Genomic DNA, 115343 nt, shown 5'->3' on the forward strand with positions numbered 1-115343 from the left:
GATCACATAGGCCAGCGCCTCGGCCGCCACCACCACCTGCGGGTCGTGTTCCGGCTGCTCGGCCAGCACCGCGTCCAAAGGCAGTACCTGCACCCCGGCCGGTACCGCCAGGCCCAGGTGTGGCTGACTCAGCAGCAATTCGATGCCGCTGTCCTCGAACAGGTAAGCCAGGCGCTCGGCGGGATACTCCGGATCCAGCGGCACGTAGGCACCACCAGCCTTGAGCACCGCCAGCAAGCCGATCACCATCTCCAGGCTGCGCTCGGCGGCCACGCCCACCAGCACGTCCTGGCCCACCCCAGAGGCGATCAGGCGGTGCGCCAGACGGTTGGCCCGTATATTGAGCTCGGTATAACTCAGTTGCTGTTCACCGAATACCAGCGCCGGAGCGTCGGGGGTGGCACGCACGTGCTGCTCGAACAGGCCATGCACGGTCTGCTGCAGGTCGTAGTCGGTAGTGGTGGTGTTGAAGCGCTCGAGCAGCACGGTGCGCTCGGTGGGGGCGAGCATCGGCAGCTCACCGATACAGGCGTCGGGCATGGCGACGATGGCGCACAGCAGGTTCAGCCAGTAATGGCCCAGGTGCTCCACGGTTTCTCTGCGGAACAGGTCAGTGGCATATACCAGGCTGGCGCCCAGACCATCCGGTGTGTCCTGGGTCTCAAGGGTGAGATCCACCTGGGCGGTCTGGCTTTCCAGCGCAAGGCCTTCGATACGTAACTCCCCGAGGGTGGTGTCCAGATCTAGGCCCTTGCTTGTCTGGTGGTTGTGCATGACCTGGAACAACGGGTTGTGCCCCAGGCTGCGTTCGGGCAGCAATGCCTCCACCAGTTGTTCGAACGGCAGTTCGCTGTGAGCCTGGGCATCGTTGACCGTCTGCTCCACCTGGCACAGCCAGTGGCTGAACGGCTGGATGTCATCGACCTGCAAGCGCAGAACCTGGGTGTTGACGAACAGACCTACCAGGCGCTCGGTCTCGGCACGATTGCGGTTGGCGTTAGGCACACCGATGCGCAGGTCGTGCTGGCCAGTACAACGCTGCAGCAGCACGCCGAACGAGGCCAGCAACAGCATGAACAGCGTGACACCCCTGCGCTGGGCCAACCCGCGCAGGGCGTCGCCAAGGGATGGCGCCAACGGCAGCGACAGGCGCGCGCCACGCAGGCTCTGGTGCTGCGGGCGCGGATGGTCAGTCGGCAACGCCAGCACCGGCGGCAGCTCACCAAGGGCAGTGGTCCAGTATTCCAATTGGCGCTGGAGCTCGCCCGAGCCCAACCACTCGCGCTGCCAGCACGCGTAGTCGCCATACTGGATCGGCAGCGGCGCTAGCGCGGCCTCCTGCCCTTGCAGCGCGGCACTGTATAGCGCCATCAGTTCTTCGACCAATACGCCCATCGACCAGCCATCGCTGATGGCGTGGTGCAGGGTCAGCAACAGCACATGGTCGTCGCCGGCAAGACCTACCAGCCGCACGCGCCACAGAGGTTCACGCGCCAGGTCGAACGGGGTACGCAACTCCGCGTCCACCAATGCCTGAATATGCGCATCGCGCAAATTTTCGGCCAGAGGCGAGGCTTCGACCTGCAATGTCAAGGCGGCCTGGACAACGTCCGCTACCTGCATCACCTGATCATTGGTTTCGATGAAACGGGTGCGCAGGCTGGCCTGGCGATCGGCCAGGCGCTCCAGCGCCTGCCGCAGGGCCCCCACGTCGAGGGAGCCACGCAGACGCAGCGCCACCGGGATATTGTAGGCACAACCCTGCGGATCCAGCTGCCAGAGGAACCACTGGCGTTGCTGGGCGAATGACAGCACCTGGGTATCCTCGGCCGAGGCCGGCACGATTGGCAGGCGCTCCACCCGCACGCCAGCCTGGCGCAACTTGGCAAACAGCTGCACGCGCTTGTCGCTGCACAGCCCCCGGATACGCTCGACCATCTCCTGGAGCCGCGCGTGCTGTTGATCAAGCATTGTGTTCCTCCAGCTCATCAAGGGCGTCTAAGACTAGATCGAGCTCCAAGCCCAAATCTGGCTTGGCAAACTGCTCGCTGGCGTGCGTGGCCAACGCGCGCAAGCGACGCAAACCATGGAGATCCTTCAGAAGCAGATCGATGCCCAAATGCTGGCGCAGGCGGGTCTGAACCATCACCAGTTGCAGCGAATGCCCACCCAGTTCGAAAAAATCGTCTTCTAAGCCGATGTGCTCAACTTGCAGTACCTCTTGCCAAATTGCCGCCACCTGCTTTTCCAGATCGCTATGCGGCTTCAGATATTCTTCTTGGCGTCCCCTCTCGGGCTTCGGCAACGCTTTACGATCCAGCTTGCCATTGGGATTCAGCGGCATCTGCGCCAGGCACAGCAGACGCACTGGTACCATGTACTCGGGCAAGACCTGCCGCAAAGCTGTTTTCAGGTGCTCTTGCAGGGCCCGCTCGTCGACTCCGGCGTCACTTGGCACCACATAACCGACCAGTTGCGGGATGCCGGCCAGCTCCACCGCCAACACCGCCACATCACGCACCTCGGGCTGCTCCGTCAGCCGAGCCTCGATCTCGCCCAGTTCGACACGGAACCCACGAATCTTCACCTGATGGTCGATGCGCCCGACGTACTCGATCACGCCATCCTGTCCGTAGCGAGTCAGGTCACCTGTACGGTACATCCGCTCACCCGCAGTGCCGAACGGGTTGGGTACGAAGCGCTCGGCGGTGAGCGCGGGCCGTAGCAGGTAGCCGCGGGTGATGCCAGCACCAGCCAGGTACAGCTCGGCGGCAACACCCATCGGCACGACCTGCAGTTGGCTGTCGAGCAGGTAGGCCTGGGTGCTGTGCAGCGGCCTTCCGATATTGGCCTGTCCACCCGCTTCGCGACGGATCCAGGTCGAATAGGTGGTGTCTTCCGACGGCCCGTACAGGTCGTACACGTTTTGCAGACCTGGCTGCTGGTACAGCGCTTCGACCAGCGACTGCTTGAGCGGCTCCCCGGCCAGGTTGACGATGCGTACGCCCGGAGGAATCTGCCCGGCACGCTGCAGAGCATTGATCGCCGAGGGCACGGTATTGATCAGGCGCACCTGATCGCGCGCCGCCAGCTCCGGCAGCGCCAGGGCATTGCGGGCAATGACTATCCAGCCGCCATTAGCCAGGGTGACGAATATCTCCCACACTGACAGGTCAAAACACACTGAAGTAGAGGCCAGAACGCCTTGGATGTCATCGGTGCTGTACACCTGTTGCGACCAGCGAATCAGAGCCAGCACGTTACGATGAGTGATCGACACACCCTTGGGCTTGCCGGTGGAACCGGAGGTGTAGATCACGTAGGCCAGGTTATCCGGGCACACTGTTGTCTGCGGTGCGATAGTCGGGTAGCTGACTAGGCTATCGCCAAGCAGGTCGACTAGCAGTACATGGGTCTGGCTGGCCGGCAGCTCGCCGAGCAGGCCAGTTTCGCTGAGCAGCACCTGGGCACGGCTGTCCTCGAGCATGTAGGCGACGCGCTCAGCCGGATAGTCCGGATCCAGCGGCACATAGGCGCCACCAGCCTTGAGCACCGCCAGCAAGGCCACGATCAGCGAGTCTGAACGCCGCATGGCCACGCCAACGCGCACCTCAGGTTCTACGCCCAGTTCGACCAGTCGATGGGCCAGGCGGTTAGCGCGAGCATTGAGTTCATCGTAACTGAGCCTTTGTTCTGCGAAGATCAATGCCGTGGCTCCGGGTTTGCTACCGGCCCGATCCTCGATCACATGATGAACGCAGCGCTCGAGCAGATGCTCGATCTGATTGTGGTTGAAGTCATGGAGCAATTGCTGACGTTCGGTGCCACCCAGCATCGCCAGCTCACCTATACGTACCTGCCCATTATCGGTGAGCAATCTCAGCAGGTTGTCGAAATGAGCACCTATCCGCTCGATTGTCTTGGCATCAAAACTGCGCTGGACGTAGACATACTGGAAAGAGAGGGTGTCGTTGAGCATCACGCTCAGGGTCAATGGGAAATTGGTCTGCTCGTGGTTAGCCACCGCCCCGAAGCGCAGGCCCTCGGGTGCGCCCCGCTGCAGCGCTTCCGACATCGGGTAGTTCTCGAACACCAGAATGCTGTCGAACAGTGCCTCGCCCCCCAGCCCCGCCCAGCGCTGGATCTCGTACAGCGGCGTGTGTTCCTGCTCGCGCAGCGCCAGGTTCTGCGCCTGCAACGCCTGCAACCACTCGCCCACCAGCCTGTCCGGCCGCGGCGTGGCGATCACCGGCAGAGTGTTGATGAACAACCCGAGCTGCCGCTCCACACCGCGCAGTTCCGCCGGACGCCCTGCCACCGTGGCGCCGAACGCCACCGTCTCCTGCCCGGTGTAGCGTTGCAGCAGCAACAGCCACGCCGCCTGCACCAGGGTGTTCAGCGTCACCTTCTGCGCCCGCGCGAACTCGCCCAGCCGCCGCGTCTGCTCGCGATCCAGCACCTGCACGTGCTCGCCATGGCCTTCGCCTTCAACCGGCTCGATACGCAGCGCCTGGGCCAGGCGCGTCGGTTCGTCCAACTCGGCCAGCTGCCCCCGCCAGAACGCCTCGCTGGCCGCCTTGTCCTGCCCTTGCAGCCAGGCGATGTAGTCGCGGTAGCGCCCCATCGGCGCCTGCGGCGCCTGCCCCGCGTAGCGTTGCAGCACCTCGCCCAGCAGCTGCGCGTTGCTCCAGCCGTCCATGAGGATGTGATGGTGGGTGTAGATCAGGTGATACCGCTGCGCGTCCGTGCGCACCAGCACCAGGCGCAGCAACGGCGCCTGGGACAATTCGAAGCCCTGGCCGCGCTCGGCCTCGGCCAGGGCCTCCAGCGACTGGGCCTGGGAAGACTGGCCACGCCAGTCATGCAGGGCGAAAGGCACATTTACCTGCTGGCGTACCACCTGGACAGGGGATGAAAGTTCCTGCCAGACGAAGCTGGTGCGCAATATGTCGTGGGCGGCGACCGTCGCTTCCCAGGCGGCCCGGAAGCGCTTGACATCCAGCCCATCCACATCCACCCGCATCTGGTTGATGTAGTCCCCCGCAACCTGCTCGTAGAGGGTATGGAACAGCATCCCCTGCTGCATTGGCGACAGCGGGTAGACATCTTCGATGGCCTGGGCAGAAACAGGCAGAGCATCCAATTGGATCTGGGTCAGCTTCGTCAAGGGGAAATCGGAAGGTGTGAGCGCAAAAACATCCGCACTCGTGCAATGCTCGATCACTGCGTGAAGCTCGATAACCAGCTCCTCAGCCAAGCGCTGGATGGTTTCTCGACGATACATCTCTGAGCTGTACTCCCACCGCAGAGACAACTCGCCGCCATACACCTGTCCCTCCAGACTCAGCCAGTTGGCCAGCGGCGCGTCGGCAGCCTGCGCGTCCCCACCACCCTGGCCTGCCGGAATGAACAACGCCCGTTCATCGAACTGGCCATCGAACTGGCCCAGATAGTTGAAGGTGACACGTGGTTGCGGCAATGCCGCCAGGATCTGCCGGGTCTCGGCCGTGCCGAGGTAACGCAGCAGGCCATAGCCAAGACCCTTATCGGGGACGCCCCGCAGTTGCTCCTTCACGCTCTTCAACGAAGCCGCCAGTTCAGTGGCCGGTGTCAGTTTCACCGGGTAGAGGCTGGTGAACCAGCCAACCGTACGCGTCAGGTCGATGTCGTCGAACAAGTCTTCGCGGCCATGCCCCTCCATCTGCACCAGCACCGACTCGCCGCCGCTCCAGCGGCACAATACGCGCGCCAGAGCAGTGAGTAGCAAATCGTTGATTTGAGTGCGGTAGGCTGCGGGCGCATCCTTGAGCAAGCGCTCGGTACGCCCGGCATCCAGGCGGATATCCAATGTCGCGGCATGCTTGTTCAGCAAACCGCCGTCTGGATTGTCACGCGGCAGCTCCCGCACAGGCCCTTCCAGTTGGGACAGCCAGTCGGCAAGCACGGATTGGCGCTGCTCGTCTTGCCCATATTCTCGCAGGCGTGCAGCCCAGGCCTGATAGGAAGTGGTCTTGGCTGGCAATGCCGGAGCCTGGCCGGCTACCAGGCTTTGATAGGCGGCCTGCAGATCCTCGAGCAGGATCCTCCAGGACACTCCATCCACCACAAGGTGATGAATGGCTAGCAACAGACGCTCACCACCTTCCGGGCGTTGCAAAAGTCCAGCCCGTAGCAGGGGGCCTTGGGCAAGATCCAGACTGCGCTGTACTTCATCATAAAAGGCTTCGCTGTCCGGCCCATGCCAGAGCAGGTTCTGATCGGCATCGGCGTCTGCGTACCACTGGCGCCACTCGCCGCCTTCGGACACAAAACGCAGACGCAGAGCGTCATGGTGACTCACCACCGATTGCAGAGCCTTTTCCAGTATCTCTGGCACGATCGACTGCCGTGCCTCGAGCAGCAACGACTGGTTCCAGTGGTGGCGCCCGGACATGGGCAACTCGAAGAACCAGCGCTGTACCGGCGTCAGCTCCGCCTCACCGGTGACCGGGCCCTGGTCGGCCTGGCAGGTTGTCACACCGACCTCGGCCACCGCAGCCAGGCTGCGCACCGTCTGGTGCTGGAACAGATCCTTGGGGGTGAACTGGATACCGGCCTGCCGGGCGCGGCTGACCACCTGGATGGAGACGATGGAGTCGCCGCCCAGCTCGAAGAAGTTGTCGTGGCGCCCGATCCGTTCGCGCCCGAGTACGTCTTGCCAGATCGCCGCGATGCGCGTTTCGAGCTCGCCCTGCGGCGCGGCATAGTCGGCCTGTGCAGCGCCATCGGGTCGCGGCAGCGCCTTGCGATCGAGCTTCCCGTTGGGGCTCAGCGGCATCTTCTCCAGCGCTATCCATTGCGTCGGCACCATGTATTCCGGCAGGCTCCGCGCCAGATGCGCAGCCAGCGTTTCACGCCAACCATCGGTTTCATTGGCCAGCACCACATAGCCCACCAGTTGCTTGCCGTCGACGGCCAGCACCGCCACCTCGCGCACCCACTCGTGTTCGAGCAGGCGAGCCTCGATTTCACCCAGCTCGATACGCAGGCCACGCAGCTTGACCTGATGATCGATACGCCCGGCGTACTCGATCACGCCATCGGCGCGGTAACGTGCCAGGTCGCCGGTGCGGTACAGGCGTGCGCCGTCGCCGAACGGGCTGGCGACGAAACGCTCTGCGGTCAGCGCCGGGCGCTGGTGATAACCACGGGCCAGGCCCGCACCGGCCAGGTACAGTTCGCCCAGCACGCCGACCGGCACCGGCTGCAGGTCGGCGTCGAGGATATGGCAGGCCTGGTTGGCGATAGGCTGGCCAATCGGCACCGCGTCCTTGCCCTCCTCCCGGCACGTCCAATGAGTGACGTCGATGGCCGCTTCGGTCGGCCCGTAGAGGTTGTACAGGTTCGTCTGCGGCAGCTTGGCGAACACCTGCTGCTGGGCGTCCACCGGTAGCGCCTCGCCGCTGCAGACGATGCGCTTGAGGCTGGCGCATGACGCGACAGCCGGATCCTGCAGGAACGCCTGCAGCATCGAGGGCACGAAGTGCAGGGTGGTGACGCCTTCGCGCTCAATCAGTTCCACCAGCTTCGCCGGATCGCGGTGGTCGCCCGGCGCTGCGACCACCAGGCGTGCGCCGGTCATCAGCGGCCAGAAGAACTCCCACACCGAGACGTCGAAGCTGAATGGCGTCTTCTGCATGACCGTATCGCTGTCGTCCAGGCCATAGGTCTCCTGCATCCAGCACAGCCGGTTGGTCAGGGCCGAATGACGGTTGCCTGCGCCCTTGGGTTTACCGGTGGAGCCAGAGGTATAAATCACGTACACAAGGTTTTCGCCATCGACGGCAACGTCAGGGTTGGCTTCGCTGTAGCCTTCCAGCCCATCGTCGTGCCGATCCAGGTCGATGCGCTGCACGCCCTCGGCCAGCGGCAGGTCGAGGTGCGATTGGCTCAGCAGCAGCTTCACGCCACTGTCTTCGAGCATGTAGGCCAGGCGCTCGGTCGGGTAGTCCGGATCCAACGGCACGTAGGCGCCGCCAGCCTTGAGGATGGCCAGCAGGCCCACGACCATCTCGATGGAACGCTCCACCGCTATGCCCACCAGCCCATCGGGCTGCACGCCCAGCGCGATCAGGCGATGAGCCAGGCGGTTGGCCCGGGCATTGAGTTCGGCATAGCTCAGGGACTGCCCGCCGAAGACCAGGGCCGTGCCTTGCGGCGCCCGTTCGACCTGCGCTTCGATCAACTGATGGACGCGGTGCTCAAGTGGATAGTCGGCCTGGGTGGCGTTCCAGCCGTGGAGAATCTGCTGCCGCTGCGCGTCGTCGAGCATCGCCAGTTCGCCGATCCGCTCGCTCGCCCCCTCGGCCAGGGCCTCCAGCAAGCGGTTGTAGTGAACGCCCATGCGCTCCACGGTTGAGCGTTCGAACAGCTCGGTGGCATAGCCGAAGGCGGCGAACAGCTTGCCGTCCTGTTCGACGGTGTCCAGCGACAGGTCGAACTGCGCGATACGCGTCTCACGCTCCAGCGCCGCCATGCTCAGGCCGGATCGCCCCTTGATCGCGGCGGCATCCGCCACCTGCGACTGATGGTTATAGAGCACCTGGAACAGTGGACTGACACTCAGGCTGCGATCCAGCCCGAGCGCTTCGACCAACCGCTCGAACGGCAACTCCTGATGGCCCTGAGCGCCGAGGGCGGTGTCCTTGACCCGTCGCAGCAACTCACCCACATCGATCAGCGGATCGATCTCGGTATGCAGCACCTGGGTGTTGATGAAACAGCCGATCAGCCCTTCGACTTCCGTGCGGTTGCGGTTGGCCACCGGCACGCCGACGCGGATCGCCTGCTGGCCGCTGTAGCGGTGCAGCAGCACCTTGAAGGCGGCCAGCAGCACCATGAACAGGGTCACGCCCTGCTCGCGGGCCAGGCCACGCAGGCGCTCGGCAAGAGCTGGGTCGACCTGGAACTGGTGGCGCGCACCGCGGTAGCTCGGCGATAGCGGCCGTGGATGGTCGGTGGGCAGCTCCAGCGGCGCATGATCCTCACCGAGCTTGCCGCGCCAGTAGTCCAGCTGTCGTTCCTGCTCGCCGGCTTCCAGCCAGCTGCGCTGCCACAGGGCGTAGTCGCGGTACTGGATCGGCAGCGCTTGCAGCTGTGCCTCGGAGCCATCGCAGGCAGCATCGTAGAGGCGGATGAATTCGTCGATCAGGACGTTGTAGGACCAGCCATCGGCGACGATATGGTGCAGGGTCAACAGCAGCACGTGTTCCTGCTCGGCCAGCTTAAGCAACTGCACGCGCAGCAACGGCCCCTGGGCCAGGTCGAACGGCGCCAGGGCCTCGGCATCGGCCCGCTGGCGCACCTGTTGCTCTCGCGCTGCGGCAGGAACAGCGCTCAGGTCATGCGGGGCGATGGCCACCGCGAACGGCTCGACGATACGCTGCCGCACCTGGCCATCCTGCTCGCCGAACAGGCTGCGCAGGGTCTCGTGGCGAGCCACCAGACCATCGAAGGCGGCCTGCAGGGCAGTGTCGTTCAGTTCGCCGTTCAGGCGCACGGCCATAGGCAGGTTGTAGGCGGCACTCTGCGGATCGAGCTGCCACAGAAACCACATCCGCTGCTGGGCATAGGACAGCCCGTCGCGCTCTTCGCTGGCGGCGCAGGCAGGGATCGGCAGCAGGGAAAAATCGACACCTTCGGCCTGCAAGCCCTCGAGAAACAATCGCCTTTTCTGCGACGGCAGTTCGATGAAGCGACGGGCGAGCTTGAGGGTCTGTTCGGCATTCATTTCGGGTGTCTTCCTGGCAGTCGAGCGATGACTATGAAGCTCAAACGAATGCCTGGACTGGGGATTTAGCTGCTCAGCGGACAAAACCAGAACGCCGGCACAAGGCCATGCCGGACGACCCGGTCGCTGCCGGATGAACAGCATCGGTAAAGAATTCCGGGGCTACATCGTTCAAGGAGAACGGCCATCCAAGCTTGGGCTGCCGGATGCCTTTCTCACGAGGACAGGAATGTGGCTGAACCCCCACTGGTAATCGATCTGGACGGAACCCTGCTGCGTTCCGACATGCTGCACGAGGCCAGCCTGCGCTTCGCCAAACGCAGCCCTTGGCGCATTGGGTCGCTGTTCGGCTGGCTGACGCGCGGCAAGGCCCATCTAAAGGAGCAGTTGGCCCGGCAAACGCCTTTCGAGGTGGAGCATCTGCCCTATGACCCTGAAGTGATCGAGCTGATCGAGCAGCATCGCTCGAGAGGCACATCGGTGGTGCTGGCAACCGCGACACACCGGCTGCACGCGGAAAAGATCGCCGCGCACCTGCAGGTCTTCGACCGGGTGTTCGCCACGGAACACGACTGCAACCTGGGTTCGAAAGCCAAGCGCGACCTGCTGGTACGCGAGTATGGGGAAAAGGGTTTCGACTACGCCGGCAATGCCCATGCGGATCTGTTCGTATGGGCCTCGGCAAACCGTGCCTATGTCGTTCGACCGCACTCGGGAGTGGAGCGCAGGGCCATGGCATTGGGCAACGTCGTGCGGGTCTTCAAAAGCGACGACCACCCGCTGAAAAACTGGCTGAAGGCCTTGCGGCTACACCAGTGGCTGAAGAACCTGCTGCTCTTCGTACCGCTTTTCGCTGCCCATCTGGCCGGCGATCCGCAGCAGCTCCTGCAAGTGGTTCAGGCGTTCCTGCTGTTCGGCTTGTGCGCCTCCAGCGTGTACATCCTCAACGACCTGCTGGACATCGATGACGACCGGCGCCATCCACGCAAATGCACACGTCCCTTCGCCGCGGGAAAACTCTCCATACGCGCGGGGCTGCTGGTCTTCCCCGTCCTGCTGGCGGCGTCCTTCATCGGCGCCTGGCTACTCTTGCCGCCGCTGTTCAGCGTGGCGATGCTGGCCTACTACCTGTTGACCCTGGCCTATTCCCTGGGGCTGAAGCGTGTCATGGCGGTCGACGTCATCACTCTGGGTTTGCTCTATACCCTGAGGATCATCGCCGGCGCCTTCGCTCTCGGCCTGCAGCCTACCTTCTGGATGCTGGCCTTCTCGCTGTTCATCTTCCTCAGCCTGGCCCTGATCAAACGTTACGCCGAGCTGCGCGAGGCACGGGAACTGGGCAAGACGGGACAGGCATCGGGCAGGGGCTACTTCCCCGCGGATCTGGAAATGATATCGTCCATCGGCACGACCTCCGGCTATCTCTCCGTTCTGGTGCTGGCCTTGTACATCCAGGAAATCTCCCATACCGCGCTTTACCGCTATCCGGCGATCATCTGGCTCGCCTGCCCGTTGTTGCTGTTCTGGGTCAGTCGAACCTGGTTCCTGACCCATCGGGGATTGATGCATGACGATCCGGTGGTATTCGCCGCGAAGGATCGTATCAGCCTGATCACCGGGGCCTTGTTCGCACTGGTCTTCTGGCTGGCGGTATGAAGACACTCGGGTCCTGGGGACGTTATCCGGACTTTCCGCAGCGGCCGATCGCCTGTCATTGGCGTCATGAGGTCGTGGAGCAAGGCTTGGCATGGCGGGGTTGCCAGGCCGTCGGATTGCCTTACGGCAATGGCCGCAGCTATGGCGACAGCTGCCTCGCCAGCAGCGATCAGGTGCTGCATATGCGCCCCCTGGCACGCTTCATCGAGGCCGACTGGCACCAGGGGCGGGTCACGGTGGAAGCGGGCATGACCCTTGGGGAGTTGCTCCAGCAGAGCATTGCCAACGGCTGGTTCCTGCCGGTCACCCCAGGCACCCGCCTGGCCACAGTGGGCGGTGCCATCGCCAATGACGTGCATGGCAAGAACCACCATGTACAGGGCACCTTCGGCCGGCATGTGGAATGCCTCGAGCTGGCTCGCAGCGACCTGGGGGTACTGCACTGCAGTCCGACGGAAAACGCCGAGCTGTTCAACGCGACGGTGGGCGGACTGGGGCTGACGGGCATCATCCTGTCGGCGACGCTGCGCCTACGGTCCATAGCGTCCAGCAAGATCCGCCTGCAGCAGATACGCTTCGACAATCTCGGGGAGTACTTCGCCATCAGCCGCGAGCTGGATGCTCGCCACGAATACAATGTCGCCTGGGTCGACTGCCTGGCGCCGCAGTCGCAACTCGGGCGTGGCGTGTTGCTCGCCGGCGACCACCATGACCGGGCGCCGCGCAAGGCCAGGCCGGTGACCACGCTGCGTATTCCCGTCACGCCGCCGGTCCCTCTTTTCAACAAGCTGACGCTGAAGACGCTCAACAGCCTCTACTTCCACAGCAAGGGCACCCGCCCGCAACGTCTGCAGGATTACGATGCGTTCTTCTACCCGCTGGATCGCCTGCTGGAATGGAACCGTATCTATGGCCCCCGAGGCTTTCAACAGTACCAGTGCGTGGTTCCGCACGCCCATGCCGAAGACGCCATGAACGCCCTGCTCACGGCCATCCGCCGCCACAACGAAGGTTCGTTTCTCGCCGTGTTGAAGAACTGCGGGGACATTCCCTCGCCGGGGCTGCTGTCCTTTCCCATGCCGGGCGTGTCCCTGGCCCTGGACTTCCCCCAGCGCGGGGAAATCACCCATGGTCTTTTCGCGATCCTCGATCGGATCGTGCGCGAAGCGGGAGGCCGGCTGTATCCGGCCAAGGATGCCCACATGCGCGGCGAAGACTTCAGAGCGGCCTACCCGGCCTGGGAAAGGCTGGAAAGCCTTCGCGACCCGGCCCTGCTTTCCCGATTCTGGCAACGAGTGACCCGGCAATGAGCACTATCCTGATCATCGGCGGCACCTCCGCCATCGCCACCGCCTGCGCCCGCCTGTGGGCGGAACAACATGGCCGCTTCATGCTGGTGGGACGCAATGAAGAAAAACTGCAGCAGACGGCGGCCGATCTTCTGGCGCGAGGGGCCGCCGAGGTGCAGACCCATGTGCTGGATCTGGACGATCTGGATGGCCACGCGGCGATGCTGGAGAGAACCGGACAGGTTCTCAAGAGGATCGACATCGCCCTGGTCGCCCATGGCAGCCTGCCCGATCAGGACGCCTGCGAGCGGGACCCCGAGCAGGCCGTACGCGCCTTCACCAGCAACGGTCTCAACGTGATTGCCCTGCTGACCCGGCTTGGCAACATCATGGAGACGCAGGGATCCGGCAGCATCGCGGTGATGTCCTCGGTGGCCGGAGAACGAGGCAGGCCCAGCAATTACCTGTACGGGAGCGCCAAGGCCGCGGTCAGCGTCTTCTGCAGCGGATTGCGCGCCCGCCTGTTCAAGTCCGGCGTGCATCTGCTGACAATCAAGCCGGGGTTCGTCGATACGCCCATGACCCAAGGTCTGGCGTTGCCCGGTCTGCTCCTCGCCCAACCGGACAGGGTGGCCCGCGATATCCTCTCGGCGCTGCACAAGCGTCGCTCGACGCTTTATACGCCGTGGTTCTGGGCACCTATCATGGTGGTCATAAAGTCCATACCCGAGTTCGTTTTCAAGCGGCTGTCATTGTGAGCCGGCATTCTCCATCCTTCGAATCGAGCATCCATGGCAAGCAGAGCGGGAAAAGCTGAGAACCGGGGCTGGGCCTACCGCGCCGCGATCTATTCCACCGTCGTGTCGGCGCTGGGCTATCTGGCCTTCTCGCTCTGGGGCGGCTGGCAGGAGGTCGCGGGCGCGCTGGCCAGGGTCGGCCTGGGAGGATTGCTCTTCGCCCTCGGCATGTCGCTGCTCAACTACGTGCTGCGCTTCCTGCGCTGGCAGTCCTACCTGGCTGCGCTGGGTCATGCGCTGGCCTGGCGGCCCAGCTTCGGCATCTACCTGGCGGGCTTCGCGCTTTCGGCGACCCCCGGAAAGATTGGCGAAACCATCCGCAGCGGCCTGCTCAAGCGCCACGGCGTTCCCTATGGCAGAAGCCTGGCCGCCCTGCTCAGCGAACGCCTCTCCGACCTGTTGACCATTACCGGCCTAGCCGCCATCGGCCTTGGCCACTATCCGCAGACCCGCCCCGTCGCCATGGCGGGCCTGGGCATCACCCTCGCCGCGCTGTTGCTGCTGTCTCAGCATCGGTTGATCCGCCAGGTTTTCCATTGGCTCGAAGGGCGACGCGGTCGTCTCGTGGAGTTGTCGCGTCATGCATTGACCCTGCTGCTCGACGCGCGTCGTTGTCACTCTCCCCTGCTGCTGGCCACCAGTTCACTACTGAGCCTCGCCGGCTGGGGAGCGGAAGCGCTCGCCTTCCATTACCTGCTGCAGTGGCTTGGGGCCGATGTGTCGCTCACCTTTTCGGTCTTCGTCTACGCCGCGTCCACCCTGGCCGGCGCGATCAGCTTCATGCCGGGCGGGCTCGGTGGCACCGAAGCGGTGATGGTCGCCCTGCTGCTCGGCAATGGCATTCCACAGGCCGACGCCATAGCCGCCACGCTGGTCATTCGTCTCGCCACCCTGTGGTTCGCCGTGGGCATCGGTGCGCTAGCGCTGAGCCGTACGGATCTGCCGAGAAGAACCTGAGGTTTTCGCGGACGGACAGTGCGGTTCGCCGCTTTATTTGCCGAAACCCCATACGTCTGTTTTATGAACCTCGCCATGAAATAGGCCAAGCCATGTCCATCGCCCAGAATCTACGCGACCTCGCGCAACGCATCGTTCCCGCCAAGCAGCCCAGCTACCGGATCTTCGACGTGCAGCTGCAGCAGCGCATCGACCTCGGCCCGTCCCTGGCGCGCCTGGTGTTCAGCGGGCCAGAGGTGGATCGCATGCGCACTCTGGCGCCGGATCAGCGCATCAAGCTGCTGTTCCCCGGCGCCGATGGCCTGCCGCCGCAACTGCCCCATACCGGCAACTGGCACCAGACGCTGCGCGCGCTCGACCCGCAACGCAAACCGCCCATGCGCACCTACACCATCCGCGACCTGCGCCGCGAGGCCTGGGAAGTGGATGTGGATTTCGTGCTGCACGGCGAGACCGGCCCGGCCTCGCGCTGGGCCACCCACGCCCGCCCGGGCGACCGCCTGCAGATGGTGGCGCCGAGCGGCGATTTCCTGGGCGACCCGGGCGGTTACGAATGGCGGCCGCCGGCGGGTATCCGTCACGTTCTGCTGATCGGCGATGAAACCGCGCTGCCGGCCATCGCCGGCATCCTCGAAGCGCTCGCGGACTGGCCGCAGACCCCGGTCGTGCAGGCGTTCATCGAGGTGCCGCACGAGGCGGATCGCCTGGCGCTGCGCCATGCCGTCGACGCCCAGGTCAACTGGCTGGTGCGCGATGTGCACCAGCTGGGGCACGGCGAAGGCATGCTCAAGGCCGCCCGCGAACTGGCCACCCTGCCGACCTCGGCGGCCCGTTCAAGCTCAGCGCAGACGATCGAGGAGGTGGATATCGAGCGCCAGATACTCTGGGAGCTGGCCAAGCCGGCGGACAACGAATTCTATGCCTGGGTCGCCGGCGAGTCGGCCGCGGTGATGGCGATCCGGCGGCACTGGGTCGGCGAGCTGGGGCTGGATCGCCGGGCCCTGACCTTTATGGGCTACTGGCGCCTGGGGCGGGCGCTGGAGTGAATTGATCCATCGTAGGATGGGTGGCAACCCATCGACCATTGCCCCATCGACCATTGATGGGTTGCACCCACCCTACTCCGTCTGCATCGACCTGGGACGCGCAGACGGCTTCCACACGATCCACCGCGACAGACCAGGCAGACGACCTTTCCCGGCTCAGACGCTGGCCATCCAGGTCAATGCCGACTGCACCTGGGCCGCGCGCCGCTGCCGGCGCATGTCCACTTCCAGGCTGGACTTGAGGATGCGCAGCACCTTCGCCTCGTGCTCGTGGATGAAGAAATGCCCGCCCGGCAGCATATCCAGGGAAAAACTGGCTCCCCCTTCCAACTGCCAGGCGATCAGTTGCTCCTGGGTGGCCTTGTCCTCCTTGCCGCCCAGCACATGGATGGGGCACCCCAGCGGGCCACGCGCGCGGTACTGATAGCGGCCGCACATCAGGAAATCGGCGCGCAGGATCGGCAGGGTCAGTTCCATCAGTTCCCGGTTGTCCAGCACCTCCGGCGGCGTGCCGTTGAGGTCACGCAGTTCGTCCTTGAGCTGATCATCGCTCTTGGGCTCGGCGAAGCCGCGGTCATAGTCCTCGCGCCGGGTGGGCGCGGCGGTGCCGGAGGCGATCAGCGCCACTGGCTCGGGCATGCCCGCCTCGCGCAGGGCATGGACGAGTTCGAAAGCGAGCAAGGCCCCCAGGCTATGCCCGAACAGCCCATAGGGGCCCTCCAGCCGCGGCATGATTTCCCTGGCCAACTGCCGGGCCAGCGCCTGCATGTCGGTCTGCAGCGGCTCGCCAAGGCGCGAGCCGCGCCCCGGCAGTTCCACCGGCTGCACACTCAGCCACTCGGGCAGCTTGCGCCGCCAGCGGCTGTAGACCATGGCGCTGGCTCCGGAATAAGGCAGGCAGAACAGTTGCACGCTCGCCACTCAGTGAACCGCCTCGGCTTCCTGCTTCTTGCGCGCCTGTTCTTCCATGTGCTTGCGCAGGCTCAGCGGGCGCATGTCGGTCCAGACTTCCTCGATGTAGGCCAGGCACTCCTTCTTGAAGCCGCTCTTGCCGACGGTGCGCCAGCCCTTGGGCACTTCCTTGTAATCCGGCCAGATCGAGTATTGCTCTTCATGGTTGACGACTACCTGGAACAGGATATCTTCGCGATCGAATACTGAAGTCATGGTTTTTCTCCGTGATTACCAAACCCATGCGGGCCATCACCCCAGAAGACGAGCGATCAACCGGGAAAATTAATCCCGAGGGGATACAGGGTTGAAGAGCCTGTCCGACCATCCGCACAATCAAACCCCATCATTTCTCTCTGCGGGAGCCACTCCGTGACACCATCCTTCTCGATCGCTGACCTGGAATACCACGCGGGCAGCGAAGACATGCTTCTGCGTGGCCAGGGCTATGTCGACAGCGGTGCCGTCCACGACCTGCAGCTCAATGGCAACCGCGCATCCGCCCGGGTGATCGGCAGTGACGCCTACCACACCACTCTTGAACACCAGGACGGTGAACTGCTGGCATCCTGCGACTGCCCCCATGCGGCCAGGGGCTTCTTCTGCAAACATGCGGTGGCGCTCGGCCTCGCCTGGCTGGAGCGCCTGGATGGACCGGAGCATATCGCGCCCCGCTATGCCGAGGATGAACGGCTCGACAACCTGCGTGCCTGGCTTGACCGGCAACCCCAGGCCGAACTGGCACAATTGCTGTTCGACCAGGCCCTGCGGGATACGGCGTTCATGCGCCAGTTATGGATAAGGGTCGAGCTGGACGCCGGCCAGGATCGAGACGGGTTGTATGACGCGATCGACGACCTGACCAAGGTCGACTACAGCCATGGATGGGATAACGCGCGTACGCTCGCAAGCGGCGTTGAAAGCCTGTTGCAGACCCTGCAAGGCCTGTTGACTCCCACGGCCGCCGCCTCGCTCTCGGAGCTGTGCGAATACGCGATACAGCGCGTGGAGTCGATGCTCGAGCAGGTCGATGATTCCGACGCCGAGTTCAGCTGGAGCCTGCAGCAGCTGCAGGCGCTGCATTTCGAAGCTTGCCAACTGGCGCCGCCCGAACCGCTCGATCTGGCGCAGCGCCTGTTCGAGGCCGAACTCAATGCCAAGTTCGATGCCTTTGACAACAGTGCCCTGGTGTACCAGGAGCTACTCGGCCAGCCGGGTCTGCAACGCTTCCAGGAACTGGCCCTGCAGCATTGGCAGGCCTTGCCGCCGAACGGCCACGGCAGCACCGAGCAATGGCGCATCACTCACATCATGGAGACCCTGGCCAGGCAGTCCGGCGATCTCGAAGCCCTGGTCGCCATCAAGCGCAGGGATCTGTCGCTGCCTTACCACTATCTCGCCATCGCCGAGCTCTATCACGATGCACAGCAAGCCGATAAGGCGCTGCAGTGGGCCGAGCAGGGCCTGGCCACCTTTGGCCCGGATACCGATGCCCGCCTGCTCGATTTCCTGGCCGAGCGCTACCTGGAAAGCGATCGCCATGCGCAAGCCCTGGGCCTGATCTGGAGCCAGTTCGAACACCTCCCCCGCCTGGAAAACTACCAGAAGCTGCAGCGGATGGCGCAGCGCCTGGGCTGTTGGCCCGAGCAACGCGAGCGTGCCCTGGCCCACCTCGAAAGCCCCACCGCGCGCCAGCCCTACCTGGCGAGCGGCGATCAGTCGCTACGCCTCGCCATCGCCCTCTGGGAGCAGGATCTGAGCGCCGCCTGGCAGGCCTTTCACAAAGGCCCCTGCCAGCAGGCATTGCTCGTGCAATTGGCTGAAGCGCTGGAAGCCGATCAGCCACTGGACGCGGCAACGATCTATCAGCAACTGATACCGAAGCGGGTGGAGCAGACCAACAACCGTGCCTACGAGGACGCCATCAAGCTGCTGCGTCATGTCGCTACTCTGATCGACCCGGCGGATTTCGCCACCCTGTGCCAGCGGCTGCGCCAGCGCTACAAGGCCAAACGCAACTTCATCAAGCTGCTCGATGGGATGTCGCGCGCGAAGCCTGCTTGAGTCGATTGTCCAGGCGGCGATGTACAACCTCGGTTATCTCCGCTGACGCGCCTCCCACCAAGAGCGGATACCCGTACGCCGTGGAGCGTAGATATCGTCTTGATCCTTGGCCTGCAAGAACCCGTTCGCAATCAGGGTTCGCCTGTAGGAGCGTTGCCCCCGGCGCGATGCGCTGGCGGCCATGCTGCAAAATCGCGCTATGGCCACGATTCGCCGCGAGGTCGCGGCTCCTACGCAACTGCGCGCTGATTGCCGAATCCGCCGCACGTCTCGACAAGCTACGCGATCACCCTTGCCATGCTGCGAGCTAAACGACTTCGAGTCGAACGCTATCCTTGCGTAGCCCGGGTCGAGCGCAGCGACACCCGGGAAACCGCACTCTGTAGGGGGATCGCCCGTGTGATCCAGGAGCGCCGCCACGACCTGGCCTCGCCGTCGCCATTCAGCATCGCCGGCATGAACTGCAGGCGTGGCTGGATGACCACAGGCGAAGCCATCCCCGTAGCCTGGATTAGCCGAAGGCGTAATCCGGAGAATGCAGGCAACGAAGGCATACCCGGATTACGCCGCTGCGCGGCTAATCCGGGCTACCCTGCATCATTGCCCCACAGCAACCGCCGCCTGCACCGCCTTGGCGAAGATCCGCGCCACCTGGTCGATCTGCTCGGCCGTGATGATCAGCGGCGGCAGGAAACGCACCACGCTGCCATGGCGGCCACCCAGTTCGAGGATCAGGCCGCGCTTGAGGCATTCGCGCTGGATGCGGCTGGCCAGGGAACCATCGGCCGGCGGATGACCGAGGCTGTCCGCCAGGCCGCTGGGGTCGACCACTTCGACCCCGAGCATCAGGCCACGGCCGCGGACATCGCCCAGTTGCGGCAGCCGTACGCGCAGCTCGAGCAGCTGTTCGCGCAGGCGCTGGCCCATCGCCGCGGCGTGCGCCACCAGGTTTTCCGCCTCGATGTGGCGGATCACCGCGGAGCCGGCGGCCATGGCCATCTGGTTGCCACGGAAGGTGCCGGCATGGGCGCCGGGTTGCCAGCTGTCGAGCCAGTCGCGATAGACCATCACCGACAGCGGCAGGCTGCCGCCGATGGCCTTGGACAGCACCACCACGTCCGGGACGATGCTGGCGTGCTCGAAGGCGAACAGCTTGCCGGTGCGGCCGAAACCGGTCTGGATCTCGTCGATGATCAGCGGCACCCCGGCCCTGGCGGTGATCTCGCGCACGCCGCGCAGCCAGGTATCCGCCGCGGGAATCACCCCGCCCTCGCCCTGCACCACTTCGAGGATCACCCCGGCCGGCAGTTGCACGCCGCTTTCCGGGTCGCTGAGCAGGTTGTCCAGGTAACGCAGGTTGACCTCCACGGCGCGTTCGCCGCCGAGGCCGAACGGGCAGCGGTAATCGTAGGGGAACGGCAGGAACTGCACGCCATGGCTGAGCAGCGAACCGAGGGGGGTCTTGGCCTTGAGGTTGCCCATCAGGCTCAAGGCGCCCTGGCTCATGCCGTGATAGCCACCCTGGAACGCCAGTACCGTGCTGCGCCCGGTGGCGATGCGCACCAGCTTCAGCGCCGCCTCCACGGCGTCGGTGCCGGTCGGCCCGGTGAACTGGATCTTCGCCTGGCTGGCGAAGGCCGGCGGCAGCACGGCGAACAGATCCTGGACGAAGCGATCCTTGACCGGCGTAGTCAGGTCCAGGGTGTGCAGCGGCAGCTCGTCATCGAGCACCTGACGGATCGCCGCGATCACCACCGGATGGTTATGCCCCAGGGCCAGGGTGCCGGCGCCGGCCAGGCAGTCGATGAACACCCGCCCCTCGACGTCCTCGACATGGATGCCCCGGGCCCGCTTGAGCGCCAGTGGGATGCGCCGCGGGTAGCTGCGCGCATTGGACTCCTGCTGTTTCTGTCGGGCCAGGAGGGGGTTGTCCTCGAACAGGTAATCCTTGTCGTCGCCCTGGGCGACGGCCGGGCTTTCGGCTAACGCTGTGCTCATGCTTGCGCTCCTGAATGAATTGAACAGCCATGGATGCCATGCTTTGGAAGTAAAACGGAACCTGTGGGAACGGCTTTAGCCGCGAAGAACGGCCAGCCGCAATAACATGACGACCGGCTGGTCCTTTCGCGGCTAAAGCCACTCTCATCAGATATCAGGTAACCCATTGATTTATATGATCCTGTAGGATGGGTGACAACCCATCGGCAATGGATGGGTTGCCACCCATCCTACGATCTGTTTGCTGCGCGACAGCGATGCGGCGAAGACGCGGAGGGGCCTCCTGGGCGGTCATCTACAGCGCCTCCAGCCGCGCCATCAGGTCGTCGATGCGGCCGACCTTCTGTTCGGTGAGGGCACCGCCGTCCAGCCCTTCGATATGGCGCGCCAGTTCCTCCACCGTGCTGCACTCGAACATCGCCCGCAGCGGCACGCTGCGCTGCAGCGCCTGCTGCACCCGCGAGGCGATCTGGGTGGCGAGCAGGGAGTGGCCGCCGAGCTCGAAGAAGTTGTCGCCGACCCCGACCCGTTCCACGCCGAGCACCTCGCTCCAGATCCGCGCCAGGGTGCTTTCCAGCTCGTTGCGCGGCGCCTTGTACTGCTGCGCCGCGGCGAACTCCAGGGCCGGCAGGGCCTTGCGATCGAGCTTGCCGTTGGCATTGAGGGGCAGCCGTTCGAGCCGTTGCCAGTGGCGCGGCACCATGTACTCGGGCAGCCCCTGGCCGAGGTGGCGCTTGAGCGCCTCCCAGTCCGGCGCGGCGGCGTCGCTCACCACATAGCCCACCAGGTACTGGCCGCCCGCTGTCTGCTGGGCCGCCACGGCGGCGTCGCGCACCTGGGGCCATTGGCGCAGACGCGCTTCGATCTCGCCCAATTCGATGCGGTAGCCGCGGATCTTCACTTGGTGATCGACCCGGCCGACGTACGCCAGCACCCCGTCGTCGCGGCGCGCGGCGAGGTCGCCGCTGCGGTACAGCCGCTCGCCGTCGGCGCCGAACGGGTCGGGCAGGAAGCTGGCCGCGGTGCGCGCGGGGTCGCCGAGGTAGCCACGGCCGACCCCGGTGCCGGCGATGAAGAGTTCGCCGTGGGCGCGCACGGCCACGGGCTGCAAGTCGTCGTCGAGCAGGTACAGGCGGTTGTTGTCGGTCGCGCTGCCGATGGGCAGGTAGCTGGCGTCGGTCCCGGCCAGGTCGACGCGGAACAGCGCCACGTCGTCGGCGCACTCCGCCGGGCCATAGGCGTTCACCAGCCCGACGCCGGGGTAACGCTGCAGCCACTGGCGCGCCAGTGCCGGGGGCAGCGCTTCGCCGGTGGGCAGCAACCAGCGCAGGCGACCCAACTCGTCCGGGGCTTCGCCGAGCAGGCCCTGGATCAGCGAGGGCACGCTTTCCAGCACGGTGATGCCAGTATCGCGCACATGCCGCAACAGCGCCGCCGGATCGTGGGCGATCGCATCCGGCACGATCTCCACCCGCGCCCCGCACAAGGCCGCGGTGAGGAATTGCCAGACCGAGATATCGAAGCTCTGCGAGGCGGTCTGGGCGATCACGTCGTGCTCGTCCAGCGCCAGGTAGGGCAGCTTGCTCAGCTGGTTGTTGAGCATCCCCGCCTGATGCACCGCCACACCCTTGGGCACCCCGGTGGAACCGGAGGTGTAGATCACATAGGCCAGGTGCTGGCCGCTGACGGCGATGCCCGGCGCCGGCTCGTCGGCCGCGCCTTGCTGGATCGCCTCCCACACCAGCAGCCGTGGCCGGCCACCGGCGCAGCCCAGTTCCTCGAGCAAGCGCTCGGCCTGTGGCTGGCAGGCCGCGCTGCACACCAGTACGGGCGCGCCACTGGCGCCGACGATGGCCGCCAGGCGCTGCTGCGGATGCGCCGGGTCGAGGGGCAGATAGCCAGCGCCGGCCTTGAAGCTGCCGACGATCATGCCGAGCAGGGCCAGGCCGCGCTCGGCCAGCAAGGCCACCGGCTGATCCGCCCGCACGCCGGCCACCAGCAGCTGCCGGGCGAGGCGGTTGGCATAGCGATCCAACTCGGCATAGCGCCACTGCTGGCCCTGGCAGGCGGCGGCGATGCGCTCGGGATGGGCCGCCACCCGGGCCTCGAACAACGCCGCGTAACCCTGCTGCAACGGGTAGTCGCGGGCGCTGCGGTTACCGTCCTCGAGCAGCACCGCGCGCTCCTCGGCGGCCAGCAGCGGCAGCGCGGCGACCTCCCCCTCGAAACCGTCGACCAGCGCCAGCAGCAGGCGCTGGAAGTCGCCGAGCAGGCGTTCGATGGTCGCCGCCTCGAAGAAGCGCCGGTCGTAGGACAGGTGCAGGCCAAGGTCGTCGCCCGGGTAGCAGACCACGGTCAGCGGGTAGTTGGTGTGGGTGCGCCCGGATTCGGAGCGAGCGTTGAGGCCCTGGGCGCCGGCCAGCACCGTGGCGTCCACCGGCGCGTTCTCGAACACGAACAGGCTGTCGAACAGCGGCTGGCCCTTGGGCAGTTCGCTGCACGCCTGGATGCTCACCAGCGGCAGGTGCTCGTGTTCGCGCAGTTCCAGGTTGCGCTCGAACAGTTGCTGCAGCCACTGCCGTACGCTCTGCCGCGCGCCGGCGGCCGGCAGCGACACGCGCAGCGGGATGCTGTTGATGAACAGGCCGACGCACTGCTGCATCTGCGGCAACCCGGCCGGGCGGCCAGCCACTGTTACGCCGAACAGCACGTCGCGCTCGCCGCTGTAGCGGCGCAGCACCAGGGCCCAGGCCGCCTGGGCGAAGGTATTGACGGTGAGCTGGTGACGCTGGGCCAGTTCGCGCAGACGCGCGCCCTGCTCCGGCAGCAGGCGGCTGTGCAGATCGCCGACCTGCATGCCGCCGTTGTCGTGCCGGATCGGCCGGTCGCTGGGGATCGCGGTCGGCCGCTCGAAGCCGGCCAGGGCCTGGCGCCAGTAATGTTGCGACTGTTCGAGGCCCTGGCGCTGCAGCCAGGCGATGAACTCGCGGTAGCGCGGCGGCGTGGCCAGCTCGGCCTCGCGCCCCTGCTCGAAGGCCTGGTAGATGGCGAGGAAATCGCCCATCAGGATCGAGCGGCACCAGGCATCGATGAGGATGTGGTGGTTGCTCATGATGAACCAGTGCCGATCGCTGGCCAGGCGGATCAGGCGCAGGCGCAGCGGCGGCCTTTCCAGCAGGGCGAAACCGGCCAGGCGCTCGCCTTCCAGCAGTCGCTGCAGGCGTGCCTCATGCTGATCGGCCGGCACCGCGCTCCAGTCGAGGAACTCGACGCCGTCGCCATCGCCGCGGTGGATGATCTGCAGCATCTGCTCGCCGTTGTTCCAGCAGAACGACGCGCGCAGCGCCTCGTGCCGCGCCACCACCGCGCGCCAGGCACGCTCGAAACGCTCGACGTCGAGGGCACTGTCGATGCGATAGCGATCCTGCATGAAGTAGATGCCGGTACCGGGCTCCAGCAGGGTGTGCAACAGCAGGCCCTCCTGCATCGGCGTCAGCGGATAGACGTCGTCGATGGCCTGGAACGGCAGTGGCAACGCATCGAGCTGGGCCTGGTCGAGACGGGCCAGGGGGAAGTCCGACGGCGTCACGCCACCGGCCTCGGGGGCCAGGCAATGGGCGATCAGCGCCTGCAGTTCGGCCTGGTAGGCGGCGGCCAGGCGTTCGATGGTCTCGACGCGGAACAGCTTGTCGCTGAAGGTCCAGCGCAGGGTCAGCTCGCCGCCATACACCTGGCCATCGACGCTGAGCCAGTTGGGCAGCGGCGCCTGCGCGGCATGCTGGGCGCCACCCGGCTCGTCCAGCGGACGCAGCAGCGCGTCTTCGGCGAAGCCCTGGTCGAACTGCCCCAGGTAGTTGAAGGTGATGCGCGCTTCGGACAAGTTCGCCACGGCGCTGCGGCAGGCGTCATCGGCCAGGTAGCGCAGCACGCCGTAACCGAGGCCCTTGTGCGGCACGTCGCGCAGCTGTTCCTTGATCGCCTTGAGGCTGGCGCCGGCGTCCGCCTGCGGGGTCAGGCGCAGCGGGTAGGCGCTGGTGAACCAGCCGACACTGCGACTCAGGTCGAGGTCGTCGAACAGTTCTTCGCGGCCATGGCCCTCCAGCTGCACCAGCGCCGCCGACTGTCCGCTCCAGGCGCACAGGGTGCGCGCCAGGGCAGTGAGCAGCAGATCCTCGACCCGCGCGCGGTAGGCCTGGGGCGCCTGTTGCAGCAACTGGCGGGTGGTTGCGGCGTCCAGCCTCAGGCTGACCTGGGCGGCGTCGCGCTGCAGGTTGGCCGCGTTAGTGAAGTCCCGTGGCAGGTCGCCGTCGGCCCCGTGCAACTGGGCCTGCCACCAGCCCAGCTCTTCGCGCAACGACTCGCTGCCGGCATAGGCCTGCAGGCGGCCGGCCCAGTCGCGCAGTGCGCTGGTCTTGGCCGGCAGGCGCGGCGCCTGCGCCTGTGCCTGTTCGAGCTGACGATAGAGGCTGTGCAGGTCTTCCAGCAGCACGCGCCAGGATACGCCATCGACCACCAGGTGATGGATCGCCAGCAACAGGCGATCCGGCGTACCGGGCACCAGCAGCGCGCGCAACAGCGGGCCCTGCTGCAGATCCAGGCTGCGCTGCGCCTGTTCGAACAGCGCCAGGCGCTGCTCGGCGTTCTCGGCCTGGCGCACCCAGAGCAGTTCCTGGCGCGCCTCATCGGCTCGGTATTCGGCCTGCCATCGACCCTTCGCCGTCTCGCTGAAACGCAGGCGCAGGGCGTCATGCTGGCTCACCAGGGCCTGCAGCGCCTGCTCCAGCAACGCCGGCTGCAACGGCTGCGCGGCCTGCAGCAGCAGCGACTGGTTCCAGTGCTCGGCGCTGGGCAGCGCCTGGGCGAAGAACCAGTGCTGGATCGGCGTCAGCGCACTGGCGCCGGTCACCGCGCCCTGGTCGACGCTGAGCCGCTCGCTGAGCCGGGCGGCCGCGGCCAGGCTGCGCACGCTCTGGTGCTGGAACAGATCCTTGGCGCTGAAGTGGATGCCGGCCTGGCGGGCGCGGCTGACCAGCTGGATCGACAGGATCGAATCGCCGCCGAGGGCGAAGAAGTTGTCGTCGATGCCGATGCGCGGCACACCCAGCACCGCCTGCCAGACCTCGGCCAGGCGCCGTTCGGTGGCGTTGCGCGGCGCCTGGTAGGCGCTTTGCGCCGCGCCCAGGTCGGGGGCCGGCAGCGCCCGGCGATCGAGCTTGCCGTTGGCGGTCAGCGGGAAGTGTTCCAGCAGCACCAGGTGCGCCGGCACCATGTGTTCCGGCAGGCTGGCCTGCAGATGGGCCTTGAGCCGTTCGCTCAGCCCAGCGTCGCGGCTGTCGGCCAGCAGGTAGCCAACCAGTTGCTTGCCGGATGGCCCGTCCAGCGCCAGCACCACCGCTTCGCGCACCGACTCGTGGGTCAGCAGGCACGCCTCGATCTCGCCCAGTTCGATGCGGAAACCGCGCACCTTGACCTGCTGGTCGATGCGCCCCAGGTACTCCAGCTGGCCGTCGGCGCCCTGGCGCACCAGGTCGCCGGTACGGTACAGGCGCCCACCGCCCGCCTCGTCGAACGGGTCGGCGACGAAGCGCTCGGCGCTGAGCCCGGCACGCCCGTGATAACCCCGGGCCAGGCCCAGGCCACCGACATAGAGCTCGCCGCTGGCGCCTGCCGGCAGCAACGCCAGGTCGGCATCCAGCACATACAACTGGCGGGCGCCGACCACCCGGCCGATGGGCACGCTGCCGGCGCCGTCCGGCAGCGCGGCGGGCGCTGCACAGGCCAACGGCATGACCACGGTTTCGGTGGGGCCATAGGCGTTGAACAGGGTCTGCGGGGCGAAGCTCTCGCGCAGGGCCTGCAGGTGTTCCGCGGTCAGCGCCTCGCCGCCGGTAATGCACAGGCGCACCGGCAGCCGCTCGGCGCGACCGCGCAGCCACTGCGCCAGTTGCCCGCCATAGCTGGGGGTGAAGCCGAGCACATTGATGCCGTGGCGGCGGATCAGCTCGCAGATCGACTCGGCATCCCACTGCCCCTGCTCGCGCAGCACCACCTCGGCGCCGAACAGCAGCGGCACCAGCAGGCGCTCGCTGGCCGCGTCGAAGTTGATCGAATAGAAGTGCAGTTCGCGATCCGCCGGGCCGGTGCCGAACAGCCGCCCCACCGCCTGGCAGTGCATGGCCAGCGGCCCCTGCTCCACCGCCACGCCCTTGGGCAGGCCGGTGGAACCGGAGGTGTAGATCAGGTAGGCCAGGTGCTGCGCCTGGCTGCGCGCGGCCGGGTCGCTGTCGGAACAGGCGGCCAACCCGGCATGTTCCCGCTCCAGGCTCCAGGCGTGCACCCCGTCGGCCAGCGGCGCGAGCTGTTCGAACAGCGCGTCGTGGCCGAGCAGCACCCGGATGCCGCTGTCCTCGATCATGTAGCGCAGCCGCTGCTGCGGGTATTCCGGGTCCAGCGGCACATAGGCGCCGCCGGCCTTGAGGATGGCCAGCAGGCCGACCACCATGTCCAGCGAGCGGCGCAGGGCCAGGCCGACCCGCACCTCGGGGCCGACGCCCAGCTCGATCAGGCGATGGGCCAGGCGATTGGCCCGGGCATTGAGCTCGGCGTAGCTCAGCGATTGCCCGGCGCAGGTCAGCGCGCGGGCCTGGGGCGTGGCCTGCACCTGCTGCTGGAACAAGGTCTGCACGCTGGTCGTGGCCGCCGGCGGCTCACCGCGACCGCCGTCCAGCAGCGCCTGACGCTCGGCCGGGGTCAGCAACGGCAGTTCGCTGAGGCGGCTGTCCGGGGCATCGAGCATGGCCCGCAGCAGTTGCTGCCAGTGCTCGGCCATGGCGGCGATGCGCGCGGCGTCGAACAGGTCGCTGCTGTAGGTCAGGCAGCAGCGCAGTTGCGCGTCGAAATCGGTGACCTCCAGGTTGAGGTCGAACTTGGTCGCCCGGGCGTCGTTGACCAGGTAATCGACCTGCACGCCACCGGCCAGCTCGCGCTGTTGCTGGAATTCCCAGCGCTGCACGTTGCACATCACCTGGAACAGCGGGTTCCAGGCGGCGCTGCGTGGCGGCTGCAAGGCTTCGACCAGGTGGTCGAAAGGCACGTCCTGGTGCGACTGGCCATCGATCGCCACCTGGCGCACCTGCTCCAGCAGTTCGCTGACGCGCAGTTGCCCGTGGGGGCGGATGCGCAGCACCTGGGTGTTGAGGAAGGCGCCGATCAGCCCCTCGCTTTCCGGGCGGATACGATTGGCCAGAGGCACGCCGATGCGCAGGTCGTCCTGGCCGCCGTAGCGGTACAGCAACACGGCCAGGGCGGCGGTCATGGTCATGAACAGGGTCAGGCCGCGCTCGCCGTTGAAGCGGTTGACCCGCCTGGCCAGGCCCTGGTCCAGGACGAAGCGGTGCAGTTCGCCGCGATGGCTCTGTACCGCCGGCCGTGGCCGGTCGCTGGGCAGGTTCAGCAGCGGCTGCTCGCCGCCGAGCTGGGCGCGCCAGTAATCGAGCTGGCGCTGCATCTCGCCGCCCTCCAGCCACTGCCGGTGCCAGGCGCTGTAATCGAGGTACTGCACCGGCAGCGCCGGCAGCGGCGATTCGCGCTCGTCGACGAAGGCCGCGTAGAGCGCCGCCAGCTCCCGGGCGAAGATGTCCATGGCCCAGCCTTCGGTGACGATATGGTGCAGGGTCAGCAGCAGGTGATGTTCGCGCTCGCCGCTCTTGACCAGGCAGGCCCGCAGCAGCGGGCCGCGCTCCAGATCGAAGGGCGCGTGGGCCTGCTGCTCGGCCAGGCGCTGGATGCCGGCCTCACGCTCGGCTTCGCTCTCGGCCGACAGATCCAGCCATTCCAGGCGCACGTCGGACTGTTCACTGACCCGCTGCCAGGGTTTGCCGTCGTCGTTGGGAAAGGTGGTGCGCAGGCTTTCATGGCGCTGGATCAGCGCCTGCAGGGCACGCTCGAAGGCCTCCACGTCCAGCGGCCCGCGCAGACGCGCCATGCCGCCGACGTTGTAGGCCGGGCTCTGCGGATCGAGCTGCCAGAGGAACCACATACGCTGCTGGGAATAGGACAAGGCCACGCGCCGGCTGCGGTCGATCAACGGGATCGGCCCCTGGCTGTCGGCCAGCCCCTCGGCCTGGGCCCGGGCCACCCAGGCGGCGAAGTCGCCCAGCCGGCGCGACTCGAACAGGCTGCGCAGCGGCAGCTCCACGGCGAACGCCTGGCGGGCCCGCGAGACGATGCGGGTGGCCAGCAGCGAATGGCCGCCCAGTTCGAAGAAATCGTCATCCAGGCCGACCCGCTCCAGGCCGAGGATCTCGGCCCAGATCGCCGCCAGGCCACGCTCGAGCTCGTCGCGGGGCGGCCGGTAGTCGCGCGCCGTCGCTTCAGGGCGTGGCAGTGCATGCCGGTCCAGTTTGCCAGCGGGGCTCAGCGGCAGCGCCGGCAGGCGCAGGATATGCGCCGGCAGCATCGGCTCGGGCAGTACCCGCCGCAATGCCACGCGGATACGCTCGGCGAGCAGCGCCGGGGCTTCCTCGCCCTCCACCACCAGGTAGGCGAGCAACTGTCCGCCGGTGGCGCTTTCGTCCAGTACCACCGCGGCCTGGCGCACGCCGGGCTGCTCCAGCAAGCAGCCACGGATCTCCTCCAGCTCGATGCGTACCCCGCGCAGCTTGACCTGCTCGTCCAGGCGTCCCAGGTACTCCAGCACGCCATCGCCGCGCCAGCGCGTCAGGTCGCCGCTGCGATACAGGCGTCCACCGCCTTCGGCGGGCAGGAAACGGCTGGCGGTCAGCGCCGGTTGGCCGAGGTAGCCGCGGGCCAGCCCGCCACCGCCCAGCAGCAGTTCGCCACGGGCGCCGGGCAGGGCCAGTTGCCAGTCGTGCTCGCGTATCTCGAGCCGCACATCGCTCAGCGGCCGGCCGATCGCCACCCGCGCCCCGGGCTCGCCGACGCAGGGCCAGTGGGTCACGTTGATCGCGCTTTCGGTTGGCCCGTAGCGGTTGTGCAAGGCCACCGCCGGCAGGCGCTGCTGCACGCGCCGGCAAAGCTCGGCCGGCAGCGCCTCGCCGCCGGCGAACAGTTGGCGCAGGCTGTGGCAATGCTCGACCTGCGGCTCTTCGATGAACAACTGCAGCAGCGCCGGCACGAAATGCAGCACGCTGACCCCGTGCTCGCGCACCAGTTGCACCAGCCGCCGCGGATCGCGCTGCTCGCCATCGCCCGCCAGCACCAGGCGACTGCCGGCGACCAGTGGCAGGAAGCATTCCCACAGGGACACGTCGAAGCTCAGCGGCGCCTTCTGCAGCAGCACATCCTGGCTGCCGATGGCGTACTCGCGCTGCATCCAGGCCAGACGCTCGGCCAGGGCGCCATGGCTGATCCCCACCGCCTTGGGCCGGCCGCTGGAACCGGAGGTGTAGATCACATAGGCCAGATTGGCCGGGTGCAACGCCAGCTCGGGCGGCGCCTCCATTCCCTCGCCCCGGGCGACCTCATCGAGGGCCAGGGTCGCCGTGCCCGCTGCGCCGAACGCCTGCAGCACCTGCGTCTGCCCCAGCAACAGGGCGACGGCGCTGTCTTCGAGCATGTATTCCAGGCGCTCACGCGGGTAGTCGGGATCCAGCGGCACGTAGACCCCGCCGGCCTTGACGATGGCCAGCAGGCCGACCATCAGCTCCAGCGAGCGTTCGGCCAGCACCCCGACGCGCACCTCCGGGCCGACACCCAGCCCGCACAGGCGGTGAGCCAGGCGGTTGGACAGGCGTTCGAGGGCGCCATGGCTCAATGTCTGCCCGCCACAGCTCAGGGCAACGCCTTCGGGGGTGGCGCGGGCTTGTTCGGCGAGACGCTCCGGCAACAGCCAGCTCGGCGCGATCCGAGGGTTATCGCCCCAGGCCAGCAACTGCCGACGCTGCTGGTCGCCCAGCAGATCCAGTTCGCCGAGGGCCTGCTGCGGCCGTTCGCAGACCTGCTCCAGCAGGGCGACGAAATGCCCGGCCAGGCGTTCGATGGTGGCGGCGTCGAACAGCGCCAGGGCGTAGTCGAACGACAGACGGATGCGCCCGCGTTCATCCTCTTCGCTGTGCAGTTGCAGGTCGCACTTGGCCTCGCGGCTGTGCCAGGGCAGCTCCTCGGCGAGCAGCCCCGGCAGGCGGCGCAAGGCGCCGGTATCGCGCTGCAGGTGGTTGAACATCACCTCGAAAGCGGCGGCATCGCCCAGCGCCGCGCTCACCTCCTGGTAGTCGATGGCCTGGTTGGCCTGGGCCGCCAGCACCGTCTGGCGCACCGTCTCGAGCAGGCTGTCGAAGCCCTGCTGCGCGTCGATGCGCGCGCGCAGCACCTGGGTATTGATGAAGAAACCGATCAGCCCTTGGGTTTCCCGCCGTGGGCGGTTGGCATTGGGCACGCCGATGCGGATATCCGCCTGGCCGCTGTAGCGCTGCAACAAGGCCTGGAATGCCGCCAGCAACAGCATGAAGGTACTCGCCTGGCGGCTTCTGGCCAGGTTCTGCAGACGTTCGCACAAGGTCTTGTCCAGCATCAGGGCGAGGCGCTCGGCGGCGCCAGGCGTCGCAGTGCGCGGGCGGTCCAACGGCAAGGCCAGCGGCTCGCGCTCGCCGGCCAGGGCGCCGCGCCAGTAGTCCAGCTGGCGCTGGCGCTCGGTAGCGTCGAGGGCGTCGTGCTGCCAGGCGGCGTAATCGGCGTACTGGATCGGCAATGCCGGCAGGGCCAGTCTCAGGCCCTGGCAGTAGGCGCCGTACAGACGGGCGAACTCGTCGAGCAGGATGCCCAGCGACCAGCCATCGGCGACGATATGCTGCAAGGTCACCAGCAACAGGTGATCCTGCTCGTCCAGGCTGACCAGCCTGACCCGCAACAGCGGCCCGCGCTGCAGATCGAAACGGCTGCGCGCCTCCTGTTCCTGGATCGCTCGCGCCCGTGCCTCGCGCTCGGCCAGCGGATAGCCGCTCAGCTCCTCGCGCAACAATGTCCAGTCGCCCTCGGCGAGCACCTGCTGCAAGCCCACGCCGTCCCGTTGCAGGAAACGGGTGCGCAGCGACTCATGGCGCTCCACCAGGGTGTCGAAGGCCCGCTGCACGGCAGCCACGTCCAGCTCGCCACGCAAACGCAGGCCACCCGGAATGTTGTAGGCGACGCTGTCCGGCTGCAACTGCCAGAGGAACCACAGGCGGCTTTGCGCCGGCGATTGCAGCAGCGCCTCGGCGCGCCCCAGGCGCGGGATCGCGAGCGGTTGCACGCCGCTCGCCAGGCGCTCCACTACAGCGCTGAACGCCGCCAGGCTCGAGGCTTCGTAGAGGGTGCGCAATTCGAGGTCGAGGCCCAGTTCATCGCGCAGTTCGGCGATCATCTGGATCGCCTGGATCGAGTTGCCGCCCAGGCCGAAGAAGCTGGCATCCGCCGCCAGCGTGTCGACCTTGAGGGTCTCGCACCAGGCGCGCTCGATGCGCTGCGCCAGGCTCAGGTCACTTCGCCCTGGCCCTGGGCTGGCCTCGGCGCCGGGGCGCCATATGGCCACCGCCTGCAGACGGCCATCCTGCAACTGGGCGGCGCAGGCCGAGCGCTGCAGCTTGCCGCTGGAAGTCTTCGGCAGGCTCCCGGGATCGAGCAACGCCACCAGCGCCGGCGCCTCATGATGCACCTCGGCGACCAGCGTGCGGATCTGCTCGAGCAACTGCTCCAGGGGTTGCTGTTTCTGCGCGCGCCGGCCGATCTCGGCGGCGACGCCGAAGGCCTCGCCCCCCTCGTCGTTCAGGGCGAACACCGCGACCCGGCCCTTGCGCACGACGTCGACATGGCGCTCGACGGTGCGCTCGATGTCCTGGGGATAGAGGTTCTGCCCGCGGATGATCAGCATGTCCTTGAGCCGTCCGCTGACGAACAACTGGCCCTGGTGCATGAACCCCAGATCGCCGGTACGCAGCCAGGTGCGGCCGTCGCGTTCGACGAAGGCACGGGCGCTGGCCTCGGGGTTGCGCCAGTAGCCCTGGGCGATGCTCGGCCCGCTGCTGCAGATCTCGCCGACCCGATCGTCGCCCAGCACCTCGCCGCTGACGGTGTCGAGGATCATCAGCGGGTGCTCCGGCTGCGCCCAGCCGCAGCTCATCAGCGTCACCCCCTGCCCCGGCAGCGCCCGATGACTGGCCAATGCGGCGGCATCCAGCTGCAGCGCGTCGATGCCCTGCCCCGGGCGGCTGCCGGTGACGAACAGGGTGGCTTCGGCCAGGCCGTAGCTGGCCAGGTAGGCGCTGGCGTCGAAGCCACAGGCCGAGAAGCGGCTGGCGAAATCGGCCAGGCTGTCCTGGCGGATGGGTTCGGAGCCGGAGAAGGCGACGCGCCAGCGGCTCAGGTCGAGACCGGCCAGCTTGCTCTCGGCGATGCGTTCATGGCACAGGCGGAAGGCGAAATCCGGGCCGCCGCTGATGGTGCCGCCGAAGCGGCTGATCGCCTGCAGCCAGCGCAGCGGCCGTTCGAGGAAGTGCTGCGGCGACATCAGCACCACCATCACGCCGCTGTAGATGCCCTGCAGCAGGCCGCCGATCAGGCCCATGTCGTGGTACAGCGGCAGCCAACTGACGATCACGTCGCCCTCGTCGATGGCATAGCCCTGGCGGATCAGCCAGGCATTGGCCTCCAGGTTGGCATGGCTGACCTGTACGCCCTTGGGGGTCGACGTCGAGCCGGAGGTGTACTGCAGAAAAGCGATGTCCTGGCTGCCCGGCCCACCCCCCGTCCAGGCGCCCGCCGACTCGCCGCCGATCTCGTCGACAGCCAGCAGTTCCGGTACGTGCGCATGCCCTTGGAGTGCGGTTTCGCGCAAGGCGGGAAGCAGTTGCGCGGTACTGAGGATCAGGCTCGGCTCGGCATCGTCGATGATCGCCAGCAGCCGCTGCAGATGCTGCGGCCGGGTCGACTCCGGCGGATAGGCCGGCACCGCGATGACCCCGGCGTACAGGCAGCCGAAGAACGCCGCGACGTAGTCGGCCCCGCTGGGCAGCAACAGCAACGCCCGCTCCCCGGCCCGCGTATGCCGCTGCAACGCCGAGGCGATGGCCCGCGCCCGCGCATCGAGCTGGCCATAGCTCAGCACGAGGCCGTCTTCATGCCGGCCATCGAGAAAGCGCAACGCGGGTTGCTGCCCACGCGAGGCGGCGTGACGCATCAAGGCGTGAGCCAGAGAAACCGGGCGCTCGAAGATATTGGCCATCGCTGTATCCGTCCTCAATTCCATGTGTGGTGCACGGCGCTCCGCTCGGAGATGGGCCGTGGCTGCATAGAATCGAAGACGGCTGCGCGGGGCAGAAAATTAGCCCCGAAAGCAGGATTACCCGCCCTCAGGCAAAGGGCAAATAGACACTATACTAAGCACCATAAAGAATAATGATTATCATTTGACAGGTGTTCGACCCGCTACTACCTTACTCCGCGCCGCAGGGAAAACCCCTCTCGAACCTTTCGCCGCATAGGTAGAACCATGCAGGAATATGGATCCGTAAAGCCCACTGCCGAGATGTCTTCGTCTTCACTTTTGGAAGCCTTACTGGATAACCGCAGCACCCTGATCAAAACGGCGGCCCGCATCACGGGCTGCCACAGCCGAGCCGAAGATGTCGTGCAAGACGCCTTTCTGAGGCTGGTGAACACCCCGATGATGTCGCTGCCGCTCAGAGCGCAGATCAGTTACGTGTTCCGTATCGTGCGCAACCTGGCCATCGACCATTACCGCAAACAGGCCATGGAGCAGCGGTATTCAGGTAGCGAGGAAGAAGGGTTGAACGTAGCGGTTCAAGGCTCCACCCCGGAGAGTCAGAGCCTCGACCACGAGGCCTTGATGATCGTCGATACGGCGCTCAACGAATTGCCCAAGCGCACTCGCTATGCCTTCGAATGCTACCGTTTGCATGGCATTCCCCAGAAGGACATTGCCAAGGAACTCGGTGTTTCGCCGACCCTGGTCAACTTCATGATCCGCGATGCCATGGTGCATTGCCGCAAAGCGCTCAGTAGCGAGTACGAGCGAACGCCTTCGACGTAAAATCGGCACAACGGCCGCTATCCCATCGCCCCGAGGGCGGGGCTCCTACCCGGACGATGCTTGTCGCGAACCTGTAGGAGTTGCACCCCCGCGGTGATTACTGGCCGCACCATCGGTTTTGCCGAATGGCCGCCATCGTTATCCCCAGGGGCTAGCAAGGAGCCTTTTCTCGGCGGCCATGGATCGCCCGGCGCCACCTGGGCTCCGATATACCCGCTCGCCCTGCGCGGCGAGCGGGCGTGATCCGAGGGGCTGCCCGCAAACCTGCTCGACGGCTCGGCAACCCGTTTCGATCAGAGGGCCGGGTTCTTGGTAGACTAGCGCCCAATGCACCCAGCCCAGTCCGCCCTGCAGTTGGCCTGCACGCCCTTGAGCGATCGCGGTATCGGCCCACTGCCCTGTTCGATTCAAGCGCTGCCCCCCCCCCGAAACAGGCCAATTGGCCCATGACAGAACACACCCCATGCCAGAAAACTCCAGCGCACAGCCAGCAGCCCCCCGTCCCGAACCTTGCCGCCGCTTTTCCGTGGCGCCGATGATGGACTGGACCGATCGGCACTGCCGCTACTTCCTGCGCCTGCTGTCGCAGCGCGCCCTGCTGTACACGGAAATGGTCACGACCGGGGCCCTGCTGCACGGCGATCGCGAACGTTTCCTGGGTCACCACCAAAGCGAGCATCCACTGGCCCTGCAACTGGGCGGCAGCACGCCTGCGGATCTGGCCGCGTGCGCCCGGCTCGCCGAAGCCGCGGGTTACGATGAGGTCAACCTGAACGTCGGCTGCCCCAGCGACCGGGTGCAGAACAACATGATCGGCGCCTGTCTGATGGCGCACCCGGCCCTGGTCGCCGATTGCGTCAAGGCGATGCGCGATGCCGTGAGCATTGCGGTGACGGTCAAGCATCGTATCGGCATCGACGGTCGCGACAGCTACGAACAGCTGGGCGATTTCGTCGCCCAGGTGCGCGATGCCGGCTGTCGCAGCTTCACCGTGCACGCCCGCATCGCCATTCTTTCCGGCCTGTCGCCCAAGGAAAACCGCGAGGTCCCGCCGCTGCGCTACGATATCGCCGCGCAGCTCAAGCGGGATTTTCCCGAACTGGAACTGGTGCTCAATGGCGGCATCAAGACCCTGGAGGATTGCCGCCAGCACCTGCAGACCTTCGATGGCGTCATGCTGGGCCGCGAGGCCTATCACAACCCTTATCTGCTGGCCGAGGTGGATCGGCAACTGTTCGCCAGCGAGCGCCCCGTCCTCAACCGCGCCGAGGCCATGGAGGGCATGCGCCCCTACATCGAGCGCCACCTTGCCGAAGGTGGCCTCATGCACCATGTCACCCGCCACATGCTCGGCCTCGCCCAGGGCTTCCCCGGGGCCCGGCGCTTCCGCCAATTGCTGTCCGTGGACATCCACAAGGCCGCCCAGCCCCTGGCGGTGTTCGACCAGGCGGCGCAATTACTGCAAGGGCGCTAGGGGCTGTTGACGTTTCAGCGCGAGCCGCGTTGCCGCGAGACGGCGTTTCTCGCCGGCTCAGTAATCTCTCATTGGGGACCTCCATCTCTTGGTCGAGACAGAAGGCTCCCGATGACCGCATCACACGGTCAAACCTCAAGGAGTCCCCCGGCAAAGCCGGGGGCTTTAGCTATGTGAGCCGCTCAAAGCGGCTGGCGGGGGCGCTACGCGCTTCCCTTGTTTGGGCCACCTAAAGGTGGCCCCTACCTCAATAATTGCAGTTGATCCAGACGCTTATCCTCAGCCTCTTGGTTTTGGATGTACGCCCGAATCACTGCCTCGTCTCGACCTACTGTCGACACAAAATACCCTCGCGCCCAGAAACTCTGCCCGACAAAATTCCTCTTACGCTCTCCATACACACGGGCCAAATGGATCGCGCTCTTGCCTTTGATGTACCCCACTACCTGAGATACCGCATATTTCGGCGGAATCTTCAGCAACATGTGTACATGATCAGGCATCAAATGCCCTTCCTCTATCCGGCACTCCTTCTGTTCGGCCAAACGCCGAAACACCTCGCCCAAGTACTTCCTCAGCTCTACATACAGCGTCCGACGGCGGTATTTCGGGATGAATACCACGTGATACAGACACTCCCATTTCGTGTGATTTAAGCTTTCATAGTCGTCCATCTCGGTTTCTCCGGTTCGTGTGCTTGGCGGCTCACAAACCGGAGTTTCCGGGATGGACTTCCGGATCTGTCAAACTTCTACTGCCTCCCCGGCAGAGCCGGGGGGACTCCCTTATTGCTCTAGGACCTGTTCTTGAGCAGCGCCCGCGAGCTGCCGCATTCCAGACGCAAGACATTGATTTAATCGAACGCTGCCTTCTCATTTTCGAATTAGGCGGGAGCTCGAACTTGCCTTAGTCTCAGTTGACAACAGGCCGCCGTGCTAGACGCGGTCGCGTGGATCACCTGCCGAAGCGTACATGGCCATGACGACAATTAGCTATGACACCCACTTACTGATCGACGGCGAATTACAGCTTGGCGAAGGTGCAGTGGGGCCAGTCCTCAATCCCACGACAGGCGAAACACTCGTCGATGTTTCGGATGCCAGTGTCGAGCAGGTCGAGACCGCCGTCATGGCAGCCAGCCACGCATCCGATCAGTGGCCACGCACAACGCCTGCTCACCACTCTTCGCTTCTATTGGCGATCGCAGATCAGATCGATGCTCGTGCCGACGAACTGGCAACCCTGGAATCGCTGAACTGTGGAAAGCCATTTCACCTCGCCAAACAGAGCGGGAGGTTTTTGGCCCGGTCGTTACCGTCACCCGCTTCGACGACCTGCCACAGGCCGTTGAATGGGCCAACGACTCCGAGTACGGCTTGGCATCCGCTGTCTGGACCAAAGACCTGGACAAGGCGGTGCAAGTATCGGCCCGCCTTCAATAGGGATGCACCTGGATCAACAGCCACTTCATGCTGGTTAGCGAAATGCCCCACGGTGGCCTGAAACGCTCTGGCTATGAAAAAGACTTATCAACCGATTCACCTCAGGACTACAGCCTAGTACGTCACATCATGGCCAAACACGGCTGTGACATATAAGAACAGCTATCGATCAGCATACGCCACCAACCGCAGTGCGGTCGGCTCTTACACTGCCCCACGATAATTAAAGTAGAGGGATAAGTATGTACATTCATAAATCGGCTTTTGCCGGTTTCAGCTTCGCATTCCTGTTTGTCAGTGTTTCCGCTCACGCAGCAGAGACGCTGAAGGCCATCGGTGAAAGCGAAGGACGACTCGATATCGTCGCCTGGCCGGGCTACATCGAGCGGGGCGAAAGCGACAAAGCCTATGACTGGGTCACCGGTTTCGAAAAGGAAACAGGGTGCAAGGTTAGCGTTAAAACAGCCGCCACATCTGATGAGATGGTCAGCCTGATGGCTAAGGGTGGATACGATCTGGTTACTGCATCTGGCGACGCGTCGCTGCGTTTGATTGCAGGCAAACGCGTCCAACCCATCAATATCGACCTCATCGACAACTGGGCCAATGTCGATCCGCGCCTCAAACAGGGTGACTGGTTTAACGTCGACGGCAAAGTGTACGGTACACCCTACCAGTGGGGGCCGAACCAGCTGATGTACAACACCGAGGTTTTCAAAACTGCCCCGACCTCCTGGCGCGTAGTGTTCGAAGCTCAGACTCTTCCAGATGGCAAGCCCAACAAAGGACGGGTCCAGGCCTACGACGGCCCCATCTATCTGGCCGACGCAGCGCTCTACCTCAAAGCGACCCGGCCTGACCTGAAGATCCAGGATCCCTATGAGCTGAATGAAGAGCAATATGCTGCCGTCCTGGATCTTCTGCGCAGGCAACGCGACCTGATACACCGTTACTGGCACGACGCCACCGTGCAAATGAGCGACATGAAGAACGAAGGCGTCGTTGCCACGAGTTCATGGAGCTACATGGTCAATGGCCTGAAAGCGGAGAAGCAGCCTGTTGCGTCTGTCGTCCCGAAAGAGGGTGCGACCGGCTGGGCGGATACCACCATGCTCCACGCTGAAGCCAAGCACACCAACTGCGCCTACAAATGGATGAACTGGTCTCTTGAGAAGAAAGTCCAGGGCGACGTGGCCGCGTGGTTTGGCTCAATCCCTGCCGTTCCGGCTGCGTGCCAAGGTAGCGAACTACTGGGGGAGCAGGGCTGCCAACTGAACGGATCGGAGAGCTTTGAAAAGATCGCGTTCTGGAAGACGCCTCAGTCTAAAGGCGGTCAGTTCGTGCCCTATAGTCGCTGGACGCAAGACTATATCGCGATCATGGGCGGTCGCTAACCGTCAATCCTAGTCAGCCAGTCTCACTGTCTCTGTCTCCCCGATTGGGCAGTGAGATGGCGCCCCCCCCTAAGACCATGTTTTCAGGCTGAGTTGGCTTGAAGCTTAACTTTGCTCGACTGGAGTTCAATCATGACCCTGGCAGTGCAGTTTTCTAACGTTTCCCGGCAGTTCGGAGAGGTGCATGCCGTTGACCGAGTTTCAATCGACATCAGGGACGGTGAGTTCTTTTCGATGCTCGGCCCTTCCGGATCAGGAAAAACTACCTGTTTGCGACTGATCGCAGGTTTCGAACAGCCCACCGCGGGCTCGATTCGCATCCACGGAACCGAAGCGGCGGGACTGCCGCCTTACCTTCGCGACGTAAACACCGTATTTCAGGACTACGCGCTCTTCCCCCATATGACCGTTCGCGAAAACGTCGCGTATGGCCTCAAGGTGAAAGGAGTCGCATCCGCCGAGCGTAAAAAGCGCGCGGAGGAAGCTTTGCAACTGGTGGCGCTGGGCGGCTATGGCGATCGCAAGCCCGTTCAGCTTTCGGGTGGTCAACGTCAACGCGTCGCCCTTGCCCGGGCGTTGGTCAATCGTCCTCGCGTCCTGCTCCTCGACGAGCCGCTGGGTGCGCTCGATCTTAAGCTGCGCGAGCAAATGCAGGGCGAACTTAAGCGGCTGCAGCGACAGCTGAACATTACATTCATCTTCGTCACCCATGATCAGACGGAAGCACTCTCGATGTCTGACCGCGTTGCCGTGTTCAACAACGGGCGCATAGAGCAAGTCGACAGCCCACGCGATCTCTACATGAAGCCCAAGACAGCCTTCGTTGCCGAGTTCGTGGGCACATCGAATGTGTTGCGTGGCGATATCGGCAAACGCCTCTCCGGCACCACTGCCCCATTCTCGATTCGCCCGGAGCACATTCAGTTTTCGCGAGGGCGGGTGGGCGATGAAGAAGTGCAAGTGACGGGCATTCTGCATGACGTCCAGTATCAAGGCAGCAGCACCCGTTACGAGCTCAAGCTCGATGACACCAGCATCATCAGTGTCAGCCGCCCCAACACCGATATTCACGAGCAGTGCCTCGACGTCAGGCTGGGCGAATCACTTGCCGTCAAATGGTCGCGCCACGCCATGACGGCCCTGCAGGCCGAGGGATGAAGGGATGAAGGGATGAATGCAATGAACCAGACGATAACTGAATCGATGCCACATGGCAGTCAATCGCCATTGCGTTGTTTGTCAAACGCCCTCTATGGCCGTCCTGTCCTGTATCTCTCGATGCTCCTGATTCCCCCGCTGCTTTGGTTTGGTGGAATCTACCTGGGGTCGCTGCTGACCCTGATCTGGCAAGGCTTCTACACCTTCGACGACTTCAGCATGACGGTCACCAACGACCTGACGCTGATGAACTTCCAAGCGCTGCTGCAACCGTCCAACTTCGACATCATCCTGCGCACAGTCGGCATGGCTGTGGTGGTATCCATCGCCAGCGCGATCATTGCCTTCCCGATCGCCTACTACATGGCCCGCTACACCGACGGCAAGACGAAAGCATTCTTCTATATCGCGGTGATGATGCCCATGTGGGCCAGCTACATCGTCAAGGTCTATGCCTGGACATTGCTGCTGGCCAAGGGCGGTGTCGCCCAGTGGTTCATCGAAAGCCTGGGGCTCAGCCCGCTGCTCCAGTTCATCCTGAGCGTGCCCGGTGTCGGTGGCAGCACCCTGTCCACGTCGCACCTCGGCCGCTTCTTCGTGTTCGTCTACATCTGGCTGCCGTTCATGATCCTGCCAATCCAGGCCTCCCTGGAGCGCTTGCCACCGTCTCTTCTGCAGGCATCTTCGGATCTGGGGGCATCGCCGCGGCAGACGTTCACGCAGGTCATCCTTCCGCTGTCAGTTCCTGGTATCGCGGCCGGATCGATCTTCACGTTCTCCCTGACGCTGGGTGATTTCATCGTTCCCCAACTCGCAGGCCCACCCGGCTACTTCATCGGCGGCATGGTGTACGCCCAGCAGGGGGCGATCGGCAACATGCCTATGGCGGCCGCTTTTACCCTGGTGCCAATCATCCTGATTGCAATCTACCTGTCCATCGTCAAACGCCTGGGGGCCTTCGATGCACTCTGAACAAGCACCATGGTGCCTGAAGGCCGCTGCGTGGGGTGGTCTGGTGTTCTTGCACTTCCCCATTCTGATCATCTTCCTGTATGCGTTTAACAACGAAGATGCCGCATTCAGCTTCCCGCCCAAAGGGTTCACCCTGAAGTGGTTCGCCATCGCCTTTGAACGCGACGATGTGCTGGAGGCGATCAAACTGTCATTGCAGATCGCCTGCATCGCAACGGTCATTGCGATGGTGCTGGGTACTCTGGCCTCTTTGGCTCTGTATCGGCGGGACTTCTTTGGCAAGAACAGCATTTCCTTGATGCTCATCCTGCCCATTGCCCTGCCCGGCATCATCACCGGTATTGCCTTGCTGTCGGCATTCAAGACACTGGGTATAGAACCCGGCATGCTGACCATCGTCATCGGTCATGCCACGTTCTGCGTAGTGATCGTCTACAACAACGTGATTGCCCGTTTGCGCCGGACATCGAGCAGCCTGATCGAGGCATCGATGGATCTGGGGGCCGACGGCTGGCAAACCTTCCGCTACATCATTCTCCCGAACCTCGGCTCGGCTCTGCTTGCAGGCGGCATGCTCGCCTTCGCGCTGTCATTCGACGAGATCATCGTCACCACATTCACCGCTGGCCATGAGCGCACGCTACCGATCTGGCTGCTCAACCAACTCACCCGGCCGCGCGATGTCCCCGTCACCAACGTGGTGGCCATGCTGGTGATGATCGTGACCATGCTCCCAATCCTCGGTGCCTACTACCTGACCAAAAGCGGCGACAGCGTCGCAGGTAGTGGTGGCAAGTGAGTACACATGACCCAAAGGAAGCTCTCATCATGCGAACCAAGCTGCTGATCAATGGCGAACTGCGCGTTGGGCAAGGTCAGACCCTGCCCGTCTTCAACCCATCCATAGGGGAAGTGATCGCCGAAATCGCCGAGGCTACCCCGGAGCAGGTCAGCCAGGCGGTAGAAGCCGCCGATAGCGCCTTCGGTGGGTGGTCCGTCATACCGCCCAAAGACCGGTCCTTGATGCTGCTGAAGCTGGCCGATGAAATCGAGGCCAATGCTCTGGATCTGGCCAAGCTTGAATCCACCAACTGTGGCAAGCCTTTCACCGCCGCACTCAATGACGAGATACCTGCGATCGCCGACGTATTCCGCTTTTTCGCCGGTGCTTGCCGCTGTCTGAATGGATCGTCCGCAGGCGAGTACCTGCCAGGCCACACCTCGATGATTCGTCGCGATCCAATCGGCGTCATAGGCGCCATCGCACCTTGGAACTATCCATTGATGATGGTGGCCTGGAAGATCGCTCCAGCCCTTGCTGCAGGTAACACCGTGGTACTCAAGCCCTCGGAGCAAACGCCGCTGACTGCCCTGCGTCTCGCAGAAATCGCGAGTCGTGTTCTGCCTAAAGGCGTTCTCAACATCCTCTTCGGACGCGGTCAGACCGTAGGCCAGCCTCTGGTAACCCATCCCAAGGTGCGCATGGTTTCGTTAACCGGATCCATCGCCACAGGTTCGCGAATCATCGAAGCCACGGCCGCCTCCGTGAAGAAGATGCACATGGAGCTTGGCGGCAAGGCACCAGTATTGGTGTTCGACGATGCGGACATCGACGCAGTCGTCGAGGGGATCCGTACATTCGGCTTCTACAACGCCGGACAGGACTGCACAGCAGCCTGCCGCATCTATGTCCAGGAAGGCGTCTATGAGGCATTCGTCGCGAAGCTCGGCGAGGCGGTTTCCTCGATTCGCATGGGGCTGCAAGACGATCCCGATACTGAGCTTGGCCCACTGATCAGCGCCGACCACCTGCAACGCGTGGCAGGCTTCGTGGAAAGGGCTGCAGCCCTTCCCCACACACGCGTAATCGCAGGCGGGGCAGCGGCTGAAGGGGCTGGTTATTTCTTCAAGCCCACAGTCATCGCCGATGCCAATCAGGATGACGAGATCGTCACGAGCGAGGTCTTTGGGCCTGTTGTCTCGGTGACCAAATTTACCGATGAGGCACAGGCGCTGGCCTGGGCTAACGACTCCAACTACGGCCTTGCATCCTCCGTGTGGACGTCGGATCTGGGCCGTGCCCACCGCCTCTCAGCTCGATTGCAGTATGGCTGCACCTGGGTCAACACCCATTTCATGCTGGTGAGCGAAATGCCCCACGGTGGGCAGAAACACTCGGGTTACGGCAAGGACATGTCCACCTATGGCTTGGAAGATTACACGGCGATTCGCCACGTGATGATCAAGCACTGATGGGGCGCTGCCACCTTCGGCTTTTAGGGTGAGGTGATGAATATGAGTACGGTAAGCCGGCCTGGATACTGCACGCTGTGCACGTCAACCTGCGGGGCCATCTACGGCATCGAAAATGACCGGATCGTCTCGATTCGTAATGATGCCGATCACCCCACCGGGGGTGCGATGTGCCTGAAAGGCAAGTCTGCATCCGAGCTGATCGACAACCCGGAACGCCTGACACACCCGATGCGGCGCACCAATCCGAAGGGCAGCAAGGATCCAGGATGGACAGCAATATCCTGGGACGCGGCACTCGATGAAATCGCCCAGCGCCTGCTTGCGATCAAGGCAGAATCGGGCGCCCATGCGGTGGCGTTCGGCATTACCACCCCCAATGGAACGCCTATAGCCGACAGCAGCGAATGGATTGAGCGATTCATCTACACCTTCGGCAGTCCTAACATCTGTTATGCCGCCGAAATCTGCAACTGGCACAAAGAAATCGCCCACAGCTTCACATATGGCTGTGGGATGCCGGCACCTGACTACATCAACTCCGATCTGATCGTGCTCTGGGGTCACAACCCCACCAACACCTGGCTCGCCCAGGCCCACTCGATCGGTGAGGCGCGTCAAACTGGGGCGAAACTGATCGTGGTCGACCCGAGGGATACCGCCTTGGCCCGTGAAGCAGATGTGTGGCTCAGGATACGCCCGGGAACCGACGCCGCATTGGCCATGGGGCTGGCAAACGCTCTTCTCGAAAGCGGCGAGTACGATCAGTCTTTCGTCCGTCACTGGACAAACAGCGCCCTGCTGGTACGAGCGGATACCGGCCACATGCTTCGTGGCGCGGAAGTGGGACTGACACCCGAGAAGGCGTACATCTACTTCGATCAAACGACCCAAGGGCTTCAGCCACACCTGGCAGCACTTCCCGGAGGCTGCATGCCAAGCTCCGCTCAGCTCGATGTCGAACTGCACATCACCCTGGTATCGGGAGAGCAGATCACATGCGCCTCTGCGTTCACGCTCTATCGCCGTGCATGTCTTCCATTCGATAGTGCGAAAACAGCAGAGGCGACCTGGATCGACGCTGAGAAAATCGAGCAGGCCGCGACGCTGATCGCCTCATCGAAGCGGATCAGCCTGCACAGCTGGACAGGCGTGGAACAGCACAACAACGCGACCCAGAGCCAACGTGCGATCTCCTGCCTCTACGCGCTGACAGGATGTTTCGACGCAGAAGGTGGGAACAGGATTTTCGGCTCTCTGAAGTCCGTAACGGTCAACGACCTCTCGCTCCTCGCTGCGGAGCAACTGGAAAAATCCCTTGGTCACCGCGATCGTCCCATGGGCCCGTCGGCCAATGGCTGGGTCACCTCCCGAGAGCTCTACGAGGCGATATTGAACGCCGATCCATACAAGGTTCGTGCCCTCGTCTCATTTGGCGGAAACCTGTTGCTGGCCCAGTCCGACCGGCAAATGGCAGAGCGATCACTCGAATCACTCGAGCTTCATGTTCACTGTGACCTGTTCATGAACCCAACTGCAGAGTACGCCGACATCGTATTGCCGGTGAACACGCCCTGGGAGCACGAGGCATTGCGCATTGGTTTTGGCATCACGACCAAGGCTCAGGAGTGGGTACAACTTCGCCAGCGGATGGTGACACCTCGGCACGCTACACGATCAGATACCGATATCGTGTTTGAGCTGGCCGCAAGAATGGGCATGCGCGAAGACTTCTTCGGTGGCGACAAGGAAACAGCCTGGAATGTGATGCTCGCCCCCCTTGGTCTCAACACAGAGCAGTTACGCAGACAACCTGCCGGGATAAGAATCCCCATCAAGCATGCAACCGAAAAGTATCGCCTGACCGGGTTCGACACACCCTCGGGATTGGTCGAGATCTACTCCGAAGCCCTTCACACAAAGGGCTACGCCGCGCTACCAGGCTTTGAGGCGGGCGATATCATCCAGCCGAGCGAGGAGTATCCCTATGTACTCTCTTCGGCCAAGAGTGGTTATTTCTGCCATAGCCAACATCGCCAAGTCTCTGGATTACGGAAAAAATCTCGCAATCCCTCCCTGGAGCTGTCACACCAGTTGGCGGCCGAACTGCACATTGCCGATCTTGACTGGGTGGTTGTCACCACTCGCACAGGACAGGCCAGGTTCCAGGCCAAGCTGAATCCGAACCTGCATCCCAGGGTGGTGTTCGGCCAACATGGATGGTGGCAGCCATGCACACCGCTCGGCGCCTCGGGCATGCCCGTATCAGGCCCCCAAAACAGCAACTACAACGGTCTGATTGACGCCGACGAGAAAGACCCCGTCAGCGGCTCGGTTCCGCTTAGAGCGTTCACCTGTTCACTGCGTCGGGAAGATCAAAGGCTCCGGGTGCCAAGCCGCTGGCCTGATTTCAAGGACTTCTACGTCAGTGAAATGGTCGCCGAAGCGGACGGCGTTCATCGGGTGCACATGCGCCCGCTCGATAACTCGCTGCTACCTGGCTTTGAAGCCGGGCAGCACATCACCATTCGGGTGACGCTTCGCAGCGGAATGATCATGACCCGCGCTTACTCACTGGTGGGGATCGCAAGCGCTCAGCCCGTCGAGCAATACGTGATCTGTGTTCGCAACTCACAAGACGACGTTGACGTTCCATCGATGCCGAGCGTGTCCCACCACATCAACCGGCATTTGGCGCCAGGCGATCTGGTAGCGCTCCAGGCACCCGGCGGAAACTTCACGATCCCGTATCAGGCCGAGAGGCCGCTTGTCTTTCATGCCGGCGGCATCGGCATCACGCCATTCATGACGGTGCTGGAGACGGCCGCCCGCGTCCGCTCCAAAACCAGGATGCTACTGATCTACGGCAACAGAAACTCTGCCGCCCACGTCTTTCGTTCACGGTTGAAACAACTCAACGCTCAGTTGCCGGGATTGGAGATCATCAACGTGTATAGCCGCCCCCTCCCCTGGGATCGGATTGGCGTCGATTTTGACTACCAAGGATACGTTGACTGCAACATGATTCCCGAAGCGTTCACCACTGGCCGGCCACTGCATTACCTGTGCGGTGCGGAATCTATGATGGAAACGATGACCCAGCAACTCATGGCCAGTGGCGTTCCCAAGGCTGACCTGTTCAAAGAGGCCTTCAAATCCTCGGTCGATATAAGTGCCCTTGGCGAAGGAGAGTTCGACGTTAGTTTCGCCAAGTCGAATAAAACGATTCGCTGGACAAGCAAATGCGGGTCCTTACTGGACTTTGCAACATCGCATGGAATCCCCTTGGCCAGCGGGTGCCGTGTGGGTCAGTGCGAGAGCTGTGCAGTGACAGTCAGACACGGACACGTGCTGCACCTGCAAGGTCATCCAGATGAAGACGATGTTTGCCTGACGTGCCAGGCGATCCCCATTTCCGACATTACGCTAGACGCCTGACCCCGTAAACAAAGACCGATAACGGAATGAGTTGTCAGGGACTCGCTCACCCACAAGAAACAATAAACGCAACATTGATCCCAACTCTGCCACGACCGAGGCCCTGCATGCGCAGCACGTCTCAATAACTAAAACCCGCAGTGGAGATTATGATGGCCGCCTTATCTCAAGCGAAGGATGAAAACACGGGCTCAGCAAATACAAGCGTATCCCAAGAATCCAGGATGGGTAGATTTTCTCTAACGATGGCCTGGTGGGCAGTGTGCAGTGCCGTATTCTATATCGTCGTGGGCGCATCACTCGCGATCAGCTACGGAACGATTAACGCCATCATTGGAATGATGCTTTCAGTCGTCAGCTACGGCATCATCAATGCCATCCTCAGCCGTCACGCTATTCGATCCGGAGAGTCGGTCGCCCTGTTTTCACGAAGACTGTTCGGATCCAGTGGTGCGGGGCTGGCCACGCTGATCTTCTTCACGACCGCGATATACTACGCCGTGTTTGAAGGATCGGTGATTGCGCTCGCAGTACACGAGCTGTTTCCCTCGATCACCTACACCATGGCGTCACTCATTGTCGTGCTGTACAGCGTTCCGCTTGTCCTTGGAAGCGTTCAGCGCTGGTTGGACAAATTCAACTGTGTCCTCCTGCCCATCTACCTGGGCGGTCTGTTCATCTGTATCGCGCTGTCGCTGTATGAATATGGTTATCAGCCTTCCTGGCTTACACTCGGCCCCGACGCCCCAGTGGCCAACGGGTGGTGGCACTGCTTTACCTATTACATGGGCGTATGGGTGCTCATGCTGTACACGTATGACTACGCCCGTTTCGGAAAGCCCGAAGATGCGCAGTACCACGGCCGATGGAATTTCGGCATGCCATTCTACCTGGTCACCTTTTCACTTAATGGAGTTGCCGGCATCTACTTGGTGGCAAGTATTCCGCACCAGGGTGAGCTGAGTGAGATTTCCGTTGTAATGGCAATTCTGAAACTCATGGGGCTTGCTGGCTTGCTTTTCGTCTGGGCGACTCAAACACGCATCAATACAGCGAACTACTACCTCGCGACTATTAACATGCAAAGCTTCTTCACCAAGTTCGGCGTGAAAATCGACTATGTCGGCTGGGCAATAATTGTCGGCGTGATCGTTTTCGGCTTGATGCTTGCCGACGTCTTCTCATACCTTCTCAAAGCACTCGCCTACCAAGGGATATTCGTAGTGGCCTGGGTTGGAGTAGCCCTGGCTTACATAGCCGCAGACCGCCATTCTCAAGCGCTGGTCGCGTTTGATAGTAAAGGACTGACTGCTTGGTTTGGTGCGACCCTGGCGGGGCTTGTTCTCATGAGTAGCGATTGGTCATCGCTTTCGGCCCCGGCTACGGCGGTTGCCTCCTTCACCCTGCATTACCTGCTGTGCAAGCATGCTGAAGGCTCTGTTCTGGCATCGCAGCGATAGACAAAAGCAGCCGTCATCATCCGATGACGGCTGCCTCCTGCAGGCTCTCTCGCTTACACGCCGCCGGCCATTGCCGCGCAACTCTCCCCTCGTAGTGGCCTGCCAGACCCGGATATCCATTTGGTGATTTCGGCACGGATACGCGCATCGGACGATCCTCTGCGTGTATTCACTCGGCGAAGCAGTTCGGCTCGTGCCTCTTCATCCAGGACAATCGGCTCGGCCCGCCCCCCCCCCCCGGACTGGCTGGAATGAACAAGCGTAGAGCAGAATGGAGAGCCTTACTTCTGAAACACCGTACTCGCTTGCGCGTTGCTTCACCGAAGCAGAGCGCCAGCAGTTGAGCGCCACCAGTTGCTCGGGTAAGGTCATGGCACCCGCAACGACAAGGCCGCGCCATGACTTCCAAGCTGGATCAACTCAAGCAGTTCACCACCGTCGTCGCCGATACCGGCGACCTCGATGCCATCGCCCGCCTCAAGCCGGTCGATGCCACCACCAACCCGTCCCTGCTGCTGAAGGCGGCCGCCATGCCGCGCTATGCCGAGCTGCTCGGGCAAGCGGTCGCGGCCAGCGCTGGCGATATCGACCTGGCCTGCGACCGCTTCGGCGTGGCCGTTGGTCAGGAAATTCTCAAGATAATCCCGGGCCGCATCTCCACCGAGGTGGATGCGCGCCTGTCGTTCGACACGCAGGCCACCCTGCGCCGTGCCGAGCGGCTGATCGAGCTGTACCAGCAAGCCGGCATCGGCCGGGAGCGCGTGCTGATCAAGATCGCCTCGACCTGGGAAGGCATCCGCGCCGCCGAACAGCTGGAAAAAGCCGGCGTGCAGACCAACCTCACCCTGCTCTTCTCCTTCGCCCAGGCCCGGGCCTGCGCGGATGCCGGCGCCTTCCTCATCTCGCCGTTCGTGGGACGCATCTACGACTGGTACAAGAAGGCCGAGGGCCGCGACTATGTCGGCGCCGAGGACCCGGGCGTGCAATCGGTCACCCGCATCTACGACTACTACAAGGCCCACGGGCACAACACGGTGGTGATGGGCGCCAGCTTCCGCAACGTCGGGCAGATCGAGCAACTGGCCGGTTGCGACCGTCTGACCATCAGCCCGGAACTGTTGCAGCAACTGGCGGACGATCAGGGCACGTTGCAGCGCAAGCTGGACAGCAGCGCCCAGGGGCAAGCCCAGGCCAGGCTCGCTGAGAGCCAGTTCCGCTGGGAGATGAACGAAGACGCCATGGCCACGGAAAAACTCGCCGAAGGCATCCGCCAGTTCGCCCGCGACCAGGAAAAACTGGAGAAGCTGCTGGCTGCCAGCGCCTGAATGCGAACGGGGCACATGATCGACATCGGTGCCCCGTTAACAGGCTGTTAGCTGCAGCAGAACTCAGGGATGCTGTTCGAGGGCGCTGACCAGGTCGTGGAACGCCGCACGGTTGGACTCGTTGAGCCCCATCAGAATGCGGTGTGCTTCCAGCACCCTGGCGCGCACCACCTCTTCGGACTGATCCTGCGAAGGCAGATCGGTCAGGCAATCCGGGCATTCGAACGGCTGGTCGATGATATTGAACACCTGATCGAAACCCATCGACTGCAGCAGGCGGGTGATATCCGCGTGGGTGGTCACCACGGTCGGTAGCAGGCCGACTTTTTGCCGCGACAGGATCGACAGCTTGGCCAGCAGGCCGAGCGTGGTGCTGTCGATGCTGCGGGTTTCCGTCAGATCGATGACGATGGCGGAAAAATTCAGCGCGGTGAAGATCTTTTCGATCGTGGAGTCCAGCGCCGAACACAAGGTCAGGCGCACTTCACCGATGAATTTCAGGACGAAGGTTCCGTCCTGTTCGGCGAATTGGATTCTACCGGGGCTTATCCCAGGATTCATGCAAGGTTCCTGCTCAACACCAGCAAGGCGATATCATCCGGCATATCGGCCAGATTGGCCAGTCCAAACACGTTGCGCAACCCATCCAGGGTTCCACCCGCCTTGCACACCAGTTGCGGTAGCAAGGCTTCTTTTTCCTGTAGGGTATCACCCGGCAACAGATCGAGGATGCCATCCGACAACAGGGTCAGGCTGAAGGATTCGGGCAACTCGATCTCCAGGTCGCTGTAATCGGCCTCGTTGAACAGGCCGACCGGAAGACCACGCCCCTCCAGATAATGCGCTTCACCGCCGCTGTACATCACCGGCAGCGGCAGGTGCCCGCCGATGCTGTAGGTCAGGCGGTTACTCTGTTCGTCGATCACCCCGCCGAGCATGGTCACGTGCTTGCCCAGCTTGCAGTTGATCAGCCCGCGGTTGATATGGCCGAGCACGTCCGATGGCTTGAACTCGGGCAGCATGCCGTTGCGCCGGGACTCGTAGAGCAGGCGCGTGGTCATGAACTTCAGCAGCACGGTGACGAACGCCGAGGATGCGCCGTGACCGGAAACGTCGGCCAGGTAGAACGCCACTCGCCGCTCGTCGACCCGGAAATAGTCGACGAAATCACCGGACAGGTAGAGGGACGGAATGATCTGGTGGGAAAATTCCAGGCCCTCGTTTTCCCAGGGAGTCACCGGCAGCATGTTCATCTGCACCTGGCGACCGGCGTTCTGGTCTTCCTGCAGCAGGTGCAGGCTGGCCTGCAACTCGCGGTTGGCGGTCTCCAGTTTCTCCCGGTAGCGCTCGTTCTCCTGGCGCAGGTGCACCCGATCCAGGGCGCGACGCACCGAATGCTCGAGCACCGCCAGGTCTTCCAAGGGCTTGATCAGGTAGTCGGCGGCGCCGAGACGCAGGGCTTCGACCACGTCGGTCATCACACCGGCGCCGGAAACGACGATGATCGGCGTCGCCACTTCCAGGGCATTGATCCGGCGAATCAGCTCGAGCCCGTCGACCTGCGGCATGCGCAGATCGCAAATCACCAGATCCGGTCGTTCGCGCTCGAACACTTCGAGGCCTTGCATACCGTTGCCGGCGAGCAGGATGTTGAAGCCGCTGTCTTCCAAATAGGCTGCAATGCTGGCCCGTACGACTTCGTCGTCGTCGATCAGCAGCAGCGTGGCACTGGTTTTGTGCATGGGGTGTCCAGGCAAACTGCGCCGGGGATGGTTAGCGTAAACGCAGCCAACAACCTGCGCGGGTACACGGTTCGCGTCAAGGCGCAGACGGTACTCCCATCCTCCACTCGATTCAAGCGCGCGCAGATTGCCGCCGAGCGACTTTACACCTCAAATCGGGGAGGGTTATAAGAACCGCAGCAGAGCCCTACCATAATGAGGATAGCCCCCATGAGCCAAAGTGATCGTGATTACAGTGAAAAGCGCGATTACATTCGCATGCGCCTGGAAACCCAGGTGACCCTGCATCACGCGGGACATGTGATCGAGGCCCTGTGTCGCGACCTGTCGAGCACCGGCATGCAGATCCAGGCCCGCTGTAGCGTGCAGGAGGGCGACAAGGTGAAGGTGCTGATCCCCTCCGGCCATGACGAGCTCAAGGGTCTGGAGGCCGAAGCGGAAGTGGTGCGCGTCACGGATCTGGAAGACGGTCAGCAGATTCTGGGGCTGGCCGTGATCTCGATGAACTGAAACACCCTGTAACGCGAAATTCGCTGTTGCAGACCCGAACGGGCCTGCACAGCAAGCAACGGCCTCCCCTCAGCCCAAGGGGCGGCCAGCGTTCCGAGCGGTACCGCCGCAGCCGCCCGCCCCGCGATCAGAAATCGTCTTCGACATCGCCATCACGCACCTTGAACTCTCGGCTCTGCAGGTAAGCGTTGCGGATGAAGACGTACTTGTCGCCGCTGATCAGGCGCTCGGCATCCAGCAGGCTGGCGCGGGTATCGATCATGTTCACGCCACGCGTCACGTTGCGGGTCGGAACATGATCCATATAGGGATAAGCGGTCAGGAAACTGTCCGGCACCTTGCTCGCGGCATCGCGCACGGAGCTCGGACCGAGCAGCGGCAGCACCACATAAGGACCGCTGCCAAGCCCCCAGACACCCAGCGTCTGCCCGAAATCTTCGTCGTTCCTCTGCAACCCCATGCGGCTGGCGACATCGAAGAAGCCCAACACCCCCAGCGTGGTGTTGAACAGCACACGGCTGGTGTCCACCCCGGCGTCATGCACCTTGCCCTGCAGCAGATTGTTGGCCAGGTTGCCGACATCGCCGACGTTGCGGAACAGGTTGTGGATGCCATCTTCGAGGAACTGCGGGGTGACCTTCCGATAGCCCTGGGCAAGAGGCTTCAGGGCATAGGTATCCAGCGTGTCGTTGAAACGGAAGATGGGACGATTGATCGACTCCCACGGATCTTCATCTGCCGCCTGGCCAGCCAGCGGCAACAGCACCAGTCCGGCGCAGGCCAGCACTCGCCCCAGACAGCCGATCCAATCCGATCCGATCACACGCATTGCAGTTTCTCCTAGGCTAAATGGGCACGGTCTCTGCCGGCAGCAGCGGCGTAGTATAAAGCTGCACGGATGTAATAGGCAGGCCGCCGTGGGGACAACCGTACGCGAAGAGCGATCACTTCACATTGCCGGCCAATGGCCATGTCTTGCCCTGCCGCTCCGCCGTCACACGTTCGTCATCTTGGCCTGCAATGGTGCACAAGGTTATTTCCAGGGAATGACCACCATGCCCCAGTCCGCCTCCCCTCCTGCCTTCACCGCCGTTCTCTTCGGCCTCTCCGGTTGCCTGGTGGATTTCGGTGCGCGCGCCGCCTCGTTGGCGATGCAGCGCCTGCCCAGCGCCGTGCTTCAGGACGGCAGCGCCCTGCGCAGCCTGGATCACGCCTACGCGCAACAACTGCAGCAAAGCGCAAGGAGCCAGGCCGAGCCCACGCCAGGCGCCATGGCCATTCTGCAAGCCCTGCACGAACAAGGCACGCCCTGCGCCTGGCTGGACGAGCTGCCTCACGAGGCCGGCCTGCAACTGGCCGCTGAACTGCCGCATTGGCTGCCGGCGATCAGCACCGCGCCACAACGCCCCTGGCCGGCGCCGGATGCCTGCTGGCAGGCACTGAGCGCGTTGCAGGTCGAGCGTCTGGACGGCTGCGTACTGGTCAGCGGAGAACCGCGCCTGCTCCAGGCCGGACTGAATGCCGGCCTGTGGACCGTCGGACTGGCCGCCTGCGGTTCGCTGGGCGGTCATGCCCTCGCCGACTGGCAGGCCCTGGACAGCCAGCAACGCGACCTGTTGCGAGCGGAGGCCACCTTGGCGCTATACCGCATGGGCGCGCATTCGGTGATCGACCAGCTCAGCGACCTGCGCCCCTGCCTGGACGACCTCGCCGCCCGCCGTGGCAAAGGTGAAAAACCCTGACAGCCGCCCTGACCTGGCAATACCGCGCAACATCCGGCGTTGATCCAGGACAGGCGCAACCCCATCGGCTGGATTATCGTGAATACGACAGACTGACCTTTCGCCACGGTGCATGGTCAATTTCTTTGCCTATCACGAAAGGGAGAACCTCATGCCTGCGAACCGTCTGCAGCAGCAACTGGAAGAGCTGCGCAAGGAACTGGTGCAGAACCCGCCACTGAGCGAAGAAGAACGTGAATCGCTCTCCATCCTGGCCCGGGACATCGAGTTGCAACTCGCCGCGCAACCCGTGACGACCCCCGATGCGACATTGGTGGACGGGATCAACCTGGCCGTGGAGCGCTTCGAAGTGAGCCATCCGACCCTCGCCGGCAGCCTGCGCAACATCATGCAGAGCCTGGCCAATATGGGGATCTGACCGAGCAGGAACGAAAAAACCAGCCGTTACGGGACGGTGTGAAACTACGGCACTCGCTCATCGGCATTAACGCCGTGGTCGCTGGCCAGCGCAAATGATGAAAGCGCCAAACCGTGTCATAGCCGCCAATCGTTGCAGGCTCGCGGTTATACCAGTGCTGCGGTCGCCGCCCCTGTAGGAGCCCCGACCTCGGGGCGATGCATTCGCGGCCGTACAGCGGGACTCGCGGTACGGCCAGCAATCGCCGCGTGGGCGCGGCTACTGCTACAAAGCGGGCATTCGTCATTGGGTGGGCCGGAACATCGGATTGCAGCAGCTGGCGCCTAAACGCGCTCCCCCGCAATGGCAGCCCAGAATAAGCTGGCCGAGAAAGCAATTTAGGAATTGAAAGTTCACTGCCGCGTGGCAGCTCAGAAACAGATCAGCAACTCGTCCCCCTCCATGATGAACTTCACTGCCGTATAAGCAGTTGAAGGCCTTCAGTGAAATGAACTTGTGCCGGGAGGTTTTCTGAGCTGCCTATACGGCAGCTCAGAATTCTCGCAGATCGAAGCGCTTGGAACATTCCTTGCCCACTGCCGCGTATAGGGAGATGGAACAAAAGACCTTATCTGATCAGCATTGGTCGTAGCATCTGATTGTCGTTCTGAGCTTCACTGCCGCACCAGGCGCCGATTGTCCGGCTCGATGGCTGCCGTGCTGCGGTAGGGGTTGATATCCAGGCCGCCGCGGCGCACATAACGCGCGTATACGGTCAGGGACTCGGGCTGCAACACCCGCTTGAGATCGAGAAAGATGCGCTCCACGCACTGTTCGTGGAAATCGGCATGCTGGCGGAAGCTGACCAGATAGGCCAACAGACTCGCCGGCTCCAGTTCCGCGCCCCGGTACTGCACCACCACGCTGCCCCAGTCCGGCTGCCCGGTCACCGGGCAATTGGACTTCAGCAGATGGCTGTGCAGGCTCTGTTCGACGATGCGCTCGGGATTGCAGCGCAGCAGCCCGGCCTGCGGGGCGTCGTACTGGCTGATATGCACGTCCAGCTCGTCGATGCAGATGCCCGGCAGGCTGGCCAGGCCCTCGGCCGCCACCTCGCCCAGGCTGCGCAGGCGCACGCCGACCGGTTTGCCAGCCGCGGCCGAGAGATCCTTGCGCAGCACGCCGAGCAGTTCCGCCTCGCTGGCGAACACCGACTGATTGAGCGAATTGAGGTACAGCTTGAACGACTTCGATTCGATGATGTTCGGCGAGTCGGCGGCAATGGCGAACTCGCCGATGGCCACCACCGGCTTGCCCGACGGCAGCAGCCAGGACAGCTCGAAGCAGTTCCAGAAATCCACCCCCTGGTACGGCAGGGTTTCGGCAGTCAGCCCCAGCTCGGCCCATTTCGCGGCCCGGGAAATGGGGAACAGCAACTCGGGCGTATAGGTATCGATGTATTCGCTGGCTTTGCCCAGAGGCGAATTTTCCACGACGGGATGCATGGCGACTCCCCTGCAAGAGATGAAAGGCGCGTCACGCGATGACGCGCAATGAAAACGGCTCAGCCCAGTTCGGCGACCAGCCTGGCCAGGGCCGCGGCGGGATCGGCGGCCTGGCTGATCGGGCGGCCGATCACCAGGTAGTCGGAGCCGGCATCCAGCGCCTGGCGCGGGGTAAGGATACGGCGTTGGTCATCCTGGGCGCTGCCGGCCGGGCGGATGCCTGGCGTCACCAGTTGCAGCCCGGGGTGGGCCGCCTTCAGGGCCGGCGCTTCCAGCGCCGAACAGACCAGCCCGTCCATACCGGCCCGCTGCGCCAGGGCCGCCAGACGCAGGACCTGCTCCTGGGGCTCGACATCCAGGCCGATGCCGACCAGATCCTCGCGCTCCATGCTGGTCAGCACGGTGACGCCGATCAGCAAGGGTACCGGACCAGCGAGCTTGTCCAAGGTCTCGCGGCAGGCGCTCATCATGCGCAGGCCGCCCGAGCAGTGCACGTTGACCATCCACACGCCCATCTCGGCGGCGGCCTTGACCGCCATCGCGGTGGTGTTGGGAATATCGTGGAATTTCAGGTCGAGGAATACCTCGAAACCGCGATCACGCAACGTCGCCACGATATCCGAAGCGCAACTGGTGAACAGCTCCTTGCCGACCTTGACCCGGCACAGCCTGGGATCGAGCTGATCGGCCAGGGCAAGTGCGGCCTCCCGGGTCGGATAATCCAGGGCAACGATGATCGGGGTCTGGCAAACGGGCATGGGCAATTCTCGGGCGAGTCGAATTCGGCGCGCATTGTAACGCAAGCCACCCTCGATTGCCGTCGCGTCGATCGCGACGCTATGCCAGATACCTGAGCAGACGCAGGGCTGCATCACTGCGGCAATTGAGCCGCACCTCGGCCAGCCCCAGCCAGGCGGCCATGTCGCCCAGCGCGCCGCCCAGAGCAGCCAGGGCCTCATCCTCCAGCCCCACCGGCTCGGCATGCAGCGCATGCACCGCCAGACGCGAATGGGCCCGCTCGGCACGCACGTCCAGGCGCGCGACGATGCGTTCGCCATACAGAAACGGCAGCACGTAATAACCATAGATACGCTTGTGCTGCGGCGTATAGATCTCCAGCCGATAGCGAAAGTCGAACAGCCGTTCGGTGCGCGCCCGCTCCCAGATCAACGAGTCGAAGGGCGACAGCAAGGCACACGCCGAGACCTTGCGAGGAATCCGTAACGGCTCCAGGCAATAGGCCGGCTGCGCCCAGCCCTGCACCCTGACCCGGCTCAGTTCACCGGCCTCCAGCAGCTCCGCCAGGCGTGCGCGGGCGTCGCCCGGATCCAGGCGGTAGTAGTCGCGCAGATCCCTTTCCGTCGCGACACCCAGCGCCCGCGCCGCCTGCAAAAGCAACCGCCGCTGGGCCTGCGGTGCCTCCGGTTCGGGCTCGCTCAGCAGAGCGGCGGGCAACACCCGTTCGGGCAAATCGTACAAACGCTCGAAACCGCGGCGCCCGGCCACCGTCACCTCACCGGCGGCGAACAGCCATTCCAGCGCCTGCTTCTCGGCGCTCCAGCCCCACCAGGGGCTGCCGCGCAGCGCGTCCTGCGTCAGACTGCCCGCGCCCAGCGCCCCGCGCTCCTGTACCGCCTTCAGCACCTGGCGGATCAACGGCTGCTGTTCACGGCCGAATCTCGCCAGCCCTTTGTAGATGCCCTGCCCTTCGCGGGCGCGCCGCATCCGCCAACGCATCAGGGCAAAGGACGCCATCGGCAGCAACGACGCCTCGTGCCCCCAGTATTCGAACAGGGTGCGCTTGCGCCCCTGACTCCAGGCGGCCTGCTGCAGCAACGCCGGATCGTAATGACCGAGACGGGAAAACAGCGGCAGATAGTGCGAGCGCACCACCGCATTGACCGAATCGATCTGCAGCACACCCAGGCGCTCGATCATGGCGTTGACCTGCTTCGCCGCCGGCGCAGCCGTCCGCGGACGCAGGGCGAAGCCCTGGGCTGCCAGGACCGCGCGACGCGCCTGTTTCAGCGACAGGGATAAATCCATAGGCGGCGTTCCCTCTTCAGCAGTTGCGGCTCCTGGGAATTCGGGCAATCCGCGGATCAGCCTTACACCCAGCACCGAAACCCATTATATGCCGACCGGATTCCAACTTCGCCCACGGCGGCAAACAGTATCCCGGCGAGTTTTTTCTTTCCGAGCTGCCTATACGGCAGGCAGTGAAGCCGATGGGCGATGCCCGGGTTGGCCTGAAAGATCACCTTTATCGGCAGAAACAGCCACTGGCCAGCATTCTCGGCCACCACGCAAGCCCCCATTGGTTCTGACCCTTTTTTCACGGCAGCGAATCTAGCCCAGTAAAATCAATAACTTGAGATGCCAGAGTAAAAAAGGGTTTGCGGGGCAAAAGCGCCTGGAACCCAAGCCAATCGCGGTGTTAGGCTTAAAACGCTCTACTTCACTGCCGTATAGGCAGCTCAGAAAACAGTGTGGCATTTCCACCACGTCCAATGTGGCTTCACTGCCGTGTAGGCAGCTCAGAAAGAGCATATCGACCTGCTGCTGGGCATCACGCTCTTCACTGCCGTGTAGGCAAACTCCGAGCAGAACTCTGTCTGGATTCTCGTAACTGCACTGCCGTGTGGCAGCGGCAAAGATTGGAAGCGCCGAAGTAGAGGCCAGCCCCCTCTTATTTGCGGCACGGGTCATCCCAGAATGGCCGCTCGGACTCCTGGAAGACATCGACCCGGCTCAGGCCCATGTCCTTGAGTGCCGCATCGCTCAGGGTCGCCAGATGCCGGCGTTGCCTGGCCAGTTTCTGCCAGCGTTGCAGCTGGCGTATCGCGCGCCCCAGCCAAGCGAGCAATGCAGCGCCATGACCCGAGTGTGCCTGGGCAGGCAGGTAACCTTTCTGGGTTTTCATCTTCGTCGCCCTCCGGTGGTGGGATTGGCGACAGTCTCGCGCTGGGGTTATGATCAATCCAACGAATGTTTCTTATGCCTAGCATCTTCTGGATTGATGAATGAACCCTATCGACAGCGAACTGTTGCGCACCTTCGTGGCCATCGCCGACCACGGCGGCTTCACCCGCGCCGCGGAGATGGTCAACCGCACCCAGTCGGCGGTCAGCATGCAGATGAAACGCCTGGAGGAAGACGTGATCCAGCGTGCGCTGTTCCAGCGCGAAGGACGCCAGGTCAGTCTTACCGCCGAAGGCGAGGTGCTGCTCGGCTATGCGCGGAGAATTCTCAAGCTGCATACGGAAGTGCTGAATACCCTGCGCGAGCCACACATGGTCGGTACGGTGCGCATTGGCACTCCGGACGATTACGTCATGCGCTTCATGCAGAGCATCCTCAAGCGCTTCGCCCAGTCCTATCCCCTGGTACAGGTGGAGTTGCATTGCGAGCCTTCGGTCAACCTGCTGCAACGCCAGGATCTGGATCTGACCATCATCACCCGCGAGCCGGGTGCCGAGGTCGGCCAGTTGCTGCGCCAGGAACACCTGGTCTGGGCCCAGGCCGCCGATGCCAATCTGCATGAGCTGTCGACCCTGCCCCTGGCCATGTTCAATACCCAGTGCTTCTGCCGCTCCTGGGCCTGCAATGCCCTGGACGGCCTGTCGCGGGGCTATCGCATCGCCTACAGCAGCCCAAGCCTGTCGGCCATCATGGCCGCGGTCAGCGCCGGGCTGGCCATCACCGCGCAGTTGCAAAGCCTGATCCCCGCGGATCTGCGCATCATCGGTAGCGACGAGGGCATGCCCGGCCTGCCGATGGCGAGCATCATGCTGTTGCGCAACAACCGCACCCGCTCACAGGTGAGCGAGGCCCTGGCCGAGCAGATCGTGGAGGGCTTCAGGCTTTGAGGCCGAGCAGCAGCGCACAGAGCAGCAGGAACGCCGTGAACAGGATGCGCAACAGCCGCTCCGGCAAGGCATGGGCCAGGCGCACACCCCAACTGATGCTGAGCAGACCACCGATGGCCAGCGGTACCGCCAGCCTCCAGTCGACATGGCCGTGCAAGGCGTAGGTCGCTAGCGTCACCCCGGTGCTGGGCGCCGCAAGCGCCAGCGACAGCCCCTGCGCCACCACCTGGGTGGTGCCGAACACGCTGGTCAGGATCGGCGTGGCGATCACCGCCCCACCGACGCCGAACAGCCCGCCGAGGAGCCCCGAGCCACTGCCCAGCACGGCGAGCCATGGCCAGGGATGGCGCAGCTCGCCGCCAGCCACCGGCGTATGCAGGCACATGCGCAACAGGTTGTAGAACGCCAGTGCGACGAGAAAGCCGACGAAGGCCAGGCGCATGAATCCAGCATCCAGGTTCACCGCCCAGCCAGCACCGAGCAAGGCGAACAGAAAGCTGCTGACGGCCAGTGCCAGCGCATGCCGCAGTTCGATGCGGTTGCGCTGGTGGTAGCGCCACAGCGCCAGCAGCACGTTGGGCACCACCATCACCAGCGCGGTTCCCTGGGCCAACTGCTGATCCAGGCCGAACATCACCCCGAGCACCGGAATCGCGATCAGGCCGCCGCCAATGCCGAACAGCCCGCCAATGGTGCCGAGCAGCAGGCCGAGCAGGACATTGAGGGTGAAAGCGAGCGGATCCATGGCATCCTCCAGACGGGCGGTGCGCGCATGCTAAGTCCTGTGGCATGACGGGGTAACGCACAACACGGCATAATGGCTTTGCCTATCACGCACAAGCACAAACAACCATGAACCCCGACGCCCTGACCGATCAGCTCAGCCTGTTTCTCGATGTACTGGAAAGCGGCAGCTTCTCCGCCGCGGCGCGCCTGCACCCGCTCACCCCTTCGGCGGTATCGCGGCGTATCGATGCCCTGGAGCGTTCGCTGGACTGCAGCCTGTTCAGCCGCAGCACCCATGCCGTACGCGTCACCCCGGCCGGCCTGGCGTTCGCCGAGCGCGCCCGTCGCATCCTGGCCGAACTGCACCTGGCCCGCGCCGAAGCGGTGGCGCTGAGCAGTGCGCCCGAGGGGCTGATTCGCATCGATGCCCCCGCGCCATTCGGCCGCCGTCATCTGGCCCCGGCCATCGCCGACTTCCTCGGCGCCTACCCGGGCCTGGACGTACAGCTGAGATTGATCGACAGCTTCGTCGACCTGCACGGCGCGCATCTGGGCGAGGTCGACCTGGTGCTACGTATCGGCCCGCTGGCCGATACCCGCCTGGTGGCCACTCCCCTGTCACCCCTGGTACGCGTGGTCTGCGCCAGCCCGGCCTACCTGGCGCGCCGCGGCGTGCCGCGCAGCCCGCAGGAACTGCTGGAACATGACGGCCTCGATTGGGACGGCCTGGCACCGACCCATGCCTGGCGCTTCGACGTCGACGGCAAGCTGGGCATCTATCGTCCCAAACGGCTGCGCATGACCGCCAACAATGCCGAGACCCTGCTGTTCAGCGTGGCCGCCGGCCTGGGCGTGGCCCATCTGCCGACCTGGCTGACCAGCGAATACCTGGCGCGTGGCGAACTGGTCGCCCTGTTCTGCGAGAACGGTCTGCCGGCCCCCGAACCCAGCGGCATCTACGCCCTGCGCCTGGAACGCGCTACCGACTCGCGCAGCCGCCTGCTGCTGGAATTCCTCAAGAACCGCTTCGGCCCCACGCCCCCTTGGGACATCCCCCTTCAAGGCCTGCAGCGCGGCGCCGGCAACTGAGCGAGCGAAAAAAATGCAGGCATGAAAAAGCCCGGCACACAGGCCGGGCTTCCGCTACCGCCAGGCGTCGATCAGACCGGCGCCTTGGCGCGCGACTTGTACTCGCCAGTGCGGGTGTCGATCTCGATCCAGTCGTCGATTTCGCAGAAATCGGCAACCTTGACTTCGGTGCCGTTGCTCAGCTTGGCCGGCTTCATCACCTTGCCCGAGGTGTCGCCACGGGCGGAACCTTCGGTGTAGGCGATCTGGCGAACGATGGTGGTCGGCAGGTCTACCGAAACCACTTTGCCTTCGAAGAACACGGCTTCGCAGACATCGGTCATGCCATCGACGATGAACGGCAGAACGCTTTCCAGGTCTTCCTGGTTCAGTTCGTACTGGTTGAACTCTTCGTCCATGAACACGTAGTTCGGTTCGCTGAAATAGGAGTAGGTCACGGCGATGCGGTCGAGGATGACCGGCTCCATCTTGTCGTCGGCCTTGTACACGGTCTCGGTCGAGGAGCCGGTCAGCAGGTTGCGCAACTTCATTTTGACGATGGCGCTGTTACGACCGGATTTGGTGAATTCGGCTTTCTGGATCAGCCAAGGTTGGCCGTCAATCAGGGCCACACTGTTGGGCTTCATTTCTTGTGCGGTTTTCATACGAATAATCCGGATTTGAATGGAGTTACGAAAATCGAGGCCGCATATCATAGCCAATTTCGGTAAAACTGCACCAGCGCTGTCGCAAGATCCGCCTGCGCCGCCTGTCCGCGCGCCCAGGATTCCGCCTGCGCGGCGAGCTCCGCCCAGTGCGGCGACAGCTCGTCCCAGGCCTCGCCGATCGCCTCGCCGGCGTTCCAGGCGCGCCAGAAACGCCCCAGCGCCGTCGCGGCGGACGGCGAAAGCGAGCGACAGTAAAGCGCCAGAAACGCTTCGAGCTTGTCCCAGTGCGCGCCCTCCTGCTGCGGGTAGATGTGCCAGAGCAACGGTCGCCCGGCCCACTGCGCGCGGACGAAGGAATCCTCGCCACGCACCAGGTTGAAATCGCAGCACCACAACAGCAGGTCGTAGCGATCCTGTTCGAGAAACGGCAGCACCTGGATATGCAGGGCGCCCCGCCGATGGCGTGTCCCGGCGCCGAGCGGCTCCCCCAGCCACCGAGCGATATCGCCGAGGATGCGTCCCTCGGGCACCAGCAGATGAGTCTCGACAGGGCCCGCGGCCAGCCTGTCGAGCCATTGCCCCAGGCCGGCGTTTTCATAGGCGAACAGCGATATCAGCCGCGCCGGCGCCGGGATCATCACGCCGATCGATGCCAGGAATTCATTGCGCGCCGCGGCATTTCCCTGAAAGACGCTGCGCCGCGCCAGCAGATCCGCCTCACGCAGCAGGCCACCGCTGGCTGCGGTGAAGCCCGGGAAGAAGAAGAACTTCTGCAGGCCGTTGCCCTGCAACGAAGGCAAACCGTGACACCCGTCGATCCAGCCTTCGGCACTGAGGTACTCCAGGTTCAACCAGAGCACCCGGGCCGGGTGCGCCGCCATGGCCGCCACGTAGGCGGCCGGCAGCTCGCAGGCTAAAGCCTCGATCACCACATCGGCCGGCTCGGTCGTCTGCCAGGCCGTGCCCCAGCGGCGGATTTCGACACCGCGCTGCCACTGGCGCTCGGCCCGGGCATCCGCCTGCGGGCAGATGCGGGCGAAGGCGGCCAGCTCATCGACCCACAGGCGTACCTCGGCGCCCTGCTCGGCCGCCAATTGCCGGGCCAGGCGCCAGGTCACGCCGATATCGCCGAAATTGTCCACGACACGGCAGAAAATATCCCACTTCACAGCCTGGTTCCCGGTATCAAGGAGGTATCCATGCATAGATTTTACAATGGCAGACTGGCACAACGATCCGCTGCTCAGTCCGCAATACGTTTGTTGCCCAGCAACACAAGTGGCTACCGACAGCGCAATTCTACTTCGCTTCCAAGGCTGCGCGGTTGCCATCACCCGCTGTTCCGTGCATTTGCAAGACGCTTTGCGTTCAACCCGCTTAACGACGAAGAGCCCTTAACATGACGTACGACTTAGCGTACGATTCGAGCATCCTCAGGAGGCCAAGCATCATGCAAATACTCACCGCCAGCGAAGCACGCACCAACCTGTATCGATTGATGGATCAGTCCGCCGAATCCCATCAGCCGATTCTGATCTCGGGCAAGCGCACCAACTCGGTTCTGATCTCGGCTGAGGATTGGGAAGCCATCCAGGAAACGCTGTACCTGCTGTCCGTTCCTGGCATGCGCGAATCCATCAAGGAAGGCATGGAAGAGCCGGTAGACGACTGCGCCAAGGAACTCGACTGGTGACCTGGCAGCTCGCTTTCACGAAACAGGCTCAGAAAGACGCCAAGAAACTTGCTGCAGCAGGCTTGAAGGACAAGGCCAAAGCCTTGCTGGACATGGTTCAAGTGGACCCCTTCCAGAACCCGCCACCGTACGAAAAGCTGGTGGGCGACCTCTCCGGCGCTTACTCGCGGCGCATCAACATCCAGCACCGTCTCGTTTATCAGGTGCTGCAGGATGAGCACGTGGTCAAGGTGCTGCGGCTCTGGACCCACTACGAATAAAGCGCTTTCGACAGTCACCCGACCCAGAATGCAAAAAGCCCCGAAAACAGCGACGTTTTCAGGGCCTTAGGTATTTCGAAAGTGGCGGTGAAGAAGGGATTCGAACCCTTGATACGGTTTCCCGTATACACACTTTCCAGGCGTGCTCCTTCAACCGCTCGGACACTTCACCGGATCTCGACAGGCAGTGCTGTCTGTCGAGGCGCGCTAATGTAGCCGAACAGTTCGCCAAAGGCAAAACTTTTTTCAGAAGATTCATGCGCTTAAGCCCGCGGGCGCAATCACATGCCGGACCGCGGCCCTCGCGCAATCGTCCGTTTTTGCTGGTTCGCCACGATGCCCGAGCCGCATGCGCTGCCGCAGCATGACCCTGACTCACCGGTCAGCCGCGGCGCTTTACCTGGGCGGCATGGATGGGTAACGTCTGCCCCACTCCAGCCGAGGGTCTGTCGAAGACCGCGCTGATACGCCAACAGACTCTAACAAGGAACCGACCATGAGCGACCTGATCAGCTATCGACTCGACGACGGCATCGCCACGCTGACCCTGAGCAATGGCAAGGTGAACGCCATTTCCCCGGAGGTGATCGCTGCATTCAATGGCGCCCTGGATCAGGCGACCCAGGACAAGGCCATCGTCATCCTCACCGGGCAACCGGGCATTCTCTCCGGTGGCTACGACCTCAAGGTGATGACCTCCGGGCCACAGAACGCCATCGACCTGGTCGCCGCCGGCTCGACCCTGGCGCGGCGCATGCTCGCCCACCCCTACCCGATCATTGTCGCCTGCCCCGGCCATGCGGTGGCCAAGGGCGCCTTCCTGCTGCTGTCCAGCGATTATCGCATCGGCGTCGACGGCCCCTACAGCATCGGCCTCAACGAAGTGCAGATCGGCATGACCATGCACCACGTGGGTATCGAGCTGGCCCGTGACCGCCTGCGCAAGTCGGCCTTCCATCGCTCGGTGATCAATGGCGAGATGTTTGACCCGCAAGGCGCTGTGGATGCCGGTTTCTTCGACAAGGTGGTGCCGGCCGAACAATTGCTGCCCACGGCTCTGGCCGTTGCCCAGCAGATGAAGAAGATCAACATGAACGCGCACCGCAACACCAAGCTCAAGGTCCGTGCCGCCCTGCTCGAGACCCTCGACAAGGCCATCGAACTGGACAAGCAACACCCCCTCTGAGGCAACGCCCGCCTTATCGACCTGCGCCGCTACAGGGCACCTCTAAAAACGTTGGCGAGGCAGTCAGCGCAAGGCAAAAACAGGTGAAAAAGCGCAGTTCACGAGCTGTAAATGAGCATTTTGACCAGGCTGGCGATCCAGCCTGTTTTTAACGCCGCGATGACAACGCAGGTAGTTTTTTAGAGGTGCCCTACAGGCGCAGGTCGGCGGCAATCACCGGCAATAACCTGCAGGTCGGCGTCAATTGCCGAAAACGATAGCCGCCCTTACACTGCGCGACCTTTTCCGAGATGGTCGTGATCATGCTGTTTGTTCTGCGAATGCTGATGATGGGCGTGCACTTCGTCATCGCCGGCATCCTCGGTCTGCTGCTGGGGCTTTGCCGGCCGTTCCATCCCGATAACAGCCGCCTGTGCGCCCGCCTCTACTCGCTGCCGGCCCTGTGCCTGCTGCGCCTCGGACTCAGGAGCGATACCCGCAGCCTGGCCGAGCACGAGCGTTCCTGCGTGATCGTGGCCAACCACCAGTCCAACTACGACCTCTACGTGCTCGGCCGCGTGGTCCCCCCTCGCACCGTCAGCATCGGCAAGAAGAGCCTGAAGTGGATCCCGCTGTTCGGGCAACTCTACTGGCTGGCCGGCAACGTGCTGATCGATCGCGGCAATGCCCGCCGCGCCAGACGCTCGATGCTCGAGACCACCGAAGCCCTGCTGCACAGGAACACCTCGATCTGGGTCTTTCCCGAGGGCACGCGCAATGGCGGTGGCGAGATGCTGCCGTTCAAACGCGGCGCGTTCCAGATGGCCATCGCCGCTGGCGTGCCGATCATCCCCGTATGCGTCAGCAGCTATATCAGGCATCTGCGCCTGAACCGCTGGAACAGCGGCAAGGTGATGATCCGCTCGCTGCCGGCGATCCCCACCGCCGGGCTGAGCATGGATGACCTGCCACACCTGATCGACGAGTGCCGCCAGCGGATGCAGGCCTGCATCGACAGCATGGACGCCGAACTGAACAACGCCTGAGCAGGCACATGCCCACGCAAGCGGGTAAGCTGAAGCCATCCACCACGCATGGGGTACAGCATGGGCGAAGTCGTTGCCGCCGCCGTCTACAGCAAGGGCCGCAAGGTCACCGATATCCACCTCGACGAAGGCCGCGCCTGGGCCAGCAAGCCCGGGCACTTCGTCTGGATCGGCCTGCACGACCCGGGCAGCGAAGAGCTGGGCAGCCTGCAGCAGCAGTTCAATATCCATGAACTGGCCCTGGAAGACGCCCTGCAGCGGCATACCCGGCCGAAGCTGGAAACCTTCGGCGACGCGCTGTTCCTGGTGCTCTATTCGCCCTTGCGTATCGACGGCGAGCTGACCTTCGTCGAAACCCAGCTGTTCGCCGGTAACGGTTACGTGATCAGCGCCCGCTACGGCGAGTCGACCCCCTATTCACGGGTGCGCCAGCGCTGCGAGGCACGGCCGCTGCTGCTCGAGCACGGCGAAGACTTCGTGCTCTACGCCCTGCTCAGCTTCGTCATCGAGAACTACCGCCCGTTGATGGACGGCTATTACGCCGAGCTCGAGCAGATCGAGCAGGCGGTGCTGGAATCCGCGATGAGCCAGGCCGACGTGGTGCACATCCAGCACCTGCGCCGCGACCTGCTGCGCCTGCGCCGCAACATCGGCCCCCTGGCGGAGATCTGCCAGGAACTGCAGCGCCTAGACTTCCCCTTCATCGACAAGAACATGCGCCCCTACTTCCGCGACGTGGCGATTCATGTCAGCCGTCTACTCGAGGACCTGACCAACCTGCGGGAAATGGCCGACCACGCCATCGAGATCGGCCTGCTGCTGGAGTCGTCGCGGCAGAGCGTGGTGCAGCGCAAGTTCGCCGCCTGGGCGGCGATCCTGGCCTTCCCCACCGCCGTGGCCGGGATCTACGGCATGAACTTCCACAACATGCCCGAGCTGAACTGGCAATACGGCTACTTCGGTGTACTGGGCTTCATCGGCCTGGGCTGCACCGCGCTCTACGCCAGCTTCCGCCACTACGACTGGCTTTAGCGCGGCGAAGAGCGTCAGGCTCGTGCCGGGGGGATCGAGGCACATGGCTGACGCTCTCCGACAGCCGATGCCTGAAGCTTGATCCGGCCATCGGTGGTGAATTGTTCGGTGGATCGATAAAGCGTGATCCGCCCTACACGGAAGCGCAGAATGGCCACATTCGTGTGGGAGCCGCGACCTCGCGGCAAATCGTGGCCATACCGCGATTCTTGCAGCATGGCCTCCATCGCATCGCGCCGGGGGCGGCGCTCCTACGTGTGAACCCTGACTGCGAACGGGCTCTTGCAAGCCGATCAAGACGGTATCTACTGAGACGCTCACTGGCGCATGCCGCGACCGCTGATCAGCAGGCGTACGCACAGTACGTAGAGCACGGCCGTGGCCACCAGCATGAAGCCGATCGCCGTACCGATGCGGATGTCCGACACCCCGAGAATGCCGTAGCGGAAGGCGTTGACCATGTGCAGCACCGGGTTGGCCATCGACACCGTCTGCCAGAACGGCGGCAGCAGGCTGATCGAGTAGAACACCCCGCCCAGGTAGGTCAGCGGCGTCAGCACGAAGGTGGGAATGATCGAGATATCGTCGAAGTTGCGCGCGAACACCGCGTTGACGAAGCCGCCCAGGGAGAAGATGGTCGCGGTCAGCAGCACCACCAGCACGGTCAGGCCGAGGTGGTGCACCTGCAGGTGGGTGAAGAACAGCGACAGCAGGGTCACGATCACCCCCACCGCCAGGCCGCGCAGCACGCCACCGGTGACATAGCCGATGAGAATGGTGTGCGGCGATACCGGCGACACCATCAACTCCTCCACCGAGCGCTGGAACTTGCTGCCGAAGAAGCTCGACACCACGTTGCCGTAGGCGTTGGTGATCACCGACATCATGATCAGCCCGGGCACGATGTATTCCATGTAGCTGAAGCCGTCCATGTCGCCGATCTGCCGGCCGATCAGGTTACCGAAGATGACGAAGTACAGCACCATGGTGATGGCTGGCGGCAGCAGGGTCTGCGGCCAGATACGGGTGAAACGGCGCACCTCGCGATAGATGATGGTGCGCAGCGCGACCAGGTTGGCGCCGAATTCGGAACCGGGAATGGCGCCACTCATACCGCCACCTTCGACAGATTCTTCTCGACCAGGGACACGAACAGCTCCTCCAGGCGGTTGCTTTTATTGCGCAGGCTGAGCACCTCGATGTGCTGCGCCGACAGTTGGCGGAACAGTTCGGTGACCCCGAGGCTCTTGTCCACCTGCACCTCGAGGGTGTGATGATCGACGATCTTGGCCGGGTAGCCGGGCAGGCTCGGCGCCACCGCCAGGGTGTCCTTGAGGTCGAGCAGAAAGGTCTCCACGTGCAGCTTCTTCAGCAACGCCTTCATGCTGGTGTTCTCGACGATGCGGCCATGGTCGATGATGCCGATATGGCGGCACAGCTGCTCGGCCTCCTCCAGGTAGTGGGTGGTCAGGATGATGGTGATGCCCTGCTTGTTCAGCTCGGTGAGAAAGCTCCACATCGAGCGGCGCAGCTCGATGTCGACCCCGGCGGTGGGCTCGTCGAGGATCAGCAGGCGCGGCTGGTGCACCAGCGCACGGGCGATCATCAGGCGGCGCTTCATGCCCCCCGACAGTTCCCGCGAGGCGACGTCGCGCTTGTCCCACAGGCCCAGTTGATTGAGGTACTGCTCGGCACGCTCCCTGGCCAGGCGCGCGGGAATACCGTAGTAGCCCGCCTGGGTGACGACGATGTCGAAGACCTTCTCGAACTGGTTGAAATTGAATTCCTGGGGTACCACGCCCAGGCAGCGCTTGAGCGCGGCGGGCTGTGCGTCCAGGTCGTGACCGAACACGTTGACCGTGCCGGAGGTCTTGTTCACCAGGGTGGAAAGAATGCCGATGGTGGTGGATTTGCCGGCGCCGTTGGGGCCCAGCAAGGCGAAGAAATCACCCTCGGCAACATCCAGGTCGAGGCCGTGCAGGGCCTGAAAACCGTTGCCGTAGGTTTTGGTCAGCTGTCGGATCGACAGAGCAGTACTCATAAGCAATACGCACGCAGGAAAAGAAGGATTAGGTAAGGGCGTCGCCCGCTGATTGCAACGGATCGGCGCTCAGGTCAGCTCGGTCATCACCGTCTGACGGTACGCCGGCCGCTCGCGCAGACGGGCATACCAGGCTTGCAGGTGAGGCAGCTGCGGCCGCTCGATGGGCATCTCGAACCAGGCGTAGATGAAACACCCCAGCGGAATGTCGCCCATGGCGAAGGTGTCGCCGGACAGGTAGGGCCGCTCGGCCAGCGCCTGCTCGGGCAGACGCAGCAGCGCCGAGCAGCGCTGCCTGGCCGCGTCGATCAGGGCCGCATCGCGCTGCTCCGGCGGCGTACGCAGCACACCCCAGAACAGGTCGCGAAAGGGGCCGGCGAACGTGGAGGTGGTCCAGTCCATCCACTTGTCCCCGGGCGCACGCGCTGCCGGCTCCGCCAGGTACAGGCTCTCCCCGCCATAGGCGGCCGCCAGGTAGCGCACGATGCTGTTGGATTCCCACAACAACAGATCGCCGTCTTCGAGGACCGGCACCAGGCCATTGGGATTCCTGGCGAGAAAGTCCGGCTGATCGACCACGCCAAAGGCGCCGCCAGCCTCCAGGCGCGTATAGGGCACGCCAACCTCCTCGGCCGCCCACAACGCCTTGCGCACATTGGTGGAGTTCTTGCGCCCCCAGATTTTCAGCATCACCTACCTCGTTCTTATAGCAGCCCGTCGAATCGGCAGCCGACTGGCAACATCGAGCAACAACCCTACCATTCTGGCCGAAAGAAGGAAGCGCAGCGCACTGATGTTGCCTATCGAGCTCATTCATGAAGGCCGTTCGGGCACAGCGGCAGACATCCGTCAGGGACTGACCGACAGGTCATGTCCGGGCGCGATTTGTTAGCCGAACTCCCCCATCGGGGGGCGGTCAGTATCGAGGAAGCGGCAGGTCGCAACGCGGCATTGAGACGCGCATCCGGCCCCCGTCAACGACCCTGTCGGCACCTGTCCCGGTTGCTGGCTACGCTTATGGCGTCGACAGCCGTTCTGTCGCCGTCATCATGGAGGATTCTGCATGCTCGCTGTCTGGTTGCTCGTTCTGGTTGTCGGCACGGCCTACCTGGCCCACCGTCGCACGGCGCCCCTGCCCGCCCTGACCATAGTCGCCGTCTACCTGCTCGCCATGGGCGCCTACAGCCACGCGCCCGGCTGGCTGCTGGTGATCTTCTGGCTGCTGTGGCTTGCCGTGGCCATCCCGCTGGCGATGCCGGAGCTGCGCCGCAAACATTTCACCGCCCCGCTGTTCGCCTGGTTCCAGAAGGTACTGCCGCCCATGTCGGCCACCGAGAAGGACGCCATCGAGGCCGGCACCGTGTGGTGGGACGGCGAGCTGTTCAGCGGCCGGCCGGACTGGGACAAGTTGCTGGCCTACCCCAAGGCACGCCTGACCGACGAGGAGCAAGCCTTCATCGATGGCCCCACCGAGGAGCTCTGCGCCCTGGTCAGCGACTGGGACATCGGCCAGCGCATGGACCTGCCCGCCGAAGCCTGGGCGCATATCAAGCAGCACGGCTTCTTCGCCCTGATCATTCCCAAGGAATACGGCGGCAAGGGTTTCTCCGCCTACGCCCACTCCCAGGTCGCGATGAAGCTGGCCACCCGCAGCGGCGACCTGGCCTCCACGGTAATGGTGCCCAACTCCCTCGGCCCGGCCGAACTGCTGCTGCACTACGGCACCGAAGCGCAACGCAACCACTACCTGCCACGCCTGGCCCGTGGCGATGACATCCCCTGCTTCGCCCTGACCGGGCCGATGGCCGGCTCCGATGCCGGCGCCATGCCCGACAGCGGCGTGATCTGCAAAGGCCAGTGGAACGGCGAGGAAGTCATCGGCCTGCGCCTGAACTGGGAAAAGCGCTACATCACCCTCGGCCCGGTGGCGACCCTGCTCGGCGTCGCATTCAAGGCCTACGACCCGGAACACCTGCTCGGCGACAAGGAAGAACTGGGCATCAGCCTGGCGCTGATCCCCACCGACACCCCCGGGGTGGAGATCGGCCGCCGCCACCTGCCGCTCGGCGCCGCGTTCATGAACGGCCCCAACGCCGGCAAGGACGTATTCGTCCCCCTCGATTACCTGATTGGCGGGCCGGACTACCTCGGCAAGGGCTGGATGATGCTGATGAACTGCCTGTCGGTCGGCCGTTCCATCTCGCTGCCCGCGGTCGGCACCGGCGCCGCCAAGTACACCAGCCTGGTCACCGGCCAGTACGCGCAGATCCGCGAGCAGTTCAACGTGCCGCTGTCCGCCTTCGAAGGCATCCAGGAAGCCCTGGCGCGCATCGGCGGCAACGCCTGGCTGATGGACAGCGCCCGTATCCTCACCGCCAACGCGGTGGATCTGGGCGAGAAGCCCTCGGTGCTGTCGGCCATTCTCAAGTACCACCTGACCGAACGCGGTCGCGAATGCATCAGCCACGCCATGGACGTGCACGGCGGCAAGGGCATCATCATGGGCCCGAGCAACTACCTCGGCCGTTCCTGGCAGGGGGCGCCGATCTTCATCACCGTCGAGGGAGCCAATATCCTCTCGCGCAACCTGATGATCTTCGGCCAGGGCGCCATCCGCTGCCATCCCTACGTGCTCAAGGAAATGGCCCTGGCCGGCCGCGAGGATCGCGACGAAGCCCTGCTGGAGTTCGACGACCTGCTGCTGCAGCACATCGGCTTCGCCGTGAGCAACGCGGCCAGCACCCTGATCCTCGGCCTGAGCCTGGGTACCCTGGGCAAGGTGCCCGGCGACGCCCTCAGCCGTCCGTACTTCCGCGCCCTCAACCGCCTGGCCGCGGCCTTCGCCATGCTCGCCGACTGCAGCATGATGCTGCTCGGCGGCGAACTGAAGCGCCGCGAGCGCCTGTCCGCGCGCCTCGGCGACGCCCTCAGCCACCTGTATCTCGCCTCGGCAGCGCTCAAGCGCTACCACGACCAGGACTACCCGGAGCATTCCCGTCCCCTGTTGCGCTGGGCCCTGGAAGAGAGCCTGAGCAAGGCCGAACAGGCGCTGGAGGGGTTGCTCGGCAACTTCCCCAGCCGCGTCCTGGGCTGCCTGCTGCACGTACTGGTGTTCCCGTTCGGCCGCCGCCATACCGGGCCCAGCGACGCGCTGGATGCCCAGGTGGCCGCCATCATCGGCCGCAATGCCGGGGACCCGGCCCTGGAAGAGCTGCTCGAGGGCTGCTTCCGCCCGAGCGCCGGCGACGACCCGGTCGCCGCACTGCAACAGGCCATGAACCTGCTGCATGACGTCCAGCCCCTGCAGAAAAAACTGCGCAAGGCGGTCAAGGCAGGCCAGGTCCGGGAAACGCCCGGGCAGAGCGAGATCGACAGCGCCGTCGCCGCCGGCGTGCTCAGTGCCGAAGAAGGCCAGAGCCTGCAGCAGGCCGAGACGGCCCGGCGCGTGGTGATCGACGTCGACGACTTCAGCAAGGAGGAACTGCTGCCCAGCGCGGGCAAGATCCGCTAACCCCGGCCAGGCACGACAGCGGGCGCCTGGAGCTCTATACTCCGGCGCCCGTTTTACTTACAGGACCGCTGACATGGCCAACGCCCACCTCGATCACCACCTCGCCCTGCTCGCCCACCTGCGCAGCATCCTGGTCGCCCTGGGTGAAGCCGAACAGATTCTCGACGACAGCCACGCCAACTTCCTCGAGCGCTATGACGAACTGCTCGCCGAGCTGCCCGTGGATCAGGAGAACAGTCAGTACCTGGGCCAGGATCTGATCAGCCAGATCTTCCAGCGCTACCCGCAGATCGCCCACCTGGTACCGCGCGACCTGTTGTGGTTCTTCGGTGGCGACTGCCTGCACTTCATGCCGGACGAAGAGATCGAGATGTACCAGCAACTCGAGGAGCACCGCTTCGCCGCCCTGGAAGACGACGAACCCTTCGACTGGAACCAGGAAAAGCAGCTGCTGGCCCTGCCGCCCCACAGCAGCAAGCACTGAGTCCGAACGAAAACGCCGCTGAAATACCACGCAGCCCGGGACGGCGGCGGCCTAGTGCCCGGATGCAGGCGGCTGGAAGATACGCATTGTCCGGAGCTGCTCTATCACCCAGGCGGCGCGGGCCGAGAGTGGCCATTCCGAACGATGGATCAGCCAGAGCGTGTCGACCACCGAGGCAGCGCCCGAGACCACGCTGATGGCTTCCGCCCGGGCGAAGGCCAGGCGGGCGTATTTCGGTATGACGGTGAACCCAAGGCCGCGGGCAACGGGCTCCAGTATCAGGCCGATCTGGTTGCTGAAACCGTGGCAAGGCAGGTTTCCCACGCCTGGGTTACCGGGAAAGCGTCGGCTTAACAGGCGCGTGGCCATTGCCTGCCCATCGGGGTGGTCGATGAAGCCAAGCCGCTCGAGATCCTCCCAGCTCTCCACGTTCTCCCTGGCTGGCACGACGAGCTCTAGGGAATCCTCGAAGAACGGCTGTGCCGCGATGCGCGGATCGTCGGGCTTGAGCGTGACCAGGCCCAGTTCGTACTGTTTGCGCAGTACGGCCTCCAGCGTCTCGGGGTCGGGCGCGAAACGATGGCGAATGACCAGACCGCGATGCGCCTGCTGCAACGCCAGCAGGATGGGATAGAGGGCGAGCCCGACGCTGCCCGGCGTGATCAGGCTGATTTCGCCGCTGCCGACCTGGCCATCGGCCAGGCGCATCCGCAGGCGCTTGTCCGCCTGGCCGATCTCGGCGCAATAGTCCAGCAAGGCTGCGCCGGCCGGCGTCATCTCGATCTGCCGGGGCCGGCGGATAAGCAGTGGACCGAGCTGTTCTTCGAGGTGCCGCACATGCTGACTCACGGCCGCCTGGGTCAGGCCCAGGCGCTCGGCGGCACGGGTGAAGCCGCCCATCTCGACCAGGGTGGCGAAGGTTCTCAGCCACTGCGGATTGAGCATAAGTAAATTTTATGTGTTCGATAAGGATCCATTAGATTTCATCTTGCTCATTCCTGTCTAACCTTGTCAAACCAGCCTGCCGCGAGCCCCTCCCGTGACGTGTCCCCATCCACGCAGCTTTTCACAGTCCATGTCTGCCTCCATGATCCAGGCTTCGAAGGCCTGGCGGCGAAAACCGCCGCTGCAGGCGGCAAGCAGCACATGCCGATACACGAGTGCTTCCCCGGCGAAAGCCCTGGCGCAGGACCTGCGGTTCGGCGCCATCCCGGGAAGCTGCAGCCACAGCCATGAACCGACCTATCCGACCGGGGCCTACCAGTAGGAGCACAAGCATGCAGGACGAATCACTGCCCGATCATTACCGTGCATGGCGCTGGCATGGAAGCGCCGAACCGCTGGAACTGACGCTGGAGCAGGTCCCCCTGCAACCGCCCGGGGCTGGGCAAGTGCTGGTGCGCAACGCCGTGATCGGCTTGAACCCGGTCGACTGGAAGGTGCTCGGCGGCGGCCTGGTCGATTGGCGAGCGGGTCACATCGCAGGCGTCGATGGCGCGGGCGACGTGGTGGCCATCGGGCCCGACGTAGCCGAGACATGGCTGGGCCGGCGCGTGGCCTACCACACCAGCCTGCACGGCCACGGCAGCTTTGCCGAATACGCACCGGTGGCCACGCGAGCCCTGCTACGGCTGCCCGATGCGCTGGACTTCGAGGTGGCGGCCAGCTTCCCCTGCCCGGCGCTGACGGCCTGGCTGGCGATCGAGAAAGTACCGGCACAACCGGGACAGCCACTGCTGGTCAGCGGCGCTGGTGGTGCCGTCGGGCATTACCTGGTGCAGTTGGCCAACGAACGCGGCTTCGCCGTCACCGCGATGGCCAATGCCCGGCACTGGGATCGGCTGCGTACCCTGGGCGCACGCGACTGCACGGCCGGGCCACTGGCCGACGGCCAGGCCTGGAGCGGCGGCCGGCGTTTCCATGCGGTGATCGACACGGTCAGCGGCAATCATGCCGAACGCATGGCCGAGGCGCTACGCGCCAATGGTCATCTGGTCTGCATCCAGGACCGCGTGCCGCAGTGGCCATGCGCAGCTTTCGGCTTGGCCCTGTCCATGCACGAGGTGGCGCTAGGCGCGCTGCACGTGCATGGCGACGACGAGGCCTGGGCGCGCCTGACCAGCGCCGGAGAGCGGATGCTGGACGGGATCGGCGCAGGGCGTCTGCACCCGGAGGCGCGCATCGTAGGCCGTTTCGACACGCTGGCACGGCAGCTGGAAGACCTCCGCCAGCGGAGCTTTTCCGGCAAGGCGCTGGTGCGTGTGTAATGACGTTATTCGATTGAGGACATCGCCATGGACGCCAAGATCAACCAAGTGCTCGAGCTCTACCACGCCCGCATGCGCGAGGAGCGTGGCGCGCCCCGGGTGGAACCGCCTGGCGGCCGCGATGGCGGCCAGGATCAGCGCATGCGCGCCATCGGCCCGGAAACCGGACAACTGCTCAACATCCTCGCCAGGAGCCTGCAGGCACCGACCATCCTCGAGCTCGGCACCTCGTTCGGCTACTCCGGCATCTGGCTCGCGGAAGCGGCGCGTGCGAGCGGTGGGCGCCTGGTGACGATGGAGCTGCACGGCTACAAGTCGGCCCATGCGCAGGAGATGTCCACCCGGGCCGGGCTGGCGTCCTGCGTCGACTTCAAGGTCGGCGACGCGGTGCAGATGATCGGCGAGTTGCCAGGCCGGCTGGACTTCGTCTTCGTCGACCTGTGGAAGGATCTCTACGTGCCCTGCCTGGAAGCCTTCTACCCCAGACTCAACCCGGGTGCGATCATCGTGGCCGACAACATGCTGCGTCCCGGCAGCGAGGACGTGCTCGCCTACGGCCGCGCCATCCGCGGCAAACCCGGCATCAGCAGCGTGCTGCTGCCAGTGGGTAGCGGCATCGAGGTCAGTCGTTATCAGCCGAGTTGAGGCGCGCCACCAGCATCGGCCGCGGCCATGCCCTGTACATCGCTCGACCAATAACCAGCCTTAAGAAAGGAGCTTACGATGTCCCGACTCACCGCCAAGGATTTCCACCCCGAGCTGCTGGAGCTCTACGACTTCTACGTCCACGGCCGGATCAGCCGGCGCGACTTCCTCGACCGCGCCGCGAAGTTCGCGGTCGGCGGATTGACCGCCGCCGCGATTCTCGCCTCGCTGAGCCCGGACTACGCGCTGGCCCAGCAGGTGCAGTTCACCGATCCGGAGATCGTCGCCGAGTACATCCGCTACCCATCGCCGAACGGCCATGGCGAGGTGCGCGGCTACCTGGTTCGACCGGCCAAGAGCCAAGGCGCCCTGCCAGGCATCGTCGTCGTGCACGAGAATCGCGGTCTCAATCCGTACATCGAGGACGTGGCCCGGCGCGTGGCCAAAGCCGGCTTCGTCGCCCTGGCTCCCGATGGCCTGAGTTCGGTCGGCGGCTATCCGGGCAATGACGAGCAGGGTCGCGAACTGCAGCAGCAGGTCGACCCGCAGAAGCTGATGAACGATTTCTTCGCCGCCATCGAGTTTCTCCTGGCCAGCGAACTGACCACGGACAAGGTCGGTATCACCGGCTTCTGCTACGGTGGCGGCGTCTCCCATGCGGCAGCGGTCGCCTACCCGGAACTGGCCGCCGCGGTCCCCTTCTACGGCCGCCAGGCCAGTCCCGGGGATGTGCCACGGATCAAGGCGCCGCTGCTGATCCATTTCGCCGAGACCGATCCCAACGTCAACGCCACCTGGCCGGAGTACGAGGCGGCACTGAAGGACGCCGGCACGACCTACGAGGCGTATTTCTATCCCGGTACCAACCACGGCTTCCACAACGACTCCACCCCGCGCTACGACGAGGCCGCGGCCAAGCTCGCGTGGGAACGAACCGTCGCCTGGTTCAAGCGTTATCTGGTGTAGCGCACGGAAACCGGGTGCAGGCGCGGCACACGACGGACACTGAAGGTCAAACAGGCGGCAGATGCGATCTCGACGGGAGTTCCTGCGCACAGGACTGGTATTGGGCACTGCGGCGCTGGTGCTGCCCGGCGTAGCCTCCGGCGCCCCGCGGAACGCGGCGTCCTTCAGCGCCGGTGCCGGTCGGCAGGAGGTCGTATTCCCGAGCGGCCTCTATCCGTTGGACGGTTTTGCCGGCCAGCACGATCCGCTCGCGGTACGCGTCCTGTTGCTGGACGACGGCGACACGCGGGCGGCCATCGCGGTCGTCGACCTGACCTCGATCTCGGCGGAGATGATCGCCGGCATGAAGGCTATCCTCGCCGAGGTCGCCGGCGTCGCAGCGGATCACGCCATCGTCTGCGCCAGCCACACCTTCTCGGCACCGCACGTGTTCAGCGGCGGCCAGGCGCCGCCCGGCACCGACACCTCGCGCAACGCAGCGGCCCTGGCGGCCTTCGAGTCGGCACTGCGGGCGGCCGCGAGGCAAGCCGTCGCCGCGCTGCAGCCGGCGCGCCTGGGGGCCGGCCAGGGCAGCACCCGGGTCAACGTCAATCGCGATGTCGCCACGCCCCACGGCTGGTGGCTGGGCGCCAACGATGCCGGCTTCGCCGATTCCGCGGTCGGCGTGCTGCGCATCGATGGCGCCGACGGCCAACCGCTGGCGATCGTGATGAATGCCGCGGTGCAGTCCTCGGTCATGGACGGCTCCGAGCGCGCCCAGGGCGGCAAGCTGATCAGCGCCGACCTGGCCGGAGCGGCGGCGCGCCACGTCGAGGCCCATTACGGCGCCGACACGGTGGCGCTGTTCCTGGTCGGCGCGGCCGGCGACCAGGCGCCCTACCTGCAGGCCAACCGCCATGTCGTCGACGCCGACGGCCGTGCCGGCCGGGTCGACATCCACGAAGCGGGCTTCGCCCTCGTGGCTCTGCTCGGCGAACGGCTCGGCGGCGAGGTCGTGCGCGTCGCCGAGGGCATCGCGGCACAGCCCGCGCCGCGGCTGGAGATACGCCGTGAGTCCGTGGCAGTGACCGCGCAGGCGTTCTCGCCGCGCAACGCGGCGACCGGCCCGGTCACCGCCTTCGACTACGCGCCCGGCGCGAAGACCGCACTGCCGGTACTGGTGTTGCGCCTCGGTGACGTTGCGCTGGTGGGCGTGCAGCCTGAACTGGCCGCCAGCATCGGCGCGCAGATCCGTGCCGACTCGCCCTGGCCGCATACCCTGGTGGCGACGATGGTCGACGGCGCGGCCAAGTACATGCCCGACATGCAGAGCTACGAGCGCTACACCTACGAGGCCCGCAGTTCGCCCTACGCCCGGGGAGCGGCCGAAGCGGCGGCGACAGCGATCGTCGACCTGCTGCAACGGATGAACACACCTTGAGAATCGAAGCGGAGAACACGCCATGTCGTCACGTCGAGACTTCCTGATCATGAGCGCAGGCATCGGCACGCTGCTGGTGCTCGGTTTACCCGCGTGCACGCGAAACCTTCTCGGCCAGGCGCAGAGCGCCACGGCCGTCACCCAGGTGTTCGGCGACGGCGTGCGCCTGACCGCGGTGGCCGTGGAGTACCCCGCGCTGGTCGCGAGTGCGAACCTCTCCGCCGCCGACTTCCAGGTCGCGGGCCGCACCGTCACCGGCGTCTTCGCCAGCGGCTCCAGCGATCCCGCGGATCGGGCGACGGCCGGCCGCTTCGTCATCGTCGCCCTGTCGCCCGAGGACGCCAATGCGACCCTGGCCGAGAAACTGCCAACGCAGGCTGGCAGCGGCCAGCCAGGATCGGCTCAGGGTGGCCGTGGCCCTGGCAACGCCGGCGACATCCCGACCTACGACACGGCCTACCGGCCGGCCCAGGCCACGCTCACGGCACCAGGCGCGGGCACGCTGGCGACCCGCGCCGTGAAGAACCTGATCGTCGACGATTTCCGGCAACTGGCGTTCCACGACTCCAGGACCGGCGACCGGCTCCAGTACAACCTGTTCGTGCCCAGGGACTACGACCCGCAACAGTCCTACCCGCTGGTGCTGTTCATGCATGACGCCGGCGCGACCAGTGACGACCCCTTCGCCACCCTGTTCCAGGGCCTGGGCGCGATCGCCTGGGCCAGCCCCGAGGACCAGGCCCGGCGCCCGTGCTTCGTGCTGGCGCCGCAGTTCGCCGAGATCATCGCCGACGACGACTCGCGGACCAGCAGCATGCTCGACACCACCATCGACCTGATCGAGGCGCTGGCGAACCAGTACAGCATCGACCGCAAGCGCCTCTACACCACTGGCCAGTCCGGTGGCTGCATGATGTCCATCGCCATGGACATCAAGTACCCGGACTTCTTCGCGGCCTCCTTCCTGGTCGCCGGGCAATGGGACCCGGCGCTGGTGCAGCCGCTGGCCCGGCAGAAGCTGTGGATCCTGGTGTCGCAGGACGACGACAAGGCCTATCCCGGGCAGAACGCGATCACTGAGGTGCTGGAGGCGGAAGGCGCCCGGATCAGCCGCGCCACCTGGGACGGCACCTGGAACGCCGAGCAATACCGTGCGGCCTTCGAGAAGATCGACGCCGAGGGCAGCCCGATCAACTACGTGAGCTTCGCCAAGGGCAGCGTGCTCCCGCCGGGGGATTCGGGTGCCGGCGCCAGCGGGCACCGCAACACCTGGCGCATCGCCTACAGCATCGAGCCGATCCGCGAATGGATCTTCCGCCAGCAGCGCTAGGAGATGCGAACCCCGCTGGGGCAGCAGTCGCTCCAGCGCTGGTCGCGGCCCTGGCTCGGCCGGCATCTGCGCGCCGATGTGCGGCACCTGATCCCGCTCAGGGCGTTGCGCTGAGCGCCAGGCCGAGGTAATGGATTCCCGCCACTCCGATCCCGAACGACCCGAGCCGCTGCAACCCCGTCGAAAAACGCCCTCCCGAGACGGTATCGCAGCGGGCACGGCGCCCCCCCTTCAGCAATCCGAACAGCGGCAGCAGCAGCACCTGATGGCCGGCTTCGACGCCGAGGCTGAAGCCCAGCAATGCAACCAGGATCGTCTCCCCGGGCATCTGCCGCATCAGGTCGAGCAGGCCATCGGCGAAGCCCAGGCCGTGGAACAGGCCGAAGCAGAAGGCCACGGCCAGCCGGACGCGGCCGTGCGCCGAGGCCGGCCAGAAGACGTTCTGCAGCGCCACGACGACGATGCTGGCAGCGATCAGCGGTTCCACCACGGCCGCGGGCAGGTGCACCCAGCCCAGCGCGGCGAGCACCAGGGTGAGCGAATGGGCGATGGTGAAGGCCGTGACGACCTTCAGCAGCTCCCAGAACGTCGTGGCCGCAAGCGCCAGGGCGGCGGCGAACAGCAGGTGGTCGTAGCCGCCGAGAATGTGCTGGATACCGTGCCAGAAGAAGGTGCCGAGCACCGGCTGGCGTTGTTGCACATCCGTATCCGTCGACGCGGCGGAAGTGCCGGCAAGCGTGAAATCCAGCCGGTAGTTGGACTGGTCGGCGCTGCGCCGCTGGCCGGTGATGCGGATGGCCGCATCGCTCGGCACCAGGGCGTTCACCAGATAGACGGCCCCGGTGTGCGGGTGGCGCTGCTCGAGCGTGAGCCGGTGCTCGCCGTCAGCAGCGGGCGGCAGCTCGGCACGCAACGCGAGCGCGATGTCGCCCAGGCCCTGGCGCAACGCGTCGACCGGCGCATAGGCCGAAGAGACCAGCCGCAGCGGCAACGGGTGGCCGTCGATGTCGAGCGCAAGCGCCCCGCCCACCTGGTCCGCATAGGCCCGCTGCTCGGCTTCGGAGAGAACGCCATCGCCGTCCGCGTCGATGGCGGCCAGCACCTCCCCCGCCACCTCCACACCCGGCGTCAGGCGCACCTGCAGAACGACATGGTCGCTTGCGACAGCGACCATCGTGGCCTGCAGGTATTCGTCCAGCCGGTGCGCCGGCGCGGACGCGCTCCAGCAGGCGCACAGGAGGAAGGCGAGCAGCGCCCGCCAGGCTTTCGTCATGGCAGGGTGAATTGCTGGCCGTAGTCGTTGCTGGGGTCGCGGTAGACCGTGTGCACGTGCATCGTCGGGTCGCCGCCCACGCCCTGGGGCGAGAACTCGATGACCAGCCTCGGCCCCTGGATACGGTAGTAGGCGCTGCCGTTCCTGCCCGGCTCATGAGTGGTCGGGCCGCTCCAGGCGAACCAGGTGTCGTCCAGCCCGGTGCGGATCTCGGCCATGCGCGGCGCGGCATAGGCCTCGCCGACGATGCCGGCCCATTCGCCGATCAGGTCGAGCAGCAGCGCACGCTGGCGCTCGTCCATGGCCGACGCCTGCAGGCCCTCGGGCACGAGGGTCTCGGCGCTGCGGCCCGGCCCGAGCACGAGATCGTTCACACGGTAGTCGAGGATGGCCTGCTGGCGCTGCGGGTCGTCCAGCGCCTCCAGCAGCGCGAACGCCTTGTCGTTTTCCCCGGCGAGCACGCGCACGCTCCTGTCGCCCACGGTATAGACGGACGGCTGGGCGCCGGTGAGGGTCGGCGTGAGCACGCCGCGTGCACCGACGATCACCACATTGAGGCCGAGGTGGTGGCCGCCGAACTGCACCATCCACGGCGCGCTGACGCTTGGCGTGCCGAAGATGCCGAGGGTGTAGTAGGCCGTGCCGGAGGCGTAGTGGGTGCCGCCTTCGGACAGGGCCTGATCGGAGCCCATGATATCCAGCACCTTCTGGTAGCCCTGAGGACTGAGCAGCGTCTGTAGCAGGCGCAGCGCAGCGGCGCGCTGGGCGTCGCTCAGACTGCCGAGCTGCAGGCCGGGGCGCGGCACGTCGCTGACCGGATAGTTGGACCAGACGGCCGCGCCATACTGCTCGCCGACGAAGCCGCCAGCCGGGCCCATGCCCGGGCCGCCACCCTCCGCGCGCGGGCCAGAGGGACGCCCCGCTTCTCCCGCGCGACCGCCCGAACCACCATTGCCCGCACCACCCGGTAGCGGCCCACTGCGGGCGAATGTGGCGGCGCTCGCGGCCTTCTGCGGGGTGAAGGGAAACTGCGCCTGGGCGCGCTGCTCGGCAGCGAGCGAGTCGAGGAAGCCGGTCGCCGCAGCGACGACGGCCTGGGTCTGCTCCTGCGCCGCGATCGGCGCTGCGACGTCAGCGCCGGACTCCGCCGCCCAGCCCGCGCTGCCGAGGGTCGTGCCGGCCAGGACCAGGGCCGATGCGATGCATGTCAGTTTGCGCATTCTCGCTGCTCTCCTTGAATTAGCCGTGCTGGCGGAAAATCCACTCGCGGATCGGCTCGATGCCGTAGGCGATGCGCCAGGTGTTGCGGTGCCCGCTGGCGCCGGCACCCGAATCCCCCGGCGGGAGCACGCTGCCCTTGGCGAAGCTCACGTAGTTGATCGGGCTGCCCTCGGCGTCGATTTTCTCGAAGGCCGCGCGGTATTGCTCGGCGTTCCAGGTGCCGTCCCAGGTGGCGCGGCTGATCCGGGCGCCTTCCGCCTCCAGCACCTCGGTGATCGCGTTCTGCCCGGGATAGGCCTTGTCGTCGTCCTGCGACACCAGGATCCACAGCTTCTGCCGGGCCAGCGGCTGCACCAGCGCCGGGTCCCACTGCCCGGCGACCAGGAAGGAGGCCGCGAAGAAGTCCGGGTATTTGATGTCCATGGCGATGGACATCATGCAGCCACCGGACTGGCCGGTGGTGTAGAGGCGCTTGCGGTCGATGCTGTACTGGTTCGCCAGCGCCTCGATCAGGTCGATGGTGGTGTCGAGCATGCTGCTGGTCCGCGAGTCGTCGTCGGCGATGATCTCGGCGAACTGCGGCGCCAGCACGAAGCACGGGCGCCGGGCCTGGTCCTCGGGGCTGGCCCAGACGATCGCGCCCAGGCCCTGGAACAGGGTGGCGAAGGGGTCGTCACTGGTCGCGCCGGCGTCATGCATGAACAGCACCAGCGGGTAGGACTGTTGCGGGTCGTAGTCCCTGGGCACGAACAGGTTGTACTGGAGCCGGTCGCCGGTCCTGGGGTCGTGGAACGCCAGTTGCCGGAAATCGTCGACGATCAGGTTCTTCACGGCGCGGGTCGCCAGCGTCTCGCCGTCCGCCAGGAGCAGCGATGCGGTGGGCGCACGATAGACCGGGCTGTCGCTGGTGCGGCTGCCGGCCTTGCCGGGACCGCCGCCGGGACCACCCGGGCCGCCACCGCCATCGCGCGTACCCGTGCCGTTGCCCTGGCCCCGGGCCCTCTGCTGGGCGAGAGGGGCATCGGCATCGTCCGGCGACAGGGCGAGGATGACGAAACGACCCGACTCGGCGCGGTCGGCCGGATCGGCGGAGGTGCTGGCGAAGGCCTCGACCAGGGTTCGGCCCTCAACCTCGAAGGCTGCGGTCGACAGCGTGGTGCCCTCGACCGGCGCGCTGTATTCCACCGCCACCGCGGTCAGGCGGATACCGTCGCCGAAGACCTCGGTGATGGCGCTGGCTTGCCTGGCCTGCCCGACACCGCTGCGGGCGCAGGCCGGGACGCCGACCACGACCAGCGTCGCGGCGCTCATGAGCAGGAAATTCCTACGCGATAGCATGTTCGTTCTCCTTCGCTTTTCAAGGCTGTTCCAGCCGTTTCCATTGTTCGACAGCGCGGCCACGGCCTTCGTGGCGCATTCCGGCCATCAGCGATCCCGCCTTGACGGCGTGCCTGCCCTCTCCTCATCCGTCGGCATCGGCGCCGCCGCCGAACACCTTGTACAGGGTCACACGGTTGCTGGCCTCGCTCAGGCGCAGGGTGATCAGATCCTGCTGTGCACTATAGAGCGTGCGTTGCGCGGTCAGGGCCTGGAGGGAGCTGTCCACGCCGTTGCGGTAGCGCGCATCGGCCAGGGTATAGCCGCGCCGGGAGGCGACGACCAGGGCACGCTGCGCATCCAGGCGCTCATCCAGGCGGGCCCGCTCGGCCAGGACATCGGCCACTTCGCCGAAGGCGGTCTGGATCGCCTTCTCGTACTGGGCCACGGCGACATCGGCGGAGAGCTCCGCCGCGTCCAGCGAGGCCTGGAGCGCACCGGCCCGGAAGATCGGCACGCTGACGGTGGGAATGAACGACCAGGTCCGCGTGCCGGCATCGAACAGGTTCGACAGGGCGCTGCTGCCGACGCCCACCGTCGTGGTCAGCGAAATGCTCGGAAAGAAGGCCGCGCGCGCGGCGCCGATGTCGGCATTGGCGGCTTTCAGCACGTACTCGGCAGACAGTACGTCGGGGCGCTGCAACAGCACGCGGGAGGAGAGATTGGCGGGCAGCGGCGCCAGCGCCACGGCGGTCTCGGCATCGTCGGTGTCAGGCAGAAGGCTGTCGGGGACGGGGGCGCCCACGACCAGCTCGAGCGCATGGCGTGCCTGCTCCAGCGCGGTGGCGTAGGTGGCGACGTCGGCCCGCGCGCTTTCCACACTGCCCTGGATGGAAGCCAGGTCGACGCCGGAGGCCGCGCCTTCGCCATGCAGGAACTCGGTGAGCTGCAGCGTCCTGCGCTGGCTCTCCAGGGTCTGCTGCGCCAGGGCCACGCGCTGGCGGTAGGCGCCCACGTTCAGCCAGTCGCTGGCGACCTCGGCCAGCAGGCTCATGCGTGTGCTGCGCTGGGTTTCGGCCGTGGCCAGGAAGGTCTGCGCGGCCTCGTCCTGCAGGCTGCGGATGCGTCCGAACAGGTCCAGTTCCCAACTGCTGAAGCCGACCGTGGCCGAGGCGCTGCGACTCACCGCCGCGACTCCGCTGCTGCTGGCGGCCGCACTGCTGCGTGCGGCCGTCCGGCTGAGCGTCGCGTCCACCGACGGCAGCAGGTCGGCGCTCTGGATGCGGTACTGCGCGCGCGCCTTCTCGATGTTGAGCAGCGCCACGCGCAGGTCGCGGTTGCTCTGCAGCGCCTGGGCGATCACCTGGCGCAGGCGCTCGTCCAGAAACACCTGGCGCCAGTCGAGTTCCGCCACCGGCATCGCGTCCGCAGCGGCCGGCGGGGCGTCGCGGAACTGCGCCGGCACCGGTGCGGCGGGCTGTACGTAGGACGGTGCCATGCTGGCGCAGCCGGCCAGCGCGGCGGCGCAGAGAACGGCCAACGCCAGGCGAACCGGGCGCGGGGAACGCCGGGTGACCGACGGCCTGGTCATTCATTCACCTCCGTCGGCGCAGCGGGCTGGCTCTTGCGGCCGGGAAACAGGCTGCGCACGATCACGTAGAACAGCGGCACGAAGAAGATGCCCAGCACGGTCGAGGCCAGGGTGCCGCCGAACACGCCGGTACCCAGCGAGTGGCGCCCAGCGGAGCCGGCGCCGCTGCTGACCATCAGGGGCAGCACGCCGAGCAGGAAGGCCATCGAGGTCATCAGGATCGGCCGCAGGCGCAGGCGCGCAGCCTCCAGTACAGCCTCGACCAGTGGCTTGCCCCGCTCCTCCAGTTCCTTGGCGAACTCGACGATAAGGATGCCGTTCTTGGCCGCCAGGCCGACCGTGGCAAGCAGGCCCACCTGGAAATACACGTCATTGCTGAGTCCGCGCAGCGAAGTCAGCAGCAGCGCGCCGCCGACACCGATAGGCACGGCCAGCATCACCGAGAACGGGATCGACCAGCTCTCGTACAGCGCCGCCAGACAGAGGAACACGAACAACAGCGACACCGCATACAGCAAAGGAGCCTGCGCCCCGGCCTGCTGCTCCTGGAAGGACAGGCCCGACCACGCATAACCGAAGCCGCCCGGCAGTTGCTGCACCAGCCTGACTATCTCAGCCATCGCCGTGCCCGAGCTGACGCCCTGGGCCGGTTGGCCACTGATCTCCATGGCGGCGATGCCGTTGAAGCGCGCCAGCGATGCCGGAGCGTAGCTCCAGCCGCTGCTGGCGAAGGCCGAGAACGGCACCATCGCCTCGTCGCTGTTGCGCACCGTCCAGCGGTAGACATCCTGCGGCAGCATCCGCGCCTGCTCCTGGCCCTGCACATAGACCTTCTTGATCCGGCCACGGTCGACGAAGTCGTTGACGTAGGTGGCCCCGAACGCCGTGGACAGGGTGGCGTTGATATCGCTCTGGGCCAGCTTCAACGCGCCGGCCTTGGCGTCGTCGATCCTGATGTCGAAGGTCGGCGCGTCCTCCAGGTTGGCATAGCGCACCGCGCTCAGCGACGGCTCCTGCGCGGCCAGCGCCAGCAGCTTCTGGCGCGCGTCCACCAGGGCTTCGTGGCCGGCGCCAGCGAAATCCTGCAGCTCCAGGGTGAAGCCGGTGGCCTGGCCCAGCCCCGGAATGCCCGAGGGCGCGAAGGCGTAGATCTGCGCATCGGGAAAACGCCCGAGCATCGCCTCGCTGATGCGCACGCCGATATCGGTGGCACTGGCCTCGCGCTCGCTCCAGTCCTTGAGCCGGATGAAGGCCATGCCGGCATTCTGGCCGCTGGTGCCCTGGCTGAAGCCGGCGACCGCCATGACCGTCTCGACCTCCGGCTGCCCGCGCACGTAGTCCGAGACCTCGGCGATCACCTGCTGCGTCTTCTCCTTGGTCGCGCCCGGCGGCATCTTCAGTTGCACCATCAGCGTGCCCTGGTCCTCCTCGGGCAGGAACGAGGTCGGCAACTGCCAGAACTGCAGGCCCAGCACCGCCAGCAGCAACAGATAGACCGCCACGCCCGCGCGGCGGTGGCCGACGACGCGCGCCACGCCGTGGCGGTAGCGCTCGGCAGCCTGGTCGAAGCGGCTGTTGAACCCTGTGAAGAAGCGCCCGAGCGGCCCGCGCCGGGTGACCTGCCCGGGTGTCAGCAGCGTGGCGCACAGCGCCGGCGTCAGGGTCATGGCCACGAACACCGAGAGGATCATCGCCGAGGCGATGGTCACCGAGAACTGGCGGTAGATCACCCCGGTGGAACCCGCGAAGAACGCCATGGGCAGGAACACCGCCGTCAGCACCAGGGCGATGCCGACCAGCGCGCCGGTGATCTGGCCCATCGACTTGCGCGTGGCCTCGCGCGGCGGCAGGCCTTCCTCGCGCATCACCCGTTCGACGTTCTCCACCACCACGATCGCATCGTCCACCAGCAGGCCGATCGCCAGTACCATGCCGAACATGGTCAGGGTGTTGATCGAGTAGCCCAGCAGCGCCAGCACGCCGAAGGTGCCCATCAGCACCACCGGCACGGCGATCGCCGGGATCAGCGTCACCCGCCAGTTCTGCAGGAACAGGTACATGATCGCCAGCACCAGCACGACGGCTTCGACCAGGGTCTTGACCACCTCCTCGATGGAGATCTTCACGAACGGCGTGGTGCTGGACGCCACGTGATAGCTGATGCCCTCGGGGAAGTAGGACTGCAGCTCCGCGAGCCTGGCCTCCACCGCCTCCGACACCTGCATGGCGTTGGCACCGCTGGCCAGCTCGATGCCGATGCCCGCGGCCGGCTTGCCGTTGAACGTGCTGGTCATCGCGTAGTCCTCGCTGCCCAGCTCGACCCGGGCGACGTCGGACAGGCGCACCACCGCGCCGCTGCTGTCGGACTTGACGACGATCGCCTTGAACTGCTCCGGCGTCTGCAGCCGGCTGCGCGAGCTGATGGTCGCGTTCAGCGCCTGGCCCTGCGTCGCCGGCAGCGCGCCGAGCTGCCCGGAAGACACGTCGGCGTTCTGCGCCGTGATCGCGGCTGTCACGTCGGAAGGCATCAGCGAATAGGTGCGCAGCTTCTCCGGATCGAGCCAGACGCGCATCGAATACTGCGAACCCATCACCTGCACCCGGCCGACGCCGGTGACGCGGCTGATCGGGTCCTGGAGGGTGGAGACCATGAAGTCGGCGATGTCGGTGCCGCTCAGTCTGCCGTCGTCGGAGGTGAAGGCGAGCACCTCGAAGAAGCTGCCGCCCACCGACTTGCTCACCGTGAGGCCGGTGCTCTTGACCACCTCGGGCAGCATCGACTCGGCCTGCTGCAGCTTGTTCTGCACCTGCATCTGCGCCACGTCCGGGTCGGTGCCGGCCTTGAACGTCAGTTGCACCTGCGCGCCGCCGGCCGCGTTGCTGCTGGCGGACATGTACATCAGGTTGTCCAGCCCGCTCATCTGCTGCTCGATGACCTGGGTGACCGAATTCTCCACGGTCTGCGCCGAGGCGCCGGTGTAGGTGGCGCGGATCGAGATCGTCGGTGGCGCGATGTTCGGGTACTGCTCCACCGCCAGGTTGAACACCGCCAGCGTACCGGCCAGGGTGATGACGATGGCGATGACCCAGGCGAAGATGGGCCGGTCGATGAAGAAACGTGACATGCCCTGCCCTCAGCTCGCCTGACCGGCCGTCGACGGCGTCGCGTCGGCGGGGTCCGCCACCGCGTGCGTCTTCACCGCCTGGCCCGCCTGCACCTTGCTGCCGCCTTCGACCACCAGTTGCTCGCCGGGCTGCAGGCCGGCGGTGACGAGCCACTGGTCCTTCTGCGCGTCGCCGGTCTGCACCGTGCGCTCGATGAGCCTGCCGTCGTCGCCGACCAGCTTGACCGTCGCCTCGCCCCTGGTATTGCGGCCGACCGCGCTCTGCGGCACCAGGATCGCCTTGTCGTTGATCGCCACCGGCAGGATGGCGCGCACGTAGGCGCCCGGCAGCAGCAGGCGATCCGGGTTGGGAACCAGCGCGCGCGACACGACGTTACCGGTGCCGGTATCCACCGAGGTGCCGACGAATTCCAGCGTGCCGCTGTGCTCGTAGAGGCTGCCGTCCTCCAGCTGGATCTGCACCGGCACCTTGCCGTCCAGCGAGGTGAGCGCGCCGCTGTCGAGCTGCTTGCGCAGCGCCAGCAGCTCGGCACTGGACTGGGTGACGTCGACGTAGATCGGGTCGAGTTGCTGGATCGTGGCCAGCGCCGTGGTCTGGCCGGCCGTCACCAGCGCGCCGGGCGTATACACCGAGGCGCCGATGCGGCCGTCGATCGGTGCGCTGACGCGGGTGTAGTCGAGGTTGATCCTGGCCGTCTGCAACACGGCCTGCGCCACCATCACCGCCGCCTCGTTCTGGCGCAGCGTCGCGACGGCCTCCTCGAGATCCTGCTGGCTCACCGCGTCCAGCCTGGCCAGGTTGGCGTAGCGCTGCGCCTTGGGCCGCGCCGACAGCACCGCCGCCTGCGCCTGGGCCAGGGCGCCCTTGGCGTTGTCGTAGGCGGCCTGGTAGGTCGCCGGGTCGATCCGGTACAGGAGCTGCCCGGCCTTCACGTCCTGGCCTTCGACGAACAGGCGCTGCTGGATGATGCCGCCGACCTGCGGCCGCACGTCCGAGACCATGTGGGCCACCGTGCGTCCGGGCAGGGTCTGGTGCATGGCCAGCCGCTGGGCGCGCACCGTCCAGACCCCGACTTCCGGCGTCGGCGCAAGCGCTGCCGGCCCGGGCGAACAGGCGGCCAGCAGCAGCATCACTGGCAGGCACAGGCAACCCAGGTGCCTGAACAATGAACGTGGGGTCGGAGACAGCATGCGCAATAGCCTCGGAATCGCGGGAAGCGGACGATGGATGGCATGCTGGAGAACGAATGTGCAGCGAATATGGAGTTTCGCTCCACCCGCACGATCGACCTTGTTCCCCGAACTGGCGCCGTGGTCGAATAGGCGCTGGCATTCCCACTCTGTCCCCCACCCTATGAAACTGGGCATTACCGCCAAGCTCTTCCTCGCCGTGATCGCCTCCTGCGCCATCGTGCTGCTGGTCAATGGCGTTGCGGCGCACGTCAGTTTCCAGCGCGGCTTTCTCGGCTATCTCAACGAGCAGGGCATGGAGCGCATGGAGACGGTGCTGCCGCGCCTGGAGGAGACCTATCGCCAGCACGGCAGCTGGGACTTCCTGCGTGGCGACCTGGAGGCCTGGTTCGCGCTGATGCGGCCCGCCCCCGATCCGGCGCGCGCGCTGACCGGCCCGCCGGTGTCCGACCAGACCGGCGCCGTGCCGCGCTTCGCGCTGCTCGACCCTACCTACGCCCGGGTCGTTGGCAACCCGGGGGCCGACCGGGAATCGCTGTTGCGGCCGGTCGTCGTCGACGGGGAAACGGTGGGCTGGATGGCGATGGTACCGTTCCAGAAGGCCGTCGCCGCCGGCGACGTGCGCTTCTACGAAGCCCAGTTGTACACCTGGTGGTTGATCGCGGCCTTGTCGGTCGTCGTGGCGGCCCTGCTCGCCGGCCTGCTGTCGCGCATGCTGCTGCGCCGCGTGCATGGCCTGGCCTCGGCAACGCACTGCCTGGCGGCCGGCGACTACGCGATACGGGTGGATGCCGGCAGCCGCGACGAACTCGGCGGGCTGGCGCGCGACTTCAACCAGTTGGCCCAGGCGCTGGAGCACAACGAGCGCACGCGGCGCCATTTCATGGCCGACATCTCGCACGAGCTGCGCACCCCGCTGGCCGTGATGCGGGCCGAGCTCGAAGCGATCCAGGACGGCATCCGGCCCATGGCGCAGGCGTCGCTGCAGCCGCTGGGCCAGCAGATCCTCCAGCTCGGCAAGCTCATCGACGATCTGCACGACCTGTCGCTGACCGACGTGGCCGCCCTCACCTACCGGCATGAGTCGATCGACCTGGCGACCCTGCTGGAGGCGATGCTGGCGACGCTGGAACCGCGCTTCGCCGGCGCCGGGCTGCAACTGCGCCGGCGCATGGCCCCTGGCGCGTACCCCGTCCACGGCGACGAACGGCGGCTGCAGCAGCTGTTCGGCAACCTGCTCGAGAATACCCTGCGCTACACCGATCGCGGCGGCATCGTCGAAGTCGGCTGCGAACGGCGCAACGGCCGCCTCCTCGTCACCTTCGACGACAGCCCGCCGGCGGTGGACGCGGACAAGCTGCCGCGCCTGTTCGAGCGCTTCTACCGCACCGAGGCATCGCGCAACCGCGAAAGCGGCGGCAGCGGCCTCGGCCTGGCGATCTGCCGCAACATCGCGCAGGCGCACGACGGCAGCATCCGCGCCGACGCCTCGCCGCTCGGCGGCCTGCGCATCACGGTCGATCTGCCGGAGGCCGCATGACGACCGCGCCGCCAGGAGGACGGATTCTCATCGTGGAGGACGAGCCACGGCTCTCGGCGGTGCTGCGCGACTACCTGCAGGCGGCCGGCTACAGCTGCCAGCAGGTCTTCGATGGCGCCGACGCCGTGCCGGCCTTCCGGCAGCGGCAGCCCGACCTGGTGATCCTCGACCTGATGCTGCCGAACCGCGACGGCATCGACATCTGCCGCGAACTGCGCACGCTGTCCGACGTGCCGGTGATCATGGTCACGGCTCGGGTCGAGGAGATCGACCGCCTGCTCGGCCTCGAACTGGGCGCCGACGACTACGTGTGCAAGCCGTTCAGTCCGCGGGAGGTCGTCGCCCGCGTGCACAGCGTGCTGCGGCGCCACCGCCATGTACCCGGCTGCGCCGAATCGGCGCAGGGGCTGTCGATCGACGCTGGCGCCTGCCGGGCCAGCCTCCACGGGCACGACCTCGGCCTTACGCTGGTCGAGTTCCGCCTGCTGCGCACCCTGGCGGCACAGCCCGGCCGGGTCTATTCGCGCGATCAGTTGATGGACCAGCTCTACGACGATCACCGTATCGTCACGGACCGGACCATCGACAGCCACGTGAAGAACCTGCGCCGCAAACTCGGCAACGTCGGGGAAGAATGGGTCCGCTCGGTCTACGGCGTCGGTTACCGCTTCGAGCCATGAGAAGGTTTCGACGGCCGCGTAGGGCCGTCAGTCGTAGAGGGTTTTCTTCTTCCAGTCCTCATCGTCCAGCGACTTGAGTCCTTCGGTGAGCTCGCTGCCGTCGTCGCTGCTCTGCTGTTCGATGTTGACCAGCAGGGCATTGACGCGGGCCAGTTGTTTCTGGAATTGCGCCAGGGTCGACTGGTAGCGAGCGGCATCGGCCTGTTTCTGCAGGAACTGTACGCCACGCTCGAGGGCGAGGCGGGCGTGGCCGGGCTGTTTCTGCCGCATGGCTTCCTGGGCCTGGGTGCTGAACAGCTCGATGTATACCTGGGCCAGCATATGGCGGATTTCCTGCAGCCAGCGCTTGGCCTCGTCCTGGGGGATCAGGCCGGCCTGGGCGGCGCGAGTGACCTGGCTGTGCAGGCTCTCGAGCTGAAAGCGGATATCCTTGGCCTTGGCCTCGCTGGCGACGGGCTGTGGCGGGTTGCGCACGGGAATGGCTTCGCCCTGGCCGATCAGCTTGCCCAGCTCCTGGGCCGCGGCCGCGTGGCCATCGTCGTGTTTGTCGACGGCCAGCAGGCGCTCGACGAAATGCAACTGCAGACGGCTGAGCAGCAGCTTGAGCTCGGGCGTCATCAGTTGGCCGGGAAACTGCTCGTTGAGATCGGCAAGACGTCGATAACGGTCGCTGAGGTCGGCCTTGAGGCGGGCTTTCTTCAGTTTGTTGCTCTCGGCCATCTGATTCAGATAGGCGATCAGGATCAGGATGGCGATCCCTCCGACTATCGACAGGGTGATCACGAGCGAGGACATCGCGGTAACCTCTCGGACGCTGTATTCCACGCGAGTGTAGTGCTTCGGCCGGTCAGCTCCTAGCGCGGCGTGCAATCTTGGGTGAAGTCGTTGATTTTAAAAAAAATTATTAGAGAGGTTGACGACCGTTGAAAGGCTCCCTAGAATGCGCGCCACTTCTGCGGTAATGCCTCGAGGCGTAACGCGGAAGCCGGAAGGCAGGTACGGGTTCCGGGCAGCGTCCCCTTCGTCTAGTGGCCTAGGACACCGCCCTTTCACGGCGGTAACAGGGGTTCGAGTCCCCTAGGGGACGCCACTTGCGAAGCAGGTGATAGCAGTAAATGCGGGAATAGCTCAGTTGGTAGAGCACGACCTTGCCAAGGTCGGGGTCGCGAGTTCGAGTCTCGTTTCCCGCTCCAGATCATGGATTCTGCCCAGGCGCAGGATCGCGAAAGTTCCAGGTCCCCTTCGTCTAGTGGCCTAGGACACCGCCCTTTCACGGCGGTAACAGGGGTTCGAGTCCCCTAGGGGACGCCATTTTGCGGTAGGCAGCACGTTGTAACGCGGGAATAGCTCAGTTGGTAGAGCACGACCTTGCCAAGGTCGGGGTCGCGAGTTCGAGTCTCGTTTCCCGCTCCAAATTATGCTCTGCAGACGTCTGCGGATGCTGGAAAAAAGGACCTTCGGGTCCTTTTTTCGTTCTGCCGGAAGCCGTTTGCCCGGATGCCGGCCGATACGCTCGAGCAAACAGGGTTGCCTGGCCGTCTCTGACGCACGGAAAAAACGTGCAGGCGCGTCGCCAAGCCACTGTTTTGAGTCGATCCAGGGCAATCGGCAGGATCGCCCTGGCCCCACTCAACAATCGCTGGCCGCTAGGAAGATCGCCGCCAGCCGCTCGATGCCACGCTGATCGGCCTCGCCGAAGCGGGCCAGCCGCGGGCTATCCAGGTCGAGCACGCCGATCAACCGCCCCTCCTTCAGCAGGGGAACCACCAGCTCGCTGTTGGACGCACTGTCGCAGGCGATATGCCCGGCGAAGGCATGCACGTCCTCCACCCGCCGGGTTTGCCCCGTAGCGGCCGCCGCGCCGCAAACACCACGCCCAAAGGCGATGCGCACACAGGCGACCCGGCCCTGGAACGGCCCGAGCACCAGTTCGCCATCCTTGACCAGGTAAAAACCGGCCCAGTTCAGGTCCTCCAGCTCATGGAACAGAAAGGCGCTGAACTGCGCGGCATTGGCAATGAAGTCGCGCTCCCCGGCGAGCAGGGCTTCGAGCTGGGCGGCCAGCAGCGGGTAGCCAGCGAGACCGGCGGCGTTTTTCTCCAGATCGATCACTGTGGCGTCTCCAGCAATTGCAGGCCCACCCACTGGCGCGCGAACTGATAGGCACAGCGGCCGTTGCGATTGCCACGCCCGGTCGCCCAGCGGATCGCGGTCTTCTCCAGCGCCTCGCTCCACGCCCAGGTCAGGCCGACCGCCGCGGCTTGCACCGTGATCCAGTGACGCACCACGTTGAGGTAATGCTCCTGGGTGAAGGGGTAGAAGGACAGCCACAGGCCGAAGCGATCCGACAGGGCGATCTTGTCTTCCACCGCCTCGTTGGGATGCAACTCGCCATCCACCACCTTGGTATTGGCGTTGTCGCTCTCCCTTTCCGGCACCAGATGCCGGCGGTTGGAGGTGGCATACAGCAGCAGGTTCTCCGGCGAACGCTCCAGCGAGCCGTCGAGCACGCTCTTGAGCACGCGGTAATCGCCCTCGCCCGCCTCGAATGACAGGTCGTCGCAGAACAGGACGAAGCGCTGGGGCAGCGCCTGCAGTTGTTCGACCAGGCGCGGCAGATCGGCGAGATGGTCACGCTCGATCTCGATCAGACGAAGGCCCGCGGCGGCATGCTCGGCCAGCAAGGCGCGCACCAGCGACGACTTGCCCGTCCCGCGGGCGCCCCAGAGCAAGGCGTGGTTGGCCGGCATGCCCTGGACGAACTGGCGGGTATTGCGCGCCAGTTGCTCGCGCTGGGTGTCCACGCCGATCAGGTCGCTGAGGCGCATGTCCAGGCTCACGTTCAATGGCTGCAGGTAGCCGCCACGCCCCTCGCGCTGCCAGCGCGCGGCCAGGCAATGCTCCCAGTCGAGCGCGCTACGGGGCGCCGGCAGCAGCGGTTCCAGGCGCGTCAGCAGGCTGTCGGCACGCTGCAGAAAATCAAGCAAACGGGAATCCACGTTAAGCTCCTTGAATCATCACAATGAACAAGCCAGTGTGCTCGAGAGACGAGCCAGATCGGCTATGCTTGAGCAGCGAACGGAACGAGACAGCGCCCTATATGGAAATACCACTCACGCAGCGACTGTCATTCAAGCAGGCCGCCGTCACCGTACTGGTCGCCTTCATCCTCGGCACCCTGCTCAGCCTGGTACAGATTGGCGTCGATTATGCCAGTGAAGACGCCGCCATCAATCGCGAGATTAACGCGCTGCTGGATATCAGCCACAGTCCCGCGGCGCGTATCGCCTACAACATCGATGCCGAGCTGGCCCAGGAGCTGGTCACCGGCCTGTCCCGCTCGCCCGCCGTGATCGGCGCCCGCATCGTCGACAGCAACGGCGAGGCGCTGGCCAGCACCCGGCAACCGCCGGCGACAAGCCGCTACCGGGTCTTCAGCGACTTCCTCTTCGACGAGAGCCGTCACTTCGAGACCCGCCTGTCGGTCGATCATGCCCCCGAGGAGCCCCTGGGCGTACTGCAACTGGACATCGACACCTACGCCTTCGGCAGCAACTTCCTCAAGCGTGCCGTGCTCACCCTGACCAATGGTTTCGCCCGCAGCCTGCTGCTGTCGATCATCCTCCTGGTGCTGTTCTACTTCATGCTGACCAAACCGCTGAGCCAGGTCATCCAGGCGCTCAGCAGGCGCGACCTGCGCCCCTCGGATCGGAGCCGGCTGGTCTGCCCGCCGGGCCATGAACGCGACGAGATCGGCGTGCTGGTGGAGGTCGCCAACCGTCAGTTCGCCAACATCGCCATGGAAATCGAACAACGCCGCAACGCCGAGGATCGCCTGACCGACTACCTCGGCGAACTGGAAAGCGTGGTTTCGGCACGCACCGTCGAACTCAAGGCCGCCAACAGCCGGCTCAGCCGCTCCAACGAAGAGCTGCAGCAGGCGCGTCACGATGCCCTGGCCATGGCCCAGGCCCGCTCCACCTTCCTGGCCAACATGAGCCATGAGATCCGCACACCGCTCAACGGTCTGCTGGGCATGCTGGCGCTGTCGCTGGAAGGCCCCATGAGCAGCGAACAGCGCCAGCAGCTGTCGATCGCCCACGATTCGGGCAAGGTGCTGGTCGATCTGCTCAACGACATTCTCGATCTGTCGAAATTCGAGGCCGGGCAGCTGGAGCTGGAGCACATCGCCTTCGACCTCGGCAGCCTGGTCGAAGGCACGGCCAGCCTGCTGTCGCAGAACGCCCTGCCCGGCGTCGAACTGACCTGCCTGATCGATCCGCAACTGCCCGCCCAGGTGCTCGGCGATCCGACCCGTGTGCGGCAGATCGTCAGCAACCTGCTGTCCAACGCCCTGAAGTTCACCCGCGCCGGCCGCGTCGACATCCGGGTCGGCGCCAGCGCCGGCCAGGTCGTCCTGGAAGTCCGCGACACCGGTATCGGTATCGCCGAAGAGGCCCAGGCGCACATCTTCCAGCCCTTCACCCAGGCCGGCGCCGATATCGCCCGGCAATTCGGCGGCACCGGCCTGGGCCTGGCCCTGACCCGGCGCCTGTGCGAGGCCATGCACGGGCAGTTGAGCCTGACCTCCAGCGTCGGCGTCGGCAGCCGCTTCGTCGCCGAACTGCCACTGCCCGGCGTCAGCCCGGCCGCGCCCCACCCCCGGCTGTCCGGGCGGGTGATCGCCATCTGCGCCGAGGACACCGGCCTGGCCGAACTGTTGCCCAGCCTGATCCGCGCCTGGGGACTGGGCTACCAACGCCTGGACAGCGCCGGACAGGCGGATGGCATCGACGCCGATGTACTGATCAGCGACTGCCCGACCTGCATGGCCAAGCTGCGGCCGTTGACCGCGGCACCGATCCTGCTGGTAACCGCCTACGGCAGCTTCCTCGCCCGCGAGCAGGCGCGCGGCCTGGCGCCCCTGGAACAACTGGCCAGGCCGCTGACCCGGCAAGCGCTGCTCCAGGCCCTGGGCCGCGCCCTGCACCAGCCGCCGGCATCGCTCGACACGCCCTCCCCGGTTTCGGCAACGCCGCACAAGCAGGCCAGCGTGCTGCTGGTCGAGGACAACCCGGTCAATCAACTGGTGGTCAAGGGCATGCTCGGCAAGCAGGGCTTCGACGTGCTGCTGGCCAATAACGGCGAACAGGCCCTGGCGCGCCTGCAGGATCAGGCCGTCGACCTGGTGCTGATGGACTGCAACATGCCGGTCATGGATGGCTACGAAGCCAGCCGCCGCATCCGGGCCAATGCCGACTGGCGGCACTTGCCGATCATCGCCCTGACCGCCAATGCCCTGTCGGAAGAACGCGAACGCTGCCTGGCCGCGGGCATGAACGACTACCTGGCCAAGCCCTTCCAGCGCGACGAGTTGCTCAGCCTGCTCAATCAGTGGCTGCCGAGCTGAACCAGCCCGGCCTGCTGCAGGCGTTTGAGCAGCGGCATCAACGTAGCGGATCAAGCATCAGGCGCGCACCACCGCCCGTGAAGCGGCATACCGCTTGAAGCACAGTGGCCTCATCCCTCGAGTAGCGTTTCGATGGCATCGCTCAGCGCCTGCGGCTTGGTGGTCGGTGCAAAGCGGCTCACCTGGCGGCCATCGGCACTGATCAGGAACTTGGTGAAATTCCACTTGATGCCCTGGCTGCCGAGCAGCCCCGGCGCCCGGCGCTTGAGCTGCACATACAGGGGATGGGCGCCGGCGCCATTGACCTCGATCTTCTTGAACAGGGGGAAGCTGACCCCGAAGTTGAGCTCACAGAACGAGGCGATGGCGTCCTCGTCACCCGGCTCCTGCTTGCCGAACTGATTGCAGGGGAAGCCCAGCACCACCAGCCCCTTGTCGCGGTATTGCCGCCACAGGCTTTCCAGGCCCTGGTACTGCGGGGTGAAACCGCATTGGCTGGCGGTATTGACCACCAGCACGGCCTTGGCGCCGAAATCGCCCAGGGTCTTCTGCTCACCCGTGATGGTGGTGCAGGGTATATCGAACAGATCGTCGCTCATGTCGGGGGCTCGTCAAGTTGCAAGCGGCAAGCTTCAAGCTGCAAGTTAAAGGCGGTTCAGGGGTAACCTGGACTTCTGCTTCTGGCTTGAAGCTTGAAGCTTGAAGCTTGAAGCTAATTTGGCTGCCGTTGTCGCGGCACGTGCTGCAGCGCTACCGAGTTGATGCAGTAGCGTTGCCCCGTAGGCCTCGGCCCGTCGGGAAACACGTGGCCCAGGTGGGCATCGCAGCGCGCGCAGCGCACCTCGATGCGGTGCATGCCATGGCTGAAATCGTCGAGTTCCCTGATGGCCTCCTCGCTCAGCGGCTGGAAGTAGCTCGGCCAGCCGCAACCGGAATCGAACTTGGCGTCGGAATCGAACAGCGGCGTACCGCAACAGACGCAGTTGTAGGTGCCCGGCTCCTTGCTGTCGTGGTACTCACCGGTAAAGGGACGTTCCGTGCCGCCCAGGCGGCAGATGTTGAACTGGGCGTCCGAGAGCTCCTCGCGCCAGGTTTCCAGGGGTTTTTCGAGCTTGTCCACAGGCAGTCCTCCGCAGGATAAAAAAGCCCGATCTGTATCTTTGCCCGGATCAGGCCGCCACGTATGATTCCCAGTCTGTCACCCGTGCCTCGCGCTGCCAAGGCTTGTCCTCGCCCTGGCCGCCGAGCACCGCGCCTCTTGATTCGGGATCCCTTCACATGCAGGTCAGCAAATCCAACAAGCTCGCCAACGTCTGTTACGACATCCGCGGCCCGGTGCTCAAGCACGCCAAGCGCCTGGAAGAAGAAGGCCAGCGCATCCTCAAGCTGAACATCGGCAACCCGGCGCCGTTCGGCTTCGAGGCCCCCGAGGAAATCCTCCAGGACGTCATCCGCAACCTGCCCACCGCCCAGGGCTACAGCGACTCCAAGGGCCTGTTCAGCGCGCGCAAGGCGGTCATGCAGTACTACCAGCAGAAGCAGGTGGAAGGCGTCGGCATCGAGGACGTCTACCTCGGCAACGGCGTCTCCGAGCTGATCGTCATGGCCATGCAGGCCCTGCTCAACAACGGTGACGAAGTGCTGATCCCGGCGCCGGACTATCCGCTGTGGACCGCCGCCGTGGCCCTGGCCGGCGGCAAGCCGGTGCACTACCTGTGCGACGAGCAGGCCGGCTGGTTCCCCGACATCGCCGACATGCGCGCCAAGATCACGCCCAATACCAAGGCCCTGGTGCTGATCAACCCGAACAACCCCACCGGCGCGGTGTATTCCAGGGAAGTGCTGGCGGACATCGTCGAACTGGCACGCCAGCACAACCTGGTGCTGTTCTCCGACGAGATCTACGACAAGATCCTCTACGACGATGCCCAGCACATCAGCACCGCCTCGCTGGCGCCGGACGTGCTCTGCCTGACCTTCAACGGCCTGTCCAAGAGCTACCGGGTGGCCGGCTTCCGCTCCGGCTGGGTGGCCATCTCCGGGCCCAAGCACAAGGCGCAGAGCTACATCGAAGGCCTGGACATCCTCGCCAACATGCGCCTGTGCGCCAACGTGCCGAGCCAGCACGCGATCCAGACCGCCCTGGGCGGCTACCAGAGCATCAACGACCTGGTATTGCCCAACGGCCGCCTGCTGGAACAGCGCAACCGCACCTGGGAACTGCTCAACGACATTCCCGGGGTCAGCTGCGTCAAGCCCATGGGCGCGCTGTACGCCTTCCCCAGGATCGACCCCAAGGTCTGCCCGATCCACAACGACGAGAAGTTCGTCCTCGACCTGCTGCTCTCGGAAAAGCTGCTGATCGTCCAGGGCACCGCCTTCAACTGGCCGTGGCCGGATCACTTCCGCGTGGTCACCCTGCCCCGGGTCGATGACCTCGAGCAGGCCATCGGCCGTATCGGCAACTTCCTCAAGACCTACCGTCAGTAGATGCCCGCCATGTCCCGCACAAGCACTGGCCGCTCCCTGGCGGCGATGGCGAAAGGCTGAGCCATGGACCTGCAGATAGACGACTTCTACAAGGATGCCGCCAGCGGCCTGCTCCTGCTCTATCAGGTGTTTCCGCGCAAGGCCGCGCTCTATGTGGAAGACCTGATCGGCCGCGAGGAACCGGACGAGTTCGGCCTGCCGAGTAAGCGCCACCAGGCCTGCCTGAGCGCCTTGCTGTGGCTGGCGGACGAAGGCTACCTGCGCTACGAATCGACCATCGCCTACGATGCCCTGGACCAGGCGGTGCTCAGCGAAAAGGGCTTTCTGCGCCTGTCCCGGGGTCTGCCCCACGCCCTGCGCGAAGGCGAAGCCTTGCCAGCGGCGGTGCAGCGGGTACACGCCAGCCTGGCCTTCCAGTTGCGCGAAGCGCTGGCGCAGAAACATGGCGAACGGATTGCGCGCCTGACCCGCCAGCTGTTCGAGTATGCTCCGGCGGACCCGCGCCACTGAGCGGCCGGGCGGCCGGCAAGACCGCGGATCACGCCCGAGCGCGGCACTTTTTCCTGGCCGCCGTTGAAATAAACCGGAAAAACCCGATCTAAGCCACAGACCGCCCCGGCACGCCAAGGCCTCAACCCCGGGACATGCGACACAGTTTGAAATAGTCGCCCGGTTGAATAGCCAAGGGGGGCGCCCTTATATAGCCGGCGTATTGAGCCTGTCTTTCCCGTGAGGAGTCGTTTCACACCATGATGCGCATTATGTTGTTCCTGGCCACCAACCTGGCGGTACTGGTTATCGCCAGCATCACCCTCAAACTGCTGGGGGTTGATCGCTTTACCGGCCAGAACCACGGCAGCCTGCTGATCTTCTGCGCCGTCTTCGGTTTTGCCGGCTCGCTGGTGTCGCTGTTCATCTCCAAGTGGATGGCGAAGATGAGCACCGGTACCGAGATCATCACCCAGCCACGTACCCGCCATGAACAGTGGCTGCTGCAGACCGTCGAAGAACTGTCCCGCGAGGCCGGCATCAAGATGCCGGAAGTGGGTATCTTCCCGGCCTACGAGTCCAACGCCTTCGCCACCGGCTGGAACAAGAACGATGCCCTGGTCGCTGTCAGCCAGGGGCTGCTGGAGCGTTTCTCCCCGGACGAGGTGAAAGCCGTTCTGGCCCACGAGATCGGTCACGTGGCCAATGGCGACATGGTCACCCTGGCGCTGATCCAGGGCGTGGTGAACACCTTCGTGATGTTCTTCGCACGGATCTTCGGCAACTTCGTCGACAAGGCCATCCTCAAGAACGAAGGCGGCCACGGCATCGGCTATTTCGTCGCGACCATCTTCGCCGAACTGGTACTGGGCATCCTGGCCAGCATCATCGTCATGTGGTTCTCGCGTAAACGCGAATTCAAGGCCGACGAAGCCGGTGCGCGCCTGGCCGGTACCGGCGCCATGATCGCCGCGCTGCAGCGCCTGCGCGCCGAGCAGGGCGTGCCGGTGCAGATGCCCGACAGCCTGACCGCATTCGGCATCAACGGCGGCCTGAAGAACGGCCTCGCCGGCCTGCTGATGACGCACCCGCCTCTCGAGGATCGCATCGAAGCACTGCGCCGCCTCGGCCGCTAGGCAAAAAGGCGACCTCAGGGTCGCCCTGGCCCTGCAGGAGTCACGACCCCGCGGCGATTGCTGGTCGCTCCGCAGATGCCGCTGGATGGCCACAATCGCATCGCGCCGAGGTCGGCGCTCCTACACGGGCGGCAGTGTTTGCCGCTCCCCCCTGCTCCCCGCAATTTCACACGCTCAGACGCGCCGTAGACGGTAGACGCGCTCCTCAAGACGCTCCAGGCCACGCTGCCTGAAGCGCTCGTCGAGCACATCGCAGCTTTCCAGCCGCTCGACCTGCCAGGCATCCGTCGGCCACGCCTGCACTTCGCCATCGCTGACGGCAAAGGGCGGCCCGGGCATGTGACTCTGCTCATAATCCAGGGTGATCAGCAGCCCTGTGCTTGCCGCCGGCAGGAGGCTTTGCAGATGCGCGACGTAACGCTGGCGCATCGGCTCCGGCAAGGCGATCAGCGCAGCGCGATCGTAGAGCAGGCCACAATCGCCGAGTTGCTCGGCGGTCAAGGCGAAGAAGTCGCCACAGTAGAGTTCGACCTCGCCGGCGCGATAGACCCTGAAAGCGCCATCGACCCGCACCTCGGCCTGCAGCCCCTGCTCGGCGAAGAATGCCTCCACGGCCGTCTGCGTCAGCTCGACGCCCAGCACCCGATGCCCCTGCGCGGCCAGCCAGACCAGATCCAGGCTCTTGCCGCACAGCGGCACCAGCACCCGGGAGCCTGGCGCCGCCTGCAAGCTCGGCCAATGGCGCACCAGGTAGGGATTGACCTCGGCCAGGTGAAAACCGATTTCGTTGCGCTGCCAGCGCGCCTGCCAGAATTCCGCTTGCATGCCCTGTTCCTCTACGCCGTCATTGATCTAAAAAAGCGATGATGATACCCAGCTAATCCCGCTTGTTTAGCCAGTATGACTGATTGATCCTACTGGCTTCAGCTATAGAGGGATCACCATGTTACCCAGCCTGTTCATTTCCCACGGCTCGCCCATGCTGGCGCTGGAGCCGGGCGCCAGCGGCGTGGCGCTCGAACGCCTGGCCGCCAGCCTGCCCAGGCCGCGCGCCATCGTCGTGGTTTCCGCGCACTGGGAAAGCGCCGAGCTGCGCGTGATGAGTGCCGCGCGACCAGAGACCTGGCACGACTTCGGTGGTTTTCCAGCCGCGCTGTACGCACTGCAGTACCCCGCTCCCGGCGACCCGCAATTGGCCGGCGAGGTCATCGAGCTGTTGCAGCAAGCCGGGCTGAGTGCCCAGGCCGACGCACGACGCCCCTTCGACCACGGTGCCTGGGTGCCGCTGTCGCTGCTGTACCCGCATGCCGATATCCCGTTGCTGCAGGTATCGCTGCCCAGCCACCAGGGCGCCGTCCTGCAGGGCCGCGTCGGCCAGGCCCTGGCCGGCCTGCGCGAGCAGGGTGTGCTGCTGATCGGCTCCGGCAGCATCACCCATAACCTCGGCGAACTGGACTGGCATGCCGGCCCGGAGAGCATGGCTCCCTGGGCCAAGGCCTTTCGCGACTGGATGGTGGACAAACTGCTGAGCGACGACAGCGAGGCCCTGCTCGACTACCGCCGCCAGGCCCCCCACGCACAGCGCAACCACCCCAGCGAGGAACACCTGCTGCCGCTGTTCTTCGCCCGTGGCGCCGGCGGCGCCTGCCAGGTCGAACACAGCGGCTTCACCCTCGGCGCCCTGGGCATGGACATCTATAGCTTCGCCTGACCCTGGCCGATCGAACGCTCCAGGGTCTCCAGCAACACCTTCACCTTGGTGATGGACTCCTGGTACTCGGTCTGCCAGTGCGAATCGGCCACGATGCCGCCACCGCCCCAGCAACTGATCACTCCGTCGCGCGCCAACAGGCTACGGATGGCGATGGAACTGTCCATCTCGCCACGCACATCCAGGTACAGCAGGGACCCGCAGTACAGCGCGCGGCGGCTCGGCTCCAGCTCGTCGATGATCTGCATGGCGCGGATCTTCGGCGCGCCGGTGATGGAGCCGCCGGGAAAGGCGCCGGCCAGCAGATCCAGGGCATCCTTGTCGGCAGCCAGCTCGCCGGTGACGGCACTGACCAGATGGTGCACGTTAGGGTAGCTTTCCAGGGCGAACAGCTCCGGCACCCGCACCGAACCGATGCGGCAACTGCGCCCGAGGTCATTGCGCAGCAGATCGACGATCATCAGGTTCTCGGCACGGTCCTTGGCACTGTCGAGCAGCGCCCGGGCATGGGCGGCATCCTCCTGCTCGGTACGCCCTCGCGGCTGGGTGCCCTTGATCGGCCGGGTCTCCACCTGGCCACGGCTGACGCGGATGAAGCGCTCCGGCGACAGGCTCAACACGGCGCCGCCAGCGGGCAGCGTCAGGTAGCCCGAGAACGGCGTCGGGCAAGCCGCCCGCAGCGCGGCATAGGCCGACCAGGGATCGCCCCGGTAGCCCGCGCGGAAACGCTGGGCGAAGTTGACCTGGTAGCAGTCACCGGACTGGATATAGGCATGGATGCGGGCAATGGCCGCCGCGTAACGCTCGGCATCGATATCCGCCTGGAACGGGCCGAGCAGTGCGAACGGCTCTGCTGCCACCGGGTTTGCCGGCAGCGAGACGAACAGACACCGCAGGCGCTCACGCTCGTCCACGGCCAGCGCCGGGTGGAACAGCAACTGGCTGGTGCCGAGCTGGTGATCGCTGATCAATGCCCAGGCGTACAGCCCGAAGGTGGCGTCGGGCAAATGCAGGTCATCCACGGCCTGGGTCGGCAGGTGCTCGATGCGCCGCCCGAAGTCGTAACCCAGGTAACCGATCAGGCCGCCGGCGAAAGGCAGCTCATGCCCTGCCGGCAGCTCGGCCGTGCCCAGCCTGGCGAGGCCTGCTCGCAAGCGCTGGAAAAAGTCGCTGGCCGACTCGTCGGCCGCCGGCGCCAGCTGCGCCAATGGCCAGGCGCTGATCAGGTCGTAGCGCCCCCGCTGCGCCGCCGGCCGGCCGGCATCCAGCAGCACCGCGCCGGGCGCATGACGCACGGCGGCGAAATAGGCGGCGGGGTCGGCGCGGTACGGCAAGGGCTGAACGAGACAGGTAGGCATCGGGGCATCACGAAAACGCGGACCGACGATTGTAGAGCGCGGCAGCCTTCAGTCCTAGATGCAATCCGACGCGAGGCGACAACCCGGGCAGCGCGTCCCTGGTTTACTCCGCCGCTCGGAGCTGATTAGTATGGAGCGCTCCCAATCAAACGCTTGTCCGCCGAACAATAATCACAGGGATAAGGCCATGGATGACGCGCTGTATCCAGCAGCCGACAGTCTTTCGCGCTCCAGGTTTTCACCACCGCTGGCCACCGCCGATGACCTGGCCCGCCCACGGCTGGACGATGCCCTGTCCCTACAGCCGCAGGCGCGCCTCGCCGTGCTTTGCGCACCCGCCGGCTTCGGCAAGACCTGTGCCCTGACGGCGCTGGCTCAGGCCCGCAGCGACGCCGGCGGCCTGGTCGTCTGGCTGTCGCTCGACGCCGAGGACGACGAACCCGGCCATTTCTTCCAGCACCTGATCGACGCCCTCGCCGCCCAGGTCCCCGGACTCGGCATCCAGGCCCGGAGCTACCTGCACAATACCGTACGCATTCCCGTGGCCGCGGTCATGGAAAGCCTGCTGGTGGAACTGGCCGAACTGGATCGGCCGCTGTTGCTGGTGCTCGATGATTTCCACCTGATCCAGGATAGCGAACTGCTCAGCGCCCTGGATCGCCTGATCAGCCTCGCCCCAGCCGGTTTCCTGCTGGCCGTCGGCAGCCGCTCGCAGCCCGGGCTGAGGCTGGCCACCTGGCGCGCCAAGGGCCTGCTGGTGGAAATCGGCGAGCAGACCCTGCGCCTGAGCAAGGAGGAAACCCGCGACTACCTGCAGCGCCACGGCCTGCAACTCGACGCCACGGCACTCGCCGCCCTGTATCGACACACCGAGGGCTGGCTGATCGGCGTGCACCTGGCCTGCCTGTGGTTGCGCCAGCAGCCCCAGGCATACGAGCGGATGATCGAAACCGGCACCGACCAGGCGGCGGTGGGCGACTACCTGTTGCGCGCGGTCTTCGAGCAGTTGCCCGCCGACAGGCAGGATCTACTGCTCGCCCTGGGCATCGCCCAGCAACTCTGTGGCGACCTGGCCAATACCCTGAGCGGACGCCAGGACGGCCAGCGCCTGCTGGAGGAACTCGAAGCGCTGCAACTGTTTCTCCTGCCGCTGGATCGCGAGCGCCAGTGGTACCGTTTCCACAACCTGTTCGCCGAGTTTCTCCGCGCCCGTCTGAAAGAACGCGACCCCGAGCGCTTCAAGCATCTGCACTTCAATGCCAGCCTGTGGTTCGCCAACCACCACATGCACAACCTGGCCATCGATCACGCCTGCCTGGCCGACGACCCGCAGATGCTCGCCGCCCTGGTCGATGGCTGCGGCCTGGAATTGATCAACCGCGGGCAACTGCACCTGATCTACAAATGGCGCAAACGGGTTCCGGACGACATCGCCGAGGCATTCCCGGTCCTGGTCCTGGCGGACGTGTGGACACGCGCCGCCGAACTCGGCCTGCCCGAGGCCAACCGCATGCTCGACGAACTGCTGGAGCGCTGGGGCGATGCCGGCGCCAGCGGGCCACTCAGTGACAAGCTGCTGTCAAGTCGGTGATCGCCCTGCAGAAGGACGACCTGCAGAGCTGCGTGGCACTCACCCAGCGGGTCGAGGAACAACTGGGCCAGCACAGCGCCTTTCTCGAGGTGGCGATGCTGCTACTCGGCGCCCTGGCCAACCTCATGCTCGCCGAGCCGGCCCAGGCGCGCCGCCTGCTGGCCCTGGCGCAACAGCGCAACCACTTCCTCGAAGGCCACTACCTGGGCATGCAACTGGCCAACGTGGAAATCCTCCTGTGCCTGGAACAGGGGCAGATCCGCCAGGCCGAGCTGCTGCATGGACGGTTGCGCGCGCGCATCACCCCCTGGTTCGCCGAACGCTCCAGGGCCATGGCCCTGCCGACCATCACCGAAAGCCTGATCGCCTACCAGCAGGGGCGCCTGGAGGCCCTCGAAGAGCGGCTGCGCTGGGCCCTGGCGACGGTCGACGTGATCAACCCGATCGACCTGTACGCCCAGGGCATGCTGTGCCTGGCCCGCTGCCAGCGCCTGCACGGCCAACCGAGGGAGGCCCATGCCTGCCTGGTGCTGATGCAGAACCTGGCCGCGCGCAGCCAGTCCTGGCGTTTCTACGCCCTGGCCCTGGGCGAGGAACTGGCGCAGACCCTGCAGGAACCGGCAAGCGAACGTATCAAACACACCGAACAACGCCTGAAAGGCATCGACTGGGGCAAGCTCGCCGGCCATTACCGGCACATGCGCTTCAATCCGGTGCTGTGGGTCCAGGGGCTGACGCGTATCCGCTTGCAGCAGGCGCGCGGCAACGACAGCGAAGCCCTAGTTCGCGGCAGGCACCCCGCTTTTCCGAGGCGCCGGCCGGGCAGCGGGCATGCTGGATCGATGCCGGCGACCTGCGCCTGAGCCTCGCGGAAACCACGCACTACTTGCGCGAGATCCGCCATTTACCCCTGGAGGAGGCGCAGATCGGCCTGCTGCATGCTCGCAGCGAAGGCTGGATCACTGGCCTGCAACTCGCCGCCCAGGCACTGGCCCGCCATGGCGACCCCACGCACCTGCTGCATACCGCCGCGCGCTGGTGCGCAAGCCAGCAGCAGGTCGATCGCGCCGTCCGCTATGCCCTGCGCGCCCGGGATTACGCCTTCGCCGCCGAACTGCTGGAACGCCAGGGCGCCGGCCTGATCGCCGGCAACCGCGTCTATGGGGTGCTGGCGATGCTCAAGGAAATCCCCGCGCAGGTGATCCAGGAACACCCGGTGTTGCAGATCTTCTATGCCTGGCAACTGGCTTTCGAGCAGCAGTACGCCGATGCCGAAGCGCTGATCGAGGATGTCAGCCAGCGCCTGCTGCACGCCCGTGGCCAGCCCCTGCGCATGGGCCTGGCCGAGCTGCTCGGCGCCGCCCAGGTACTCAAGGCCCTGGTGCTGCTCTACCAGGACAAGCTGGAAGCCAGCCTGGTGGTGGCTCGCCACTGGTTGAGCCTGGTGCCGGACAATCAGCCAGTGTTCCGCGCCAGCCTGTCCTGCGTGCAGGCAGCGGCCCACGGCCTGCTGGGCGAGTTCGGCGACGCCGCCAGCGCCATCGCTATCGCTATCGCTATCGCTATCGCTATCGCCCGCGACAACCTGGAACACAGCGACAGCGACTACCTGCATGTCATGGTCAACCTGATCGAGGCCTTGATCTGCAAGGAACTGGGGCAGCTCGAGCGCGGCTGCGTGCTGGCGGAAAACGCCCGGGCCCGGGCAGCCAGGGTATTCGGCCGCCACAGTCGCGTCAGTGGGCCGCTGTCGCTGGCCTATGCCGACCTGCTGTACGAGCAGGATCGCCATGCCGCGATACTCGCCGAACTGCCCCTGGCCACGACCTGGCGCGATGTCGCCACCCCGCTGGAGCTGATCAGCCGTGGCCAGCTGGTCATGGCCAGGGCGCGCTTCTTCGCCGGCGCAGGCGAGCCGGCGCTGCACGAGCTCGACGCCTGGCTGAACGGCCTGCATGGCCCCGGCTACGAGCGCGTGTATGCCCAGGCCATGGGCTGCAAGGTGCAGTTCCTGCTCTGGCTCCGCCGGGTCAACGATGCGGAACGCGCCTGCCTGCTGCTGCGCTGCCATCTGCAGGCCCTGCCCGCCGCTCGCTATAGCGACGCGGCCACCGCCCTGGTGCTGTGCGAGGCCCGTCTGGCCCTCGACGAACGCAGGGCCGACAAGGCGCAAGCCGCGCTGGAAGCGTGCCTGAACAGTCACGCCGCCGAGCCCCATCAGCGTGATCGCCGCCTGCGCCTGTCACTGCTGCTGAGCGTGGCCTACTGGCGGCGCGGGCAGCAAGACAAGGCTTTCAAGCTGGTCCAGGCGACCCTCGAGGACACCTGGAACAGCGGCTACCGCCGGCTATTCCTGGATGATGCCCTGTGCCTGCTGCCCCTGTGGCAGGCCTGGTTCGCCGTCGACCCGCAGCGCGCCGGCTACTGGCAGGGCCTGGCCGAACAGCTGCGCGAGCAGTTGCGCCGCCTGGACATCGACCCGCAGCACCTCGACGAGCATCAGGACATCAGCCATCGCGAGCGGGAAATCCTGCGTTTCGTCGCTGCCGGACTGTCCAACCGCGACATCGCCCAGGCCGTGCACCTGTCCGAAGCCACCATCAAATGGCACCTGCATAACCTGTTCGCCAAACTCGGCGTGCGCAGTCGCACCCAGGCGGTGATCAAGGGCAAGAGCCTGGGCCTGGTCAGCGAGCAATAGTGCCGCTGTTGCAGCGATCGGTGTCGAGCGCGGCAGGCTGGCCGGGCTGCATGCCGCCACCCGGCGGCGTAGCGGCCCGGCCCGTGCTCGCTGAAATGGCGACCTCCTGAAAACGACTCGGGGGAGCCCATGGCTCCCCCGAGTGTCAATCCGCGTCAGCGCATCAATCTTCGCGATAGCGGCGCAGCTTCAGCGGCTTGCCGCCTACGCGGGTGTCCTTGAGCTTGCTCAGCAGGCGCTCGAGACCGTCTTCCGGCAGCTCGACCAGGCTGAAGCTCTCGCGCACCTGAATGCGGCCGATGGCTTCACGGGCCAGGCCGCCTTCGTTGAGAATCGCGCCCAGCAGGTTCTTCGCGGCGATACCGTCACGCGCGCCCAGCGCGGTACGGCAACGGGCACGGCCCTCGCCCAGCGGCATCGGCGCACGACGCTCGCGCGGAGCATCGCTGCGCTCGGAACGCTCGGAGCGTTCACGCGGCGCCCCATTGGGCACCAGCGGCTGCTCACGCTCCACCTCGGCCAGGGTCAGCGCCTGGCCATTGGTGGCCTTGCGCAGCAGCGCGGCGGCCAGGGCCCGCGGCGAGCAACCGATGTCGGCGGTCAGGCGGTCGAGCAGCTCGCCATGGCTGGCCTCGGCATCGGCCACCAGGGGCGCCAGCGCGGTGGTCAGTTTCTTGATGCGGGCATCCAGCACCTGCTGCGAGTTGGGCAGCTTGACCTCACCGACCTTCTGCCCGGTGACACGCTCGATCACCTGCAGCATGCGCCGCTCACGCGGCGTCACCAGCAACAGCGCGCGACCGGTACGGCCGGCACGACCGGTACGGCCGATACGGTGCACGTAGGATTCCGGATCGTAGGGCATGTCCACGTTCATCACGTGGGTGATGCGCGGCACGTCGAGGCCGCGCGCGGCGACGTCGGTCGCCACGACGATGTCCAGACGGCCATCCTTGAGCGACTCGATGACCCGCTCACGCTGGTTCTGGGCGATGTCGCCGTTCAGCGCGGCGGCCTTGTAGCCCTTGGCTTCCAGCGCCGCGGCCAGATCCAGGGTGGCCTGCTTGGTGCGCACGAAGGCGATCAGGGCGTCGAATTCCTCGACTTCCAGCAGGCGCAGCACGGCGGCGTGCTTCTGGTCGGCGTGCACCAGCAGGTGGGCCTGCTCGATGGCGGTCACGGTCTGGGTCTTGGAGGCGATCTTGATGTGCTGCGGCGCACGCAGGTGCTTCTCGGCGATGGCGCGGATCGAATGCGGCAGGGTCGCGGAGAACAGCACGCTCTGGCGGCTTTCCGGCATGGCCTGGAAGATCACTTCCAGGTCGTCCATGAAGCCCAGCTTGAGCATTTCGTCGGCTTCGTCGAGTACCAGGTACTGGATGGTCGACAGCACTTTCTCGTCGCGGCGCAGGTGGTCGACCAGACGCCCCGGCGTGGCCACGATGACCTGGGCGCCCTGGCGGATGGCCTTGAGCTGCGGGCCCATCGGCGCGCCGCCGTAGACGGCGACCACGTTCAGGCCCGGCATCTGCTTGGAGTAGGTTTCGAAGGCGGTGGCGACCTGCAGGGCCAGCTCGCGGGTCGGCGCCAGGATCAGCGCCTGGGGCTCGCGCTTGCCCGGGTCGATCTTCGACAGCAGCGGCAGGGCGAAGGCCGCGGTCTTGCCGGTACCGGTCTGGGCCTGGCCGATCATGTCCTGGCCGGCGAGAATCACCGGAATGGCCTGGGCCTGGATGGGGGACGGCTCTTCGTAGCCGACGGCAACCAGCGCGGCGAGAATGTTGGGGTGAAGTCCGAGTGCGGCGAAGCCGCCGATTTCCTGGGTCATGGGTCTGCCTCTAGTGCATCCGCAAAGACCCATGTTCCAAAGCTGCGCATGCCGTGTAAGACCCTGAGGTCACCCTGGCAGCCCTGTCGGCGGGGATTTGCGAAAACATGGTGATAAATGAATCGTCAAGGATAGCCCGCTGGGCGGACTGGCTGCCGAAGATAGCCTCCGGGCGAGTTGCACTACCTGAACGTGGCCAAGAATTGACCGGCGCGCACTATACCGGAAAAACCTGACCCATGTGTGGTTTTTCCAACAATAAAAGCATTTCAGCGCCGGACGGCGAGCCGCCTGCGGCGTTGCGCCACAGGCCATTGCGCGCATTCGCCCGCGCTCGATGAAAAGCGCTGGAGGCTGCAAGCTGGACGAGAAACCGCTGTTTCGCGTCGTACTCGAGCCGCTTTTCGTTCAGCCTCCAGCTTTCCAGCGCTGTTTCCGGCTCTTCGAGCGCATCGCGCGATTGCCCTGGGACATTGCCGGGGCCGCTTGATTCCTCGCTCAGCTGGCCATGCGCACGGCGTCGATCAGGCGCTGCAGCGAATAGCCCAGCCGCCCTTGCAACGCGTCTGCCCGGCGGCTCACGGCCTCGCGGTCGAAGTGCTGATCCAGCTGCGCCGGCACCAGCACCACCACGTTGCCCTCCACCACCGGGCATTCCCAGTAATGGCGGTGATACAGGCCACGCAGCAGTGCGGCGCCCAGGGGCTTGCCGTCATCGCCGGCCCACTGGTTGATGATCAGCCAGCCGCCGGGATTGAGCTTGCTGCGGCAGTCGTCGAGGAAGCGCCAGGCCAGATGGCCGACGCCGGGCCCGGTATCGGTATAGAGGTCGACGAAGATCAGATCCGCGGTTTCCGCGGAAGGCAACAGCTGCAGCGCATCGCCGATGCGCATGGTCAGCCGCGGATCGTCCTCCAGGCCGAGGTATTGCATGGCCAGGCGCGGCACCTCGGGACGCAACTCGATGGCCTCGACATCGTCCAGGGGCAGGAACTTCAGGCAGGCCTGGGTCAGGTTGCCGGCGCCCAGGCCGAGGAACAGCGCGCTTTCCGGCGCTTCGTGGCACAGCGCGCCGACCAGCATGGCGCGGGTGTAGTCGTATTCCAGCCAGCTCGGATCGGCGGTGAACACACAACTCTGCTCGATCGACTCGCCGAACTCGAGAAAGCGGTAGTCACCGATTTCCACCACGCGAATCACGCCGAAATCGTCCCGCACCTCGGCAAGCACGACCTCGTCCTTCATTTCCTCCACTGGGGGCAAGCCAGGCATGGGTGTTCTCCGCCGACGCTTCCCGGCCAGATCCGCCGGGTCAGCGCCGATTGTCCGCGATGCACGACGCTCAGGTCACGCGCTAATTGCCCGCCGCCGCGCACTTGAAGCGCGCAATCGATCGGTTACCATGCCTGTCCGCCGCGCCGCCGCCCCAACCGAGACCCCGCCATGACGCCACCCTGGAGCCCCGACAGCTGGAGAGGCCTGCCGATTCAGCAACAACCCCGCTACCCGGACGCCGCCCGGTTGAGCCAGGTCGAACAGACCCTGGCCGGCTATCCGCCGCTGGTGTTCGCCGGCGAAGCCCGCGAACTGCGCCGCCAGTTCGCCGAGGTCACCCAGGGCCGCGCCTTCCTGCTGCAGGGCGGCGATTGCGCCGAGAGCTTCGCCGAGTTCAGCGCGGCGAAGATCCGCGACACCTTCAAGGTGCTGCTGCAGATGGCCATCGTCATGACCTTCGCCGCCGGCTGCCCGGTGGTCAAGGTCGGGCGCATGGCCGGGCAGTTCGCCAAACCGCGCTCGGCCCATGACGAGACCATCGATGGCGTGACCCTGCCCGCCTACCGCGGCGACATCGTCAACGGCATCGGCTTCGACGCCGCCAGCCGGGTGCCGGACCCGCAGCGCCTGCTGCAGGCCTACCACCAGTCCACCGCCTCGCTGAACCTGCTGCGCGCCTTCGCCCAGGGCGGTTTCGCCGACCTGCACCAGGTGCACCAGTGGAACCTGGACTTCATCGCCAACTCGGCGCTGGCGCAGAAGTACCAGCAACTGGCCGATCGCATCGACGAGACCCTGGCCTTCATGCGGGCCTGCGGCATGGACAGCGCGGCCCAGGTGCGCGAGACCAGTTTCTTCACCGCCCACGAAGCGCTGCTGCTCAACTACGAGGAAGCCTTCGTTCGTCGCGACAGCCTCACCGGCGGCTTCTACGACTGCTCGGCGCACATGCTGTGGATCGGCGACCGCACCCGCCAGGTGGATGGCGCCCATGTCGAGTTCCTGCGTGGCGTCGGCAACCCGATCGGGGTCAAGGTCGGGCCGAGCATGAGCGACGAGGACCTGATCCGCCTGATCGACATCCTCAACCCGGACAACGATCCGGGCCGCCTCAACCTGATCGTGCGCATGGGCGCCGACAAGGTCGAGGCCGGCCTGCCCCGGCTGATCCGCAGCGTGCAGCGCGAAGGCCGCGCCGTGCTGTGGAGCTGCGACCCCATGCACGGCAACACCATCAAGGCCTCCAGCGGCTACAAGACCCGCGACTTCGCGCAGATCCTCGGCGAAGTGAAGCAGTTCTTCGCCGTGCACCAGGCCGAGGGCAGCTATGCCGGCGGTATCCATATCGAGATGACCGGGCAGAACGTCACCGAGTGCATCGGCGGCGCCCGGCCGATCACCGAGGACGGTCTGTCGGATCGCTACCACACCCACTGCGACCCACGGATGAACGCCGACCAGTCGCTGGAGCTGGCCTTCATGATCGCCGAAACGCTGAAGCAGGTGCGCCGTTAGCCGGCTCATTGCCAGCGCGGACGGTTTTCCGACGGTCCGTCAGGCACTCAAGCGCTCCCGCAGGCGTCCCAGCATGCCCATCAGGTTGCCGACCTTGTCTCGCTCCTCCTGATCGCGTGGCGCCTGGGCCAGCCGCGCCACCACCGGCTGCGCTTGACTGCGCCAGAGCAAGGCCTGCTCGCCGGCGGCCTGCAGGCCCTTCTCGAACAGACCGCGACGGATCGGCTTGGGCAGGTAGCGGAAGATCTGCGCTTCGTTGATCAGCTTGAGCAGCGCCTGGGTATCGCAGAAAGGCGTCACCACCAGGCTGAGCAGGCGCGGGTGCGCCTGGGCCAGGCTTTTCATCAACGGCGCGGTGTCCTCGCCGGCCAGCGCCAGGTCACTGACCAGCAGGTCCACCGTGCCAGCGTTGAGCCGCTCGAAAGCCTGCGCCAGATTCGCGGCGCGCACCAGGCGATGGCCGCCCTTCAGGCAGAAAGCGTCCACCGCGCTCAGGGTCTGCGGATCGTCATCGAGCAGCAGCACGGTGAGCGGCTCCGTGTTGTCTGCCAGCGCGGGGGTCACCAGCGGCAGCTGACGGCCGGCGATTTCCGCCGCCTGGCGCAGGGTGAAGGCCATTTCCTGCTGATCCCAGGGCTTGGTCAGGTAGCGGAAGATACCGCCACTGTTCAGCGCCTCCACCGCCGCATCCAGGTCCGAATAGCCGGTGAGCAGGATACGCAGGGTCTGCGGGGCGATTTCCCGGGCCGCGGTGAGCAGTTCGGCGCCACTCATCTGCGGCATGCGCTGGTCGCTGACCACTATGTGCACGGGCTCGTTCTTCAGGCGCTCGAGGGCGCGCCAGGGATCGCTTTCGGTCAGCACGTCGTACTGCCGGCGGAACTGCATGGCCAGGCTGCGCAGGATGCGCTCTTCATCGTCGACGAACAGGATGCGGATCGGTGCGGTCATGTCAGGCACTCCGTTTCAGTTCGGCCGCCGCGGCGACCTGTGGCCGCGGCAGGCGGATCAGGAAGCGCGTACCGCGCCCCGGTTCGGACACGACGCGGATCAGGCCGCCGTGATCCTGGATGATCTTGAAGCTGATCGACAGGCCCAGGCCCGTGCCCTGCCCGACCGGCTTGGTGGTGAAGAAGGGATCGAATATGCGCGCCTGTACATCGCGGCTCATGCCGCGGCCGTTGTCCTGCACGGAGATGAACAGCGCCGCGTCCTCGGCCCAGGTCTTCACCCTGATCAGGCCGAAGCCGTCGATGGCCTGGGCGGCGTTGCTGAGCAGGTTGAGCAGTACCTGGTTGATCTGCGAGGGCGCACAGGGAATGCGCGGCAGCGGGCCGAGCTGCAGATCGACCTCGGCCCTGTCCTTGACGCCGTTGCGGGCGATCACCAGGGCGCTGCGCACACAGTCGTTGAGGTCGATGTCCTCGCTCATGGCGCGATCCAGGCGGGCGAAGTCCTTGAGCCCGACCACCAGTTCGCCGATCTGCTGCAGGCCATACAGGGTGTCGTCGAACAACTGCTCGAGATCGGCCTGCAGCGACTCCGGCGCCGCCCGCTCGCGGGCGCTGGCCGCCACGTCCAGGGCCGTCTGCAGGCGCACTTCGTCGCAGCCGGGATCGGCCAGGCAGTCGGCCAGCGCGGCCTGGGCCGTGGCCAGTTCGAACAGCGGCGCGCTGAGCTCGCGCAACAGCTGAACGTTGTTCTGCACATAGCCCAGGGGCGTATTCAGCTCATGGGCGACACCGGCGACCATCTGTCCCAGCGAGGCCATCTTTTCCGACTGCACCAGTTGCGCCTGGGACTCCTTGAGTTCCACCAGCGCCTTGCGCAGCACGCTGTTGCGCTGGGCGATGCGCGCCTCCATGGCCTTGAGCAGATCGAGCACCGTGCCCAGCCCGCAATAGCGGCCCTGGGCATCGACCAGGATGAAGTCCTCGGTGATGGGGTATTGCAGGCGCGCGGTGATCTGCCGGGCCGCGGTCTCCAGGTCGGTATCCAGGCCCACCACCAGCGGCGCGGTGTTCATCACCTCGCTCACCGGGTGACGACCGCGCAGGTCGCGGCCGAAGCGCTGCATGAAGATGTCCTGCAAGGTGGTGCGGCTGACCAGCCCCAGAGGAGCGCCCTGGCTATCGACGATCGGCAGGGACAGAAAGGCCTTGTGCTCGGTGGTCAACAGGCGATCGGCGACATCCGCGATACTCATTGCCGGCGCCAGCGGCGCGACCGGTCTGAGCAGGCGCAGCAGAGCGCTGGCGGCGGTATTCATCGAACGTCCTCCCCGGCATGGAAAGCCCCCATTCAAACAGCGGCAAGTTGCCATCTCG

At 65.2% G+C, this 115343-nt stretch carries 80 protein-coding genes, 5 tRNA genes and 3 pseudogenes; 49 read left to right on the plus strand and 39 right to left on the minus strand.

Annotated elements, in window-relative coordinates; genetic code table 11:
• Both DNK34_RS01605 and DNK34_RS01610 read right to left on the minus strand, forming a co-directional pair.
• The coding region (locus DNK34_RS01605; RefSeq protein ID WP_165497349.1) for a condensation domain-containing protein at positions 1 to 1971 on the minus strand (1971 nt) is incomplete at its 3' end.
• Positions 1964 to 9769 (minus strand): non-ribosomal peptide synthetase, encoded by a 7806-nt coding sequence (locus tag DNK34_RS01610; RefSeq protein WP_131177684.1) that lies wholly within the window; start codon positions 9767 to 9769, stop codon positions 1964 to 1966. The genes DNK34_RS01610 and DNK34_RS01605, both read right to left, overlap by 8 nt.
• A gap of 231 nt (positions 9770 to 10000) precedes the next feature.
• Between DNK34_RS01610 and DNK34_RS01615 the strand changes: the two genes are divergently transcribed.
• The 5 genes from DNK34_RS01615 (at position 10001) to DNK34_RS01635 (ending at position 15514) form a co-directional block, all read left to right on the plus strand.
• The gene (locus tag DNK34_RS01615) at positions 10001 to 11425 is read left to right on the plus strand and encodes a UbiA family prenyltransferase (RefSeq protein WP_131177685.1); all 1425 of its coding nucleotides are present in this window, start codon (positions 10001 to 10003) and stop codon (positions 11423 to 11425) included.
• The gene (locus DNK34_RS01620; protein WP_131177686.1) at positions 11422 to 12735 is read left to right on the plus strand and encodes an FAD-binding oxidoreductase; all 1314 of its coding nucleotides are present in this window, start codon (positions 11422 to 11424) and stop codon (positions 12733 to 12735) included. The genes DNK34_RS01615 and DNK34_RS01620 overlap by 4 nt, the downstream gene beginning before the upstream one ends.
• On the plus strand, positions 12732 to 13472 hold the full coding sequence (locus tag DNK34_RS01625; RefSeq protein WP_131177687.1) for an SDR family oxidoreductase: 741 nt from the start codon (positions 12732 to 12734) through the stop codon (positions 13470 to 13472). Before DNK34_RS01620 ends, DNK34_RS01625 begins: the two co-directional genes overlap by 4 nt.
• A gap of 33 nt (positions 13473 to 13505) precedes the next feature.
• Positions 13506 to 14468 (plus strand): lysylphosphatidylglycerol synthase transmembrane domain-containing protein, encoded by a 963-nt coding sequence (locus tag DNK34_RS01630; RefSeq protein ID WP_131177688.1) that lies wholly within the window; start codon positions 13506 to 13508, stop codon positions 14466 to 14468.
• Positions 14469 to 14560: 92 nt separating this feature from the next.
• Positions 14561 to 15514 carry a siderophore-interacting protein gene (locus tag DNK34_RS01635; RefSeq protein ID WP_131177689.1) on the plus strand — a complete coding sequence of 318 codons (954 nt, stop codon included), beginning with the start codon at positions 14561 to 14563 and terminating at the stop codon, positions 15512 to 15514.
• Positions 15515 to 15670: 156 nt separating this feature from the next.
• On the opposite strand, the gene DNK34_RS01640 is transcribed toward DNK34_RS01635, so the two are convergent.
• Together DNK34_RS01640 and DNK34_RS01645 are read right to left on the minus strand one after the other, a co-directional pair.
• Positions 15671 to 16435 carry a thioesterase II family protein gene (locus DNK34_RS01640; protein WP_131177690.1) on the minus strand — a complete coding sequence of 255 codons (765 nt, stop codon included), beginning with the start codon at positions 16433 to 16435 and terminating at the stop codon, positions 15671 to 15673.
• Positions 16436 to 16681: an MbtH family protein gene (locus DNK34_RS01645; protein ID WP_131177691.1), complete on the minus strand. Its 246-nt coding sequence runs from the start codon at positions 16679 to 16681 to the stop codon at positions 16436 to 16438. It lies immediately after the preceding gene.
• A gap of 156 nt (positions 16682 to 16837) precedes the next feature.
• On the opposite strand from DNK34_RS01645, the gene DNK34_RS01650 reads away from it, so the two are divergent.
• Positions 16838 to 18529 carry an SWIM zinc finger family protein gene (locus DNK34_RS01650; RefSeq protein ID WP_131177692.1) on the plus strand — a complete coding sequence of 564 codons (1692 nt, stop codon included), beginning with the start codon at positions 16838 to 16840 and terminating at the stop codon, positions 18527 to 18529.
• Positions 18530 to 19126: 597 nt separating this feature from the next.
• Here the strand turns inward: DNK34_RS01650 and DNK34_RS01655 are convergent.
• Both DNK34_RS01655 and DNK34_RS01660 read right to left on the minus strand, forming a co-directional pair.
• Complete coding sequence (locus tag DNK34_RS01655; protein ID WP_131177693.1) at positions 19127 to 20527, minus strand: aspartate aminotransferase family protein; 1401 nt, start codon at positions 20525 to 20527, stop codon at positions 19127 to 19129.
• Positions 20528 to 20822: 295 nt separating this feature from the next.
• Entirely contained in the window at positions 20823 to 33743 is a 12921-nt protein-coding gene (locus DNK34_RS01660) for a non-ribosomal peptide synthase/polyketide synthase (protein WP_131177694.1), read from the minus strand.
• Positions 33744 to 34046: 303 nt separating this feature from the next.
• Between DNK34_RS01660 and DNK34_RS01665 the strand changes: the two genes are divergently transcribed.
• Complete coding sequence (locus DNK34_RS01665; protein WP_131177704.1) at positions 34047 to 34571, plus strand: RNA polymerase factor sigma-70; 525 nt, start codon at positions 34047 to 34049, stop codon at positions 34569 to 34571.
• A gap of 463 nt (positions 34572 to 35034) precedes the next feature.
• Positions 35035 to 36045 carry a tRNA dihydrouridine(20/20a) synthase DusA gene (gene dusA / locus DNK34_RS01670; RefSeq protein ID WP_131177695.1) on the plus strand — a complete coding sequence of 337 codons (1011 nt, stop codon included), beginning with the start codon at positions 35035 to 35037 and terminating at the stop codon, positions 36043 to 36045.
• Between the two features lie 242 nt (positions 36046 to 36287).
• Here dusA and tnpA read toward each other — a convergent pair whose 3' ends face one another.
• Positions 36288 to 36719 carry an IS200/IS605 family transposase gene (gene tnpA / locus DNK34_RS01675; RefSeq protein ID WP_131177696.1) on the minus strand — a complete coding sequence of 144 codons (432 nt, stop codon included), beginning with the start codon at positions 36717 to 36719 and terminating at the stop codon, positions 36288 to 36290.
• Positions 36720 to 37023: 304 nt separating this feature from the next.
• Between tnpA and DNK34_RS25955 the strand changes: the two are divergent.
• The 10 genes and pseudogenes from DNK34_RS25955 to tal form a co-directional block, all read left to right on the plus strand.
• A pseudogene (locus tag DNK34_RS25955) lies at positions 37024 to 37319 on the plus strand (aldehyde dehydrogenase family protein); the annotation flags it as partial.
• Between the two features lie 12 nt (positions 37320 to 37331).
• Positions 37332 to 37643, plus strand: a pseudogene (locus DNK34_RS25960) (aldehyde dehydrogenase family protein); the annotation flags it as partial.
• Positions 37644 to 37729: 86 nt separating this feature from the next.
• On the plus strand, positions 37730 to 38881 hold the full coding sequence (gene ydcS / locus DNK34_RS01685) for a putative ABC transporter substrate-binding protein YdcS (RefSeq protein WP_131177697.1): 1152 nt from the start codon (positions 37730 to 37732) through the stop codon (positions 38879 to 38881).
• A gap of 234 nt (positions 38882 to 39115) precedes the next feature.
• Positions 39116 to 40039, plus strand: a complete 924-nt coding sequence (locus DNK34_RS01690; protein WP_411269337.1) for an ABC transporter ATP-binding protein — start codon at positions 39116 to 39118, stop codon at positions 40037 to 40039.
• 45 nt (positions 40040 to 40084) lie between these two features.
• Positions 40085 to 41011, plus strand: coding sequence for an ABC transporter permease (locus DNK34_RS01695; protein ID WP_411269338.1), 927 nt, complete (start codon positions 40085 to 40087; stop codon positions 41009 to 41011).
• On the plus strand, positions 41001 to 41810 hold the full coding sequence (locus DNK34_RS01700; protein ID WP_131177700.1) for an ABC transporter permease: 810 nt from the start codon (positions 41001 to 41003) through the stop codon (positions 41808 to 41810). The genes DNK34_RS01695 and DNK34_RS01700 overlap by 11 nt, the downstream gene beginning before the upstream one ends.
• Positions 41811 to 41839: 29 nt before the next feature.
• Positions 41840 to 43264 carry a gamma-aminobutyraldehyde dehydrogenase gene (locus DNK34_RS01705; RefSeq protein ID WP_131177701.1) on the plus strand — a complete coding sequence of 475 codons (1425 nt, stop codon included), beginning with the start codon at positions 41840 to 41842 and terminating at the stop codon, positions 43262 to 43264.
• A 42-nt stretch (positions 43265 to 43306) separates the two neighbouring features.
• The gene (locus DNK34_RS01710) at positions 43307 to 46702 is read left to right on the plus strand and encodes a molybdopterin-dependent oxidoreductase (RefSeq protein WP_207401632.1); all 3396 of its coding nucleotides are present in this window, start codon (positions 43307 to 43309) and stop codon (positions 46700 to 46702) included.
• A gap of 152 nt (positions 46703 to 46854) precedes the next feature.
• Positions 46855 to 48162 (plus strand): purine-cytosine permease family protein, encoded by a 1308-nt coding sequence (locus DNK34_RS01715; protein ID WP_131177703.1) that lies wholly within the window; start codon positions 46855 to 46857, stop codon positions 48160 to 48162.
• A 398-nt stretch (positions 48163 to 48560) separates the two neighbouring features.
• The gene (gene tal, locus DNK34_RS01720) at positions 48561 to 49487 is read left to right on the plus strand and encodes a transaldolase (protein ID WP_131174434.1); all 927 of its coding nucleotides are present in this window, start codon (positions 48561 to 48563) and stop codon (positions 49485 to 49487) included.
• A gap of 63 nt (positions 49488 to 49550) precedes the next feature.
• Here tal and rssC read toward each other — a convergent pair whose 3' ends face one another.
• Positions 49551 to 50036 carry an anti-sigma factor antagonist RssC gene (gene rssC, locus DNK34_RS01725; protein ID WP_131174590.1) on the minus strand — a complete coding sequence of 162 codons (486 nt, stop codon included), beginning with the start codon at positions 50034 to 50036 and terminating at the stop codon, positions 49551 to 49553.
• Positions 50037 to 50044: 8 nt separating this feature from the next.
• A complete protein-coding gene (rssB, locus tag DNK34_RS01730; protein ID WP_131174435.1) occupies positions 50045 to 51229 on the minus strand; it encodes a two-component system response regulator RssB in 1185 nt (394 codons plus the stop codon).
• 210 nt (positions 51230 to 51439) lie between these two features.
• Between rssB and DNK34_RS01735 the strand changes: the two genes are divergently transcribed.
• Positions 51440 to 51739 (plus strand): PilZ domain-containing protein, encoded by a 300-nt coding sequence (locus DNK34_RS01735; RefSeq protein ID WP_131174436.1) that lies wholly within the window; start codon positions 51440 to 51442, stop codon positions 51737 to 51739.
• A 127-nt stretch (positions 51740 to 51866) separates the two neighbouring features.
• On the opposite strand, the gene DNK34_RS01740 is transcribed toward DNK34_RS01735, so the two are convergent.
• Positions 51867 to 52568 carry an MlaA family lipoprotein gene (locus tag DNK34_RS01740; RefSeq protein ID WP_131174437.1) on the minus strand — a complete coding sequence of 234 codons (702 nt, stop codon included), beginning with the start codon at positions 52566 to 52568 and terminating at the stop codon, positions 51867 to 51869.
• Between the two features lie 226 nt (positions 52569 to 52794).
• Between DNK34_RS01740 and pcrP the strand changes: the two genes are divergently transcribed.
• Positions 52795 to 53481, plus strand: a complete 687-nt coding sequence (pcrP, locus tag DNK34_RS01745; protein ID WP_131174438.1) for an HAD superfamily inactivated hydrolase PcrP — start codon at positions 52795 to 52797, stop codon at positions 53479 to 53481.
• 151 nt (positions 53482 to 53632) lie between these two features.
• On the plus strand, positions 53633 to 53899 hold the full coding sequence (locus tag DNK34_RS01750; RefSeq protein WP_131174439.1) for a DUF4404 family protein: 267 nt from the start codon (positions 53633 to 53635) through the stop codon (positions 53897 to 53899).
• A 653-nt stretch (positions 53900 to 54552) separates the two neighbouring features.
• Here DNK34_RS01750 and queF read toward each other — a convergent pair.
• The 4 genes from queF to DNK34_RS01770 form a co-directional block, all read right to left on the minus strand.
• The gene (queF, locus tag DNK34_RS01755) at positions 54553 to 55383 is read right to left on the minus strand and encodes an NADPH-dependent 7-cyano-7-deazaguanine reductase QueF (RefSeq protein ID WP_131174440.1); all 831 of its coding nucleotides are present in this window, start codon (positions 55381 to 55383) and stop codon (positions 54553 to 54555) included.
• Positions 55384 to 55442: 59 nt separating this feature from the next.
• Positions 55443 to 56141 (minus strand): orotidine-5'-phosphate decarboxylase, encoded by a 699-nt coding sequence (pyrF, locus tag DNK34_RS01760; RefSeq protein ID WP_131174441.1) that lies wholly within the window; start codon positions 56139 to 56141, stop codon positions 55443 to 55445.
• Positions 56142 to 56220: 79 nt separating this feature from the next.
• Positions 56221 to 57429 (minus strand): winged helix-turn-helix domain-containing protein, encoded by a 1209-nt coding sequence (locus DNK34_RS01765; RefSeq protein WP_131174442.1) that lies wholly within the window; start codon positions 57427 to 57429, stop codon positions 56221 to 56223.
• 643 nt (positions 57430 to 58072) lie between these two features.
• Positions 58073 to 58306 carry a DUF1127 domain-containing protein gene (locus DNK34_RS01770; protein ID WP_131174443.1) on the minus strand — a complete coding sequence of 78 codons (234 nt, stop codon included), beginning with the start codon at positions 58304 to 58306 and terminating at the stop codon, positions 58073 to 58075.
• 100 nt (positions 58307 to 58406) lie between these two features.
• Between DNK34_RS01770 and DNK34_RS01775 the strand changes: the two genes are divergently transcribed.
• Positions 58407 to 59252, plus strand: coding sequence for a LysR substrate-binding domain-containing protein (locus DNK34_RS01775; RefSeq protein ID WP_131174444.1), 846 nt, complete (start codon positions 58407 to 58409; stop codon positions 59250 to 59252).
• Here DNK34_RS01775 and DNK34_RS01780 read toward each other — a convergent pair.
• On the minus strand, positions 59242 to 59997 hold the full coding sequence (locus tag DNK34_RS01780; protein ID WP_131174445.1) for a sulfite exporter TauE/SafE family protein: 756 nt from the start codon (positions 59995 to 59997) through the stop codon (positions 59242 to 59244). The genes DNK34_RS01775 and DNK34_RS01780 overlap by 11 nt on opposite strands.
• A 107-nt stretch (positions 59998 to 60104) precedes the next feature.
• Between DNK34_RS01780 and DNK34_RS01785 the strand changes: the two genes are divergently transcribed.
• The gene (locus tag DNK34_RS01785; RefSeq protein ID WP_131174446.1) at positions 60105 to 61067 is read left to right on the plus strand and encodes a LysR family transcriptional regulator; all 963 of its coding nucleotides are present in this window, start codon (positions 60105 to 60107) and stop codon (positions 61065 to 61067) included.
• A gap of 71 nt (positions 61068 to 61138) precedes the next feature.
• Here the strand turns inward: DNK34_RS01785 and efp are convergent, their stop codons facing one another.
• Positions 61139 to 61711 (minus strand): elongation factor P, encoded by a 573-nt coding sequence (efp, locus tag DNK34_RS01790; RefSeq protein WP_131174447.1) that lies wholly within the window; start codon positions 61709 to 61711, stop codon positions 61139 to 61141.
• Positions 61712 to 61758: 47 nt separating this feature from the next.
• Positions 61759 to 62919, minus strand: coding sequence for an elongation factor P maturation arginine rhamnosyltransferase EarP (gene earP, locus DNK34_RS01795; protein WP_131174591.1), 1161 nt, complete (start codon positions 62917 to 62919; stop codon positions 61759 to 61761).
• A gap of 245 nt (positions 62920 to 63164) precedes the next feature.
• Between earP and DNK34_RS01800 the strand changes: the two genes are divergently transcribed.
• Together DNK34_RS01800 and DNK34_RS01805 are read left to right on the plus strand one after the other, a co-directional pair.
• On the plus strand, positions 63165 to 63407 hold the full coding sequence (locus DNK34_RS01800; protein WP_131174448.1) for a type II toxin-antitoxin system Phd/YefM family antitoxin: 243 nt from the start codon (positions 63165 to 63167) through the stop codon (positions 63405 to 63407).
• Positions 63404 to 63667 (plus strand): Txe/YoeB family addiction module toxin, encoded by a 264-nt coding sequence (locus tag DNK34_RS01805; RefSeq protein WP_131174449.1) that lies wholly within the window; start codon positions 63404 to 63406, stop codon positions 63665 to 63667. The genes DNK34_RS01800 and DNK34_RS01805 overlap by 4 nt, the downstream gene beginning before the upstream one ends.
• Before the next feature lie 82 nt (positions 63668 to 63749).
• On the opposite strand, the gene DNK34_RS01810 is transcribed toward DNK34_RS01805, so the two are convergent.
• Positions 63750 to 63839: transfer RNA gene (locus DNK34_RS01810), tRNA-Ser, on the minus strand.
• Positions 63840 to 64163: 324 nt separating this feature from the next.
• Between DNK34_RS01810 and DNK34_RS01815 the strand changes: the two genes are divergently transcribed.
• The 3 genes from DNK34_RS01815 to DNK34_RS01825 all read left to right on the plus strand — a co-directional run bounded on the left by DNK34_RS01815 (position 64164) and on the right by DNK34_RS01825 (position 66910).
• The gene (locus tag DNK34_RS01815) at positions 64164 to 64853 is read left to right on the plus strand and encodes a crotonase/enoyl-CoA hydratase family protein (protein ID WP_131174450.1); all 690 of its coding nucleotides are present in this window, start codon (positions 64164 to 64166) and stop codon (positions 64851 to 64853) included.
• Between the two features lie 302 nt (positions 64854 to 65155).
• Positions 65156 to 65878, plus strand: coding sequence for a lysophospholipid acyltransferase family protein (locus DNK34_RS01820; RefSeq protein ID WP_131174451.1), 723 nt, complete (start codon positions 65156 to 65158; stop codon positions 65876 to 65878).
• A 60-nt stretch (positions 65879 to 65938) separates the two neighbouring features.
• Positions 65939 to 66910: a magnesium and cobalt transport protein CorA gene (locus DNK34_RS01825; RefSeq protein WP_131174452.1), complete on the plus strand. Its 972-nt coding sequence runs from the start codon at positions 65939 to 65941 to the stop codon at positions 66908 to 66910.
• A gap of 317 nt (positions 66911 to 67227) precedes the next feature.
• Here the strand turns inward: DNK34_RS01825 and DNK34_RS01830 are convergent, their stop codons facing one another.
• The 3 genes from DNK34_RS01830 to DNK34_RS01840 form a co-directional block, all read right to left on the minus strand.
• Positions 67228 to 68022: an ABC transporter permease gene (locus DNK34_RS01830; RefSeq protein WP_131174453.1), complete on the minus strand. Its 795-nt coding sequence runs from the start codon at positions 68020 to 68022 to the stop codon at positions 67228 to 67230.
• A complete protein-coding gene (locus tag DNK34_RS01835; protein ID WP_131174454.1) occupies positions 68019 to 68951 on the minus strand; it encodes an ABC transporter ATP-binding protein in 933 nt (310 codons plus the stop codon). Before DNK34_RS01835 ends, DNK34_RS01830 begins: the two co-directional genes overlap by 4 nt.
• 69 nt (positions 68952 to 69020) lie before the next feature.
• The gene (locus DNK34_RS01840) at positions 69021 to 69641 is read right to left on the minus strand and encodes a glutathione S-transferase (protein WP_131174455.1); all 621 of its coding nucleotides are present in this window, start codon (positions 69639 to 69641) and stop codon (positions 69021 to 69023) included.
• 373 nt (positions 69642 to 70014) lie between these two features.
• On the opposite strand from DNK34_RS01840, the gene DNK34_RS01845 reads away from it, so the two are divergent.
• On the plus strand, positions 70015 to 72462 hold the full coding sequence (locus DNK34_RS01845; RefSeq protein ID WP_131174456.1) for an acyl-CoA dehydrogenase: 2448 nt from the start codon (positions 70015 to 70017) through the stop codon (positions 72460 to 72462).
• 73 nt (positions 72463 to 72535) lie between these two features.
• Complete coding sequence (locus DNK34_RS01850) at positions 72536 to 72946, plus strand: PA2817 family protein (RefSeq protein ID WP_131174457.1); 411 nt, start codon at positions 72536 to 72538, stop codon at positions 72944 to 72946.
• A gap of 51 nt (positions 72947 to 72997) precedes the next feature.
• Here the strand turns inward: DNK34_RS01850 and DNK34_RS01855 are convergent, their stop codons facing one another.
• Positions 72998 to 73891: a LysR family transcriptional regulator gene (locus DNK34_RS01855; protein ID WP_131174458.1), complete on the minus strand. Its 894-nt coding sequence runs from the start codon at positions 73889 to 73891 to the stop codon at positions 72998 to 73000.
• Positions 73892 to 74223: 332 nt separating this feature from the next.
• Here DNK34_RS01855 and DNK34_RS01860 point away from each other — a divergent pair, with 332 nt between their 5' ends.
• The 5 genes from DNK34_RS01860 (at position 74224) to DNK34_RS01880 (ending at position 79574) form a co-directional block, all read left to right on the plus strand.
• A complete protein-coding gene (locus DNK34_RS01860) occupies positions 74224 to 75213 on the plus strand; it encodes a zinc-binding dehydrogenase (protein ID WP_131174459.1) in 990 nt (329 codons plus the stop codon).
• Positions 75214 to 75240: 27 nt separating this feature from the next.
• Positions 75241 to 75858 carry an O-methyltransferase gene (locus tag DNK34_RS01865; RefSeq protein ID WP_131174460.1) on the plus strand — a complete coding sequence of 206 codons (618 nt, stop codon included), beginning with the start codon at positions 75241 to 75243 and terminating at the stop codon, positions 75856 to 75858.
• Between the two features lie 78 nt (positions 75859 to 75936).
• A complete protein-coding gene (yghX, locus tag DNK34_RS01870; protein ID WP_131174461.1) occupies positions 75937 to 76824 on the plus strand; it encodes a YghX family hydrolase in 888 nt (295 codons plus the stop codon).
• A gap of 61 nt (positions 76825 to 76885) precedes the next feature.
• Positions 76886 to 78244, plus strand: a complete 1359-nt coding sequence (locus DNK34_RS01875) for a hypothetical protein (RefSeq protein ID WP_131174462.1) — start codon at positions 76886 to 76888, stop codon at positions 78242 to 78244.
• A 22-nt stretch (positions 78245 to 78266) separates the two neighbouring features.
• Positions 78267 to 79574: a carboxylesterase family protein gene (locus tag DNK34_RS01880; protein WP_131174463.1), complete on the plus strand. Its 1308-nt coding sequence runs from the start codon at positions 78267 to 78269 to the stop codon at positions 79572 to 79574.
• 97 nt (positions 79575 to 79671) lie between these two features.
• Here the strand turns inward: DNK34_RS01880 and DNK34_RS01885 are convergent, their stop codons facing one another.
• The 6 genes from DNK34_RS01885 to DNK34_RS01910 all read right to left on the minus strand — a co-directional run bounded on the left by DNK34_RS01885 (position 79672) and on the right by DNK34_RS01910 (position 89292).
• On the minus strand, positions 79672 to 80847 hold the full coding sequence (locus tag DNK34_RS01885) for a HupE/UreJ family protein (protein WP_131174464.1): 1176 nt from the start codon (positions 80845 to 80847) through the stop codon (positions 79672 to 79674).
• On the minus strand, positions 80844 to 82067 hold the full coding sequence (locus DNK34_RS01890; protein ID WP_131174465.1) for a DUF3500 domain-containing protein: 1224 nt from the start codon (positions 82065 to 82067) through the stop codon (positions 80844 to 80846). Before DNK34_RS01890 ends, DNK34_RS01885 begins: the two co-directional genes overlap by 4 nt.
• Positions 82068 to 82086: 19 nt before the next feature.
• Entirely contained in the window at positions 82087 to 83406 is a 1320-nt protein-coding gene (locus DNK34_RS01895; protein ID WP_131174466.1) for a carboxylesterase family protein, read from the minus strand.
• A 124-nt stretch (positions 83407 to 83530) separates the two neighbouring features.
• Positions 83531 to 84976 (minus strand): efflux transporter outer membrane subunit, encoded by a 1446-nt coding sequence (locus DNK34_RS01900; protein ID WP_131174467.1) that lies wholly within the window; start codon positions 84974 to 84976, stop codon positions 83531 to 83533.
• Positions 84973 to 88101: an efflux RND transporter permease subunit gene (locus tag DNK34_RS01905; RefSeq protein ID WP_131174468.1), complete on the minus strand. Its 3129-nt coding sequence runs from the start codon at positions 88099 to 88101 to the stop codon at positions 84973 to 84975. The genes DNK34_RS01900 and DNK34_RS01905 overlap by 4 nt, the downstream gene beginning before the upstream one ends.
• Positions 88102 to 88110: 9 nt before the next feature.
• Positions 88111 to 89292: an efflux RND transporter periplasmic adaptor subunit gene (locus DNK34_RS01910; RefSeq protein WP_131174469.1), complete on the minus strand. Its 1182-nt coding sequence runs from the start codon at positions 89290 to 89292 to the stop codon at positions 88111 to 88113.
• A 163-nt stretch (positions 89293 to 89455) separates the two neighbouring features.
• On the opposite strand from DNK34_RS01910, the gene baeS reads away from it, so the two are divergent.
• Both baeS and DNK34_RS01920 read left to right on the plus strand, forming a co-directional pair.
• The gene (baeS, locus tag DNK34_RS01915) at positions 89456 to 90832 is read left to right on the plus strand and encodes a sensor histidine kinase efflux regulator BaeS (protein WP_131174470.1); all 1377 of its coding nucleotides are present in this window, start codon (positions 89456 to 89458) and stop codon (positions 90830 to 90832) included.
• Positions 90829 to 91512, plus strand: a complete 684-nt coding sequence (locus tag DNK34_RS01920) for a response regulator (protein ID WP_131174471.1) — start codon at positions 90829 to 90831, stop codon at positions 91510 to 91512. Before baeS ends, DNK34_RS01920 begins: the two co-directional genes overlap by 4 nt.
• A gap of 27 nt (positions 91513 to 91539) precedes the next feature.
• Here DNK34_RS01920 and DNK34_RS01925 read toward each other — a convergent pair whose 3' ends face one another.
• Complete coding sequence (locus DNK34_RS01925) at positions 91540 to 92307, minus strand: hypothetical protein (protein ID WP_131174472.1); 768 nt, start codon at positions 92305 to 92307, stop codon at positions 91540 to 91542.
• 219 nt (positions 92308 to 92526) lie between these two features.
• Between DNK34_RS01925 and DNK34_RS01930 the strand changes: the two genes are divergently transcribed.
• From DNK34_RS01930 to DNK34_RS01945, 4 genes are all read left to right on the plus strand, one after another.
• Positions 92527 to 92602: transfer RNA gene (locus DNK34_RS01930), tRNA-Glu, on the plus strand.
• A 27-nt stretch (positions 92603 to 92629) separates the two neighbouring features.
• A tRNA-Gly gene (locus DNK34_RS01935) sits at positions 92630 to 92705 on the plus strand.
• A 42-nt stretch (positions 92706 to 92747) separates the two neighbouring features.
• Positions 92748 to 92823 (plus strand) — tRNA-Glu (locus tag DNK34_RS01940).
• Positions 92824 to 92849: 26 nt separating this feature from the next.
• Positions 92850 to 92925 (plus strand) — tRNA-Gly (locus DNK34_RS01945).
• Positions 92926 to 93141: 216 nt separating this feature from the next.
• On the opposite strand, the gene DNK34_RS01950 is transcribed toward DNK34_RS01945, so the two are convergent.
• Positions 93142 to 93624: a GAF domain-containing protein gene (locus DNK34_RS01950; protein ID WP_131174473.1), complete on the minus strand. Its 483-nt coding sequence runs from the start codon at positions 93622 to 93624 to the stop codon at positions 93142 to 93144.
• The gene (locus tag DNK34_RS01955) at positions 93621 to 94511 is read right to left on the minus strand and encodes an ATP-binding protein (protein WP_131174474.1); all 891 of its coding nucleotides are present in this window, start codon (positions 94509 to 94511) and stop codon (positions 93621 to 93623) included. Before DNK34_RS01955 ends, DNK34_RS01950 begins: the two co-directional genes overlap by 4 nt.
• Before the next feature lie 101 nt (positions 94512 to 94612).
• Here DNK34_RS01955 and DNK34_RS01960 point away from each other — a divergent pair, with 101 nt between their 5' ends.
• Positions 94613 to 96922, plus strand: coding sequence for a hybrid sensor histidine kinase/response regulator (locus DNK34_RS01960; RefSeq protein WP_131174475.1), 2310 nt, complete (start codon positions 94613 to 94615; stop codon positions 96920 to 96922).
• Positions 96923 to 97032: 110 nt separating this feature from the next.
• Here the strand turns inward: DNK34_RS01960 and DNK34_RS01965 are convergent, their stop codons facing one another.
• Both DNK34_RS01965 and msrB read right to left on the minus strand, forming a co-directional pair.
• Positions 97033 to 97521, minus strand: coding sequence for a glutathione peroxidase (locus DNK34_RS01965; RefSeq protein WP_131174476.1), 489 nt, complete (start codon positions 97519 to 97521; stop codon positions 97033 to 97035).
• A 113-nt stretch (positions 97522 to 97634) separates the two neighbouring features.
• Positions 97635 to 98042 carry a peptide-methionine (R)-S-oxide reductase MsrB gene (gene msrB / locus DNK34_RS01970; RefSeq protein ID WP_131174477.1) on the minus strand — a complete coding sequence of 136 codons (408 nt, stop codon included), beginning with the start codon at positions 98040 to 98042 and terminating at the stop codon, positions 97635 to 97637.
• Positions 98043 to 98200: 158 nt separating this feature from the next.
• On the opposite strand from msrB, the gene DNK34_RS01975 reads away from it, so the two are divergent.
• The 3 genes from DNK34_RS01975 (at position 98201) to htpX (ending at position 101037) form a co-directional block, all read left to right on the plus strand.
• Positions 98201 to 99412, plus strand: a complete 1212-nt coding sequence (locus DNK34_RS01975) for a pyridoxal phosphate-dependent aminotransferase (protein ID WP_131174478.1) — start codon at positions 98201 to 98203, stop codon at positions 99410 to 99412.
• Between the two features lie 63 nt (positions 99413 to 99475).
• Positions 99476 to 99922, plus strand: a complete 447-nt coding sequence (locus tag DNK34_RS01980) for a hypothetical protein (protein ID WP_131174479.1) — start codon at positions 99476 to 99478, stop codon at positions 99920 to 99922.
• 239 nt (positions 99923 to 100161) lie between these two features.
• On the plus strand, positions 100162 to 101037 hold the full coding sequence (htpX, locus tag DNK34_RS01985) for a protease HtpX (protein WP_131174480.1): 876 nt from the start codon (positions 100162 to 100164) through the stop codon (positions 101035 to 101037).
• Positions 101038 to 101211: 174 nt separating this feature from the next.
• Here the strand turns inward: htpX and DNK34_RS01990 are convergent, their stop codons facing one another.
• The gene (locus DNK34_RS01990) at positions 101212 to 101862 is read right to left on the minus strand and encodes a thiopurine S-methyltransferase (protein ID WP_131174481.1); all 651 of its coding nucleotides are present in this window, start codon (positions 101860 to 101862) and stop codon (positions 101212 to 101214) included.
• 118 nt (positions 101863 to 101980) lie between these two features.
• Between DNK34_RS01990 and DNK34_RS01995 the strand changes: the two genes are divergently transcribed.
• The gene (locus tag DNK34_RS01995) at positions 101981 to 102748 is read left to right on the plus strand and encodes a DODA-type extradiol aromatic ring-opening family dioxygenase (RefSeq protein ID WP_131174482.1); all 768 of its coding nucleotides are present in this window, start codon (positions 101981 to 101983) and stop codon (positions 102746 to 102748) included.
• Here DNK34_RS01995 and pabB read toward each other — a convergent pair.
• Complete coding sequence (pabB, locus tag DNK34_RS02000; RefSeq protein WP_131174483.1) at positions 102733 to 104106, minus strand: aminodeoxychorismate synthase component I; 1374 nt, start codon at positions 104104 to 104106, stop codon at positions 102733 to 102735. The two genes, DNK34_RS01995 and pabB, sit on opposite strands and share 16 nt — an antisense overlap.
• Before the next feature lie 187 nt (positions 104107 to 104293).
• On the opposite strand from pabB, the pseudogene DNK34_RS02005 reads away from it, so the two are divergent.
• Together DNK34_RS02005 and DNK34_RS02010 are read left to right on the plus strand one after the other, a co-directional pair.
• Positions 104294 to 106479, plus strand: a pseudogene (locus DNK34_RS02005) (winged helix-turn-helix domain-containing protein); the annotation flags it as partial.
• 104 nt (positions 106480 to 106583) lie between these two features.
• On the plus strand, positions 106584 to 108398 hold the full coding sequence (locus DNK34_RS02010) for a helix-turn-helix transcriptional regulator (RefSeq protein WP_411269299.1): 1815 nt from the start codon (positions 106584 to 106586) through the stop codon (positions 108396 to 108398).
• A 163-nt stretch (positions 108399 to 108561) separates the two neighbouring features.
• Here the strand turns inward: DNK34_RS02010 and DNK34_RS02015 are convergent, their stop codons facing one another.
• Entirely contained in the window at positions 108562 to 110226 is a 1665-nt protein-coding gene (locus DNK34_RS02015) for a DEAD/DEAH box helicase (protein ID WP_131174484.1), read from the minus strand.
• Between the two features lie 498 nt (positions 110227 to 110724).
• The gene (locus DNK34_RS02020; RefSeq protein WP_411269300.1) at positions 110725 to 111498 is read right to left on the minus strand and encodes a spermidine synthase; all 774 of its coding nucleotides are present in this window, start codon (positions 111496 to 111498) and stop codon (positions 110725 to 110727) included.
• 171 nt (positions 111499 to 111669) lie between these two features.
• On the opposite strand from DNK34_RS02020, the gene DNK34_RS02025 reads away from it, so the two are divergent.
• The gene (locus DNK34_RS02025) at positions 111670 to 113016 is read left to right on the plus strand and encodes a class II 3-deoxy-7-phosphoheptulonate synthase (protein WP_131174485.1); all 1347 of its coding nucleotides are present in this window, start codon (positions 111670 to 111672) and stop codon (positions 113014 to 113016) included.
• A 39-nt stretch (positions 113017 to 113055) separates the two neighbouring features.
• Here DNK34_RS02025 and DNK34_RS02030 read toward each other — a convergent pair whose 3' ends face one another.
• Both DNK34_RS02030 and DNK34_RS02035 read right to left on the minus strand, forming a co-directional pair.
• The gene (locus DNK34_RS02030; RefSeq protein ID WP_131174486.1) at positions 113056 to 113967 is read right to left on the minus strand and encodes a response regulator; all 912 of its coding nucleotides are present in this window, start codon (positions 113965 to 113967) and stop codon (positions 113056 to 113058) included.
• Between the two features lies 1 nt (position 113968).
• Positions 113969 to 115285 (minus strand): ATP-binding protein, encoded by a 1317-nt coding sequence (locus DNK34_RS02035; RefSeq protein ID WP_131174487.1) that lies wholly within the window; start codon positions 115283 to 115285, stop codon positions 113969 to 113971.
• Positions 115286 to 115343: the final 58 nt, after the last annotated feature.

Origin of the sequence: Phytopseudomonas dryadis (assembly GCF_004327355.1) — a bacterium.
Lineage (GTDB): Bacteria > Pseudomonadota > Gammaproteobacteria > Pseudomonadales > Pseudomonadaceae > Aquipseudomonas > Aquipseudomonas dryadis.

Bases quoted from the DNA above. Each gene is read 5' to 3' on its own strand.
- DNK34_RS01610 (WP_131177684.1), bottom strand. From the start codon at position 9,769: ATGAATGCCGAACAGACCCTCAAGCTCGCCCGTCGCTTCATCGAACTG.
- DNK34_RS01620 (WP_131177686.1), top strand. From the start codon at position 11,422: ATGAAGACACTCGGGTCCTGGGGACGTTATCCGGACTTTCCGCAGCGG.
- DNK34_RS01625 (WP_131177687.1), top strand. From the start codon at position 12,732: ATGAGCACTATCCTGATCATCGGCGGCACCTCCGCCATCGCCACCGCC.
- DNK34_RS01630 (WP_131177688.1), top strand. From the start codon at position 13,506: ATGGCAAGCAGAGCGGGAAAAGCTGAGAACCGGGGCTGGGCCTACCGC.
- DNK34_RS01635 (WP_131177689.1), top strand. From the start codon at position 14,561: ATGTCCATCGCCCAGAATCTACGCGACCTCGCGCAACGCATCGTTCCC.
- DNK34_RS01645 (WP_131177691.1), bottom strand. From the start codon at position 16,681: ATGACTTCAGTATTCGATCGCGAAGATATCCTGTTCCAGGTAGTCGTC.
- DNK34_RS01655 (WP_131177693.1), bottom strand. From the start codon at position 20,527: ATGAGCACAGCGTTAGCCGAAAGCCCGGCCGTCGCCCAGGGCGACGAC.
- DNK34_RS01660 (WP_131177694.1), bottom strand. From the start codon at position 33,743: ATGGCCAATATCTTCGAGCGCCCGGTTTCTCTGGCTCACGCCTTGATG.
- DNK34_RS01665 (WP_131177704.1), top strand. From the start codon at position 34,047: ATGTCTTCGTCTTCACTTTTGGAAGCCTTACTGGATAACCGCAGCACC.
- dusA (WP_131177695.1), top strand. From the start codon at position 35,035: ATGCCAGAAAACTCCAGCGCACAGCCAGCAGCCCCCCGTCCCGAACCT.
- tnpA (WP_131177696.1), bottom strand. From the start codon at position 36,719: ATGGACGACTATGAAAGCTTAAATCACACGAAATGGGAGTGTCTGTAT.
- ydcS (WP_131177697.1), top strand. From the start codon at position 37,730: ATGTACATTCATAAATCGGCTTTTGCCGGTTTCAGCTTCGCATTCCTG.
- DNK34_RS01690 (WP_411269337.1), top strand. From the start codon at position 39,116: ATGCTCGGCCCTTCCGGATCAGGAAAAACTACCTGTTTGCGACTGATC.
- DNK34_RS01695 (WP_411269338.1), top strand. From the start codon at position 40,085: ATGCCACATGGCAGTCAATCGCCATTGCGTTGTTTGTCAAACGCCCTC.
- DNK34_RS01700 (WP_131177700.1), top strand. From the start codon at position 41,001: ATGCACTCTGAACAAGCACCATGGTGCCTGAAGGCCGCTGCGTGGGGT.
- DNK34_RS01705 (WP_131177701.1), top strand. From the start codon at position 41,840: ATGCGAACCAAGCTGCTGATCAATGGCGAACTGCGCGTTGGGCAAGGT.
- DNK34_RS01710 (WP_207401632.1), top strand. From the start codon at position 43,307: ATGAGTACGGTAAGCCGGCCTGGATACTGCACGCTGTGCACGTCAACC.
- DNK34_RS01715 (WP_131177703.1), top strand. From the start codon at position 46,855: ATGGCCGCCTTATCTCAAGCGAAGGATGAAAACACGGGCTCAGCAAAT.
- tal (WP_131174434.1), top strand. From the start codon at position 48,561: ATGACTTCCAAGCTGGATCAACTCAAGCAGTTCACCACCGTCGTCGCC.
- rssB (WP_131174435.1), bottom strand. From the start codon at position 51,229: ATGCACAAAACCAGTGCCACGCTGCTGCTGATCGACGACGACGAAGTC.
- DNK34_RS01735 (WP_131174436.1), top strand. From the start codon at position 51,440: ATGAGCCAAAGTGATCGTGATTACAGTGAAAAGCGCGATTACATTCGC.
- DNK34_RS01740 (WP_131174437.1), bottom strand. From the start codon at position 52,568: ATGCGTGTGATCGGATCGGATTGGATCGGCTGTCTGGGGCGAGTGCTG.
- pcrP (WP_131174438.1), top strand. From the start codon at position 52,795: ATGCCCCAGTCCGCCTCCCCTCCTGCCTTCACCGCCGTTCTCTTCGGC.
- DNK34_RS01750 (WP_131174439.1), top strand. From the start codon at position 53,633: ATGCCTGCGAACCGTCTGCAGCAGCAACTGGAAGAGCTGCGCAAGGAA.
- queF (WP_131174440.1), bottom strand. From the start codon at position 55,383: ATGCATCCCGTCGTGGAAAATTCGCCTCTGGGCAAAGCCAGCGAATAC.
- pyrF (WP_131174441.1), bottom strand. From the start codon at position 56,141: ATGCCCGTTTGCCAGACCCCGATCATCGTTGCCCTGGATTATCCGACC.
- DNK34_RS01765 (WP_131174442.1), bottom strand. From the start codon at position 57,429: ATGGATTTATCCCTGTCGCTGAAACAGGCGCGTCGCGCGGTCCTGGCA.
- DNK34_RS01770 (WP_131174443.1), bottom strand. From the start codon at position 58,306: ATGAAAACCCAGAAAGGTTACCTGCCTGCCCAGGCACACTCGGGTCAT.
- DNK34_RS01775 (WP_131174444.1), top strand. From the start codon at position 58,407: ATGAACCCTATCGACAGCGAACTGTTGCGCACCTTCGTGGCCATCGCC.
- DNK34_RS01780 (WP_131174445.1), bottom strand. From the start codon at position 59,997: ATGGATCCGCTCGCTTTCACCCTCAATGTCCTGCTCGGCCTGCTGCTC.
- DNK34_RS01785 (WP_131174446.1), top strand. From the start codon at position 60,105: ATGAACCCCGACGCCCTGACCGATCAGCTCAGCCTGTTTCTCGATGTA.
- efp (WP_131174447.1), bottom strand. From the start codon at position 61,711: ATGAAAACCGCACAAGAAATGAAGCCCAACAGTGTGGCCCTGATTGAC.
- earP (WP_131174591.1), bottom strand. From the start codon at position 62,919: ATGCATGGATACCTCCTTGATACCGGGAACCAGGCTGTGAAGTGGGAT.
- DNK34_RS01800 (WP_131174448.1), top strand. From the start codon at position 63,165: ATGCAAATACTCACCGCCAGCGAAGCACGCACCAACCTGTATCGATTG.
- DNK34_RS01815 (WP_131174450.1), top strand. From the start codon at position 64,164: ATGAGCGACCTGATCAGCTATCGACTCGACGACGGCATCGCCACGCTG.
- DNK34_RS01820 (WP_131174451.1), top strand. From the start codon at position 65,156: ATGCTGTTTGTTCTGCGAATGCTGATGATGGGCGTGCACTTCGTCATC.
- DNK34_RS01825 (WP_131174452.1), top strand. From the start codon at position 65,939: ATGGGCGAAGTCGTTGCCGCCGCCGTCTACAGCAAGGGCCGCAAGGTC.
- DNK34_RS01830 (WP_131174453.1), bottom strand. From the start codon at position 68,022: ATGAGTGGCGCCATTCCCGGTTCCGAATTCGGCGCCAACCTGGTCGCG.
- DNK34_RS01835 (WP_131174454.1), bottom strand. From the start codon at position 68,951: ATGAGTACTGCTCTGTCGATCCGACAGCTGACCAAAACCTACGGCAAC.
- DNK34_RS01840 (WP_131174455.1), bottom strand. From the start codon at position 69,641: ATGCTGAAAATCTGGGGGCGCAAGAACTCCACCAATGTGCGCAAGGCG.
- DNK34_RS01845 (WP_131174456.1), top strand. From the start codon at position 70,015: ATGCTCGCTGTCTGGTTGCTCGTTCTGGTTGTCGGCACGGCCTACCTG.
- DNK34_RS01850 (WP_131174457.1), top strand. From the start codon at position 72,536: ATGGCCAACGCCCACCTCGATCACCACCTCGCCCTGCTCGCCCACCTG.
- DNK34_RS01855 (WP_131174458.1), bottom strand. From the start codon at position 73,891: ATGCTCAATCCGCAGTGGCTGAGAACCTTCGCCACCCTGGTCGAGATG.
- DNK34_RS01860 (WP_131174459.1), top strand. From the start codon at position 74,224: ATGCAGGACGAATCACTGCCCGATCATTACCGTGCATGGCGCTGGCAT.
- DNK34_RS01865 (WP_131174460.1), top strand. From the start codon at position 75,241: ATGGACGCCAAGATCAACCAAGTGCTCGAGCTCTACCACGCCCGCATG.
- yghX (WP_131174461.1), top strand. From the start codon at position 75,937: ATGTCCCGACTCACCGCCAAGGATTTCCACCCCGAGCTGCTGGAGCTC.
- DNK34_RS01875 (WP_131174462.1), top strand. From the start codon at position 76,886: ATGCGATCTCGACGGGAGTTCCTGCGCACAGGACTGGTATTGGGCACT.
- DNK34_RS01880 (WP_131174463.1), top strand. From the start codon at position 78,267: ATGTCGTCACGTCGAGACTTCCTGATCATGAGCGCAGGCATCGGCACG.
- DNK34_RS01885 (WP_131174464.1), bottom strand. From the start codon at position 80,847: ATGACGAAAGCCTGGCGGGCGCTGCTCGCCTTCCTCCTGTGCGCCTGC.
- DNK34_RS01890 (WP_131174465.1), bottom strand. From the start codon at position 82,067: ATGCGCAAACTGACATGCATCGCATCGGCCCTGGTCCTGGCCGGCACG.
- DNK34_RS01895 (WP_131174466.1), bottom strand. From the start codon at position 83,406: ATGCTATCGCGTAGGAATTTCCTGCTCATGAGCGCCGCGACGCTGGTC.
- DNK34_RS01900 (WP_131174467.1), bottom strand. From the start codon at position 84,976: ATGACCAGGCCGTCGGTCACCCGGCGTTCCCCGCGCCCGGTTCGCCTG.
- DNK34_RS01905 (WP_131174468.1), bottom strand. From the start codon at position 88,101: ATGTCACGTTTCTTCATCGACCGGCCCATCTTCGCCTGGGTCATCGCC.
- DNK34_RS01910 (WP_131174469.1), bottom strand. From the start codon at position 89,292: ATGCTGTCTCCGACCCCACGTTCATTGTTCAGGCACCTGGGTTGCCTG.
- baeS (WP_131174470.1), top strand. From the start codon at position 89,456: ATGAAACTGGGCATTACCGCCAAGCTCTTCCTCGCCGTGATCGCCTCC.
- DNK34_RS01920 (WP_131174471.1), top strand. From the start codon at position 90,829: ATGACGACCGCGCCGCCAGGAGGACGGATTCTCATCGTGGAGGACGAG.
- DNK34_RS01925 (WP_131174472.1), bottom strand. From the start codon at position 92,307: ATGTCCTCGCTCGTGATCACCCTGTCGATAGTCGGAGGGATCGCCATC.
- DNK34_RS01960 (WP_131174475.1), top strand. From the start codon at position 94,613: ATGGAAATACCACTCACGCAGCGACTGTCATTCAAGCAGGCCGCCGTC.
- DNK34_RS01965 (WP_131174476.1), bottom strand. From the start codon at position 97,521: ATGAGCGACGATCTGTTCGATATACCCTGCACCACCATCACGGGTGAG.
- DNK34_RS01975 (WP_131174478.1), top strand. From the start codon at position 98,201: ATGCAGGTCAGCAAATCCAACAAGCTCGCCAACGTCTGTTACGACATC.
- DNK34_RS01980 (WP_131174479.1), top strand. From the start codon at position 99,476: ATGGACCTGCAGATAGACGACTTCTACAAGGATGCCGCCAGCGGCCTG.
- htpX (WP_131174480.1), top strand. From the start codon at position 100,162: ATGATGCGCATTATGTTGTTCCTGGCCACCAACCTGGCGGTACTGGTT.
- DNK34_RS01990 (WP_131174481.1), bottom strand. From the start codon at position 101,862: ATGCAAGCGGAATTCTGGCAGGCGCGCTGGCAGCGCAACGAAATCGGT.
- DNK34_RS01995 (WP_131174482.1), top strand. From the start codon at position 101,981: ATGTTACCCAGCCTGTTCATTTCCCACGGCTCGCCCATGCTGGCGCTG.
- pabB (WP_131174483.1), bottom strand. From the start codon at position 104,106: ATGCCTACCTGTCTCGTTCAGCCCTTGCCGTACCGCGCCGACCCCGCC.
- DNK34_RS02015 (WP_131174484.1), bottom strand. From the start codon at position 110,226: ATGACCCAGGAAATCGGCGGCTTCGCCGCACTCGGACTTCACCCCAAC.
- DNK34_RS02020 (WP_411269300.1), bottom strand. From the start codon at position 111,498: ATGCCTGGCTTGCCCCCAGTGGAGGAAATGAAGGACGAGGTCGTGCTT.
- DNK34_RS02025 (WP_131174485.1), top strand. From the start codon at position 111,670: ATGACGCCACCCTGGAGCCCCGACAGCTGGAGAGGCCTGCCGATTCAG.
- DNK34_RS02030 (WP_131174486.1), bottom strand. From the start codon at position 113,967: ATGACCGCACCGATCCGCATCCTGTTCGTCGACGATGAAGAGCGCATC.
- DNK34_RS02035 (WP_131174487.1), bottom strand. From the start codon at position 115,285: ATGAATACCGCCGCCAGCGCTCTGCTGCGCCTGCTCAGACCGGTCGCG.